The sequence below is a fragment of the Curtobacterium sp. AC268 genome, from assembly GCF_979258745.1.
The window spans coordinates 2393987-2508826 of the sequence record NZ_OZ409878.1; the positions used below are offsets into that span (position 1 = coordinate 2393987).

Annotated in this window: 100 protein-coding genes and 4 tRNA genes (2 of these 104 only partly in view); 48 read left to right on the forward strand and 56 right to left on the reverse strand. The window is 69.8% G+C overall.

All coding sequences use genetic code 11. The annotated features are described in order from the left end of the window. Positions 1-2344, forward strand: the 3' portion of a protein-coding gene (locus tag ACZZ9K_RS11380) for a proline dehydrogenase family protein (RefSeq protein WP_463444089.1). Its footprint begins 1226 nt before the window's first position; 2344 of the gene's 3570 nt are visible here — the last part of the coding sequence; the start codon falls outside the window, past its left edge; it ends in the stop codon at positions 2342-2344. Between the two features lie 110 nt (positions 2345-2454). Here ACZZ9K_RS11380 and ACZZ9K_RS11385 read toward each other — a convergent pair whose 3' ends face one another. The 7 genes from ACZZ9K_RS11385 to ACZZ9K_RS11415 form a co-directional block, all read right to left on the reverse strand. Beyond that, positions 2455-3204 carry a dihydrofolate reductase family protein gene (locus tag ACZZ9K_RS11385; RefSeq protein WP_463444090.1) on the reverse strand — a complete coding sequence of 250 codons (750 nt, stop codon included), beginning with the start codon at positions 3202-3204 and terminating at the stop codon, positions 2455-2457. A 33-nt stretch (positions 3205-3237) separates the two neighbouring features. Further along, on the reverse strand, positions 3238-3582 hold the full coding sequence (locus tag ACZZ9K_RS11390; RefSeq protein WP_463444091.1) for a hypothetical protein: 345 nt from the start codon (positions 3580-3582) through the stop codon (positions 3238-3240). Next, positions 3579-4574 carry an SDR family oxidoreductase gene (locus tag ACZZ9K_RS11395; protein WP_463444092.1) on the reverse strand — a complete coding sequence of 332 codons (996 nt, stop codon included), beginning with the start codon at positions 4572-4574 and terminating at the stop codon, positions 3579-3581. Before ACZZ9K_RS11395 ends, ACZZ9K_RS11390 begins: the two co-directional genes overlap by 4 nt. 70 nt (positions 4575-4644) lie before the next feature. Continuing rightward, positions 4645-5406 carry a YqjF family protein gene (locus tag ACZZ9K_RS11400; RefSeq protein WP_463444093.1) on the reverse strand — a complete coding sequence of 254 codons (762 nt, stop codon included), beginning with the start codon at positions 5404-5406 and terminating at the stop codon, positions 4645-4647. Beyond that, a complete protein-coding gene (locus ACZZ9K_RS11405; RefSeq protein WP_111055225.1) occupies positions 5403-6236 on the reverse strand; it encodes a nitroreductase family protein in 834 nt (277 codons plus the stop codon). Before ACZZ9K_RS11405 ends, ACZZ9K_RS11400 begins: the two co-directional genes overlap by 4 nt. A 3-nt stretch (positions 6237-6239) precedes the next feature. Continuing rightward, positions 6240-6620: a hypothetical protein gene (locus ACZZ9K_RS11410; protein WP_111234288.1), complete on the reverse strand. Its 381-nt coding sequence runs from the start codon at positions 6618-6620 to the stop codon at positions 6240-6242. Between the two features lie 10 nt (positions 6621-6630). Next, entirely contained in the window at positions 6631-7068 is a 438-nt protein-coding gene (locus ACZZ9K_RS11415) for an Lrp/AsnC family transcriptional regulator (protein WP_017887694.1), read from the reverse strand. A 245-nt stretch (positions 7069-7313) separates the two neighbouring features. On the opposite strand from ACZZ9K_RS11415, the gene ddaH reads away from it, so the two are divergent. Together ddaH and rocD are read left to right on the forward strand one after the other, a co-directional pair. Continuing rightward, positions 7314-8222, forward strand: coding sequence for a dimethylargininase (gene ddaH, locus ACZZ9K_RS11420; protein WP_138802294.1), 909 nt, complete (start codon positions 7314-7316; stop codon positions 8220-8222). Beyond that, a complete protein-coding gene (gene rocD, locus ACZZ9K_RS11425; RefSeq protein WP_071245285.1) occupies positions 8222-9451 on the forward strand; it encodes an ornithine--oxo-acid transaminase in 1230 nt (409 codons plus the stop codon). Before ddaH ends, rocD begins: the two co-directional genes overlap by 1 nt. A gap of 107 nt (positions 9452-9558) precedes the next feature. Here rocD and ACZZ9K_RS11430 read toward each other — a convergent pair whose 3' ends face one another. Beyond that, positions 9559-10551 carry an NAD-dependent epimerase/dehydratase family protein gene (locus ACZZ9K_RS11430; RefSeq protein ID WP_463444094.1) on the reverse strand — a complete coding sequence of 331 codons (993 nt, stop codon included), beginning with the start codon at positions 10549-10551 and terminating at the stop codon, positions 9559-9561. A 126-nt stretch (positions 10552-10677) separates the two neighbouring features. Between ACZZ9K_RS11430 and ACZZ9K_RS11435 the strand changes: the two genes are divergently transcribed. Further along, positions 10678-11688: an aldo/keto reductase family protein gene (locus ACZZ9K_RS11435; RefSeq protein WP_463444095.1), complete on the forward strand. Its 1011-nt coding sequence runs from the start codon at positions 10678-10680 to the stop codon at positions 11686-11688. A gap of 140 nt (positions 11689-11828) precedes the next feature. Here ACZZ9K_RS11435 and ACZZ9K_RS11440 read toward each other — a convergent pair. The 3 genes from ACZZ9K_RS11440 to ACZZ9K_RS11450 all read right to left on the reverse strand — a co-directional run bounded on the left by ACZZ9K_RS11440 (position 11829) and on the right by ACZZ9K_RS11450 (position 12105). Next, positions 11829-11901, reverse strand: a tRNA-Phe gene (locus ACZZ9K_RS11440). Between the two features lies 1 nt (position 11902). Continuing rightward, a tRNA-Asp gene (locus ACZZ9K_RS11445) sits at positions 11903-11979 on the reverse strand. Positions 11980-12032: 53 nt separating this feature from the next. Continuing rightward, positions 12033-12105 (reverse strand) — tRNA-Glu (locus ACZZ9K_RS11450). Between the two features lie 258 nt (positions 12106-12363). On the opposite strand from ACZZ9K_RS11450, the gene ACZZ9K_RS11455 reads away from it, so the two are divergent. Both ACZZ9K_RS11455 and ACZZ9K_RS11460 read left to right on the forward strand, forming a co-directional pair. Continuing rightward, positions 12364-13641, forward strand: coding sequence for a M23 family metallopeptidase (locus ACZZ9K_RS11455; RefSeq protein WP_463444096.1), 1278 nt, complete (start codon positions 12364-12366; stop codon positions 13639-13641). A gap of 34 nt (positions 13642-13675) precedes the next feature. Then, positions 13676-15136, forward strand: a complete 1461-nt coding sequence (locus tag ACZZ9K_RS11460; RefSeq protein WP_463444097.1) for a C40 family peptidase — start codon at positions 13676-13678, stop codon at positions 15134-15136. Between the two features lie 199 nt (positions 15137-15335). Here ACZZ9K_RS11460 and ACZZ9K_RS11465 read toward each other — a convergent pair whose 3' ends face one another. After that, the gene (locus ACZZ9K_RS11465; protein ID WP_027467055.1) at positions 15336-15827 is read right to left on the reverse strand and encodes an inorganic diphosphatase; all 492 of its coding nucleotides are present in this window, start codon (positions 15825-15827) and stop codon (positions 15336-15338) included. A gap of 64 nt (positions 15828-15891) precedes the next feature. Here ACZZ9K_RS11465 and tilS point away from each other — a divergent pair, with 64 nt between their 5' ends. The 15 genes from tilS (at position 15892) to ACZZ9K_RS11540 (ending at position 29218) form a co-directional block, all read left to right on the forward strand. Next, the gene (gene tilS, locus ACZZ9K_RS11470) at positions 15892-16911 is read left to right on the forward strand and encodes a tRNA lysidine(34) synthetase TilS (RefSeq protein ID WP_463444098.1); all 1020 of its coding nucleotides are present in this window, start codon (positions 15892-15894) and stop codon (positions 16909-16911) included. Between the two features lie 9 nt (positions 16912-16920). Continuing rightward, positions 16921-17472, forward strand: coding sequence for a hypoxanthine phosphoribosyltransferase (gene hpt / locus ACZZ9K_RS11475; RefSeq protein ID WP_017887686.1), 552 nt, complete (start codon positions 16921-16923; stop codon positions 17470-17472). 158 nt (positions 17473-17630) lie between these two features. Then, on the forward strand, positions 17631-19619 hold the full coding sequence (ftsH, locus tag ACZZ9K_RS11480) for an ATP-dependent zinc metalloprotease FtsH (protein ID WP_027467057.1): 1989 nt from the start codon (positions 17631-17633) through the stop codon (positions 19617-19619). A gap of 6 nt (positions 19620-19625) precedes the next feature. Continuing rightward, positions 19626-20594, forward strand: coding sequence for a dihydropteroate synthase (folP, locus tag ACZZ9K_RS11485; protein WP_173032459.1), 969 nt, complete (start codon positions 19626-19628; stop codon positions 20592-20594). Next, positions 20591-20980 (forward strand): dihydroneopterin aldolase, encoded by a 390-nt coding sequence (gene folB / locus ACZZ9K_RS11490; RefSeq protein ID WP_027467059.1) that lies wholly within the window; start codon positions 20591-20593, stop codon positions 20978-20980. The genes folP and folB overlap by 4 nt, the downstream gene beginning before the upstream one ends. Beyond that, a complete protein-coding gene (gene folK, locus ACZZ9K_RS11495) occupies positions 20977-21531 on the forward strand; it encodes a 2-amino-4-hydroxy-6-hydroxymethyldihydropteridine diphosphokinase (protein WP_111057561.1) in 555 nt (184 codons plus the stop codon). Before folB ends, folK begins: the two co-directional genes overlap by 4 nt. Beyond that, positions 21528-22019, forward strand: coding sequence for a DUF3180 domain-containing protein (locus tag ACZZ9K_RS11500; RefSeq protein ID WP_027467060.1), 492 nt, complete (start codon positions 21528-21530; stop codon positions 22017-22019). Before folK ends, ACZZ9K_RS11500 begins: the two co-directional genes overlap by 4 nt. Before the next feature lie 24 nt (positions 22020-22043). Continuing rightward, a complete protein-coding gene (locus ACZZ9K_RS11505; RefSeq protein ID WP_463444099.1) occupies positions 22044-22565 on the forward strand; it encodes a PH domain-containing protein in 522 nt (173 codons plus the stop codon). Positions 22566-22574: 9 nt separating this feature from the next. After that, on the forward strand, positions 22575-24335 hold the full coding sequence (locus ACZZ9K_RS11510; RefSeq protein WP_138802302.1) for a PH domain-containing protein: 1761 nt from the start codon (positions 22575-22577) through the stop codon (positions 24333-24335). Then, the gene (locus ACZZ9K_RS11515) at positions 24332-25024 is read left to right on the forward strand and encodes a Rossmann-like and DUF2520 domain-containing protein (RefSeq protein ID WP_035809347.1); all 693 of its coding nucleotides are present in this window, start codon (positions 24332-24334) and stop codon (positions 25022-25024) included. The genes ACZZ9K_RS11510 and ACZZ9K_RS11515 overlap by 4 nt, the downstream gene beginning before the upstream one ends. 492 nt (positions 25025-25516) lie before the next feature. Continuing rightward, positions 25517-27055: a lysine--tRNA ligase gene (gene lysS, locus ACZZ9K_RS11520; RefSeq protein ID WP_463444100.1), complete on the forward strand. Its 1539-nt coding sequence runs from the start codon at positions 25517-25519 to the stop codon at positions 27053-27055. Positions 27056-27139: 84 nt separating this feature from the next. Continuing rightward, entirely contained in the window at positions 27140-27343 is a 204-nt protein-coding gene (locus tag ACZZ9K_RS11525; RefSeq protein WP_071245264.1) for a hypothetical protein, read from the forward strand. 91 nt (positions 27344-27434) lie between these two features. Beyond that, entirely contained in the window at positions 27435-27608 is a 174-nt protein-coding gene (locus ACZZ9K_RS11530) for a hypothetical protein (protein WP_463444101.1), read from the forward strand. A gap of 63 nt (positions 27609-27671) precedes the next feature. After that, positions 27672-27806, forward strand: coding sequence for a hypothetical protein (locus ACZZ9K_RS11535; RefSeq protein WP_258320880.1), 135 nt, complete (start codon positions 27672-27674; stop codon positions 27804-27806). A 353-nt stretch (positions 27807-28159) separates the two neighbouring features. After that, on the forward strand, positions 28160-29218 hold the full coding sequence (locus ACZZ9K_RS11540) for a sigma-70 family RNA polymerase sigma factor (protein WP_035809350.1): 1059 nt from the start codon (positions 28160-28162) through the stop codon (positions 29216-29218). 194 nt (positions 29219-29412) lie between these two features. On the opposite strand, the gene ACZZ9K_RS11545 is transcribed toward ACZZ9K_RS11540, so the two are convergent. Then, positions 29413-30345 (reverse strand): NAD(+)/NADH kinase, encoded by a 933-nt coding sequence (locus ACZZ9K_RS11545; RefSeq protein WP_027467066.1) that lies wholly within the window; start codon positions 30343-30345, stop codon positions 29413-29415. Positions 30346-30415: 70 nt separating this feature from the next. Here ACZZ9K_RS11545 and ACZZ9K_RS11550 point away from each other — a divergent pair, with 70 nt between their 5' ends. Continuing rightward, on the forward strand, positions 30416-30892 hold the full coding sequence (locus ACZZ9K_RS11550) for a Clp protease N-terminal domain-containing protein (RefSeq protein ID WP_027467067.1): 477 nt from the start codon (positions 30416-30418) through the stop codon (positions 30890-30892). A gap of 282 nt (positions 30893-31174) precedes the next feature. Beyond that, on the forward strand, positions 31175-33694 hold the full coding sequence (locus ACZZ9K_RS11555; RefSeq protein ID WP_027467068.1) for an ATP-dependent Clp protease ATP-binding subunit: 2520 nt from the start codon (positions 31175-31177) through the stop codon (positions 33692-33694). Between the two features lie 293 nt (positions 33695-33987). Here ACZZ9K_RS11555 and ACZZ9K_RS11560 read toward each other — a convergent pair whose 3' ends face one another. From ACZZ9K_RS11560 to ACZZ9K_RS11580, 5 genes are all read right to left on the reverse strand, one after another. Further along, a complete protein-coding gene (locus tag ACZZ9K_RS11560; RefSeq protein ID WP_463444102.1) occupies positions 33988-35007 on the reverse strand; it encodes a hypothetical protein in 1020 nt (339 codons plus the stop codon). Continuing rightward, complete coding sequence (locus ACZZ9K_RS11565; RefSeq protein ID WP_463444103.1) at positions 35004-35954, reverse strand: hypothetical protein; 951 nt, start codon at positions 35952-35954, stop codon at positions 35004-35006. The genes ACZZ9K_RS11560 and ACZZ9K_RS11565 overlap by 4 nt, the downstream gene beginning before the upstream one ends. 4 nt (positions 35955-35958) lie before the next feature. Further along, entirely contained in the window at positions 35959-36414 is a 456-nt protein-coding gene (locus ACZZ9K_RS11570) for a hypothetical protein (protein WP_111024020.1), read from the reverse strand. Further along, positions 36411-36854: a hypothetical protein gene (locus tag ACZZ9K_RS11575; RefSeq protein ID WP_035809351.1), complete on the reverse strand. Its 444-nt coding sequence runs from the start codon at positions 36852-36854 to the stop codon at positions 36411-36413. The genes ACZZ9K_RS11570 and ACZZ9K_RS11575 overlap by 4 nt, the downstream gene beginning before the upstream one ends. 192 nt (positions 36855-37046) lie before the next feature. Then, complete coding sequence (locus ACZZ9K_RS11580; RefSeq protein ID WP_027467072.1) at positions 37047-37499, reverse strand: SRPBCC family protein; 453 nt, start codon at positions 37497-37499, stop codon at positions 37047-37049. A 106-nt stretch (positions 37500-37605) separates the two neighbouring features. Between ACZZ9K_RS11580 and ACZZ9K_RS11585 the strand changes: the two genes are divergently transcribed. Both ACZZ9K_RS11585 and ACZZ9K_RS11590 read left to right on the forward strand, forming a co-directional pair. Next, on the forward strand, positions 37606-38148 hold the full coding sequence (locus ACZZ9K_RS11585; protein WP_071245253.1) for an amino-acid N-acetyltransferase: 543 nt from the start codon (positions 37606-37608) through the stop codon (positions 38146-38148). 64 nt (positions 38149-38212) lie between these two features. Next, positions 38213-38923, forward strand: a complete 711-nt coding sequence (locus ACZZ9K_RS11590) for a hypothetical protein (protein ID WP_138802306.1) — start codon at positions 38213-38215, stop codon at positions 38921-38923. 192 nt (positions 38924-39115) lie between these two features. Here the strand turns inward: ACZZ9K_RS11590 and cspE are convergent, their stop codons facing one another. Next, positions 39116-39325, reverse strand: coding sequence for a transcription antiterminator/RNA stability regulator CspE (cspE, locus tag ACZZ9K_RS11595; protein ID WP_017887662.1), 210 nt, complete (start codon positions 39323-39325; stop codon positions 39116-39118). A 280-nt stretch (positions 39326-39605) separates the two neighbouring features. Here cspE and ACZZ9K_RS11600 point away from each other — a divergent pair, with 280 nt between their 5' ends. Continuing rightward, positions 39606-39989: an SseB family protein gene (locus ACZZ9K_RS11600; protein WP_017887661.1), complete on the forward strand. Its 384-nt coding sequence runs from the start codon at positions 39606-39608 to the stop codon at positions 39987-39989. 4 nt (positions 39990-39993) lie between these two features. On the opposite strand, the gene radA is transcribed toward ACZZ9K_RS11600, so the two are convergent. Next, entirely contained in the window at positions 39994-41355 is a 1362-nt protein-coding gene (gene radA / locus ACZZ9K_RS11605) for a DNA repair protein RadA (protein ID WP_463444104.1), read from the reverse strand. Positions 41356-41365: 10 nt separating this feature from the next. Then, positions 41366-42373 (reverse strand): SGNH/GDSL hydrolase family protein, encoded by a 1008-nt coding sequence (locus tag ACZZ9K_RS11610; protein ID WP_138802308.1) that lies wholly within the window; start codon positions 42371-42373, stop codon positions 41366-41368. Between the two features lie 143 nt (positions 42374-42516). On the opposite strand from ACZZ9K_RS11610, the gene ACZZ9K_RS11615 reads away from it, so the two are divergent. Further along, positions 42517-42606 (forward strand) — tRNA-Ser (locus tag ACZZ9K_RS11615). A gap of 842 nt (positions 42607-43448) precedes the next feature. Continuing rightward, positions 43449-44573, forward strand: a complete 1125-nt coding sequence (locus tag ACZZ9K_RS11620; RefSeq protein ID WP_463444105.1) for a ComEC/Rec2 family competence protein — start codon at positions 43449-43451, stop codon at positions 44571-44573. A gap of 270 nt (positions 44574-44843) precedes the next feature. Here the strand turns inward: ACZZ9K_RS11620 and ACZZ9K_RS11625 are convergent, their stop codons facing one another. The 19 genes from ACZZ9K_RS11625 to ppk2 form a co-directional block, all read right to left on the reverse strand. After that, positions 44844-45782, reverse strand: coding sequence for a carbohydrate kinase family protein (locus tag ACZZ9K_RS11625; RefSeq protein WP_463444106.1), 939 nt, complete (start codon positions 45780-45782; stop codon positions 44844-44846). Further along, the gene (locus ACZZ9K_RS11630) at positions 45782-47626 is read right to left on the reverse strand and encodes a hypothetical protein (protein WP_463444107.1); all 1845 of its coding nucleotides are present in this window, start codon (positions 47624-47626) and stop codon (positions 45782-45784) included. The genes ACZZ9K_RS11625 and ACZZ9K_RS11630 overlap by 1 nt, the downstream gene beginning before the upstream one ends. Beyond that, positions 47616-48683, reverse strand: coding sequence for a hypothetical protein (locus tag ACZZ9K_RS11635; protein WP_463444108.1), 1068 nt, complete (start codon positions 48681-48683; stop codon positions 47616-47618). The genes ACZZ9K_RS11630 and ACZZ9K_RS11635 overlap by 11 nt, the downstream gene beginning before the upstream one ends. A 4-nt stretch (positions 48684-48687) precedes the next feature. Further along, positions 48688-50682, reverse strand: coding sequence for an ORC-CDC6 family AAA ATPase (locus ACZZ9K_RS11640; RefSeq protein WP_214544134.1), 1995 nt, complete (start codon positions 50680-50682; stop codon positions 48688-48690). Continuing rightward, a complete protein-coding gene (locus ACZZ9K_RS11645; protein WP_463444109.1) occupies positions 50679-51770 on the reverse strand; it encodes a phosphoribosyltransferase-like protein in 1092 nt (363 codons plus the stop codon). The genes ACZZ9K_RS11640 and ACZZ9K_RS11645 overlap by 4 nt, the downstream gene beginning before the upstream one ends. A gap of 1003 nt (positions 51771-52773) precedes the next feature. Continuing rightward, the gene (locus tag ACZZ9K_RS11650; RefSeq protein ID WP_214544136.1) at positions 52774-53391 is read right to left on the reverse strand and encodes a hypothetical protein; all 618 of its coding nucleotides are present in this window, start codon (positions 53389-53391) and stop codon (positions 52774-52776) included. Between the two features lie 1002 nt (positions 53392-54393). Continuing rightward, on the reverse strand, positions 54394-55107 hold the full coding sequence (locus tag ACZZ9K_RS11655) for an NADPH-dependent F420 reductase (protein ID WP_463444110.1): 714 nt from the start codon (positions 55105-55107) through the stop codon (positions 54394-54396). Positions 55108-55134: 27 nt separating this feature from the next. Next, the gene (locus ACZZ9K_RS11660; RefSeq protein ID WP_349847467.1) at positions 55135-55764 is read right to left on the reverse strand and encodes a TetR/AcrR family transcriptional regulator; all 630 of its coding nucleotides are present in this window, start codon (positions 55762-55764) and stop codon (positions 55135-55137) included. A gap of 103 nt (positions 55765-55867) precedes the next feature. Then, positions 55868-56209: a hypothetical protein gene (locus ACZZ9K_RS11665; protein WP_071404752.1), complete on the reverse strand. Its 342-nt coding sequence runs from the start codon at positions 56207-56209 to the stop codon at positions 55868-55870. A 49-nt stretch (positions 56210-56258) separates the two neighbouring features. After that, positions 56259-56789, reverse strand: coding sequence for a DUF6611 family protein (locus ACZZ9K_RS11670; protein ID WP_463444111.1), 531 nt, complete (start codon positions 56787-56789; stop codon positions 56259-56261). After that, positions 56786-56983, reverse strand: coding sequence for a hypothetical protein (locus ACZZ9K_RS11675; protein WP_463444112.1), 198 nt, complete (start codon positions 56981-56983; stop codon positions 56786-56788). The genes ACZZ9K_RS11670 and ACZZ9K_RS11675 overlap by 4 nt, the downstream gene beginning before the upstream one ends. A gap of 447 nt (positions 56984-57430) precedes the next feature. Beyond that, positions 57431-58024, reverse strand: a complete 594-nt coding sequence (locus ACZZ9K_RS11680; protein ID WP_463444113.1) for a biotin transporter BioY — start codon at positions 58022-58024, stop codon at positions 57431-57433. Positions 58025-58054: 30 nt separating this feature from the next. Continuing rightward, a complete protein-coding gene (locus tag ACZZ9K_RS11685; RefSeq protein WP_463444114.1) occupies positions 58055-58747 on the reverse strand; it encodes a TetR/AcrR family transcriptional regulator in 693 nt (230 codons plus the stop codon). A 26-nt stretch (positions 58748-58773) separates the two neighbouring features. Further along, positions 58774-60576 carry an allophanate hydrolase gene (gene atzF, locus ACZZ9K_RS11690; protein WP_463444115.1) on the reverse strand — a complete coding sequence of 601 codons (1803 nt, stop codon included), beginning with the start codon at positions 60574-60576 and terminating at the stop codon, positions 58774-58776. Then, positions 60573-64271 (reverse strand): urea carboxylase, encoded by a 3699-nt coding sequence (uca, locus tag ACZZ9K_RS11695; RefSeq protein WP_463444116.1) that lies wholly within the window; start codon positions 64269-64271, stop codon positions 60573-60575. Before uca ends, atzF begins: the two co-directional genes overlap by 4 nt. Then, positions 64268-64978 (reverse strand): urea amidolyase associated protein UAAP2, encoded by a 711-nt coding sequence (locus ACZZ9K_RS11700; RefSeq protein ID WP_463444117.1) that lies wholly within the window; start codon positions 64976-64978, stop codon positions 64268-64270. The genes uca and ACZZ9K_RS11700 overlap by 4 nt, the downstream gene beginning before the upstream one ends. Beyond that, a complete protein-coding gene (locus tag ACZZ9K_RS11705) occupies positions 64978-65817 on the reverse strand; it encodes an urea amidolyase associated protein UAAP1 (RefSeq protein ID WP_111057534.1) in 840 nt (279 codons plus the stop codon). The genes ACZZ9K_RS11700 and ACZZ9K_RS11705 overlap by 1 nt, the downstream gene beginning before the upstream one ends. A gap of 15 nt (positions 65818-65832) precedes the next feature. Then, a complete protein-coding gene (locus tag ACZZ9K_RS11710; protein ID WP_349847453.1) occupies positions 65833-67425 on the reverse strand; it encodes an APC family permease in 1593 nt (530 codons plus the stop codon). Between the two features lie 172 nt (positions 67426-67597). Next, positions 67598-68506 (reverse strand): polyphosphate kinase 2, encoded by a 909-nt coding sequence (gene ppk2 / locus ACZZ9K_RS11715; protein WP_027467245.1) that lies wholly within the window; start codon positions 68504-68506, stop codon positions 67598-67600. Positions 68507-68683: 177 nt separating this feature from the next. Here ppk2 and ACZZ9K_RS11720 point away from each other — a divergent pair, with 177 nt between their 5' ends. Further along, entirely contained in the window at positions 68684-69043 is a 360-nt protein-coding gene (locus ACZZ9K_RS11720) for a UBP-type zinc finger domain-containing protein (protein ID WP_071245324.1), read from the forward strand. Positions 69044-69061: 18 nt separating this feature from the next. On the opposite strand, the gene msrA is transcribed toward ACZZ9K_RS11720, so the two are convergent. Then, positions 69062-69583: a peptide-methionine (S)-S-oxide reductase MsrA gene (msrA, locus tag ACZZ9K_RS11725; RefSeq protein ID WP_463444118.1), complete on the reverse strand. Its 522-nt coding sequence runs from the start codon at positions 69581-69583 to the stop codon at positions 69062-69064. A 182-nt stretch (positions 69584-69765) separates the two neighbouring features. Between msrA and ACZZ9K_RS11730 the strand changes: the two genes are divergently transcribed. Then, positions 69766-70140, forward strand: a complete 375-nt coding sequence (locus tag ACZZ9K_RS11730; RefSeq protein WP_463444119.1) for a hypothetical protein — start codon at positions 69766-69768, stop codon at positions 70138-70140. 12 nt (positions 70141-70152) lie between these two features. On the opposite strand, the gene ACZZ9K_RS11735 is transcribed toward ACZZ9K_RS11730, so the two are convergent. Next, positions 70153-73383 (reverse strand): LamG-like jellyroll fold domain-containing protein, encoded by a 3231-nt coding sequence (locus ACZZ9K_RS11735; RefSeq protein WP_463444120.1) that lies wholly within the window; start codon positions 73381-73383, stop codon positions 70153-70155. Between the two features lie 239 nt (positions 73384-73622). Further along, positions 73623-76799: a hypothetical protein gene (locus ACZZ9K_RS11740; RefSeq protein ID WP_463444121.1), complete on the reverse strand. Its 3177-nt coding sequence runs from the start codon at positions 76797-76799 to the stop codon at positions 73623-73625. An 854-nt stretch (positions 76800-77653) separates the two neighbouring features. Here ACZZ9K_RS11740 and ACZZ9K_RS11745 point away from each other — a divergent pair. Both ACZZ9K_RS11745 and ACZZ9K_RS11750 read left to right on the forward strand, forming a co-directional pair. Further along, positions 77654-83488: a putative toxin gene (locus ACZZ9K_RS11745; protein WP_463444122.1), complete on the forward strand. Its 5835-nt coding sequence runs from the start codon at positions 77654-77656 to the stop codon at positions 83486-83488. Then, positions 83488-84090, forward strand: coding sequence for a HEAT repeat domain-containing protein (locus ACZZ9K_RS11750; RefSeq protein WP_463444123.1), 603 nt, complete (start codon positions 83488-83490; stop codon positions 84088-84090). Before ACZZ9K_RS11745 ends, ACZZ9K_RS11750 begins: the two co-directional genes overlap by 1 nt. Before the next feature lie 58 nt (positions 84091-84148). Here ACZZ9K_RS11750 and ACZZ9K_RS11755 read toward each other — a convergent pair whose 3' ends face one another. After that, positions 84149-84970, reverse strand: a complete 822-nt coding sequence (locus tag ACZZ9K_RS11755; protein WP_463444124.1) for an aldo/keto reductase — start codon at positions 84968-84970, stop codon at positions 84149-84151. Between the two features lie 89 nt (positions 84971-85059). Between ACZZ9K_RS11755 and ACZZ9K_RS11760 the strand changes: the two genes are divergently transcribed. Continuing rightward, a complete protein-coding gene (locus tag ACZZ9K_RS11760) occupies positions 85060-85386 on the forward strand; it encodes a DUF1264 domain-containing protein (protein WP_463444125.1) in 327 nt (108 codons plus the stop codon). Between the two features lie 27 nt (positions 85387-85413). Next, entirely contained in the window at positions 85414-85572 is a 159-nt protein-coding gene (locus ACZZ9K_RS11765; protein WP_463444126.1) for a hypothetical protein, read from the forward strand. A gap of 61 nt (positions 85573-85633) precedes the next feature. Here the strand turns inward: ACZZ9K_RS11765 and ACZZ9K_RS11770 are convergent, their stop codons facing one another. Beyond that, positions 85634-86095 (reverse strand): DUF4383 domain-containing protein, encoded by a 462-nt coding sequence (locus tag ACZZ9K_RS11770; protein WP_027467234.1) that lies wholly within the window; start codon positions 86093-86095, stop codon positions 85634-85636. Positions 86096-86173: 78 nt separating this feature from the next. Next, positions 86174-86818, reverse strand: a complete 645-nt coding sequence (locus ACZZ9K_RS11775) for a TetR family transcriptional regulator (protein WP_463444127.1) — start codon at positions 86816-86818, stop codon at positions 86174-86176. A gap of 88 nt (positions 86819-86906) precedes the next feature. On the opposite strand from ACZZ9K_RS11775, the gene ACZZ9K_RS11780 reads away from it, so the two are divergent. Further along, positions 86907-87521: a GNAT family N-acetyltransferase gene (locus tag ACZZ9K_RS11780; RefSeq protein WP_463444128.1), complete on the forward strand. Its 615-nt coding sequence runs from the start codon at positions 86907-86909 to the stop codon at positions 87519-87521. Positions 87522-87606: 85 nt separating this feature from the next. Next, positions 87607-87963, forward strand: coding sequence for a VOC family protein (locus tag ACZZ9K_RS11785; protein WP_027467232.1), 357 nt, complete (start codon positions 87607-87609; stop codon positions 87961-87963). 84 nt (positions 87964-88047) lie between these two features. Here the strand turns inward: ACZZ9K_RS11785 and ACZZ9K_RS11790 are convergent, their stop codons facing one another. Continuing rightward, positions 88048-89070 (reverse strand): LacI family DNA-binding transcriptional regulator, encoded by a 1023-nt coding sequence (locus ACZZ9K_RS11790; RefSeq protein WP_071251736.1) that lies wholly within the window; start codon positions 89068-89070, stop codon positions 88048-88050. 215 nt (positions 89071-89285) lie between these two features. Here ACZZ9K_RS11790 and ACZZ9K_RS11795 point away from each other — a divergent pair, with 215 nt between their 5' ends. From ACZZ9K_RS11795 to ACZZ9K_RS11810, 4 genes are all read left to right on the forward strand, one after another. Further along, the gene (locus tag ACZZ9K_RS11795; RefSeq protein ID WP_463444129.1) at positions 89286-91319 is read left to right on the forward strand and encodes a beta-galactosidase; all 2034 of its coding nucleotides are present in this window, start codon (positions 89286-89288) and stop codon (positions 91317-91319) included. Then, positions 91316-92230 carry a carbohydrate ABC transporter permease gene (locus tag ACZZ9K_RS11800; protein WP_027467229.1) on the forward strand — a complete coding sequence of 305 codons (915 nt, stop codon included), beginning with the start codon at positions 91316-91318 and terminating at the stop codon, positions 92228-92230. The genes ACZZ9K_RS11795 and ACZZ9K_RS11800 overlap by 4 nt, the downstream gene beginning before the upstream one ends. After that, positions 92227-93177 carry a carbohydrate ABC transporter permease gene (locus ACZZ9K_RS11805; RefSeq protein ID WP_228516621.1) on the forward strand — a complete coding sequence of 317 codons (951 nt, stop codon included), beginning with the start codon at positions 92227-92229 and terminating at the stop codon, positions 93175-93177. The genes ACZZ9K_RS11800 and ACZZ9K_RS11805 overlap by 4 nt, the downstream gene beginning before the upstream one ends. Positions 93178-93239: 62 nt before the next feature. Next, positions 93240-94577, forward strand: a complete 1338-nt coding sequence (locus ACZZ9K_RS11810) for an ABC transporter substrate-binding protein (RefSeq protein WP_463444130.1) — start codon at positions 93240-93242, stop codon at positions 94575-94577. 103 nt (positions 94578-94680) lie between these two features. On the opposite strand, the gene ACZZ9K_RS11815 is transcribed toward ACZZ9K_RS11810, so the two are convergent. From ACZZ9K_RS11815 to aztB, 4 genes are read right to left on the reverse strand one after another with little or no spacing between them, the layout of a single operon-like run. Next, entirely contained in the window at positions 94681-95859 is a 1179-nt protein-coding gene (locus ACZZ9K_RS11815; protein ID WP_463444131.1) for a hypothetical protein, read from the reverse strand. A 26-nt stretch (positions 95860-95885) separates the two neighbouring features. Then, positions 95886-96788 carry a metal ABC transporter solute-binding protein, Zn/Mn family gene (locus ACZZ9K_RS11820; RefSeq protein WP_463444132.1) on the reverse strand — a complete coding sequence of 301 codons (903 nt, stop codon included), beginning with the start codon at positions 96786-96788 and terminating at the stop codon, positions 95886-95888. After that, entirely contained in the window at positions 96785-98011 is a 1227-nt protein-coding gene (locus ACZZ9K_RS11825; protein WP_463444133.1) for an ABC transporter, read from the reverse strand. Before ACZZ9K_RS11825 ends, ACZZ9K_RS11820 begins: the two co-directional genes overlap by 4 nt. Continuing rightward, on the reverse strand, positions 98008-98901 hold the full coding sequence (aztB, locus tag ACZZ9K_RS11830) for a zinc ABC transporter permease AztB (protein WP_463444134.1): 894 nt from the start codon (positions 98899-98901) through the stop codon (positions 98008-98010). The genes ACZZ9K_RS11825 and aztB overlap by 4 nt, the downstream gene beginning before the upstream one ends. A 50-nt stretch (positions 98902-98951) precedes the next feature. Between aztB and ACZZ9K_RS11835 the strand changes: the two genes are divergently transcribed. Beyond that, positions 98952-99596, forward strand: coding sequence for a metal ABC transporter ATP-binding protein (locus tag ACZZ9K_RS11835; RefSeq protein WP_463444135.1), 645 nt, complete (start codon positions 98952-98954; stop codon positions 99594-99596). Positions 99597-99702: 106 nt separating this feature from the next. Here the strand turns inward: ACZZ9K_RS11835 and ACZZ9K_RS11840 are convergent, their stop codons facing one another. Genes ACZZ9K_RS11840 through ACZZ9K_RS11855 form a run of 4 tightly spaced genes read right to left on the reverse strand, consistent with a single transcriptional unit; the run spans position 99703 to position 104474 of the window. Further along, entirely contained in the window at positions 99703-100935 is a 1233-nt protein-coding gene (locus ACZZ9K_RS11840) for an MFS transporter (RefSeq protein WP_434769993.1), read from the reverse strand. Positions 100936-100988: 53 nt separating this feature from the next. Then, positions 100989-101726: a copper homeostasis protein CutC gene (locus ACZZ9K_RS11845; RefSeq protein WP_071245156.1), complete on the reverse strand. Its 738-nt coding sequence runs from the start codon at positions 101724-101726 to the stop codon at positions 100989-100991. After that, positions 101723-103297, reverse strand: a complete 1575-nt coding sequence (locus ACZZ9K_RS11850; protein WP_463444136.1) for a M81 family metallopeptidase — start codon at positions 103295-103297, stop codon at positions 101723-101725. The genes ACZZ9K_RS11845 and ACZZ9K_RS11850 overlap by 4 nt, the downstream gene beginning before the upstream one ends. Continuing rightward, on the reverse strand, positions 103290-104474 hold the full coding sequence (locus ACZZ9K_RS11855; RefSeq protein WP_027467220.1) for an ROK family protein: 1185 nt from the start codon (positions 104472-104474) through the stop codon (positions 103290-103292). The genes ACZZ9K_RS11850 and ACZZ9K_RS11855 overlap by 8 nt, the downstream gene beginning before the upstream one ends. Before the next feature lie 227 nt (positions 104475-104701). On the opposite strand from ACZZ9K_RS11855, the gene ACZZ9K_RS11860 reads away from it, so the two are divergent. The 5 genes from ACZZ9K_RS11860 to ACZZ9K_RS11880 all read left to right on the forward strand — a co-directional run bounded on the left by ACZZ9K_RS11860 (position 104702) and on the right by ACZZ9K_RS11880 (position 111046). Then, on the forward strand, positions 104702-106495 hold the full coding sequence (locus ACZZ9K_RS11860; protein WP_463444137.1) for a peptide ABC transporter substrate-binding protein: 1794 nt from the start codon (positions 104702-104704) through the stop codon (positions 106493-106495). 96 nt (positions 106496-106591) lie between these two features. Next, entirely contained in the window at positions 106592-107551 is a 960-nt protein-coding gene (locus ACZZ9K_RS11865) for an ABC transporter permease (protein ID WP_463444138.1), read from the forward strand. Further along, positions 107548-108441 (forward strand): ABC transporter permease, encoded by an 894-nt coding sequence (locus tag ACZZ9K_RS11870; protein WP_027467217.1) that lies wholly within the window; start codon positions 107548-107550, stop codon positions 108439-108441. The genes ACZZ9K_RS11865 and ACZZ9K_RS11870 overlap by 4 nt, the downstream gene beginning before the upstream one ends. Beyond that, entirely contained in the window at positions 108441-110126 is a 1686-nt protein-coding gene (locus ACZZ9K_RS11875; protein WP_463444139.1) for a dipeptide ABC transporter ATP-binding protein, read from the forward strand. The genes ACZZ9K_RS11870 and ACZZ9K_RS11875 overlap by 1 nt, the downstream gene beginning before the upstream one ends. Then, the gene (locus tag ACZZ9K_RS11880) at positions 110123-111046 is read left to right on the forward strand and encodes an ROK family protein (RefSeq protein ID WP_138802341.1); all 924 of its coding nucleotides are present in this window, start codon (positions 110123-110125) and stop codon (positions 111044-111046) included. The genes ACZZ9K_RS11875 and ACZZ9K_RS11880 overlap by 4 nt, the downstream gene beginning before the upstream one ends. Positions 111047-111062: 16 nt before the next feature. Here ACZZ9K_RS11880 and ACZZ9K_RS11885 read toward each other — a convergent pair whose 3' ends face one another. Continuing rightward, entirely contained in the window at positions 111063-111779 is a 717-nt protein-coding gene (locus ACZZ9K_RS11885) for a type 1 periplasmic-binding domain-containing protein (RefSeq protein WP_463444140.1), read from the reverse strand. A 122-nt stretch (positions 111780-111901) separates the two neighbouring features. On the opposite strand from ACZZ9K_RS11885, the gene ACZZ9K_RS11890 reads away from it, so the two are divergent. After that, positions 111902-113188 (forward strand): HupE/UreJ family protein, encoded by a 1287-nt coding sequence (locus ACZZ9K_RS11890; protein ID WP_463444141.1) that lies wholly within the window; start codon positions 111902-111904, stop codon positions 113186-113188. A 138-nt stretch (positions 113189-113326) separates the two neighbouring features. After that, positions 113327-114840, forward strand: the 5' portion of a protein-coding gene (locus ACZZ9K_RS11895; RefSeq protein ID WP_463444142.1) for an Ig-like domain repeat protein. The gene runs 625 nt beyond the window's last position; the window shows 1514 of its 2139 coding nt (coding positions 1-1514); its start codon is at positions 113327-113329; its stop codon lies beyond the right edge, outside the window.

A 114840-nucleotide genomic window follows, 5' to 3' on the forward strand; every position in this document is an offset into this window, starting at 1 on the left:
CCGGCGCCTGCAGGAGAGCGCGAGCCCCGAGAACTTCATCGCCGCCGCAGCCGACATCGACCACGACGCCAGCGTCTTCGAGCGGGAGCACAGCCGGTTCCTGGCGTCCGTCGCCGCACTCGACGAGCCCGTCCCCGCCAGCCACCGCACGCAGGACCGCCACCGTGCCCTCGGCGAACCCGTCCTGCGCGACGCGTTCCGCAACGCCCCCGACACCGACCCGTCCGTCGCCGCGAACCGGGCCTGGGCGCTCGACGTCCTACGCCGGGTGCCGCGCTCGCAGCTCGGCGCGCAGACGATCCGCGGCGCGAAGGTCGCCGACCGGTCCAAGCTCGAGCCGATCATGGCGCGGACCGCCCAGGCCGGCGTGAACTGGGGGCGGCAGGACCCGTCCGACCGTGCCGAGCTCCTCGACCTCATCGGGCACGAACTCGAGACCCGCCGCGCCGACCTGATCGAGGTGATGGCCGCCGAGACGGGCACGACCTTCGCCGAGGCCGACGCCGAGGTGACCGAGGCCGTCGACGCCGCCCACTACTACGCCGAGAGCGCCCGCCGCCTCGGTGACGTCGAGGGCGCGCAGTTCGTGCCGCCGCGGCTGATCGTCGTCGTGCCGCCGTGGAGCTCCCCGGTCGCGATCCCCGCCGGTGGCGTGCTGGCGGCGCTCGCCGCGGGCAGCGGTGTCGTGCTCAAGCCCGCGCCCGAGGCGAAGCGTTCCGGTGCCGTGTTCGCCGACGTGCTCTGGGACGCCGGGGTGCCGCACTCGCTGCTGCAGCTCGTCGACCTGGCCGAGGACGAACTCGGCCGCGACCTCATCGGCCACCCCACGGTCGACCGCATCATCCTGACCGGCTCGTCGGACACCGCCCGCTCGTTCCGCTGGTGGCGTGCCGGACTGCCGCTCACCGCCGAGACGAGCGGCAAGAACGCCATCGTCGTCACGCCGAGCGCCGACCTCGACCTGGCGGTGCAGGACATCGTGCAGTCCGCCTTCGGGCACGCCGGACAGCAGTGCTCGGCGGCGTCCCTCGTGATCCTGGTCGGGTCCGTGGCTGAGAGCGAGCGCTTCCAGCGGCAGCTCGTCGACGCCACCCGCACGCTCCGGGTCGCGTGGCCGGACGACCCCACGGCGCAGGTCGGCCCGCTCATCGCCGAACCGCAGGGCACGCTCCGCCAGGGACTGACCGAGCTCGGGCCGGGGGAGTCCTGGCTCGTGCAACCCGAGGCGGTCGACGACTCCGGCCGGCTCTGGTCGCCGGGCATCCGGGACGGCGTCCGACCCGGCAGCGACTTCCACCAGACCGTGCACTCCGGCCCGGTGCTCGGCATCATGCGCGCCGAGACCCTCGAGCAGGCGATCGCCATCCAGAACGGCACCGACTTCGGGCTGGCGGCGGGAATCCACTCGCTCGACGTCGACGAGGTGTCCGAGTGGCTGGCCCGGGTCCACGCCGGCAACCTGTCCGTCAACCGCGGCATCACCGGTGCCGTCGTGGGGCGCCAGCCGTTCGGTGGCTGGAAGGGTTCTTCGGTCGGCACCGGCACCAAGGCCGGCGGCCCGATGTACGTCGCGACCCTCGGCCGCTGGCAGCCCACACCCCGGACGGTGCACAAGAGCATCCAGCTGCACGGCCTGCCCCCGCGCGTCACCGCGGTGATCGAAGCCGCACGCAGCGGGCTGTCGTTCGAGGAGTTCGACCGTGTCCGCGCCGGAGCCCTGAGCGACGTGCATGCACGAGAGACGCTCTTCCGGTCGCGGGACCTGTCCGGGCTCGTGGTGCAGCGGAACGTGCTGCGCCACCGACCCCAGTCCGTCATCGTGCGCCAGGCCGAGGACGCCTCGACCGTGGACCTCGTCCGGACGCTCGTGGCCGCGACCTCGGCACGCGCACACATCCTGCTCAGCACGGCTCGGCCGCTGCCCGGCCCGCTCACGCAGCTGCTCGCGTCGAACCGGTCCCCGCTCGACGTCGTCGACCACCTGGTCGAGTCCGACCAGGAGTTCCACGCCCGCGCGTCGTCGGGAGCCGTGTTCCAGGCGGACTGGTCCACCGACCAGGACGACCAGCCGGTCGACGCGCTCGAGGCCGTGCTGTCGCAGGGGCAGGACCGGCCGGCCCACACGGCGTTCGGTGGTCCCGGTGCCCGGATCCGGTTGCTCGGCGGTGACCCGCTCGCCCTCGAAGAAGCCCTGGGCGCGAGCATCGACGTCGCGATCCACGACGCCCCCGTGGTCGAGGCCGGCGTGATCGAGATGCTGCCGTACCTGCGCGAGCAGTCGGTGTCGATCACCGCGCACCGGTTCGGCGACGTCGACAGCGACTTCTCCGAGCTGCGCGTCTAGGCGCTGCGCGCGTCGCGAGCGTTCCGCTTCGCGCGTTCCGCTTCGTGAGCAGAAGAGGTCGGGTTCCCAGACGGGACCCGACCTCTTCTGCTCACGAAGTGCCCCGAGGATCAGTCCTCGGCGTCACCCGCGTCTTCGTCCTCGACGCCGGTCTCGTCCATGCGGTCGCGCAGGTGGTCCGCCATCGCGCCGGCGCCCTCACCGGCGTGGTCGTGGTCGACCTGCTCGATCAGGCCCTGCAGCTTCTCGTGGTTCGTGGCATCGGTGGCACCGTCCATGACGGGCTCGGTCTGCTCGTTGTCGCTCATGCTCCGGACGCTACGCCGCGGTTGCTGCGGAACGGTAGTGGAGCTCGACCGCTCCGCCGTCGAACTGCGTGGTGCCGACGAGCTCGAACACCGGGGTCGGTGCGGCGACCGGCAGCAAGGAGCTCCGCCGCCGAGCGCGACCGGCATCACGGTGACCCGCAGCTCGTCGAGGATCCCCGCCTGCTGGTACTGCGCCGCGAGCAGTCCGCCGCCGACGACCCAGACGTCACGCCCGGCGGCCTCGCGCTCGAGGTCGACCTGGTGGTCGCCGACCTCGCCCGAGACGAAACGCACGTCGACGCCGTCGCGCACTGGCAGGTCTCGGGTCGTGAACACCCACGTCGCCAGGTCCGGGTACGCCCACGTGTCGTCGTGCTCGAGCAGCCACTCGTACGTCGTCGACCCCATCGCGATCGCCCCGACGCCGGCGAAGAACCGGTCGTGGTGTTCCTGGAACGGCTCGAAGCCGAACTGCAGCAGCCAGTCGAGGTCGTCGTCGGGTGCAGCGACGAAGCCGTCCAGCGAGGACGCGACGGAGTAGATCGTGCTCATGCCGGGGACGCTACCGAGCACCCCCGACAGGAGTCAGCGACGACCGCCGCGACCGACGACCGCTGCCTCGGCGACCGCGAGCACCGCGGCGATCCAGAGCTGGTCGACAGCGAACCGGCGTCGACGCGGATCGGCGACGGCCAGCGGCACCATCGTCACGCCGTGCAGGGCGTCCACGACGGCACTCAGGGTGTGCGCGTTGCCGGAACCAGCCCGTGCGACGAGCGCAGCCTGTGCGAGCTGACGGACCCCGAGCACGCCGTGCAGCACGGCCTGGTCCGACCCTCGGGCCGCACGGCTCAGGTGCCACAGGCCGAGCCCGGCACGCGCCAGCTCGACGACGGCTGCCCCGTTGCCGGCGGACGACCGGCGGCTCATCGTCGGCGTCCCGCGACGAGTGCAGCGGCACCGGCCGCACCGAGCACGGCCCCGATGATGCCGTTGCCGACCCGGCGGTGCTCCACCCACCAGGTCTGCGGCGACCAGGCGTGCGCTGACTCGTCGAAGACCCCGTGCGCGCCGTGGTCGCCCGGAACCGGCTCGTACAGGTTGTCCCGCATCTCGAGGCCGTCCTTGTCGGGAGCCTGCTGCCCGTCGACCAGGGTCTTGGCGGCGTACCAGTCGGCGAAGCGTCCGCTGATCCGGTTGCCGAGGATCGTGTAGACCGTCGACTCGCCCACCCAGGTGCGGCTGCGCGGTCGTTCGGCCACGGCGGCGATGGCGCGGGCGCCGACCTCGGGCTGGTAGATCGGGGCGACCGGCTGCGGGTGGTGCGGCAGCTTCGACTTCACCCACTGGAACTGGATCGTGTTGAGGGCCGGCATGTCCACCCGGGACACCTTGACCTTGCTGCCCTGTTCGCGCAGCTCGGAGACGACGGACTCGGTGAACCCGACGATCGCGTGCTTCGCGCCGCAGTACGCGGCCTGCAGCGGGATCCCGCGGAACCCGAGCGCCGAACCGACCTGGATCACGTGCCCACGACCGCGGGGGACCATCCGCGACAGCGCCGACCGGGTGCCGTTCACGAAGCCGAGGTAGGTCACGTGCAGCGCGCGCTCGAAGTCCTCCGGGGCGGTGTCGAGGAACTTCCCGAACACCCCGACCATCACGCCGTTCACCCACAGGTCGATCGGTCCGAGCTCCCGCTCGACGCGGTCGGCCGCGGCCTCGACGGCGTCGCGGTCGGAGACGTCGGCGACCAGGGGCAGCCCGCGTCGCCCGGCTGCCTCGACCTCGGCGACGGCGGCGTCGACGCCCTCCTGCCCGCGGGCCAGGACGGCCACGTCCCACCCCCGTGCGGCGAGCTCCCGGACGGTCGCCCGTCCCAGTCCTGCGGATCCACCGGTCACCACTGCCACTCGAGTCATGGCTCCCTTGTACCTGCGGCCGGCCGGGCACCACTCAGCCGCTGTCCCCCGACGTTGCCGTAGCCGTGCCTCAGCGCCCCCGACCGAACCGCGTCGTGACCCCCGGCGAGTAGAGCACCGAGTCCGGCTCGAGCTCGGTCAGCCCGAAGGGCAGCCCGGCCGCCCCGACCAGGTCGTCCCGCAGCGACACGACCGATGCCCGGTGCAACGGCCACGACTCGTGCTCGTTCGGCCAGAACCGCGTCCGCCCCGCCCGGTGCACGTGCATGCCCCACCGCGCCGTCAGGAACGTCTCGAGGGGCCCCGGCTCGTCGAGCACCTCGCCCACACGGACGTCGAGCATCGACCGCAGGTGGGTGCCGTGCCGCCGCATCGCGTACCCCACACGGCCGTCACCGCTGCGCGACTCCGCGACCGCCCACCGGTACGGCAGCCCGGTCGCGACGCGTGCGCCGATGGTCGGCAGGAGCTTGCCGGCGTCGAGCGACAGGAACACCACCCCGCGCTGCCCCTGCTCGTCGACCGTGTAGACGCGGACGTTCAGCTCGACGAAGTCGCCGATGCTCCCGGTCGAGAACGGCGGGAACCGGGTGTCCTCGAACCGGAACGCGATGAGGCCCACCCAGGTGGTCGCCCCGTCGTCGGTGCCGTCGAGCGCCATCGTGTCGGGCCGCGTGCCGGCCGGCAGCAGCGGGGCCACCGCCGACACGTCGACGCGCCAGTGCACGAAGACGACGTCGAGCCAGTCCTGCGAGATCCAGGGGCGGCCCAGCAGGCCGGGGGCCACGGCCTGGAGGCCCGGGGTGCTCTGGGTGGGTCGGGTGTCGGTCACGATGTGGTCGCCTCCGGTTCGATGTGGGCTGCGACGGGTGCGTCGTCCCACCCGCGCTGCGGGGTGTCGCAGGTGCCACGGAACACGTACTGCGAGGGACGCTTCCGCTCGCTCGACGTCCAGTCGATGGCCGGCCGTCGTCGTTCCGGGGGCAGGTACCCGATCCGGTAGACGGCCATCAGCTCGAGCGACTCGGGCACGCGGAGCAGTCCCTCGATCTCCTCCCACGCGCCGGGGGTCTCCATCGGGAAGGACACGAACTGGATCCCCAGGCCGAGCTCGGTCGTCGCGAGCCAGATGTTCTCCATTGCCGCGCCCATGCTGAACACCGAGTAGAAGCCGGACAGCTCCTCCTTCCGGTACTCGTGGCGGTCGAGCATCACGCCGAGCAGCAGCGGTGACCCGGCGACGAGCTTCCGGTTCTCCTCACCCAGGGTCTGCGGCACCCGGAGTGTGTTCATGAGCAGCTGCCCGCGCTTCGTGAACACCTGCTTCGTGAACGGCCGCAGCGGCCCGGGGAGCTTGTCGAACAGCATGCCGTCGCGCCGCTCGTCCATCTCGGCCTTGGAGAACCGGAAGTACGGCTTGTACCGCTCGAAGAACGTGCCCTCGGCCATGGTGCGGGTCATCGAGCTGCCGCTGATCTCGGCGACGCGGTCGATCGTCCGGCGTTCCTCGATCAGCACGAAGCGCCACGGCTGGCTGTTGAGCTGGGACGGCGCCCGGCCGGCGAGCTCCATGAGCAGCCGCTGGTGCTCGTCCGACACCGGATCGGGCAGGAACGGCCCGTTCGTCGTGCGTCGTCGGCGGATGGCCTCGAACAGCTCCACTGCTCACCTCTCTGATCGCCTGCGGGCGAGCACGGCCCCCAGGTAGGACGGTGCGGCGGCGACCGCGACCCTCCAGTGTGCTCCGGAGCGCGGGTTGGTGCGTGGAGCGACCGCCAGCGGCACGAGTGCCGGCAGCAGGAACAGCGCGGTGCGGTCGCGCGTCCACGCGGGGGTCGTCGCGGCGACGCCGGTCAGGGTCGCGGTCACGACGAACAGGCCGTGGTGCACGACGCGGAGCTTCTTCGTGCGGATCAGCCGCACGGCGACCGCGGTGCCCCACAGGCAGTTCGCGACGTAGGCGACGCTCGCAGCGGTGACCAGCTGCCGGGCCGGGCGCGATCCCGTGGGTGCCGAGTCGCGCCTCCAGACCGTCTTCCGTCCCATGCGTGGGACGCTACGCGGTCTCTCGACTGACGAGCTTGGAGAGCACGATCGCGGAGCGGGTGTGGTCGACCTGGGGTGCGAGGCGGACCTTGTCGAGCGCCTCCTCGAGCGCGGACAGGTCCTTCGAGCGCATGTGCACGACGGCGTCGGCGCTGCCGGTGACCGTGCCCGCGTCGATGACCTCGGGGACGGTGTCGAGCAGGGCACGCAGCTCGTCGGGCGAGACGGTGCCGCGGCAGTAGAGCTCGACCCAGGCCTCGGTGCCGCGGTCCTCGACGGCGGGGTCGACCTTGATCGTGAAGCCCTGGATGACGCCGTCACCGACCAGCCGGTCGACGCGGCGCTTGACGGCCGAGGCCGAGAGTCCGACCACCGACCCGATGTCGCCGTAGCCGGCGCGGGCGTTGTCCCGGAGCTGATCCAGGATGCGGTGGTCGAGCGTATCCATTTGTCCCCATCGTACGCGGACTTGTTGCGAGCCCGGTGGGTCTCGCGCACGAAACGTGCGTCACCCGAACGGGTGTCACGGTCCCGCAGGCGGGGGACTGCACTTGCTGGACGGTGTGTGTCAGGATCGGAGTGGCGTCGACCTGGTCCGCTGCGGTGAGTGAGCCTGCATCTCACCGGAGCTCTTCTCCTCGTTCCGTTTCGGTTCCTGGCAGGCTCGGGCCCCGGTCCCTTCCAGGAGGACTGATGTCGAACACCGCACCCGCCCCCGAGTCCGTCGCCACCCCGGCCCGTGTCGCCACCAAGCGCACGATCCTGATGTGCAAGCCGGACTTCTACACCGTGAGCTACCGGATCAACCCGTGGATGCACCCGGAGGAGCCGACCGACACGTCGAAGGCCGTCGAGCAGTGGGAGTCGCTCGTCGCCGTCTACGAGGAGCTCGGCTTCGACATCTCGTACATCGACCCGATCGACGGCCTGCCGGACATGGTCTACGCGGCCAACGGCGGGTTCGTCCTCGACGGCATCGCGTACGGCGCGAAGTTCCAGTACCCGGAGCGCCAGCCCGAGGGCCCCGCGTACATGGACTGGTTCCGCCAGGCCGGTCTGACCGTCGCCGAGCCGGAGCAGACCAACGAGGGCGAGGGCGACTTCCTGCTCATCGGGGACACCATCTTCGCCGGCACGGGCTTCCGGTCGGACAGCACCTCGCACGACGAGCTCGCGAAGATCTACGGCCGCGAGGTCGTCACCCTCAAGCTCATCAACCCGAGCTTCTACCACCTCGACACCGCGATCGCCGTGCTCGACCCCGAGCCCTCCGTCGACGGGACGAGCAACATCGCGTACCTGGAGAGCGCCTTCGACGAGCCGTCGTTGGCGATCCTGCGCGAGCGCTTCCCGGACGCGATCATCGCCACCGAAGAAGACGCCGCGATCCTCGGCCTGAACTCGTACTCCGACGGGTACAACGTCGTGATCGCCGCCCGGGCTGTCCGGTTCGCCGAGCAGCTGCGGGAGAAGGGCTACAACCCGATCGGCGTCGACCTGTCCGAGCTGCTGCTCGGCGGCGGCGGCGTGAAGTGCTGCACCCTCGACCTGCACCCGGTCGGCACCGGCACCTCGGTCGCGCGTTCGCTCGGGGTCAGCTGATGTCGGCGGCAGCGTCGCTCGGGGTCAACACCGCGGCGGCGCTCGCCGTCGAGGACCGCGCCCTCGCGCACAACTACAGCCCGCTGCCCGTCGTCATCGCGTCGGGTGCCGGAGCGACCGTCACCGACGTCGACGGCAAGCAGTACCTGGACGGCCTCGCCGCGTACTCGGCGGTGAACTTCGGCCACGGCAACCCGCGGCTGCTCGACGCCGCACGGGCGCAGCTCGACCGTGTGACGCTCACGAGCCGCGCGTTCGTGAACGACCAGCTCGGGCCGTTCGCCGCAGCACTGGCGGCGTTGACGGAGACCGAGATGGTCCTGCCGATGAACACCGGTGCCGAGGCCGTCGAGTCCGCGATCAAGGTGTCCCGCGCCTGGGGCTACCGCGTCAAGGGCGTGCCGGCCGAGCGGGCGACGATCATCGTCGCGTCCGGGAACTTCCACGGCCGCACCACGACGATCATCTCGTTCTCGGACGACCCCTCGGCCCACGATGACTTCGGACCGTTCACGCCCGGCTTCCGCACGGTGCCGTACGGCGACGCTGCGGCTCTGCGCGAGGCGATGGACGAGACCGTCGTCGCCGTGCTGCTCGAGCCGATCCAGGGCGAGGGCGGCGTGGTCATCCCGCCGGAGTCCTACCTTCCTGACGTCCGCGCGGTCTGCGACGAGTTCGGCGCGCTGTTCATCGCCGACGAGATCCAGTCCGGCCTCGGTCGCACGGGGCACACGCTCGCGGTGCAGCGCGTCGGGGTCCGCCCCGACCTCATCACGCTCGGCAAGGCCCTCGGCGGCGGCATCGTGCCGGTGTCGGCGGTCGTCGGTTCGGCTGCCGTCCTCGGGGTCTTGCGCCCCGGCGAACACGGGTCGACCTTCGGCGGCAACCCGCTCGCCGCGGCCGTCGGTGCCGAGGTCGTGGCGATGCTCGGAGAGGGCACGTTCCAGCAGCGGGCCCTCGACGGCGAACCGCTGTTGCGCGGCCTGCTCGACGACCTGCTCGGCAAGGGTGTCGTCTCGCACCGGGTCGCCGGACTCTGGGCGGGGATCGACATCGACCCCGCGCTCGGCACCGGCAAGGCGATCTCGAAGGACCTCGCCGACCGCGGGCTCCTGGTGAAGGACACCCACGGGTCGACGATCCGCTTCGCGCCGCCCCTGGTCGTCACCGACGACGAGGTGCGCTTCGCGATCGGGACCCTGGCCGACGTCCTGACGGCGCGCGCCTGACCTGATCCGCGGAACACCGGTGTTCGCGCGTTGAACCCCCGCATCCCGCGGTGCGGAGGGCGAACACCGGTGTCTTGCGTGCGCCGGCGCGCGTCAACCAGTGCGGCTCACACCGCCCAGCGCGCCGCCAGCTCGTCCATCAGAGCATCGAGCCGCTCGTCGACGACCTGCTCCTCGGGGTGCGCCTCGTACCAGGCGATGACCTCGCGGACACCCTGCCGGTAGGTGGTGCGCGGCCGGTACCACGGCACGAGCGACCGGACCTTGCCGTTGTCGAACACGGAGCTGTTCGCCTTGTCGCCGAGCAGCGCCGCGCCCCACTCAGCGTCCGCGGCGGCGATGGCATCCGCCGGCACGTGCACGATCCGCAGGTCCTCGACCCCGGCCGCCGCCGCGATCTCATGTGCGATGGCGTTCCACGTCGGCGCCTCGTCGCTGGTGATCGTGAAGGGCTCACCGATCGCCTCGGCCCGGTCGAGCAGCCCCGTGAACCCGACCGCGAAGTCGCGACTGTGCGTCAGGGTCCACAGCGAGGTGCCGTCGCCGGTGATGATGACCGGCTTGCCGGCACGCATCCGAGCAACTGCGGTCCAGCCGCCGGTCAGCGGCAGCTTCGTCTCGTCGTAGGTGTGCGACGGCCGCACGATCGTCACCGGGAAGTCCTGCTCCCGGTACGCCTGCATCAGCAGCTCCTCGCACGCGATCTTGTCGCGCGAGTACTGCCAGTACGGGTTCTTCAGCGGCGTCGACTCCGTGATCGGCAGGTGCGTCGCCGGCGTCTGGTACGCCGAGGCCGAGCTGATGAACACGTACTGCCGCGTCCGCCCGGCGAAGAAGTCGACGTCGGCCTGCACCTGGTCCGGCGTGAAGGCGATCCAGTTCACGACCACGTCGAAGCGCTGGTCACCGAGTGCGTCCGCCAGTGCGCTGCGGTCCGACACGTCGGCCTGGAGGCGCGTCACACCCTCCGGGATCGGCCTGCCCCCGGTGGTTCCCCGGTTGAGCACGGTGACGTCGAACCCCTGCTCGACGGCTTCCCGGACGCAGGCGGCGCTGATCACGCCGCTCCCGCCGATGAACAACACGCTCGCTCCGGTCATGGATGCTCCCTCACTCTCCGCGGCGCAGCGTCGCGCCGTCGTCCCATGTGATCCTGCACCGTCCGAGCCGACTACCGTCACGGTTCGGGTCGCACCGACGCGCCCCACGACAGGAGTGACACGCACATGGAGTACCGCTACCTCGGCAACTCGGGCCTCAAGGTCTCCGAGATCACCTACGGCAACTGGCTCACCCACGCATCCCAGGTCGAGAACGACGCGGCGATCGCCTGCGTCAAGGCCGCCCTCGAGGTCGGCATCTCGACGTTCGACACCGCCGACGTCTACGCCAACACCGGCGCGGAGACGGTCCTCGGCGAAGCGCTCAAGGGGGAGCGGCGCCAGTCCCTCGAGATCGCCACCAAGGTGTTCGGGCCGACCGGTCCGAAGGGCCACAACGACACCGGGCTGTCCCGCAAGCACATCCTCGAGTCGATCGACGGCTCGCTGCAGCGGTTGCAGACGGACTACGTCGACCTGTACCAGGCACACCGCTACGACCACGAGACCCCGCTCGAAGAGACGATGCAGGCCTTCGCGGACATCGTGCGCCAGGGCAAGGTCCTGTACGTCGGCGTCAGCGAGTGGACCGCGGACCAGCTGCGTGCGGGTGCTGCGCTCGCGAAGGACCTCGGCTTCCAGCTCATCTCGAACCAGCCGCAGTACTCGGCGCTGTGGCGGGTCATCGAGGACGAGGTCGTCCCCACCTCGAAGGAACTCGGCATCTCGCAGATCGTCTGGTCCCCGATCGCCCAGGGGGTGCTCACCGGCAAGTACAAGCCGGGTCAGCCGCTGCCCGAGGGCTCCCGCGCGACCGACGACAAGGGCGGCGCGGACATGATCAAGCGGTTCATGCGCGACGAGGTGCTGTCCTCGGTGCAGGAGCTGCAGCCGGTCGCCGACGAGCTCGACCTGTCGATGGCGCAGCTCGCCGTCGCGTGGGTCCTGCAGAACGACAACGTCGCGAGCGCGATCATCGGGGCCTCGCGTCCGGAGCAGGTGCACGACAACGCGGGCGCTGCCGGCGTCACGATCCCGGCGGAGCTGATGTCGCGGATCGACGATGCCCTGGGCGCCGTGGTCGAGCGCGACCCCGGGAAGACGAACGACAGCAGCCCGAAGACGCGCGAGGCCTAGGCCCTCCGCGAAACACCGGTGTTCGCCCGTTGAACACGCGCATGCCGCGGCTCGATGCGCGGACACCGGTGTTTTGCGAGCAGGTCACACCGCCCAGACAACGGAAAAGGCCCCCTGCCGAAGCAGGGGGCCTTCACCGGTGGCTGGACACGGCATCGATCCGTGGACCTTTCGATTTTCAGTCGAACGCTCTACCAACTGAGCTATCCAGCCGTGGCGACCCTGACGGGACTTGAACCCGCGACCTCCGCCGTGACAGGGCGGCACGCTAACCAGCTGCGCTACAGGGCCATATTGAATTGCTGTGGTGTTGTTCAGTACTACTTGCTCGCTCACTCAAGGAGTGACCCCAACGGGATTCGAACCCGTGCTGCCGCCGTGAAAGGGCGGTGTCCTAGGCCACTAAACGATAGGGCCGCAAGCAGTGCATCGCGCTACCGATGGATAAGCATACGGATGCCCCCCGGGTTTCACAAATCCGACGCCGCCAACCGTGCATCCCCGGCGTGTCGCGGCGTCAGCGCACGGGTCTCGGATGCTGTCGGTGCGAGCATCGTCGGCGGTCGCACCCCTCGTCCGAGGGGCTGTCGAGCCTGCGACCCGTGTTGTTACTGTTGCACCTGTTAACAGTGTTACGTGCGTGAGCCTTGCCGCGCTGTTACGAAATCGAGATACATGTCGACCTCCACTCCCTTCTCCCTCCGCACCCGCAGCCGCCTGATCGCCGCCGCGGTCGCCGTCGCGCTCACGGCCGGCGCGCTCGCGGCCCTCGCCCCGACGTCGTCCGCCAGCGCTGCGAGCTACCCCAGCTGGGACGAGGTGCAGCAGGCGAAGTCGTCGACCAGCGCCCAGCAGGCCAAGGTCAGCGAGATCAAGTCGCTCATCTCGTCGCTGAAGAGCGAGGCGGCTTCCAAGCAGAAGGCCGCACAGGCCGCGGGCGAGGCGTACCAGGCCGCGCAGAGCAAGTACGACGAGGCGACGCTCAAGCAGAAGTCGCTGCAGTCCCAGGCCGACGAGGCCGAACAGACCGCAGCGCGGTCCGAAGCGCAGGCCGGTCAGCTCGCCGCGCAGCTCGGTCGGGCCAGCGCCGACGACGTGACGACCGACATCCTCACGCACCCCTCGGACTCCGGCGACCTGCTCTACGAGCTCGGTGCCATGTCGAAGCTCAGCGAGCAGGCCGACGGCATCTACTCGCAGGCGTCGCAGGACCGCGGCACCGCCCAGGCCCAGGCCGACAAGGCGGACACTGCGAAAGCAGCCCTGGGCGACCTCGCCGACGCCGCACAGTCGAAGATGCAGCAGGCCCAGGGTGCCGCCGACGCCGCACAGACCGCGGTGGACGCCCAGAACGACAACGAGTCCCGGCTCGAGGCGCAGCTGACCGCGCTCACCTCGAAGCAGCGCGGCGTCGAGGCCGACTACCGCAAGGGCGTCGCCGCCGAGAAGGCCCGCCAGGCCCGCCTCGCCGCAGCCGCCGCGAAGGCAGCAGCCAAGGCCGCAGCCACGAGCCAGGGCGGCACCGGCGGCGGCAGTGCGAACGCGTCCGGCTGGGTCCGGCCCGCCGGCGGGTACCAGACCAGCCCCTACGGCTACCGCGTCGACCCGTACACGCACGTCAGCGCCCTGCACGCCGGCGTCGACCTGGCCCCGGCCTGCTACGCCCCGATCTACGCGGCACACGACGGCACCGTCACCTTCGCCGGCAACGGTGGCGGGTACGGCAACGAGGTCATCCTCGACAACGGCGGCGGCATCTCCACCGCGTACGGCCACGTCGTCGACGGCGGGATCATGGTCACCGCCGGCCAGCACGTCACCGCGGGACAGCAGATCGCCAAGATCGGCTCGACCGGCTGGTCGACCGGGTGCCACCTCCACTTCGAGACCCGGGTCAACGGCGCTGCCGTCGACCCGGTCCCCTTCATGGCAGCGCGGGGGATCTCGGTATGAGCATCAGCGCCGCCGGAACGAGTCCTTCCACGTCATGACCACCTCCGCTCGCTCGTTCTCCTGCGGGATCGCGACCATCGCCGTGCTCGGCATCGGCCTGTCGGTCGTCATCGCCGGACCGGCCCAGGCCGCGCCCTCGGGTCCGTCCTGGGACGACGTCAAGGCCGCCAAGTCCGACGCGGCCGACGCCCAGCAGACGGTCGACGAGCTGAGCGACCGGCTCGGCACGCTGCAGGACGCCGCCGACCAGGCCGGTGTCGCCGAGCAGCAGGCCGGGCAGGCGTACGCCCTGGCGGCGTCGCAGCAGCAGGAGGCCGAGGACACCCTCGCCGACCTGTCCGCGCAGTCGAAGCGTGCGAAGGACCGGGCGGACGACTCGGCCGGCCAGGTCGCCGGGCTCGTGGTCGAGCTGTCCCGCACGGGCGGCGGTGACCTGTCGACGACGATGCTCATGGACTCGTCGGACTCGAAGGACCTGCTCTACCGCGTCGGCACGATGTCGCACCTGTCCGAGCGCTCCGCGACGGTCCTGGCCGAGGCACGTGCCGACCAGAAGACCGTCGAGTCCCTGGCGGCCCAGCAGTCCGCCGCCGAGAAGGCCCTGAGCAAGGCGACCGAGGCGACGAAGACCACCTTCGCGACGGCCAACGACGTGGCCGCAGGCGCCCAGGCGCGGGTGCAGAAGGAACAGGACCAGCAGGCCGAGGTCCTGCGCCAGCTCGCGTACCTGAAGGGCACGAGCGTCGCGACGGAGACCGCGTACTGGAGCGCGCAGCAGGCGAAGGCCGCCGCGGCCGCCATCGCCAAGCAGACGGGCGACGCCGGCACCGGGAACGACTCCGGTACCGGGAACGCCACCGGCGGGGGCACGAGCGGCAGCAACACCGGCAACACGGGCGGCGCCGGCAGCACCGGTGGCGGGACCTCCACCCCGGCTGTCCCGAGCACGCCGTCCAAGCCGAGCACCCCGTCGAACCCCGGCACCCCCGCGAAGCCGAGTACCCCGAGCACTCCCAGCACGCCGAGCAAGCCGGCACCCGCCCCTGCTCCCGCCCCGGCCCCTGCGCCAGCACCCGCCCCCGCACCGGCCCCGAGCAGCCCCTCGAAGGCCGCCGGCGCGATCTCCTACGCCCGAGGGCAGCTCGGCGAGGCGTACGTCCTCGGCGGCGCCGGCCCGACCACCTGGGACTGCTCCGGACTCGTGATGATGGCCTACAACTCGCAGGGCATCGCGACCGGTGGGCACAACGTCGTCTGGCAGTACAACTACTTCAAGTCGATCGGTCGCCTCGTCCCGCTGTCCCAGCGCCAGCCCGGCGACATCCTGTTCTACTCGTCGAACGGCACCGCCTCGGGGGCGTACCACGACTCGATCGTGACGAGCTACGGCACCATGGTCGAGGCCGCGCGCCCCGGCGTCGGCGTCGTCGAGCGCGCGATCTGGCTGCCGAACCAGCTCATGCCGTACGTCGCGCGCCCGAGCGGTTCCCTGTAGCCAGCTCCCGGTGTGCCCGTTCTTTCCCAGAGCGGATGCAGTACCAAGCGAGATCGGGCGTACCTGCACGGACCAACCCACCAGGTACGCCCGTTTCCACCAGGTACGCCCCGCCCCGCGCGCCGGCAGCCCACACCGCACACAGAACGGCGCCCGCCCTCCGGAAGGAGAGCGGGCGCCGTTCGTCGTCAGGGGATCGTCAGTGCGAGCCGGGCACGTACGCGGCCTGACCGGCCTGCACGATGCGCTCGGCCTCGGCGGCGTCGCCCCAACCCTCGGCCTTGACCCACTTGTTCGGCTCGAGGTCCTTGTAGCGCTCGAAGAAGTGCGCGATCTCGGCCTTCGTCTGCTCCGGCACGTCCGAGATGTCCTGGATGTGTGCCCAGCGCGGGTCCTTGGCGGGGACCACGAGGACCTTCTCGTCGTTGCCGGCCTCGTCGCTCATCTTGAAGACGCCGACGGGGCGGACCTTGACGCCGACGCCGGGGAACGTCGGGAACTCGAGCAGCAGCAGCGCGTCCACGGGGTCACCGTCGTCGGCCAGGGTCTTCTCGAAGAACCCGTAGTCGGTGGGGTAGACGAACGAGGTGAACAGCACGCGGTCGAGGTAGACGCGACCGGTCTCGTGGTCCACCTCGTACTTGTTGCGGCTGCCCTTGGGGATCTCGACGACGACGTCGTACGCGGCCATGTTGCGCTCCTGTGTCTGCTTCGGGGACTGTCGTGTGTTGCGAAAGCGCGGCTAACGTTACCGGGTGAACTCTCCGCGTCCCCGGCTCGACCCCGCCGTCGCCGAGACCCGCCTGGCGGTCCGCGACCTGCTCGCCGCAGCCGTCGACGACGGTGTGGTCGCCGCAGACGACCTGGTCCTCGTCGCACTGAGCGGCGGACCGGACTCCCTCGCCCTGGCGGCGGCCACCGCGTTCGAAGCGGGCAAGCAGGGTCTGCGGGCCGGGGCAGTGGTCGTCGACCACGCACTCCAGGCGGGCTCCGAGGCGGTCGCGAGTCGCGCCTCCCGGCAGGCATCCGAGCTGGGACTCGACCCGGTGACGGTCCGCAGGGTCACGGTCGGCTCCGACGGTGGCCCGGAAGGCGCCGCCCGGGAGGCCCGCCACGCGTCGATCGCCGAGGTCGCGGCCGCCACCGGGTCACCCCTCGTGCTGCTGGGCCACACCCTGGACGACCAGGCCGAGACGGTGCTGCTCGGCCTGCTGCGCGGCAGCGGGCCGGACAGCCTGTCCGGCATGCAGCCGCTCGCCCGACGCGACGGCGGCCCGGCGTACGGCCGGCCGCTCCTGTCGGTCCGGCGCCACGCGACCCGGCAGGCGTGCGCCGCAGCGGGGCTCGCGCCGTGGCACGACCCGCAGAACGACGACCCCGCCTACGCACGGGTGCGGGTGCGGAACACCCTGCTGCCGGTGCTCGAACGGGAGCTCGGTGCCGGGGTGCCCGAGGCCCTGGCCCGGACGGCCGACCAGCTGCGCGAGGACTCCGCCGCCCTCGACCACTTCGCCGAGGAGATCGCCGAGGACATCGCCGAGCACTCCGAGGCCGGCATCTCGCTGTCGGTGCGGGCGCTCGGGGCGAACCCGCCGGCGCTCCGGCAGCGACTCGTGCGCCTGGCGGTGGAGAGCGAGTTCGGGGTGACGCTGTCGCGCGTGCAGACGCTCGAGGTCTGCCGGCTGGTCACGGACTGGAGCGGACAGGGCCCGATCGACCTGCCGGGCGTCCGTGCCACGCGGACCGGCGACCGCATCGAGTTCAGCGCCGGTTAGGCTGGCGTGGTGGAACTCTCCGACGTCCAGGCAGACCTGTCCGAAGTGCTCTTCACCCCCGAGCAGATCGACGAGAAGCTCGCCGAGCTCGCGGCGGTCGTCGACGCCGACTACGCGGGCCGCGACCCGCTGCTCGTCGGGGTGCTGAAGGGTGCCGTCATGGTGATGGCGGACTTCTCGCGCCACCTCAAGATGCAGGCGCGGATGGACTGGATGGCGGTGTCCTCGTACGGCTCCGGCACGAAGTCGTCCGGTGTGGTGCGGATCCTCAAGGACCTCGACACCGACCTGCACGGCCGTGACGTCCTGATCGTCGAGGACATCATCGACTCCGGTCTGACCCTGTCGTGGCTCAAGCAGAACCTGCAGTCCCGCGGTGCCGCGAGCGTCGAGATCGTCGCCCTGCTGCGCAAGCCCGAGGCCGCCAAGGTCGAGGTCGACGTCAAGTACGTGGGCTTCGACATCCCCGACGCCTTCGTGGTCGGGTACGGCCTGGACTACGACGAGCGCTACCGCAACCTGCGCGGCGTCGGCGTCCTCGCTCCGCACGTCTACTCCTGACGGGCGGCCCGCCGCGCTCGGGTCGCACTCGGCCGACTCTGGCCCGGGGGTGAGTTCGCCCGCAGAGGACACCCATTCTCGCCACAGAATCGCGGCCGTATGCTGACCTGCACGCAACTTCGGCAGAGAAAGGTGTCGGGCACTCGCGCCCGGATCACATGAACTTCAAGCGCATCTTCCGCGGCCCGTACCTCTACGTGCTGATCGCGCTGGCGGGCATCTTCATCGGCTGGAGCGTCATCAGCCAGGGCAGCACGCAAGAGATCGACACCCAGAAGGGTCTCGAGCAGCTCTCCGATGACAAGGTCTCGTCCGCGACCATCAACTCCACCGAGCAGCGGGTCGACCTCGTCCTGAAGGACGGCGACAAGCAGGAGCAGTTCTACTACTCCACGCCCCGCGGCGAAGAAGTGGTGCAGGCGGTCAACGACGCCAACCTGCCCGACGGCTACAACGACCGTGTCGCACAGGGCAACTGGTTCCTGTCGCTGCTCGGCATCCTGCTGCCGTTCCTGATCATCGGTGCCCTGTTCTGGTTCCTGCTCTCGAGCGCCCAGGGCGGCGGCTCGAAGGTCATGCAGTTCGGCAAGTCGAAGGCCAAGATCAACAACAAGGAGAACCCGCAGGTGTCGTTCGCCGACGTCGCGGGTGCCGACGAGGCGATCGAGGAACTGCACGAGATCAAGGAGTTCCTCAAGGAGCCCGCGAAGTTCCAGGCCGTCGGGGCGAAGATCCCGAAGGGCGTGCTGCTCTACGGCCCTCCCGGAACCGGCAAGACCCTGCTCGCCCGCGCCGTCGCGGGTGAAGCCGGCGTGCCGTTCTACTCGATCTCCGGTTCGGACTTCGTCGAGATGTTCGTCGGTGTCGGTGCGAGCCGTGTCCGAGACCTCTTCGAGCAGGCCAAGGCGAACTCGCCGGCCATCGTCTTCATCGACGAGATCGACGCTGTCGGTCGTCACCGTGGTGCCGGCATCGGCGGTGGCAACGACGAGCGCGAGCAGACGCTGAACCAGCTCCTCGTCGAGATGGACGGCTTCGACGGCAAGACGAACGTCATCCTCATCGCCGCGACGAACCGTCCCGACGTGCTCGACCCCGCGCTCCTGCGCCCCGGCCGCTTCGACCGCCAGATCGGCGTCGACGCCCCGGGTCTCGCCGGCCGCAAGCAGATCCTCGAGGTGCACGCGAAGGGCAAGCCGCTCGCCGCGAGCGTCGACCTCGAGCTGCTCGCCCGCAAGACGCCGGGCTTCACCGGTGCCGACCTGGCGAACGTCCTGAACGAGGCGGCCCTGCTGACCGCCCGCTCGAACGCGCAGCTCATCGACAACCGTGCCCTCGACGAGGCCGTCGACCGCGTGATGGCCGGCCCGCAGCGCCGGACCCGGATCATGTCCGACCAGGAACGCCTGATCACCGCGTACCACGAGGGCGGCCACGCCCTGGCGGCAGCGGCGATGCGGCACACCGACCCGGTCACGAAGATCACGATCCTGCCCCGCGGCCGTGCCCTCGGCTACACGATGGTGCTCCCGCTCGAGGACAAGTACTCGGTCACCCGCAACGAGCTCCTCGACCAGCTCACCTACGCCATGGGTGGTCGCGTCGCCGAGGAGATCGTGTTCCACGACCCGACCACCGGCGCCTCGAACGACATCGAGAAGGCCACCGGCACCGCCCGCAAGATGGTCACCGAGTACGGCATGAGCCAGGCCGTCGGGTCCGTCAAGCTCGGGTCCGGCTCGAGCGAGCCGTTCGTCGGCCGCGACATGAGCGGTGGCACCGGTCGCGACTACTCGGAGACCATCGCCCAGACGGTCGACGCCGAGACCCGTGCCCTGCTCGAGGCCGCGCACGACGAGGCCTACCAGGTGCTCAACGACAACCGCGACATCCTCGACCGCCTGGCCGGCGAGCTCCTCGAGAAGGAGACGCTCGACGCCCCGGAGCTCGTGGAGATCTTCAAGGACGTCCGCAAGCTGCCGGAGCGCCCGCAGTGGCTCTCCAGCGACAAGCGCCCGGTCAGCAACCTGCCCGCGATCGACGTGCCCGGCAAGGCCGCCTCGACCGCAGCGGACCCGTCGGACTCCGAGTCGACCTCGAAGACCCGTCGTCGCCCGTTCGGCAACCCGGGTATCGCCCCCGCGTAGGCCGGCATGACCGAGCTGCCGACGCGACGAGAGCGTCGACTCGCCGAGGTGAGTCGTGCCCGCGCCGCCGCCGCCGAACCGGCGACGGTCGCGATCGACCTCCGTGCACCCCAGCCGGTGCCGGAGGTCGTGACCGGCCGTCGCCGTGACCGCGGTGGCCCGGCCGAGGAACGCACCCGGGTGCTCGGCATCCTCAACGTCACCCCCGACTCGTTCAGCGATGGTGGACTGCACCAGGCCTACGACGCCGCCGTGCAGCACGCACGTGACCTCGTCGCGGCCGGTGCGGACGTCATCGACGTCGGTGGGGAGTCCACCCGCCCCGGTTCCGAGCGCGTGCCCGTGCCGGTCGAGCAGGAACGTGTGCTGCCGGTCGTGCAGCAGCTCGTGGCCGAGGGCATCCCGGTCAGCGTCGACACCATGAACGCCGCGACGGCCGAACGTGCCGTCGACCTCGGTGCCGCCATCGTCAACGACGTCTCCGGCGGCCTCGCCGACCCGGACATGGCCCGCGTCGTGGCGTCGACGGGGGTCGGCTTCGTCGTCATGCACTGGCGCGGCCACAGCGACCGGATGTACCGCAACGCGGAGTACACCCACGCGGTCGAAGAGGTCCGGCGCGAGGTCGAACTCCGGGTCGCCGAACTCATCGTGCTCGGTGTCCGACAGGAGCAGGTCGTGATCGACCCGGGCCTCGGCTTCGCCAAGCACGGCGTGCAGAACTGGGAGATCCTGGCCGGCTACGAGCGCTTCGCCTCGATCGGTCTGCCGGTGCTCGTCGCCGCCTCACGCAAGCGGTTCCTCGACGGTGTCGGGAGCCCCGAGGGTGCTCCGCCCAGGGAGCGCGACCTCGCCACCGCCGCCATCAGCCTGCTCGCCGCAGAACGCGGCGCGTGGGGTGTGCGCGTGCACGACCCGGCACCGACCCGTGCCGTGCTCGACGTCTGGGACGCCTGGAGGGCAGCTCGATCGTGAACGACACCATCCGACTCACCGGGGTCCGCGCCCGCGGCCACCACGGCGTCTTCGACCACGAGCGCGAGGACGGCCAGGACTTCGTCGTCGACGTCGCCGTGGAGCTCGACGCCCGCGCCGCCTCGGGCAGCGACGACCTCGACGCCACCGTGCACTACGGCGTCCTCGCCGAGCAGGTCGTGGCCGAGATCGAACGCGACCCGGTCGACCTGATCGAGACGCTGGCCGAACGCATCGCCGCGGCCGTGCTCACCCACCGGGCCGCCTTGGCGACGGAGGTCACGGTGCACAAGCCGCAGGCCCCGATCACCGTGCCGTTCACCGACGTCTCGATCACCATCCGGCGCACCCGCGGCGCCACGGTGCCGGACGAGGAAGAAGAATGACCCACCGGGTCGTCGTCGCCCTCGGAGCGAACCTCGGCGACCGGGGGAGCACGCTCCGTGCCGCAGCCACCGCGATCGCCGCCCTGCCCGGGGTCGAGCCCGTGGCCTCGAGCCGCGAGGTCGAGTCGGTCGCCGTGACCCTCGACGGCCTCGACACGTCGAAGCCCCGCTACCGGAACGCCGTCGTGGTCGTCGACACCGACCTCGAGCCGCAGGCCTTCCTCGATGCCCTGCACGGCATCGAGGACGCCCACGGCCGCACGCGCGAGGTCCGGTGGGGCGACCGCACCCTGGACCTCGACATCGTCGCGGTGGACGACCTGCGGATCGCCACGGACACCCTGGTCGTGCCGCACCCCCGGGCAGCGGAGCGCGCGTTCGTGCTCGCCCCGTGGCTCGACGCCGACCCCGAGGCCGTCCTGCCCGGTGCCGGACCGGTGGCCGACCTGCTCACCGCGGTGGGGGACGACACCGAGCGCGTCGACGAGCCGCGCCTGTTCGCGGAGCCGGCACGGGCCTCCCGGCCGGCGGGGAGCGCGACCAGCGCATGAAGCCCACCCGTGCCTCCACGCTGATCAGCATCGCCGTCGTGACGGTGGTCGCCGGTTTCGCGGTCGACGCCGTCCTGGCGTCGCGCCAGCTGCCGACCTTCCTGTTCTCGATCCCGCTCGGCATCACGCTCGCCTTCATCGGCGTCGCGGTCGTGCTCATGGCGCGCCCGGTGCGCCGGCACGCGCGCGACGGCGCCGGACGCCAGCGGCCGGTCGACCCGCTCTACGCGACGCGGGTCGTCGTGCTCGCGAAGGCGTCCAGCATCTGCGGCACGCTGCTCGGCGGGTTCGCCCTCGGCCTCGTGCTCTACCTGCTGACCCGTTCCGCGACGCCTTCGCTAGGCTCGACCCTGCCGAACGTGATCGCCGTCGGGGGCGGGATCGTCCTGACGGTCTGCGCACTCGTGGCGGAGCGCATGTGCATCGCACCTCCGGGTGACGACGACGACCGTGACGATCCCCGCAACGGTTCGACGACGGTGAACTGACCGAGCAACCCCAGGAGGCCCGCGATGCCGCGTGAACGACTCGACGAGCCCGGCCTCGGCCTCGGTGGGATCGCCTGGCAGCGGGTGTCTACGAAGCTCGTGTGGACCGAACTCATCACCACGCTCGTGATCGGTGTCGTGCTCACCGCGGGCTGCGTGCTCATCGGGATCGTCACCGACGGCTTCGGTTCCGGGGCCGGCACCGTCTGGCTCACCATCGGCATCGTGGTCGCGGTCACCACGGCGATCACCGCCGCGCTCACGCCCCGACGGGTCCGGGCCATCGGCTACGCGCTCCGCGACGACGACCTGGTCGTGCGCCGCGGGCTCATGTGGCAGCGGTTCACGGCGGTCCCGTACGGCCGGATGCAGCTCGTCGACGTCGCCCGCGGGCCGCTCGACCGGGCGCTCGGCATGAGCGAGCTGAAGTTCGTCACCGCCGCGGCCGCGACGAACGTCCGGATCCCGGGGGTCCCGGCAGCGGACGCCGACGAGCTGCGCGACCGCCTCGTCGAGCTCGCCGAGTCCCGTCGCGCCGGACTGTAGGGGTCGTCCGTGACCTTCCGACCGGGCACCCCGCCACCCGCTCCGCCCACTCCGCCCACCCGGGGCAACGCGGCCGCCGCGGCACCCCTGACCGACGGCGAGTGGCACCGCCTGCACCCGCTCACCCCGCTGCTCAAGGGCGGGATCTTCCTCATCGTCATCCTCGGCTACGTGCTCAACAGCCTGCGCGACCAGCTCGTCGAGTTCTTCATCCCCGGGGAGCAGCAGGAGGACGGTGACCCGGTCCGGTACGTGTACGAGCACGGCGTCGTCGGCTGGGTCCTGCTCGGCATCGTGGTGCTGCTCGTGGTGCTGATCGGATTGTTCTACCTGTCCTGGCGCATGCACGAGTTCCGCGTCACCGGCGAGATCGTCGAGGTGCGCTCCGGCGTGCTGTTCCGGAACCACCGCAAGGCCCGGCTCGACCGGATCCAGGGCATCAACATCCAGCGGCCCCTCGTGCCCCGGGTGTTCGGCACCGCCAAGCTCGAGATCGCGCAGGCCGGCAACGACGCCAACGTGCAGCTCGCCTACCTCGGGGCCCGTGCCGCCGACGACCTGCGGCAGCGGATCCTGGTGCTCGCGTCCGGGGCGAAGGACGACGACGGCCACGGCGGTCCGTCGCGGCAGTCGCACGGAGCACTGCAGGACCGCGTCGACGAGATGTTCTCGCCCGAGCTCGACCCGGCAGCCGTGCACGCGACCCGCATCGTCAAGGTGCGCCCGGGTCGGCTCATCGCGTCGATGCTGTTGTCCGGCACGACGCTGTTCCTGCTGCTCGTCATCGCCGGCATGATCGTCAGCGTCGCCCTCACCGGCGAGTTCGCGGTGCTGTTCGGGCTGTTCCCCGCCGTGCTCGGTGCCGGTGGCTACTACGTCCGCAAGTTCTCCCGCTCGCTGCAGTACACGATCGCCGAGACCCGCGACGGCATCCGGATCGGCTTCGGGCTGGTCTCGACGTCGAACGAGACGCTGCCGCCCGGCCGCATCCACGCCGTCAGCGTCGCCCAGCCGCTGCTGTGGCGTCCGTTCGGCTGGTGGGACATCCGCATCAACCGTGCGACGAGCGCCGGCAACGGGGCGTCGAGCAACCAGCAGGTGTCCTCGATCGTCCTGCCCGTGGGCACCACGGCGGACGTCCGCGAGGTCCTCGACATCATCCTTCCCGGGCTCGTCGGTACCGTCGTCGCGGGCCCCGAGGCCTCGCAGGAAGCCCTGCGCGAAGGGGCTGCCGAAGCCGTGGACGTCGTCGACGACAGCCTCACCACCTCGGGCGACCGCGGCGGCTTCGTGCACTCCCCACGTCGCGGCGCCTGGCTCCGTCCGTTCGCGTTCCGGCGCAACGGCTACCGGTTCGTGCAGGGTGCGGTGCTGCTGCGGCTCGGTGCCGTGTGGCGGTCGCTCGTCATCGTGCCGCTGCCCCGGGTGCAGAGCGTCAAGGTCGAGCAGGGTCCCCTCGAGCGTGCCCTGCGGCTCGCAGCCGTCCACGTCCACACCGTGGCCGGTCCGGTCTCGGCCCGCGTCGGCGCGCTCGACGCGCGTGACGCGCAGCGCCTGTGGTCGGAGACGACGCAGCGTGCCGTCGAGGCGGCCGCGGTCGACACGACCCACCGCTGGCGCGAACGGGAGGCCCGTCCCGCGGCCGCCACGCACGCTGCGGCCGACACCGTGCCCGGGTCCGGAGCCCCTGCCGGACCGACGGCGGACCACCGGCCCGGTGCCGTCCCTGCCGGCTGGGGCGACGTCCCCCCGACCGGAGCCGCACGATGAGGGCCGGGCGCCTCGGGGTCGGCATCGTCGGCGCCGGACGGGTCGGACCCGTCCTCGGAGCGGCCCTGGCGAACGCGGAGCACGCCGTCGTCGGGGTGACCGCCGTGTCCGACGAGAGCCGTGACCGCGCCGAGGCCATGCTGCCGGGCGCCCCGGTGCTCGCGACGCCGGACCTGGTCGAGCGGAGCGAACTCGTGCTGCTCGCGGTGCCGGACGACCAGCTCGCCTCGCTCGTGCAGGGTCTGGCGGACGCCGGGATCTGGCAGCCGGGGCAGCTCGTCGTGCACACCAGCCCGGACCACGGCGTCGGCATCCTCGCCCCGGCGATGGCAGCCGGTGCGATCCCGCTGGCGATCCACCCCGCCATGGCCTTCACGGGCACGAGCGTCGACCTGTCCCGGCTGCGCGACGCGTACTGCGCGGTGACCGCCCCGGCACCCGTCCTGCCGATCGCGCAGGCGCTCGTGGTCGAGATGGGGGCCGAACCGTTCGTCGTGGCCGAGGGTGACCGGCCCGCCTACGCCGATGCGGTGCGGGCCGCCGTGAGCTTCTCGACCGCGATCGTCGACCAGTCGGCGGGCACCCTGTCCGGCATCGGCGTCGAACACCCGGGTCGTGTCCTCGGTGCACTCGTCCGCTCCGCCGTCGACAACGCGCTGACCGCCGCCGACGGGCAGTCGACGCTCTAGCGGTTCGGGGCCGGGACCGCGGCGCGGGGCGGAGGTCGGGGCCGGGCGCTCGAGAGGTCACGACTCCCCGCTCAGTTCCGCCGAGTGGTCACGACCTGTCGGTTGCGCGTGCTCGAGCTGACAGATCGTGACCGGTGCGGGTGGTGCGGGCGGGGTGTTGTGACCGCGGTCTCGGCTCCTGTTTCGGCGAGCTCGGCGACTCCGGCTGGTCACGACTCCCCGCTCAGTTCTGCCGAGTGGTCACGAACCGTCGGCAGCGCGTGCTCGAGCCGTCGGATTGTGACCGGTCGGGGTGGTGCGGGCGGGGTGTTGCGACCGCGGTCTCGGCTCCGGCAGCCTGGCAGCCCCGCCGCCCGGCAGCCCGTGGTGGTCGGGACCCACCGCTCAGTTCTGCCGAGGGGGCGGAGACTGTCGGCCGGGCGAGGACGGTTGCGGGACCGCGGCGCGGGTAGCATTTCCCCCGACCCCCACGACCATCGGAGCCGCACCCGCATGACCGACGAGACCGTCACCCCCGACACCGCGATCGCCGACGCCGCCGCACTGGCCGAGCAGGAGACCAGCGAGCAGCGACAGGTCCGGCTCGACAAGCGGGCGAAGCTGCTGGAGTCGGGCATCGAGGCGTACCCCGCCGAGCTCCCCATCACCACGACGATCCCGGCCGTGCGCGAGCAGTACGCGCACCTGGAGACCGGCGAGGAGACCCAGGACGTCGTGGGCATCGCGGGTCGTGTGGTGTTCTCGCGCAACACCGGCAAGCTCTGCTTCGCGTCCCTGCAGTCGGGCGACGGCTCGCGCATCCAGGCGATGGTCTCCCTGGCCGAGGTGGGCGACGAGTCCCTCGCCCGCTGGAAGGAGTTCATCGACCTGGGCGACCACGTGTTCGTGCACGGACGGGTGATCTCCTCGCGCCGCGGCGAGCTGTCGATCATGGTCGACGACTGGGCGATCGCGGCGAAGGCGATCCTGCCGCTGCCGAACCTGCACAACGAGCTCAACGAGGAGACGCGGGTCCGCCAGCGCTACCTCGACCTCATCGTCCGCGACGAGGCCCGCGCCACCGTGCGTGCCCGCGCAGCCGTGATGGCCTCGCTCCGTCAGACCTTCACTGCTCACGAGTACCTCGAGGTCGAGACCCCGATGCTGCAGACCCAGCACGGCGGCGCCTCGGCCCGACCGTTCGTGACGCACTCGAACGCCTTCGACACCGAGCTGTTCCTGCGCATCGCACCCGAGCTGTTCCTGAAGCGTGCCGTCGTCGGTGGCATCGACCGGGTGTTCGAGATCAACCGCAACTTCCGGAACGAGGGCGCCGACTCGTCGCACTCGCCCGAGTTCGCGATGGTCGAGGCGTACCAGGCGTACGGCAACTACGAGCAGATGGCCGACCTGACGCAGGAGCTCGTGCAGAACGCGACCCGCGCGGTCACCGGTGGTGCGCTCGAGGTCACCCTGCCCGACGGCAGCACCTACGACCTGGGTGGCGAGTGGCCCCGCATCGACATGTACGACTCGCTGTCCGAGGCCGCGGGGCGCGAGATCACTCCGGAGACCCCGCTGTCCGAGCTGCAGGTGCTCGCCGAGGCCGAGGGCGTCGAGGTCGCCCACGCCACGCACGGCAAGTACGTCGAGGAGCTCTGGGAGCACTTCGTCATCGACTCGCTCGACCGCCCGACCTTCGTGATGAACTTCCCGGTCGACACCTCGCCGCTCACCCGGCAGCACCGCACCCGTCCGGGCGTCGTCGAGAAGTGGGACCTGTACGTCCGCGGCTTCGAGCTCGGCACGGCGTACTCCGAGCTCGTCGACCCGGTCGTGCAGCGGGAGCGGTTCGTCGAGCAGGCGAAGCTCGCGGCCGGCGGTGACCTCGAGGCGATGCGCGTCGACGAGGACTTCCTGCGGGCCCTGGAGCACGCGATGCCCCCGTCGGGCGGCATGGGCATGGGGATCGACCGCCTGCTCATGGCCATCACGGGCCTGGGCATCCGCGAGACGATCCTGTTCCCGCTGGTCAAGGGCGCTGGAGCCTAGGGCAGCGCGCCAGCGCTGCGCGACGCCAGCCCCGGACGAGCTTGCGAGTCCGGTCGGAACAGATAGTCGGGGTACGATGCTCGGGTGCCTGAAGGAGTCGTAAGCGGGATCGTCTTCGCCCTGACGCCGACCATCGTCGTCGGCCTGATCTTCTGGTTCGTGATGCGCGCGATCATGCGTGCCGACCGGACCGAGCGTGCCGCGTACGCCAAGGTCGAGGCCGAAGAGCGCGCCCGCTTCGAGCGTGAGCACGGTCGCCCCGCGCCGGCTCCGACGTCGGCCGAGTAACCGCAGCCGCAGCACCCCGCGCGCTGACCGGCGCGCACGTCCCCGCGCTGACTTCACCCGGCGTTCACCGCGCGGTGTGACGCTGTCGCGCATGCCGACCTTCCCGGAACCCGTCGAGGACCTCGACGACCTCGACGTGGAGGACGCCTTCGGGCACCCGGTGTGCGGCACGTCCGGCCTGCCCGACGGTGCCGATCGAACCGATCGCGGAGCCGACGGCGCACCCCTCGACGACGAGGGCGACGTCGACGACCTCGACGTCTGAGCGCCGACGGACCGTCACGCACCGTTCACCTCGCCGACGCGTGCCGGGGTGAGCATCGTCCGCATGGCAACCACCGCACATCCCTTCACGGGCCGCAGCCTCGTCGGTGACATCGAGAGCGAGTACGACGAGTTCGACCGAGACGCAGACCTCGAGGTCTCCAAGCGCCGGGACGGGTGGCTCGAACCCTCCTGGTGACCCCCACCCATTCGGTATTCGGGGTACGACGACCAGATCGCACTGATCCGGTCGGACGTACCCCTTTTGCATGTCCGGAGTACGCAGTCGCCTGGGGTACACGATCGGAAACGCTGGTGAAACACGCCTGCAACGCCGGAAAAACGGCGTTATCCGCTTGATCCAGGGCTGATTGGGGGACCAGACTGGCGGTGGGCTGTACCCCGCGGGGGACGCTTTCGATGATGAAGCACGGAGAACCCTGAGAATCGCTCCGAACGATTTGTGGGGTACACCTCCGGGCCGCTTTACTCATCAGCACCCCCCGGCAACGCCCCACGAAGCCATCACCGTCGAACGCAGGGAGAAACACCATGACGATCGCAACGGCTGCACCCAGCACCACCCGCCGCACCGCCACCAAGAAGGCATCGGCATCGAAGACCGCGACCGCCGAGTCCGCCACCACCTCCCTCGACACCGAGGTCGAGGCCGACGAGCAGCTCGCCGGTGTCCGCGGTGCCTCGGTCGACCAGGTCGGCGACTACCTCCGTCACATCGGCCGTCTCTCGCTCCTCACCGCCGAGGAAGAAGCGCAGATCGCACGCCGCATCGAGGTCGGGCTCTTCGCCGAAGAGAAGCTCGCCACCGAGAAGGGTCTCGCGAAGACCCTGCAGCGTGAACTCCGCTGGCTCGTCCGTGACGGTGAGCGCGCCAAGGAGCGCATGATCACCTCGAACCTCCGCCTCGTCGTGAGCATCGCCAAGCGGTACTCGCAGCGTGGCCTGCCCTTCATGGACGTCATCCAGGAAGGCAACCTCGGCCTGGTCCGTGCGGTCGAGAAGTTCGACTTCACGCAGGGCTACAAGTTCTCGACCTACGCCACCTGGTGGATCCGCCAGGCCATCTCGCGTGGTCTCGCCGACAAGGCACGCACGATCCGCATCCCGGTGCACACCGTCGAGCTCATCAACAAGATCTCGCGCACCGAGCGTGACCTGACCGTCGACCTCGGCCGTGCGCCGATGCCGGAGGAAGTGGCCGCCGAGCTGAGCATGAGCGTCGAGGAACTCGTCGACCTCAAGGGCCGCTCGCACGAGCCGGTCTCGATCCACACCGTGGTCGGCGACTCCGACGACAGCGAGCTCGGCGACTTCATCGAGGACGAGGACGCCGCGAGCCCGAACGAGCTCACCGAGACGACGCTGCTGCACCGCGACATCCGCTCCATCGTCGCCGAGCTGCCCAGCGACGAGGCGAACGTCATCCGCATGCGCTACGGCCTGGACGACGACAAGCCGATGACCCTCGACGAGATCTCGAAGATCGTGCACACGACCCGCCAGGCCGTCAGCCGGGTGGAGTCGCGCGCCAAGCTGCGTCTGTTCGCCAAGGCGGTCTCGCAGGACATGCAGCTGTACCTGACCGACTAGGTCAGTGGACTTCGGTCGGCACGTTCACCCGTGCCGGCGCGGGGAAACCGGGTCGTTCTGTGGGAAGACGATCCGGTGGGGTGATGGGACGGCCCGCTCGAGCACTGCTCGAGCGGGCCATTCACGTTCCCGGGGCCCGGACCGGGGCCCGGACCGGGGCCAGGCCCGGTGCCAGGGCCAGCACCGACGCGGCGTCAGTCGTCGATCTCGCGCCGGAGCTTCTGCCGCAGGTCGCTCGGGATGAGTTCGACCAGCTGGTCGGGCCGCACCGGCAGGTCGAGCAGGCTGAGCTTCACGCGTCCGGTCCGCCCGTGCCGCTCGGCGTCCAGGCGCACGACGCTGCCGGCGTCCTTCCGGAGCCGCATGTCGATCTGCGCCCCGGTGGCCACCTCGCCGACCACGAGCCCGTCGACCTCGAGCGCTGCGCTCCTGGTGCCCTCGGCGATGTCGAACCGGTAGCGCTCCCGCGCGGCGAGCACCACGGAGCGGTCGATCCCGGCCATCGGCGCGACCGGCGTCACCACGGAGCCGGACAGCGCGGGGGAGAGCACCGGCCCACCGGCGGCGTAGTTGTACGCGGTGGAGCCGGCGGGTGTCGCGGCCACGATGGCGTCGGCCCGGTAGTACCCGTACCCGAGGCCCCCGACGCTGAGGTCGGCCGAGACCTGCCCGGCACCGGGCCGCCGCACGATGGTCAGGTCGTTGAATGCCAGGTAGTCGGTGCGGGCGCCGCCCCAGGACAACCGTGCCTCGAGCGCGTGGTGCGGCTCGAGCTGGTACTCGCCGGCTGACAGCCGTTCCAGTGCGCTCTCGAGCTCGGGCGGCTCGATCTCGACCAGGAACCCGACGTTGCCGTAGTTCACGCCGAGGACGGGCACCGGGCGCTTCGCCACGAGCCGCATCGCGCCGAGCATGGTGCCGTCGCCGCCGAGGGCCACGACCAGGTCGACGCGGTCGGTGAAGTCGTCGTCGTCGACCACGTCGACCCCACCGCCGATGCGCTGGGCGTCCGCGCGTCGGGCGAGCAGCTCGCCCTGGCCGGACGCGTTCCAGCGCTGCAGGGTCGTCACGGACTCCTGCACGTTCTTGGTCGGGTGGACGACGAGGCCGACGACGGGCTGCTCCATGAGCGGATCGTACCGAGCCGACCTCCGATGCGGGCTGGTCGTTCGCCGGGGTATGCGATATTCTGAATACATGCAGACCGCTCAACTCTCCGTCGCCCTCCCTTCCGTCCGGCACGGCCGCGAGATCGTGCTGCTCGCCGACCTCGAATCCCACGAGTCCGGCTTCGGCTTCGTCGACGCCGAACACCTGCTGCTGGCGGCCGTCACGCTCTGCGCCGGCATGCCCCGCTTCCGGCCCGTCCTCGACGCCCACCGGATCACACCCGACGCCGTCCGCTCCGGCATCCGCGCCTTCGTCGGGGCACACAGCACCTGCCCCGGCGAACACGACCGCGTCGCGTGCACGCCGGCTGCGATGCGCGTGCTCGCCCGGGCCGCGACGATCGCCGGCCGTTCGGAGCGCATCCGACCGCCGCACGTCGTCCTCGCCGTGCTCGACTCGGTCGACGATCCGCTCGCCGGGTCCGGGCACGACGTCCTCGACGCCCTGGGCGTCGACGCGCGCCGCTTCCGACGCGACCTGCGTCGCGCGGTGCGGCGCTCCTGACCCGGCGCGACCGACAAGCGGACTGGAGGCCCGTGGCGATCCCGCCACGGGCCTCTCCCACCGGCACGGCCGACCCGCCGCTGGCGCGTCGGTCCGGTACCGGCGGCGGGGCCCAGCCCGTCTCGTCGTTCGCTCACTGCGCACAAGACGCACCCTGGTCACGCCCACGGCGAACAGGGGCAGCCCCCGGGGGGAGCGCTGGTTACTCTCGAAGTACTTGGCCGGACTCACACGAGACCGGCACAGCGTCGGCTCCGCTCATCAGGGGCCAAGGGAGAGCACATGTTCGAGAGATTCACCGACCGGGCCCGTCGTGTTGTCGTCCTCGCTCAAGAAGAAGCGAAGATGCTCAACCACAACTACATCGGCACCGAGCACATCCTCCTCGGCCTCATCCACGAGGGCGAGGGCGTCGCCGCCAAGGCGCTGGAGTCGCTGGGCATCTCGCTCGACGCCGTGCGCGAGCAGGTCCAGGACATCATCGGGCAGGGCCAGCAGCAGCCGACCGGGCACATCCCGTTCACGCCGCGCGCCAAGAAGGTGCTCGAGCTGTCCCTGCGCGAGGCGCTGCAGCTCGGCCACAACTACATCGGCACGGAGCACATCCTGCTCGGCCTGATCCGCGAGGGCGAGGGTGTCGCAGCCCAGGTCCTCGTGAAGCTCGGCGCGGACCTGAACCGGGTGCGCCAGCAGGTCATCCAGCTCCTGTCCGGCTACCAGGGCAAGGAAGCGGTCGCCGTCGGCGGCGAGCAGCAGCAGAACGCGCAGCAGGGTTCGCAGGTCCTCGACCAGTTCGGTCGGAACCTCACCCAGGCCGCGCGTGACGGCAAGCTCGACCCCGTCATCGGGCGCGAGAAGGAGATGGAGCGGGTCATGCAGATCCTCTCCCGCCGCTCCAAGAACAACCCCGTCCTGATCGGTGAGCCCGGCGTCGGCAAGACCGCCGTCGTCGAGGGCCTCGCCCAGGCGATCGTCAAGGGCGACGTGCCCGAGACGCTGAAGGACAAGCAGCTCTACTCGCTCGACCTCGGGTCGCTCATCGCCGGGTCCCGCTACCGCGGTGACTTCGAGGAGCGCCTGAAGAAGGTCACGAAGGAGATCCGCACCCGCGGTGACATCATCGTCTTCATCGACGAGATCCACACGCTCGTCGGTGCCGGTGCAGCCGAGGGCGCGATCGACGCGGCCTCGATCCTCAAGCCGCTCCTCGCCCGCGGTGAGCTCCAGACCATCGGTGCCACCACGCTCGACGAGTACCGCAAGCACTTCGAGAAGGACGCCGCACTCGAGCGTCGCTTCCAGCCGGTGCAGGTCAACGAGCCGTCGCTGCCCCACGCGATCAACATCCTCAAGGGTCTGCGCGACAAGTACGAGGCGTTCCACAAGGTGTCCATCACCGACGGTGCGATCGTCGCCGCGGCGAACCTGGCGGACCGCTACGTGCAGGACCGCTTCCTGCCGGACAAGGCCATCGACCTGATCGACGAGGCCGGCGCTCGCCTGCGTCTGTCGATCCTGTCGGCGCCGCCGGAGCTCCGCGAGTTCGACGAGAAGATCTCGACGGTCCGCGGGTCGAAGGAAGCCGCCATCGAGGAGCAGGACTTCGAGAAGGCCGCGAGCCTGCGTGACGAGGAGAAGAAGCTCCTCGGCGAGCGTCTCCGCCTCGAGAAGCAGTGGCGTGCGGGTGACGTCGCAGCGTCCGGCACCGTCGACGAGGGCATCATCGCCGAGGTCCTGGCCCAGGCCACGGGCATCCCGGTGTTCAAGCTCACCGAAGAGGAGACCTCGCGTCTCGTCTTCATGGAGAAGGCACTGCACGAGCGCGTCATCGGTCAGGAAGAGGCCATCTCGGCCCTGTCCAAGACCATCCGCCGGACCCGTGCCGGCCTGAAGGACCCGAACCGTCCCTCCGGCTCGTTCATCTTCGCCGGCCCCACGGGCGTCGGGAAGACCGAGCTCGCCAAGGCCCTCGCCGAGTTCCTGTTCGACGACGAGGGTGCGCTGATCTCCCTCGACATGTCGGAGTTCGGTGAGAAGCACACCGTGTCCCGCCTGTTCGGTGCCCCTCCCGGGTTCGTCGGGTTCGAGGAGGGCGGCCAGCTCACCGAGAAGGTGCGCCGCAAGCCGTTCTCCGTGGTCCTGTTCGACGAGATCGAGAAGGCCCACCCGGACATCTTCAACTCGCTGCTGCAGGTGCTCGAGGAAGGCCGTCTCACCGACGGTCAGGGCCGCGTGGTCGACTTCAAGAACACCGTCATCATCATGACCACGAACCTCGGTTCGCAGGGCATCGCCGGTGGCCCGGTTGGCTTCCAGGTCGAGGGTGACTCGGCCGTCGGCTACGACCGCATGCGCGGCAAGGTCAACGAGGAGCTGAAGAAGCACTTCAAGCCCGAGTTCCTGAACCGTGTCGACGACACGATCGTGTTCCCGCAGCTGTCGCAGCCCGAGCTGCTGCAGATCGTGGACCTGTTCGTGAAGCGTCTGGCGGACCGCCTGCTCGACCGCGACATGACCGTCGAGCTCACGCTGCCGGCCAAGGAGCAGCTCATCAAGGTCGGGTTCGATCCGTCCCTCGGTGCACGGCCCCTGCGTCGCGCGATGCAGCACGAGGTCGAGGACCAGCTGTCCGAGCACATCCTGCAGGGTGAGCTCAACGCCGGTGACCACGTGAAGGTCGACTTCGTCGACGGTGCGTTCCACTTCGAGACCGGGCGTCAGCCGGGCCGCGAAGAGGTCCTCGCCGGTGCAGCCGCGGTCGAGGCCGCGACCGACACGCCCCAGGGCGAGATCGAGTCCTAGGACCTGACACCCCACGGACAGGAGGCTCGGTGCCAGCTGGCACCGGGCCTCCTGTCCGTTCTCGGGTCGCGTTCAGATCCCGCAACGCCGATCTGCGCGTCCTTCCGGCCACGGACCCCCGTCCGGGGGTACTGTGATGACAACGCGCGAGACGTTCCCCCCAACTCCTCGCGCGTCGCGCTCGATCGGTTCCCCCCAACGGATCGAGTCGCAGCCGGCCCCGGTCTGTTCGCAGACCGGGGCCGTTGCACGTCCGGCGGTGGTGCCGGTCGGCCGTGCGGGCGTCCGCCGTGTCAGGCGGTGTCGGGCAGCTGTGCGGCGAAGTCGCGGACGGCGCGCTCCCAGCGCTCCGGGTCCTCGTTCCACTCGAGCGTGTGCGGTGCCGTGCGGAACGTGACCGTGGTGGCGCCCTGCCGCGCGGCGTCGGCGACGTCGTCGGCCGCGACCAGGGCGTCGGCCTCGGAGCGGATCAGCAGCGTCGGCGTCGACGAGTCCTGCCACGTGGTCGTCGTCACGGGGGTCGGAGCCCCGGCGAGCCGTGACAGCACGTTCGTGGTCGCGATGCGGGCGGCGACCGTGCCGACGAACGCGGGCAGGTGCGCGCCCCGGACGGCCCCGCGGAGTGCCGAGGCGACGTCGAGCAGGGGGGAGACGGCCACGATTGCGTCGACGTCGACGCGTGCGGCGGCGACGGAGCAGGCGAGCGCGCCGGCGGACCAGCCCTGGAGCACGACGCGCTGGGCGCCACGGGCTCGGGCGGCGCGGACGGCGGCGACGATTCGGTCCGCTGCACCGGCGTCGAGGGAGCGGAGCGGCAGGTCGGTGGTGTCGACGACCTCGGACGAGGCGCCGAGCGCACGCCAGACCCCGACACCGCGCAGGACCTGGCGCGGGCCGAGGGACTGGCCGTGCACGTGGACCACGTGGGTCGTGGCGGCCTCGGGCTCGGTGCCGGGGACGTCGTCCGGTCCGTCGTACCGCAGGGCGTCCCAGCCCCACGCACCGGTCGCCACGGGGGCGGTGACGCTGCGGCGGACGGTGTCACCGTCGCTGCCGGCCCCGGTCTCCGTGCTCGCGGTGGTGATCGCGCCGACCTGCACCCGGGTGTCGTCGCGCTGCAGGTCGTAGGTGCCCGGCAGGCGGGTGTCGCGGGTGGCGGTCAGCTCGACCTCGGTGTCCGTGGCGCTGCGGACCGTGGCGGTCGCCGTGTACGGCGTCGGGAACAGCAGCCGCCGTGCGACGAAGGCGCCGAGTCCGAGCGTGCCGACCGCTCCTGCCGCGGTGCCGAGTGCCGTGATGCGTGCGCCGGTCATGTGATCTCCCTGAGTCGTGCCGTGGTGAGCGTCGCAGCGGCCGGGACGTCCTGCCCGGCCTCGCGCGCGCGGTCTTCGATCTCGACGGACAGTCGGTGCTGCCGACTCCGCCACTGGCGACGCTGCCACACGATCGTGAAGTAGAGCCCGGTGTTGCCCGATGCCGTCTCGAGCCGCCGGAGTTCCGGTTCGAGCACGCGGAACCGGCGTCGGGCGGCCCGCCAGTCGCGGAACTCCCGTGCGGCGTCGGGCAGGACGCCGCCGGCCGCGCCGATGGCGAGCAGGACCATCGAGCCGAGGAACACCGGGGTGTAGAGCTTCGACAGGACCCCGACCGCACCGTCCGCGCCGGCGACGTGCACGGCGTCGAGGGCGAGCGCGATGCCGGCGAGGAGCACGAGGCCGGCGGCACCGACGACGAAGAGCCAGTACAGGCGGCCGAGCCCGTCGCCGCTCCGGAACCCGCGCAGCACGGCGACGGCCGACCGGGCGATCACGATGGCGATGTAGGTCATCTCGACCGCCGAGTACAGCGCGGTCGGCAGCTGGTCGCCGTAGGCCGCCATGAACTGCGCCGTGGGTGTCGGTGCGTCGATGAGGCTGAACAGCACGACGAGGGCGACGAGCACGAGCACGCAGCCGATGATGCGGCTGGCGCGCAGGAGCTTGGCGGAGCGTGCCGCGGCCTCGACCGACTGCGCGAGGGCGAACATGCCGCACACCATCAGGCAGCGGCCGATCAGGTCGGCGATGTTGGGCACGTGCGTCACACCGGCGAGGAACGTCGTGACGTCGGGCTGGTTGATCGTGAGTCCGACGGCGACGCAGCTGCAGCAGACCATCAGCCAGGTGACGCTGGCCGACTGGGTGCGCACCAGGAGCAGCCGGGCGACCAGCACCGCCAGGATCAGCCAGACCGGGATCGACCCCCAGACGTGCAGCGTCACCGCGTCACCGGAAGATCCCGGGCTGGCCCTCGGGGTCGAGCAGCCCGATCCGCAGCGCGAGCTGGTCGGCGACGAGTTCGACGGCCTGCTCGTGCGGGGTGTCCAGCGAGCGGGTGAACGCCGTCCTGCCGCTGAGCAGCCCCGTGTACGCCTGGTGGTCGCAGCCGGTGTCGTCCATGAACACGTGGGCGAGCTCGTGCAGCACGCACGCCACCCGGGAGCGCTCGGACAGGCCGGGGCGGGTCTCGAGCAGGGCGTGGTCGGTGCGCTGGATGAGCCGCGCGGACAGGTCGCCCGGCAGCTCCGTGGTGCGCACGTGGATCGGTTTGCCGAGCGCCGCCTCGGCGCGGGCGGTCAGCTCCGGCAGGGACAGCCGACGGGGGAGCCCGAGGCGTTGCACGCGGCGACGGGCCTCGGTCTGCCGGCGCAGGGCGTCGAAGCGGTCGCGGTAGCCGCTCACGGGGTGCCGCCCGATTCGTCCAGCCGACGCAGGTGGTCGGTGAAGTCGCGGATCTCGTCCGCCGAGGCGAACTCGCCCAGACGCCGGGTGGCGAACGCGACGACCTCGCGCTTGCGGAGTTCGAGCACGAGCTCCAGCTGCGCCTGCACCCGCTCCGGCACGTCCGTGTTGCCGGCCGCGTCGGTCAGGTACTCCGCCGGGACGCCGAAGTAGGTCGCCAGGGCCGCCAGGAGTCGCTGGTCACGGACGGCCGGACCGTTGCCGCCGAGCATGTAGCCCCAGCGCGGTCGGCTCATCGACGCACCCTGCGCCTCGATCTCGGCGGCGATCTCCTTGTACGGGGGTCGCTGGCCCGAGTTGGCCTCGACGACGTCCATCAGGAGCTGCAGTTTGCGCGACAGTTCCCGACGGTGTGCGTCGTCGTCGTTGTACTCGATCACGTGTCCCCACTCTCACATCTGTCTCAGACATGATAAAACTGATCCAGCGCGTTGGCCGGTGTCACCACTCTGCCAGGCTCGCGCTCGCTCGTCAGGTCGGCATTTCGATGGGGGGATGCCGAACGGGGGACGAACGAACGGGAGGCGCGGTGCCAGCTGGCACCGCGCCTCCCGTCCGTCGTGTGGTGCGGACTACGCCTGCACGTCGCCTCGCCAGCCCGGCTGGGTCGGTGCGTTCTCGACGCGCTCCTTGTAGTTCTGCAGGTCCTTCTTGACGGCGTGGCCGCCGACGCCCACGGCGGAGCCGAGCTTCTCGAGGATGCCGGAGGGCTCCCAGTCGATCTGCACGGTGACGCGGGTCTCGGCGTCGGAGAGCTTGTGGAAGGTGACGACACCGGCGTGGTCGGTCTCGCCGTCCTTCACGGTCCAGGCGACACGCTCGTCGGGGTGCTGCTCCGTGATGAGGGCCCGGAACTCGCGCTCCTGGCCGGCGATCTTCACGGTCCAGTCGGTGGTCTTGTCGTCCACCTGGACGATCTTCTCGACCTCGTCGAGGAAGTGCGGGAACTCCTCGAAACGGGTCCACTGGTCGTAGGCCTGGCGGACGGGGACGTTGACGTCGACGGTTTCGATGATCTGAGGCATGCACCGGACGGTAGGCCGATCGACCTGGGCGGCACTCAGCAGGGCTGTCCCCCTGCGACGTCGGCGGGTACGGGTCCGTCCGTCGCTACGCAGTAGTGTGAGGCGGATGACAGAGCACGGCAAGCATGCGTTCCACGAGCGCGACGACCACGGGATCCTCGTGCGTCCGGCGCTCGCCTCGGACGTCCCGCACATCCAGCGGCTCATCGCCCCCTACGTCGACCGGCGCATCCTGCTCGGCAAGGAGAACGTCGCCCTGTACGGCTCGATCCAGCAGTTCCGGATCGCCGAAGGGCCCGACGGCACCCCGATCGGGTGCGGGGCGCTCGCCGTCTTCTGGGACGACATCGCCGAGGTGCGCACGCTCGCCCTCGACGAGCAGTGGATCCACAAGCGCGTCGGGCACCGGATGCTCGAAGCGCTCGAGCACGACGCCCGCGAACTCGGCGTCGCCAGGATCTTCTGCCTGACCTTCGAGGTCGACTTCTTCGCGAAGCACGGGTACCTGGAGATCGGCGAGAGCGTCGTCTCACCGGACGTCTACGCCGAACTGGTCCGCTCGTCGGACGAAGGGGTCGCCGAGTTCCTCGACCTCGCCCGGGTCAAGCCGAACACCCTCGGCAACACCCGCATGCTGAAGAACCTCTGACGCTTTCCCGTGCCGCCCGGCGGGGTGGCCGTGTGCGGCCCGCGCCGTTGTCTACCCTGTGCGCATGTCGTCGTTGCGTCACCCCGTCGGGCCCGAGAAGCCGGTCGTCTACTGGCGCCGCCGGGCGCTCGTGCTCGGGGCGCTGCTGGTCGTCGTCCTGGTGGTGGTGCTCATCGTCGTCGGGCGGGGGAGCGGGGCCACGTCGGCGGCGCCGAGTGCGTCGGCCTCTGCTGGTGCCTCTGCTGCTGCCGGGTCTGCTGCCGGTGCGTCGTCGGACGGTTCTGGGTCCGGTTCCGGGTCCTCGCGGTCCGCTGCGCCGAAGCCGTCGGCTTCCGCCTCGGCTTCTGCGTCGAAGTCCGCTGCTGCCGACGGGTCGACCTGCACGAAGGACCAGATCGTCCTGACCCCGGTGCTCGACAAGTCGGCCTACGGCCCCACCGAGGACCCGAAGATCGCGATGTCGATCAAGAACTCCGGCACGAACTCCTGCCACCTGGACCTCGGGTCGGCGCAGCAGGTGCTGACCATCAGCTCGGGCCAGGAGCAGTACTGGTCGTCGAAGGACTGCCAGACCGGCGGGACGAACCAGGACGTCACGATCAAGTCCGGTCAGACGCTCACGACCCCGGCGATCGCCTGGGACCGCACCCGCTCGTCCACGTCGACGTGCGACTCGTCACGGCCGGCGGTCACCGCTGGAGGCGCGAGCTACCACCTGCAGGTCGCCGTCGGGAACCTCGAGTCGAAGAGCTCTGTGCAGTTCATCCTGCAGTAGGCGGCGGCGGCGGGTTCGCGGTTCGCGGTACGCGGTACGCGGTTCCGATCCGTTCCGCACAACCGAAGTGCTTTCGCGCCAGGCGCTCGCGTGGTTCGGCGTGGCTTTGGTCGTGCGAGATGCCGAGCAGGGCCGGGAACAGCAACAGGCCCCGTCGTCCGAAGACGACGGGGCCTGTTCAAGCTGATGTGATCAGCCGAGGACGGTGATGTTCTCCGCCTGCGGGCCCTTGCGGCCCTCGGTGATGTCGAACTCCACCTTCTGGTTCTCCTCGAGCGACTTGTAGCCGTTGCCAGCAATCGCAGAGAAGTGCGCGAAGACGTCAGCGCTGCCGTCGTCCGGGGCGATGAAGCCGAAGCCCTTTTCGTTGTTGAACCACTTGACGGTACCGGTAGATGCCATGATGGCGTTTCCTTAGCTTTCTTGCTTCCGCCAAGGTGCAGATGCACCGACGGAGACCCCGACGTACGTCGACGGGGGTAATGCGCCACGCGGGCAGGTGCCGGCGGGACGGGTTCGGGGTCAGGCCTGTCGGCCAGTGACCCTGGGGCCCGGGTTGAGGGGCAAACCACCTCGCCCGGACGTTGAGCGCCGCCGAAGCGGTTCCATCAGGCTAGCGTGCTCTGGGCCGACTGGCTACCCGTGCGTCACGGAACGACGAAAATCTGGTGGAATTGAGCTGATGGCAGACAAGGAACAGCGCTTCCGGAGCGAACAGCTCGAGGAAGCCCTCGCGAAGCAGGACGTCGCTGCGGTGGCGTTCGCGCTCCGCCACGACATCGTGATCGTCCCCCGACTCGTCACCGGCAAGAAGGACATGCAGGTGCGGGTGTTCGGCCGTGAGGGGTCGGACAAGCGCATCCTGCTGCTGTTCTCGTCGGCGGACGCCTACACGGCGATGGTGCCGGACGAGAAGATCCGGCAGGTCATGGTCTACGACGGGCCGCGGCTCGAGGAGTTCCTGGCCGCCCACCTCGACATGCTCGAGGGCGTGTTCTTCGACATCGCCGGCCCGCACACCATGCAGGCCGCGCCGGCGGACCTGCTGGCCGCTTTGCGCGCGTAGCGCCTCAGAACGAGCGGTCGAGCTCGCGTTCGCGCGGCGACTGCGTCATCGAGAACGCCACACGCAGGGCCTCGCGCAGGTGCCCGGAGTCCGAGCCGAGCACCGTCGTGAACCCGAGGCGGGTGGCCTCGTTCACGCGCTGCTTCGTGCCCGTGGCCGGACGGATCTCGCCGGCGAGGCTGATCTCACCGACCGCCGCGAGCGTGTGCGGGTACGGACGGTCTCGTGCCGCGCTCGCGAGGGCCAGTGCGATCGCCAGGTCGGCGCCGGGCTCCGTGAGCTTCATGCCGCCCACCGTGGACACGTAGACGTCGGCGTCGGACAGCTTGAGGCCGGCGCGGCGTTCGAGCACCGCGAGCAGCATCGCGACACGGGAGGCATCGACACCGTTCACGACCCGGCGTGGCTGCGGCGCCGAACTCGGGACGATGAGGGCCTGCACCTCGACCGGCAGCGCGCGACGGCCCTCGAGTGCGACGGTGACGCACGTGCCGGACACCGGGGTCGCGTTCTTCGACATGAAGAGACCGCTCGGGTCGGGGACCTCGTGGATGCCGTCGCCACCCATGTCGAAGCACCCGACCTCGTCGGTGGGGCCGAAGCGGTTCTTGAGCGCCCGGACGAAGCGCAGCGCGGTCTGCCGGTCGCCCTCGAAGTGGCAGACGACGTCGACCAGGTGCTCCAGGAGCCGCGGGCCGGCGATCGTGCCGTCCTTCGTGACGTGCCCGACGATGAGGACGGGCAGGGCGCGGTCCTTCGCGATGCGGATCAGGGTCGAGGCGACCTCGCGCACCTGGGACGTGCCACCCGCGATGCCGTCGATCGAGCTCGACGAGATGGTCTGCACGGAGTCGGCGATGAGCAGGTCGGGCTGGACCTGGTCGATCTGGCCGATGATGACGCCGAGGTCGACCTCGCTCGCCAGGTACAGGTCGTCGTGCATCGCCCCGGTGCGTTCGGCGCGGAGTCGGACCTGGTCGACGGACTCTTCGGCGCTGACGTAGAGGACGCGCTTGCCCGAGGCTGCGGCTCGGGAGGCGACCTCGAGCAGCAGGGTCGACTTGCCGACGCCGGGCTCGCCGCTCAGCAGGACCGCCGCACCCGGCACCACGCCGCCGCCGAGGACACGGTCGAACTCGCCGATGCCGGTCTGCCAGCGCTGGACCGAGGTGCCGCGGGCTTCGGTGATCGGTCGCGCGGCCCGGGCGCCGGTGACGGCGACCGCTGACGTACCCCGGGTGCTCGCTGACGCCGCGGAGCTGTCCTCGACGGTGCCCCAGGTCTGGCACTCACCGCACCGGCCGACCCACTTGATGCTGGTCCAGCCGCACTCGGTGCAACGGTAGAGGGACTGCGGGCGCGCCATGTCGTCGAGGCTAGGCCGTACGGCCGACATCACCGGCGCGGTCGCCCGGCTCGTCCGGTCCGTTTGGTTCGTCCGACTGGTCTCGTTCGTCGGGCACCGCGATCGACCCGGTCATCCGGTGGCGCAGGCGCTCGACCGGCCCCGGACCCTGGCGCGAGGCGTGGTCGAGTGCCTCGGCACCATCGGTGTCCTGCTCGGCGCGGGCGTTCGCGACCGCCCCGGCTTCACGACCGAGGTTCTCGGCCTCGCGCACGGACAGGTAGTGCCGGATCGCCGCCACCGTGTCGACCCGCGCGTCGACCGCGGGCTCGAACGCGCTCGCCCAGATCTCGTAGCCGCGGTCGTTCGGGTGGAACAGGTCGCCGTAGCTGTTGAAGAAGGTCCGGCGGAGCCCGACCCGCTTCGTGATGGTGTGCAGCGGGGCCACCGTCAGCCCGAACTCGTCGGCCACCCGGTGCACGATCTCGTTGGCCACCGCCACCTTGCGCTCCCGGTCCGGCACGAACATGCACGGCAGCTCGGCCACCACGGCGTGCGACGGCACCGCGCCGTAGATCGCGCGGATGTTCCGCTCGAACTTGTCCGGGTCGAAGTCGGCGATGTCGTTCGCCCCGATCGACACCGTGCAGATGTCGGGCGCGTAGTGCCGGAGCTTCGGCAGCTGATCACGCTTCGCGCCCCACGTGGTCGAGCCGGAGACGCTGAGGTTCACCACCCGGACCGACATGTGGGAGCGGTGCCGGATGCGCCGCGCGAGCAGCCCCACGTAGCCACGCCCGGGCGCGGTCGCACCGACGCCCTGCGCTGCCGAGTCACCGATCGCCACGTAGAGCAGCTGCCCTTCGTGCTGCTGTCGTTCGCGCCACCAGTCGGCGTGGATCGGGAGCATGTCGACGACCCTCTGGGCCGCTGCCCGTTGGCCCTTCACGCCGGCGCGGGCACCGACGGCTGCGGCACCGACGACACCGAGGCTGCCGACGACGGAGGTGAGGAGTGCGATGAGCGTGCGGGATCTCATGCCGTGGACGGTACGCCCGCCGGTCTTGCCGGAGACGAGGAGGACCTGTGGGTGTGGGGAGAGCCCTGTAGGTGACCGCCTGTGGAGGGGGAGCTGACCCGGGGTGTCATCACGGGCCTCTGGGATCGTGTAAACTCTTTCCCGGTACCGTGTCCGAGCGGCCGAAGGATCATGTCTCGAAAACATGTGTGGGGGCAACTCCACCGTGGGTTCAAATCCCACCGGTACCGCCACAGAGCTGATTCTGTTTCTGACCTCAACGGTTTGCGAAACGTGGCTCAAGAGAAGAACCCCCGGCTCGGGCCGGGGGTTCTTCTCGTTCCGCTGTCGATCGGCGTGATCTGCCTCGCTGTTCGGTGCGACGGGCGGATCCGGACGGGCGGGCGGCTTTCTCGGGCGCGCTGAAGCATCCCGGACGCTGGTGGAGCGTTTTCAAGCGCGTTGGAGCGTCCGGGTGCTGGTCGTGCTTGTTCAGTTCGAGAGGCTCCATACAGCCTACGTCTGCGGCATCGGTATGAGCTTCGCCGGTCGGAGTTGCGCTTGTAGTTGGACCGGCCGAGCTGGTCGCGTCGGCGCTGCAGGCGTTCGTGCTCCTGCTTGCGCGGCTGAGGCTGCCGCCCTTCTCGGGCGCGCTTGTCGAGGATGTAGAGCTCGTGTTCGAACTGGATGATGTGTTTCGAGGTTTCGTGTGTCGTGGAGGGAAAAAGGTTCGGACGAGGTGCACACCGAGGACACTCGCATGGCGATCCGATGAGTGCGGCGGTGCCGGCGTGGCTTCGGTGCGAAGCGAAAAGGACGACACAGAGCGAAGCTGCCCACACGTACCCGGACCGGGAGGGACGCGTGCGGCAGCCGATCGGCTACCGAGAAGCGATCACGACCCGGAGCGTCGTGACTAGCTGTAGGTTCGATCCCGGATCGGCTGAGTGTGTGACGTCTCCCGAAGTGATCCTGGTGCTTACGCTATCTTGAGTGGATGTCAGTAGCAGGGGGCGGGGCGCCGCTTAGTGCGCACCGAGTGCAGTATCGGGTCGGCCACGGCGGGTTCCATGCCACTACTGTCGCGCAACCGGGGGTGAGCCCGCTGACCTACATCTACGACGTCGGTGCGGCACCGCGTGTGGGCCAACTGGAATCAGCCATTCGTGACTTGGCGAAGGACCTGGTCAATCGAGGCGTAGTGCGCATTGACTTCATCTTCGTATCACATCTCGACGAAGATCATGTGAATAGATTGCGGTTTCTTGTCAAGGAGATGGGTCGGTCAACGATATCGGTCGGAACGCTTGTCATACCCTGGCTCGGACCCGTATCGAGGCTCTTCGGCATGCTCCGGCAATCTCATCGAGCGGGGAAAGCGGCGAGCATGAGCCTTCTGCAATCTGACGCAAGTATCGCTGAGTTCGCGGCAAACCTCGGATTCGTGGAAGTTCTCTTGGTACAAGACGGCCTAAACGCAGCCGACCAGAACGTTGCTGTTGACCTTGCCCAGCAGGTAGACACCGACGGAGCGGTAGTGGCCGCACCAGTACGAACGATCGCCTCGGGAACAGATCTCACACCGGCAGGTGTGCCGTGGATGCTGCTCGTCACACAACTCACGGTTCCGAAGAAGACCTTGAAAGAGGTGGCGAAGCGGATCAGGTCTAAACTGAAGCTCGACGTCAACCGGGAAACGGCCCGCCAGAGCGTGATCCAGTCGCACGCCCACCGACGCGCAGCTCGCGCCATCATGGAAGACGTTGCGCATGCTCACGGGATCCCACGCGGTCGAACGACCATTACCAACTGGTCATCAATAAGCTTGTACAGCGGATCTACTAATCCTCCTACCAAGCATCCTTCTATTTCGTGGAATCCAACCCATTTCGCACATTCATGCACAAATGGGTGGATCCACACGGGGGATCTGCCGCTCAACGTCGGTCATGCTTGGCAAGCATTCGCGGCGGAATGGCATAAGTGGTTGCCGTCGGGCGTTCAGACGTGCGTGGTGACAGCTCCTCACCACGGATCAATGAATGGCCATAACATAGCGCTATTCAGCCTGTTCAATCCGGATCATGCGGTATTCACGTACGGACTCGAGAAGGGTTCGACAAAAATCAGGCCGCGGTGGGCAAAGAAGGTCGACCCGACGGACGCCCTCCGCGAGGTCAAAGCCCGGACCACTGCGCAAGTGTGGGAACTGTCGAACTGACGAAGTTGAGTGGTCGGTAATTTCAATGTTAGATGAGCTACCCACACCGACCGCGACTGCCGCCCGAAATCCGGCTGTGGGTTTCTTGGCTGTACGTGCTGTTCGTCGGCCAGGGATGCGACGTGGTGCCCTCACGTTTGAACTCGTAGTGCGGCGATCGTCAGGCGCGTTCGATGAGCGATGCAGCTTGTGCGGTGTTAGCCATGTGGGGACCTGTGCGCGGTCGGGTCCACCGGTCTGAGATACACGCCGAGGTTGCGCGCCGGTCGATTATCGGACAGACATTTGCGCGGACGCGCGCCGTTCCGAGAGCTTCCGCGGGCATCCGAACGACTCGAAATCGCCAGCGATATGTGTTGCGGCCTCCGGCCGTACGCCCTGCCAACCGCAGGCGTCGGCTCCGAGCCGCTGCCCTGCGATTAACGCCCTTTCCCAGTCCGGTTGACCGTCTGAGGTGAACAGAGCGTCGATGATGCCAGCGGACGTCCAATCCCCGGCTCCAGCGGAATCAACAAGAGCTGGTACCGGATGACCCGGAACGTCGGTCCACACGCCGTCGACTTGGATCCGTGCGCCCGCCGGTCCGAGGGTCTCAATCAGGGTTGTCAGGTCCGCCGGTAGCCGGTCTGCGAAGGCTGGGGCGCGCTCGGCGCTGTACTTCACGACATCAGACACCTCGACCGCCCGGTCGAAGAGCGCAGGCCTACCCAGTCCGGCCGGCTCGAAGAAGACCAGTGACCCAGCTTCCTTCCACCGACGAGCAAGTTCGATGGTGAATAGGCTGACTCTGTCGAAAAAGAAGACGTCGGGAGCTGGCAACTGCTGCACTATCGCCGCAGCGTATGCCACCTCTGACGGCCGGTGCTTGGCGAACCTGGCGCCGCACGCTGGACATGCGAAGCGCCACGCATGGTCATCGCGGCGGCGTTCCTGCACGACGATGGGAGTCGTCCACTGGTCGAATAGCCTCAGCGAATGCGTTCCTACCCCGTCGGCTTCCAGCGACTCCGCAAGAAAATGTCCAGCTGGGTCGGTGCCGATGGTTCCTGCCACTTCGGAGTGCCATCCGAGGCGCGCGAGGATTGCGGCCACGTTCACCGCCGTGCCGCCCGGAGAGGCGCAGACGCTTCCGTTGATCATGACGTCGACGGCGGCGAAGCCGCTGGTCACGACGGTGCGGGACCTTGCCGGCAGCTCGGAGTAGTTCATCACGTCCTATTCTTCACCTTCGGAGGGACCAGTCTTGTCCCCCCGTTAGAAGTGTGCAGCATGCCGATGACATCGAGGAGAGCATCTGGTCCACGCTGGCCAGACCGGCCAAGCGGCCAGCAACGATCCAACGCGGGAGAGCATCGGTCGACGCTGACACTCAGCCTCGTCGCCGTGAGCAACGCGAAGTCGTTACCGCCCGGCGCGCCCTGATCGCCGACTGCCAGCGTGGCTCCGGATCGCTGTTGCAATTTCCGGAGGAACGGCGCCTTACCGCTGTTAGCTGCAACAACATCAACACTGTGGCCGCTGGATACGACCTGTACGGGCGCGTCGAGGAACGCAACGACAGAGTCCACGATGCTCCGTGCGGCGGCGACGGACGCGCCGTTCCCGACGGGCTCGACGCCGACCTGCTGGTGGCCTTGCCGGACGACGATGGCGCCAAGTTCAACATACGCAGCGAGGGAAGCGCAGACTTCTTGCACCCAAGCGGCTTCATCTGTTGGCTGGGTCAGCGGTGCGTCGAGTGCCTGCTCCCAAGCGCCGTTGTGTAACCCGAGCTTAACTTGCGAGCGGAGATGCTCCGGCACCCACGCTTGAAGCGTCGTGTAAAGGCTACTTCCACGGCCAGAAGCGAACGCAAGCTGAAGGCCGTCTTGTAGGAGTTGCAGAAGGGCGTCCCGGATTTCTGCTCGGGGCAACTCGAACCGGGCCGTGGTGTCGACGCATGTGCCGTCGTAGTCCAAGACGATCGTCGTAAACCGCTGGCGCCCTACCCCAAGTCGCCACCGGTCGTACGCTACCTCCACTAGCGGTAGCGCGTCGGAGAATGTTGTGCCGATGGCACGTGCCTTCCGCGTCACGGGATTGTCCTCCGGGGTCGGGAACAACCGTTTGAACGGAAGATGGTATAGCTCGCGCCCAAATGCGGGAACCGGCGGCTTGCTAAGAGACAGGTTTTGCGCAGCGGCGCGCAGCGTCGGCGTTTGCATCGCGGCGGCGAGTAGGTGCAGTGATCCGGCAACGCCTGGTGTAGTCGTTCGGATGCGGACAATCCGGATGACGCTCGGGACGGTGCGGAGCGTGCGCTCAGCGAGCGCTTCGACTTCCGGGGTGATCAGCGCTAGCACAGCGGCGTGCGATGCGCGCCGCTGCAATCCGACATGCCTTCCGTGTGCGAAGTTGCGGTAGTCGGCAAGCTCTACCGGAGCTAAACCGAGTTCTTCGTATCTGATCTGGATGTCCAACGCCGCCGGGTATCCCCCGGAGCCGTAGAGGACGACCAACGGCCCTTCGGAAGTCAGTTCTGGCAGCGCGGGCAGACTTAATGCGGGGGGAAGGGTGCTCTCGTAGGCGCGTGCGACCACGGTACTCATCGACAGCACGCTCCCGGTCGCAAGGAACCCGTCCTTGGGTCGGACGGTCGGTACAGTGATCACGTGCACTCGAGAGTTGTTGAAAGGGGCAGCGAGCTCTGAGGGTGAGCGTGTTGTCAGCAGAACGACATTCAGGCCATGAGCGAGAGCGTGACTGACCGCCATTGATGAGTCTGGGTGACGTGCGCGCGCCGAGAACACCACGGCAATTGAATCGGGTGGTAATGCTCGGCGCTCGATGAACGCGAGCGGGGAAACGATTTCCGCTGATGCGCCGTTGTCGGAATGTAGCATCGCTGCGATGGCTGCTGCGGGCGCGGCACCTCCGGATGCGACCATGTAGGCATGCTGCGCTGACATGAGCCGGCGCAACGTTTTGTCGACTGCCACTGCAGCGGCGAGACGGTACACCTGTGGGAGTTCGCCTGTTTCGTCCCGGTAGTCCGCAGTCGGATCAAACGGCATACGGTGCTCCTAACAGCCATGCAGTCGAAATATTGACCGTTCGTCTACCCGGAGGCGCGTCGTGCAGCCGGTACGACATTGGGCGGGCATGCGCTAGAGAGAGACCTCGTTCGTGCGCGGCGAGGACGACGCCGAGTCCGAGCATCTTGCTCGTATGTTCACTGACGACAACGGCGGTCGACCCGAGCGGACGGAGAGCCTGGCGGTATCGGTCCGCGAGGTTGACCAGCTGACGGTACAGATCGAAGGGATTGGACTCGCTCGCGTAGAAGACGTTTCGCTGCTCGAGTTGCAGCTCATCGAAAAGGAGTTGCCGATGCTCAAGCAGGAGATCGTCGCCGGTCCTGGGGTCGGTGGCTGGGAACGGGATGACCGCACACACCTCTTCAGGCTGCAGGAAGGTGCTGAGAGCTTGGACTTCATCGACGGAGCTGCGTCCGAGTACGGGGATCCAGATCGTGGTTGCTGCGGTCTCGTCGGCACCCGCGAATCCGGGGAGCATCTCTGGTTCGTCGAGCTCGGAGGCGATGATCCTGCTGTCCGTGACGGGGTCCTCGGATGCGATCGCGAGGAGGTTTCCGGCGAATCGATTCATGTGCTGGCCGGCCTGGGTGAGCAGTAGCTGCAGGATTGCGAACGACACCATCGAAGGCAGGCCCGACATGTCCAGCAAGATGGTGTCGTAGTCCAAAAGGGCGTAGTCCCGCACGAGGGCCCGGGTGAGCTTTGCGGACTGGCTTGACGGATCCGACGAGGTAACTCGTGGAACGAACCGCAGTTGGGTTGAGAACAGGTTGCGCAGTTCGTCCTGGTGCGTGGCTGCCACTTGGTCGGCGGTGTCGTGGGAGCCTGGCGGTGCGAGTTCAAGGGCGAGGACGTCTAGGTCGGTGATGCTTTGCGCGACTCGGTGGGGGACGTCGAGCGTACGCGGGTCGAATCCGGCGCCGCAGAGCAGCAGAGTGCGGCCGCCCGCTTCCGCGGCGGCGCGCCAGAAGTCGACGGACTCATCGGAACTATCGGCAAAGACGTAGTCAAGCCATCTCAGATCAGGAGCCATGGGGTTACAGAAGCCGTTCGTCTGGGAGGCTGACGTCGTCGTCGATGTCCGGGAGGTGTCCGCCCAGCCGGGCGGCCGCGCGCGTCCAGCGGTTCAGCGTCCGTGCGACGCTCTGTTCTCGGAACCCGCCTCGTTGCAGCGGCAGCGAGAAATGCGGAAGCAGCATCCGATTGAGGTAGAACACTTGGAAGCGGCTGTTCTTCACTGCCTGCGGTTCGGCAGTGGTCTCCAACAAGTTGTTGGCCACTGCTTGGCCAAAGGCGTTGCGAAGGCGCTCCAGGTTGCTGTCCTGCTGCGGTGCGCGGAACAGGCGCTGCGCTTCTGACCATTCAAGAGCCATGCCGGTCACGCCCGGCGCGTACGGCGCGGTCGGCTGATACGTCTCGGCTCGCCCGCGCTCGGCGATGGAGTACAGCAGAGCTTGCACGTCCATGCCGTTAGGTATTCGTCGTGGAATGGTGTTCCACATCTCCTTGCTGCCTCGCCGCACGCGGACATCCTGTTCAGAGGCAAGTAGATACGGTGAGCGGCCCCGGATCATCAACGCCGAGAGAATGAGGTCGAACTGGTCGCCGGCGAGAGCGAGGTACTGTTCGATGTTTCTGCTCGATAGTTCCGCAAGGACGTTCGGCCCGAAGTAGTAAGGAAGATTCTGTTCACGAGCGAGAAAAAGTTTTGCAGCCGCGCGGGTGCTGCTGCTTGAGAGCTTTTCAGCGCGGTCCGGGTCGAGTTCCTCCACAAAGTCAAATAATGTAGGAGCTTGACGGTTCAAGTTCCGTTCAATCAGAATTCGTAGCTCCCGAAACCCAACTGCGCGTTCAAGAACGGATTGTGATCCACCTTGCTCGGTCAAACGTGCGAGCCACTGACGATGCTCAGGGTGCGCGTCAACCGCGGCGGAGGCGTCTCGCTCCGCCTCCGCGAGGGCACGTTCCATGAGACCACCCGGGATAGACTCAGCACTGCTCAAAAGCATCGAGAATAGTTCGTTTCTCCCCTGAGATAACAACGGGCGCATCGCTCTGCTGTCAGCGATTGCGGTCATGATCTGCCGCTGCTTGAACGGCCGGTCGAGGTGCTTCTCAATTTCGATGAGGCTGTATTCTCGGCCCTCGGTTCGACCGACCAGGAGTTCATTGAGAGGGACGGCCGACCGTCGTTCCGCGATCCAACGGCCAACTCGGGGTTCTCGGACGATCAGTGCGTTGTAAAGAGCGGTTCTCTGATCCGGGTCAAGGTCGTGTACGTCGTCAAAGAGCAGCACCGGTCGGGCATGAAGCTCAGAGTCGTTGACGAAGATTCTTGTTGTCGCGAGGAATTCCAGGGAGAGAAGGTCCGGGTGGCCGTCGATGCCTTCCCAGTCAACTGGCATTAGAGAGCCGAGTAAGTCCAGAACGGATCGTTCTTTCTCGCGTAACTGATCAAGGATCTGCTGCCCGTTGAAGGGAACAGTGTCGATATTGAAGAGGCGTTTTGCGAGTGCCCGGGCGCGTTCGGTGTCGGGCCCGGCGTTCGGTCGGAACTCGACCGACGAGGCGCCGTCGGGGAAGCGCTGCTCAGTCGCTGTGAGAGCTGCTTCGACCGCGCGCGTCAATATACGCGCGTCGAGAAGCTTGAAGAAGATCTTGAGGGCGCCGGCGCCTTGCGGTCCGAGATCGACGAGGGAGCGATAGTCGCGTCCCACGCTCACCATCAGCCCGAGCAGCTGGGGTCTGCCGTCGCTGAGGACACCACTAGAGTTCAGCTCGGATCGAAGCTCTTCGAGGTGATCATCGCGAGTGGGACTCCGGAAGGCTGCGAGGTTATCTGGCGTCAGCATCCGGAGCATCGACGTCTTGCCAGCGCCGGGAGCGCTGCGTAAGACGACCAGGCGGTTCCAAGCGACCGCGGCGTCCGGAAGCGCTTCGAGCATCGTGGTGCTGAACGTGGTGAGGAACCCGGCGCGGTCCCGTTGCATTTCCGTGTAGCGGGATCGGAATGGGTTACCTGATGGGCTCATGGTCGTCCGGGGTGGTGTCGTTCGTGCCGGGGGAAGACGCCGGTCCACGGGCTCGCGTCCGGTAAGCGTTCGGCGTCTGCTCCGTCATCCTTCCACAGGATCGGCGGTGCGTTGTTCGGCGCGTTGTGATGCAGGACAAGTGGGAGAGCGGAGCCGCCGAATCCGAATCGGAGGTCATCACCCCCGACTCTCGTGGCGTCAGTTACCCACGTGGCGCGGAAATACCGATCGCATAATTCGAGGAAGTCGCTGTCGCGGGCAGCGTTGAGAGGAAACGTTTCGGGGAACGTGTACGCGGACTTGACCGTGAAACGGTCGGCGTACCCAGCTTCGATGAGTCGGGTCTGCACGGTGGACTCGGCGTTCTCCGTCATCAGATAAAGCAGTCCCGTGACCTGCACATCATCCGCGACTACGCCCTCGCTTTGTAACAGGTCGACTTGGCGCAGTATCTTCGGGACCTTGCCCTTCCAAACGTCATGTTCCTTCCGTAGCATGGACGCGCCGGAGCCGGAGAAGTCGTCGACGACGAGGACTGACTGGAAGGTTGGCTCCGCCTGCAGACCCTGCTTCTCAAGGGCATCCTCGAGCGTCGCCCGCATGCCCTTCGCTTTTTCGGTCTCAATGACGTAGTCGAGGTGGAACTGTTCTGTAGACATATTGCTTGCCCGCCGGAGGCGATCAAGTCGCGCGCCGTCACTCATCCCAAGAACCAAGGTCCGTCGCTGCACCGCTTTGAACTCATCCGATGCAACTATGCGCGCAACCTGCCACAACGGCAGCCCGAGCTGCTCTGCTGCTTGTCGGCGAAACCAGGGCCTTAGAACATCCTGGTATACAGTCGAAACGAGATGCTCCATCTCGGCGGCCGAGATGAACACCAGGCGTCGAAGAATGAAGTCGAGCGCCGCGGTCCGATCGCCTCGGTCGAAGCAGTCGAGCCATGTTGCCAATGACTCGATGAACTTCACACCAGGCATGTATCCGCCATATTCATCGTACTTCGTTCGACTGAGCACCTGTAGCTTTGACAGCAGCTCGCTCAGGCGCTCGAGATCGTGCTCTGATGTCACCTCAGCAAGGACCATCTGCGCGAGTGAATTCCGCACGCTACCCCGTTCTCGGCGTGATTTCACGCTGACCCAAGCAAAGTGTAGTGTTCCTCAGGTAGCGTCCGCTGGCCCCCGTCGGGGTGGCGTGGGCGCGGTCGGCATGGAGCCTTGATGTGCCATTCGAGTTCCGCCGCGAGCCGGAACTTTGGGCGTTAGCGGAGACCATCGACTACGGGGCGCTGGGGGCGTGAACGAGCTCTCGTATTGAGGCGCGCCTGGGCGCGAGCCAACCGGCTGAAGGCTGTAGGCGTCGGTACCGGCTCGTCAACGAACCTCTACACACCGATTACGGAACGGCCGGGGTTGGTGATTTCTAACCGGTCTTCGAACATCTCGATAGTGACGCTGCCACAGGCCCACTCGAAGTCCTGGTGGCTTAGTGCGTTCGCTAGGAACTCGGGGATAGCCAGGGCCGTGAGACCCTTACCTCGAGCTGGCCGCCGAGCCGCGAGAGACACCGCTCGTCGATCATCGGCCGCTACATCGGCCGCCGCCAAGTGCAACTCATCGATGTCGACGACGACGAAGGACGGCGGCTCGATGAGCAGTCGCGGTGCCGACTGACCTAAGCGGGTAAGCCCCCCACCAAGCGGTGGGGGCTTCCTGCGTCGACTGCGCTGGTGGAGGCGCTGGGTGACTCGGGACCGCCGATCGTGGCACGCCTCTGGAGTGCCGTTGCTCCGCTATCCCGAACGCTGAGCAGTGAAGCCACCGTGAGGGGTGCAGATCCAGGGCAGGACGACTAACGGGAGCCAGATCGCCCCCACGATGGCGTCGAAGAGACACGCCAGCCTCATGACAGGGCCACAACGAGCTCCGCACAATGCATTCGTCGTCCTGGCGCTCAACTGGCGCCCGTTAGAGCGACCACCGCGGGGGCACCGCCTCGAGTAGCGGCCCCGGAACCGCCGACGGCAGACGACTAGTGGCGTTGTGGGTGCGTTACATACCGGACGTGCCGGTCGCTCTTCTCGACACTTCACCCGTCTTTGGGCTCGTTGCCATCGCTCCTTTGGTCTCTAGCCGCCAGCAGCAGCAGTGCCATGTTGACGGCTTCCTCGTTGAGTCCCCAGGCTTCGAATTCGCTGCGTAGGCGCCGGTTTCGCCGCTTCAGGAGGTCGATGGTGGTGGTCAACGCCACAACTGAGACAGCAAGCACCACAGGCAGTACCAAGTTGAGGAAATCGGCCGTGCCGCCGGGTGAGTTCGATGCCGAGCCCCAATCGGTGGTTGTCACGACGAGGGTCAGGGTGACAGCCCCCACGATCCCGATGACCGATGCAACCGCGGAACTAATGAGTCGACCACGGTTGTCCACTATCCGTTCCCACCATGTGGCTCGCTTTTGCGCCCGCGCCATCAGGTTGCCCAACGCGGCCAATTCGCGGTCCCTATGTACCTGTACGAACTTCCGCAGCTCGGCGTCGGTCGGCAGCGACTCCAAGGTTTCCTGCGAGAGCTTAACCGCTTCAATGCGGCGGCGCGGCCCCCGCTCCGTAGAGACGACGTAGATCGCTCGAACAATGGCCACGATCGCTCCGAGGCCCACTGTCCCAAACAAGCCTCGCAGCAGCAGTTCCCCGAGCTCAACCGTCACGATACGGAGGGTAGCGCGGGTTTAGCTTCCCGTTCACCGATCCAGCACTGTCGGCCAAGAACGCCGTGGTTCCAATGCCCGTCGGCGGAGAATCCCACAGGCTGGGTCCGCTTTCTCAATAGGGACAGTTCGAGGGAACGGGCCCCACCCTGCCGGGCGGCTCGCGCGGAGGTTCGGGCCCTCGTGCGCCGGCCGCGCCGCCCCAGCAAGAGCCCGAAGCCGCGGACGAAGTCCTCATGATCGAACTCGAACTCGAACGGGCTGCGGCCGGTGGGGGACGATTGCATCGGGCCCGAACGTGTGCTTAATGAACGGCCCGACCTCGAATCATCGAAGGACCTCGACCTGGGTGTGCCACGCTGCGAGCCATCGACGAGGCCTGCGGATGGTGCAGGCCGAGTCGTCCTCGTCGCACCTTCCTTCTTGAAGCGGATCGAGGAGGAAGGTGTTGCCGACCGTGAGCTGTCGGCCATGCTTGCATTGCATCACGCGGAGCCGTCCGGCGGTGTCGGCCCCGGAGGATTGGCCACTCCGTTGGGCGTCCAAGATGCCGTGGACGGGCGTAGGGCATCATGCAGCTTGGTGGGCATGAAGGCCGAGCGTTCGTTGCGTCTCTGGTTTGCGATTTCCTTCTCGGCAAGAAGGCTCTCGCACTCGTGATGCGGGCAGAGCAGAACGGGAAAAGTCAGGGACGAGCGAGTGCGCATGCAACCTCACGAGTTCCTTCGGTGCACGGGACGGCATGGCTGTGGAGCTCCAAGACTGTTCGCGTGTGGTCGTCGCGGAGGTGTTCGAGGACAACGCAACGGGCGTCTGCACCTTCTCGTCATCGGAAGGGGTGGTCGTCCCGGTCGGGCTCGTGTGGGAACTCCTGAGGCTCGCTGCTGTCGAGTTCCCGCAGGCCGCTCAAGCGGTGGTGGGATCGAGCCCCGCGAAATTAGGTGAGCGGCCGAAGTGATCAGAACACTTGACCTTCGGCCTGCGTCGAGCGGTGGATACCACTCAGAACTGCCGGTTCGCCACATCCGCCCGGTGCGACACCGCCAGTACGTCCCGCAGCCGCTCCGCGGGCAACGGTGCTCCCTGATCCGCCAGGTAGTCCGCCGCGAACCCCTCGGTACTCGCCGCGTAGATCCCCGTGTACGCCCCGGACTCCGGCTCGAAGCGCCACGAATCGGCCAGGGTCCCGGCGTCCACGGTGTCGAACCCGAGCAGCTGCACGAGCTCGGCGACCACGGCCTTGGCCTGCTCGTCGTCGCCCGCGATCGGCAGCGCAGTGCGGGGAGTGGAGTCGGCCAGGTTCGGGATGTGGTGCGCGACGATGTTGTTGAACGCCTTGACGATCCGCGTGCCGGGCAGGAGCGTCTGCTCGTACTCCGCCGTGGTCGTCGCGAGGGTGTCGAGCTGCTCGATCCGGCCGTCGCGACCGGGGTAGTAGTTGCCCGTCGACAGCGCGGTCCGCCCGGCGAAGGCGTCGAGGTCGGGGGCGAGCGCCGGGTAGGCGGTGAGCGGGATGGCGAGCACGGGCACGTCGCCGAACTCGACGGCCTGGCGCACGGTGCCGGCCTGGGCACGCGGGCCGAGCTCGGCGACGAGGTCCTGCAGCGACTCGGGGCCGCGCGAGTTCGCGATGAGGACGTCGAGGTCGGCGGCGACGGCCAGGCGTGCGATCGCGGTGCCGATGGCTCCGCTGCCGATGATGCCGATGCGGTTCATGTGGTGCCCTTTCAACAGTGGTGGAGGTCAGGGGAGAGCAGGGGCTTCCCAACCGCGCCGCGACAGGGCGGAGAGCGCGGCGGACGACGAGTCGTCGGCCATCGCGGCACCCCGGACCCAGCTGGTCGCCAACGCGGCGAGGAACAGGTCCCGCGCGCGGACGTCGGCACGCGCACGACCGGAACGCTGCGCGGCGCGGAGGAACTCGTCCGTGGTGGTGATGAACCCCTGGCACGTCAGGGCGAGCGGCGACGAGTCGGACGACGCGGCGGCACGGAGCGGTTCGGGCAGTCCGTCGAACGTGCCGGCCCACTCGGTGACCGCGTCGAGCCAGCCGTGCAGGGCGTCGCCGGTGTCCACGGAGCCGTCGCGCAGCGCTTCGCGACGGGCCACCAGGTGCTCGTCGCGCGCGGCGAGGAGCTCGGCGAGCAGGGCCTCGCGCGTGGGGAAGTGCCGGTACAGGGTGCCGGCGCCGACGCCGGCCTGCTTGGCGATCGCGTCGAGCGAGCCGGTCACGCCCTGCTCGGTGAACGCCCGCTCCGCGACCCGCAGGATGTGATCCCGGTTCCGCAGCGCGTCAGCGCGCGCGGGACGCGGCGGACGCGGGGAGTGCGGTGAACGCGGGGCGCGCCCGGCGGGAGCGGTCTGCTCGGGCATGGCGGGCCTCCAGGCTGTGGCTCAGGAACCGGAGAAGCTCTCCGGAATCACCACAGTACAGGAGACCCTCTCCGTTTCAACGCGGAAGCGCGATGCCCAGGCGTCAGGACTCCTCGGCAGCCTCCGCCGCGTCCGCCAGGTCCGACCGCGTGTTCGCGTGGATCGGCTCGCTGTGCCCGAAGGTCTTCGCAGCGGCACGCAGCCGCCCGACGAACTCCCCGTTGTCCATCTCGAGTTCGTCCTCTTCCGCGTCTTCGATGACGATCTCGCTCGAGGGCCCGATGAGGATCTTCGTGGTGGTCATCGTCCCGTCGTCGGCGACGGCGGGCACGTCGACGGTGTCCGCTCGGTCCCCGCCTGCGAGGGCCGCGGCGTACTCGATCACGGCATCGGCGACGTCGTCACCGACCAGGATCGTGGTGGCGTCGTAGTGGATGTGCTTCATCGCGTACTCCTTCCCGGACCCATACAAACGCGCGGCGCGGGAACGGGCTTCAGGATGACCGCTGCACGCGGTGGCCCGGGTCCGCGGACTCCAGGGCGTTCCACACGTCGCCCCAGATGAGTTCGAAGTCGACGGGGCGGATGCGGTCGGCCCGGAGCGCCTGCTCCAGGATCGACAGCGCGTCCAGGGAGCCGGTGAGCAGACGTTCGTCGCCGTGGACCTCGCGGCGGCCGTCGCCCAGGAACGTCGTCACGGTGACGGACCGCACCCGCGGTCGCAGCGAGCGGGTGGCGCGGGCGAGGACCGCGAAACCACCGCCGTAGAGGAGCAGCGCGGTGGTCGTGCCGACGGCGGGGACCGAGACGGCGAGCACCAGGGCGGCGAGGGCGAGGACCGCCCCGACGGCCGGCCAGACGTGCCAGGCACGCAGCAGCAGGCGCTCGCCGGTGGTCGTGCCGGGCGGGAACACGACGAGGGTCCGCGAACTCCACAGCGTCCGCCCGACGGGTCGGATCGTGTACCGGCCCCACAGGTGGGTGCCGTCGAGCAGCCGGGTGCGGACCGGCAGCGCCGTGGTCATCGAACGACCGGCGCGAGTTCCGCGCGCACCGGCGCGAGTTCCGCCCGGACCGGCTCGACGACGTCGCGGTGCCGGACGGTCGCCAGGCACGGGAAGCAGACCAGGTCGCCTTCGCGGACGTCGGCGGGCAACGGAGCCGGGAGGCGGTGGAACGGACCGTCGGCCTGACCGTCACAGCGGGTGACGACGTACATCGGGGAGAGGGAGCGGTGCTCCGGCGTCCGATCAGGCGCACCTGGTCGAGCACGGCGCAGGTCGGCAGGACCGCGTCGAGTTCCAGGAGCACCACCCCGGTGCGCGGTCGCCGCACACGGGTGACCGCCGCCACGGCGACGCTCACGTCGCGAGGTACCCAGCCGCGCGGGCGGTACCGGGGCGGGGACTGCTCGGCGGTGTGCACGGTCGGGGTGCCAGTGAGGTCGGCGAGCCGGACCATCGAGATCGCCGAGACAAGCAGGTCGTCGGTGGTCGCGACGGTGTGGGCCGGCCAGAGGAACGGGTCCATCGGATCGGGGAGCGACGCGCGGAGCGTCGGCATGATCGCAGTCAGTGTCACGAGCACACGCTCTCGCGGGCTCGAGCGGCGCGGAAGGCCTCCTGACGGAACCCCTACGGCCGGCGTCGGAGTCCTGACGGAGCGCTCACCGGCGGGTGGCCGAGCGCAGGGCTGCGGTCCACCCGAGCGAGATCACGCCGGCGCCGATCAGGGTCTTCACCACACCACCGAGGACGAACGGGTACAGCCCGTACTGCAGGGTCTGCTGCAGGTCGAGGCCGAGTGCCACCGCGAGCCAGGCCATCCCGGCGACGAAGGTGACGACGGTGCCGAGGGCGAAGGACAGCAGCGCGTTCCGCAACGGGCGGTCGCCGAAGCGTTCGGCGACCCAGCCGACCAGGGCTGCGGCGGCGACGAAGCCGACGATGTACCCGCCGGAGGGGCCGACGAGCACGCCGACCCCGGCCGAGCCGTCCGCGAAGACCGGCAGCCCGACGACGCCGAGCAGCGCGTAGACGAGCATCGACAGGGCACCGCGACGGGCGCCGAGGGCACTGCCGACGAGCAGCACGGCCAGGGTCTGCCCGGTGATCGGGACGGGCCAGATCGGCACGGACACCTGCGCTGCACCGGCGGTCAGCAGCGCGCCGCCGAGGACCAGCGTGGTGCTGACGACGGCGGTGCGGGGGAGCAGGGCGTCGGCGAGCGGACGGTGTGCGGCGGGGGTGATCGTGGTCATGGTGACTCCTTGCAGAGGGGAGAGGGAGGGTCAGACCGCGACGGCGGCCAGCAGGGACTCGGCGTCGCGTCGGGCCTCGGCCACGGCGGCGGTGTCGAGGCCGCAGGCGCGCAGGCAGGTCGCGACGAGGGCGTCGCGGTCCGCGTCCTGCACGGGGCCGGACCGGCGGAGCTGGATGACGGTCTCGGTGATCTGGATGAGCACCGCACCGAGACGCGACGGCGAGACGCCGGCGGCGACGTCCGGGCTGGCAGCGCGCGAGCCGAGGCGCCCGTAGGCCTCCTGCAGTTCGACGCGCTCGGCCCGGAACCCGTCGTAGCGCTCGCCCTGCACCTCGGGCAGCAGGTAGAGCGTGCCGATGTTGTGCGGCGTGCGGGCGAGGGTGTCCACGTCGGCGACGACCAACGCGGCGAGGGCACCGGCGGCCGAAGCCGACTCCGGCACGAGATGCTCGAGGCCGCGGACCAGCTCGAGGCTCGGGCGCACCGACGTCGTGAGCAGCTCGACGAGCATGTCGTCCTTGCCGGCGAAGTGGTAGTACAGCGAGGCCTGCCGGATCCCGACCCGTTCGGCGATCGCCCGGGTCGAGGTCGCGCTGATGCCGTTCTCGACGAACAGCGCGGCGGCGGCGTCGAGGATCTGGTCGCGCGGGCTCAGCGCGGAGTCGGCGTTCGGCACGACCCGCGGTCGGCCGGGGCGCACGGGCCGGTCGTCGGGGGTCATGCCCCCATCCTGACAGCCGGTGTCCGTCACGACCGCTCCCGGTACGCGCGCCAGCCGCCGTGGTGGGTGATGTCCTCGGCCCCCTGGACCGCGAACGGCTCGACCAGGAACCCGGAGACCTCGGTGCCGTCGTCGAGCGCCACCGTGCCGATCGCCATCGGTGCCGGCAGGGCTGCGACGAAGGTGCCGAAGCCGGCGGCGGGCAGGCGCCAGACCTCCCCGACGATGCCCGAGCCCGAGCCCGTCCCCGAGCCCGTCCCCGGCGCAGCAGCACCGGACGCGACCGGTCCCACGCGGACCAACCCGGGCTTGGGCGGCACCGTGTCGAGGGCGTACAACCGGTAGTCGGACGCGGTGCGGGCCTCCCGGACGAACGATCCGCCGGACGCGACCAGCTGTCCGTTCAGCGGCTGACCGCGCAGGTGCGCCCCGACGACCAGCAGGTCGACGGTCGGGGCGGCGAACGCGGCCGCCAACGCCGCCAGGCGGCGGTCACTGAACGCCGGACCGGTGAGCATGACGCCGAACGGCAGCCCGTCGACGAAGCCCGCTGGCACCGCGAGCGAGGCCATGTCGAGCAGGTTCGCGAAGTTCGTGTACCGACCCATCCGGCTGTTCGCGCCGATCGGGTCGGCCGCGACCTGCTCGAGCGTCGGGTGCCACGTCGTCGTCGGGGTGAGCAGGGCGGTCGTGCCCTCGAGTGCGGCGCGACCCGCTGCCCCGAACGCGTCGAGCCGTTCCTGGTCGGCGAAGAGCTCCGCGGCGGTCGGCAGTGCGCCACCGAGCACGATCGCGGCGACCGACGGGTCGAGGTCGGCACCGACCTCGTCGCGGTGGGCCTCGATGTGGGCGCCGACGGCCGCGTACCGCTCGGCGACGAACGCGCCGTCGTAGAGCAGCGACGCGGCGTCGAGCAGGGGTGCGATGTCGACCTCGACCACCTGGTGTCCGAGCGCACGGAACCGCTCGACTGCCGCGGCGAACGCCTCGGCCCATCCGGGTGCGAGCCCCTCGAGCTGCGACGGCAGCGGCACCGCGATGCGCGGGACGGCGGGCAGGTCGGCAAGGGCGAGGTCGGGCCGCGCGAGCGGGTCGACGCCGTCCGGACCGGCCATCAGCTCGGCCGCCGTGCGCGCCAGGTCGAGCGACCGGGCGAACACCGTGACGCAGTCCTGCGAGCGGCAGGCGGGGACGACCCCGGTGTTCGGCACGAGCCCCTTCGTCGGCTTCACCCCGACCAGGTTGCCGAGCGCGGCGGGCACCCGGCCGGACCCGGCGGTGTCGGTGCCGAGCGCGAAGTCGACGATGCCCAGGGCGACCGCCGTGGCGGAACCGCTCGACGAGCCGCCGGAGATCCGCGTCGGGTCCCAGGCGTTCCGGACCGCACCGAAGGGCGAGCGGGTGCCGACCAGGCCGGTGGCGAACTGGTCGAGGTTCGTCTTGCCGACGACGACGGCTCCGGCGGCGCGGAGCCGGGCGACGGCGGTGGCGTCGGCGGCGGGTTCGTGGGCGTAGGAGCGGGCGGCTGCGGTGGTGGGCAGGCCGGCGACGTCGATGTTGTCCTTCACGGCGAACAGCAGGCCGGCCAGGGGCAGCGTCGGGTCGACGGCTTCGGCCTCGGCCAGCACGTCGGTGCGGTCGCGCAGGGTGATCCAGACCTCGGGCCGGTCGACGGCGTCGATGCGGGCGAAGGCGTCACGGACGCGGGCCGCGGCGGACGTCGTGGCGGCCGCGGTGGCGGCGGTCGGGCCGGTGCTCGCCGCGCCGATCCCGCTCACGGCGGCGCTCGCCGCGCCGATCCCGCTCACGCCGGCGCTCGTGCCGCTCACGCTGCCGCTCCGATCGCGGCGAGGACCTGGCCCGGTGCGACCTGGTCGCCCGGCTTGATGTACACCTCGAGCACGTGGCCCGGCACCGGTGCGTGCACCATCGACTCCATCTTCATCGCCTCCACGGCCAGCAGCTTCTGCCCCTCGTCCACGCGGTCACCCGGGCGGACGTCCACCTGCCACACGGTCGAGGTGAAGGGGGCGTACACGGCGGTCGACCCCTCGGGCACGGTCACGGCGTCGGCCACCACGGCGGCCGGTTCGTCACGGACGTCGAACTCGCCCGATGCCCGCCACCGTTCCTTCTCCTCGCCGAACGCCTGCGCCTGCTGCGCCCGGAAGTCGGCGATGGACCCGGCGTTGTCAGCCAGGAACCGGTTGTACGACGCGATCGAGAACTCGCCCTCGACGGTCTCGAACGAGCCCCGTCCGGCGTCCGTCTCGGCGCGCAGCTCGAGCAGCTCGTCGGCACCGACCGGGTACCACTCGATCCGGTCGAAGAACCGCAGCGCCCACGGGTTCTCCTGGAACAGCCCGCCGCGGCGGAACCGGTTCCAGATCTGCACGGTGCGGCCGACGAACTGGTAGCCGCCCGGACCCTCCATGCCGTAGATGCACAGGTACGCGCCGCCGATGCCGACGGAGTTCTCGGCGGTCCAGGTGCGGGCCGGGTTGTACTTCGTCGTGACCAGGCGGTGCCGGGGGTCGAGCGGGGTCGCGACCGGGGCGCCGAGGTACACGTCGCCCAGGCCGAGCACCAGGTAGCTCGCGTCGAACACGGTGCGGAAGACGTCGTCGACGCTCTCGAGCCCGTTGATGCGACGGATGAACTCGATGTTCCACGGCGTCCACGGGGCGTCGTTCCGGACGCCGTTCATGTACCGCTCGATCGCCAGCCGGGTGGCCGGGTCGTCCCACGACAGCGGCAGCTTGACGGTGCGGGACGGCACGACGAGCTGGTCGGTCGGCGGGATCTCGTCCTCGAGCTCGCGGAGCAGCCCCGCCACGTCGCGCGCCTTGAGCACGGACGCGTCGGTGTGCACCTGCAGCGAGCGGATGCCCGGCGTGATGTCGAGGATCCCCTTCGGCGTGTGCTCCTGCAGCTTCGTCATGAGCGCGTGCACACGCATCCGCAGCGCGATGTCGAGGGTCATGTCGCCGTACTCGACGAGCACGTTGTCGTCGCCGTCGCGTCGGTACGCGACGCTCGGCCGCACGTCGGTCGCGTCCAGGCGGGCGATCACGCCGTCGTCGCCGTCACCCCCGGTGCGCGGCACCGTCCTGGAGGCCCGGTGTGCGTCGAGCGCGGCGGCGTCGGCTTCGCGGACGGGGACGAACCGGACCGTGTCACCCGGTCGGAGCTGGCCCAGCTTCCACAGGTCCCCACTGGCGACCACGGCGGGGCAGACGAAGCCGCCGAGTGACGGTCCGTCCGGTCCGAGGATGATCGGGGTGTCCCCGGTGAAGTCGATCGCACCGACCGCGTACGGGGTGTCGTGGATGTTCGACGGGTGCAGACCGGCCTCGCCGCCGTCGGTCCGCGCCCACTCCGGCCGCGGCCCGATGAGCCGGATGCCGGTGCGCGCCGAGTTGTGGTGCACGGCGTAGTCGGTGGCGTAGAAGACGTCGAGGTCGGCACGGGTGAAGAAGTCCGGCGCGGCGTGCGGCCCCTCGGTCACGGCGATCTCCCACGCGTCGGTCAGCGCGGTGCGGCGGTCGGCCGGGGTCGGACCGCCCACCAGGCCCAGACGCGTGCCGGACGGGAACGCCGGGTGCGGGGCGTCCGAGTCCGGGGAGCCCGGGCGCAGGACGTCGCCGGCGAGCAGGGCCCGACCGGCGTGACCGCCGAAGCCACCGAGCGTGAAGGTCGCGGTCGAGCCGAGGTAGGTCGGCACGTCGAAGCCGCCCCGGACCGCCAGGTAGGTGCGGAGGCCCGGACCGGGGGCCGTGCCGATCGCCAGGGTCTGGCCGGCGCCGACCTCGACGGGCTCCCACAGCGCCACGGGCTCACCGTCGAGGCTGACCGGCGCCGGCGCACCCGTGAGCGCGACCACCGCGGCGGCCGAGAACCGGAGTGTCGGGCCGGTGGCTGTGACCTCGAGCGCGGGGGCACCGTCCGGGTTGCCCACGGCGCGGTTCGCCTCGGCGAAGGACGCCGCGTCGAACGGGCCGCTCGGCGGGACGCCCACCTGCCAGTACCCGACCCGGCCGGGCAGGTCCTGGATCATCGTCATGGTGCCGGGCGCGACGACGTCGATGCGCGGGTCCGGGTCCTCGGTCGCGTCGAGCGTCGAGGTGGAGTGCGTGGCGGTGCGGAGCTCGAGGTCGTCGGTCAGCGCACGGAGGAGCCCGGCGTTCGTGACGATGCCGTCGATGCGGGTGGCCGCGAGCCCGTCGCGCAGCAGATCGAGGGCGTCGTCGCGGGTCTCCCCGGTGGCGATCACCTTCGCGAGCATCGGGTCGTAGAACGCGGACACCTCGGAGCCGGTCTCGACCCAACCGTCGACGCGGATGCCGGTGCGTTCGCCGGATGCCGTGGTCGCGCTCGGGAACACGGCCTGGGTGACGAGGCCACTGGAGGGCAGCGAGCCCTTCGCCGGGTCCTCGGCGTAGACGCGGGCCTCGACGGCGTGGCCGTTCGGGGTCCAGGTGCGGTCGAACACGTCGGGGTCGATGCCGGCGGCACCGTCGCTGGCCAGGCGGAGCATGAGCTCGACGAGGTCGACGCCGAACACTTCCTCGGTGACCGGGTGCTCGACCTGCAGGCGGGTGTTCACCTCGAGGAACGACGCCTCTTCGCGCACCGGGTCGTAGACGAACTCGACGGTGCCGGCGCTGCGGTACCCGACGCTCTCGGCCAGGCGGCGGGCGGACGCGTGCAGCTCGGCGCGGACGTGCTCGGGGAGCGCCGGTGCCGGGGCTTCCTCGATGACCTTCTGGTTGCGGCGCTGCAGGGAGCAGTCGCGGTCACCGATCACCGCCACGCGGCCCTCGCCGTCGCCGAAGAGCTGGACCTCGACGTGCCGGGCCGGTCGCACGAGCCGCTCGAGGAAGATGCCGGCCGACCCGAAGTTCGCGGTCGCCAGGCGGACGACGCTCGTGTAGGCCTCGCGGACCTCGTCGAGGGTCGAGCAGGCCTGCATGCCGATCCCGCCGCCGCCTCCGGTGGCCTTGAGCATGACGGGCAGCCCGATGCGCGCGGCTTCGGCCACGGCGTCGTCGACGCTGGCGAGCAGCCCGGTGCCGGCGAGCATCGGGACCCCGGCGGCGGCGGCCAGCTCGCGGGCGGTGTGCTTCGCGCCGAACCGGACGATCTGGTCGGCGGTCGGCCCGACGAACCGGATGCCGGCGTCCTCGCAGGCGCGGGCGAAGTCGGTGTTCTCGGACAGGAACCCGTAGCCGGGGTGCACGAGTCCGGCGCCGGTGTCCTTCGCGGCCTGCACCACCGCGTCGATGCGCAGGTACGAGTCGCGGGCGGGTGCGGGTCCGAGCCGGACGGCTGTGTCGGCCTCGCGGACGTGGGGTGCCGCACGGTCGGCGTCGGAGTAGACGGCGACGGTGCGCATGCCGAGCGCCTTTGCGGACCGGATGACGCGGCGGGCGATCTCACCGCGGTTCGCGACGAGGACGGTGTCGGTGCTGAGGGGGGTCTGGTTCACGGTGGCGGTCCCGGTGGGGTCGGGCGCGGCGGTCACGGCTGGACCACGATCATGCGCAGCGGTGTGCAGGAGAAGTCGTTGCAGGGGTTGTTCATCTGCGGGCAGTTCGAGACGACGACGAGCACGTCCCGCTCGGCCCGGATCGCGACCCGCTTGCCGGGGGCACTCATGCCGTCGACGATCCCGAGGGCGCCGTCGGCCTCGACCGGCACGTTCATGAACCAGTTGAGGTTCGACACGATGTCGCGGGCACCGAGTCCGTGGCGGCCGGCCTCGGCCAGGAAGTTCTCGCGGCAGCCGTGCTGGTACCGGGTGTGGTGCCCGTACCGAAGGGTGTTCGACTCCTTCGAGCACGCGCCGCCGATGGTGTCCTGCCGGTCGATCTCGTTCGCGACGACGGTCATCAGCGGGCGGCCCTCGTTCGACATCAGCACGGTGCCGGTGCGGACGTACGCGTTGCCCTGCGCGGCGAGGGTGTCCGGCACGCTGTACCGCTCGTCGGGGTCGTGGGCGTCGTAGAGCAGGCAGTCGGCGCTCTGGTTGCCGCCGACGTCGACGATGGTGAGCACCTGGCCGGCGCGGACCACGGCGGACCACGGCGCGAGCGGGGCGACCCGGTCGTCGCGGACCACGGTGCCCGGCACGAGGGACTCGCTCCAGTCGAGGGCGACGTCCGGGTCGTGGACGGCTCCGACCGGGACGGTGGAGGCGGGGGTGTGGGTGTGGGTCGTCGTGCCGGTCATCACAGGCCTCGGGCTTCCGCGTGGTCGATCGAGTTCAGGTAGGCGCGGGTGAGCTCCGGCGTCGCGGTGAACCGCTCGTCGGCCGCGGTCGTCGGGGCCCCGCGCCAGGCGTGCACCCGCAGTGGTCCGACCAGGTAGTCCGGGCGCGGGTCGATCGGGTGCGCGACGTTGGCGACCAGGACGAGCAGCGGCAGCTCGGCGACGAGCGTGACGTGGGTGCCCGCGCCGGCCGAACCGGTGAAGGTCATCGCCCCCTCGGCGTCGATCCGCACGCCCTGGAAGAACGAGATGCTCGGCGGCAGGTCCCGCTTGGTGAGCCCGTGCTTCGCGGCGGCCTTCGCGAACAGCGACCGACCGCTCGGGGTGCGCCCCTCGGGTGCCGCGTCGCCGTACTTCCGCTCGTTCCAGGCGTCGGTCGAGGTGCCGCAGAACGCGTCGTGGTGCCCCGAGGTGTCCTCGAGCACGGTCGCGAGTGCCCGGCCGTCCCCGCTCAGCAGCGGCGAACCCTGGCCCAGGTACGCCTGCCACGGGATCTTCTGGGTGTCGGCGACGTTGAGCCGTTCCCACGGTTCGAGCGCGTTGAACACCAGGACGTTGGCGCAGGCTTCACCCGTCGGGTCGTCGAACCGCAACCGTGACCCGCGGGCCAGCACCTTGTGCGTGTACCCGCCCGGCGCCACCGTCTCGGCCCAGACGAGCTGGGCGGGGTCGACGCCCTCGGGGGCGAACGGCGACGACGACGCCGGCAGGTACGGCATGTACTCGGACTGCGAGCCGGCCTGGGCGCGTGCGTCGGACCGGGAGGCGAGCACGCTGTCGGTCTGGTGGAGGTCGCGCATGGGGTTCCTTCCGGATCAGGCTTCGACGGGGGCGGGGACCGAGGCGGTGGTGGGGACCTCGGCCAGGGTGATCGGCCCGTGCGTACGGTGCCGCCAGCTCGACCACGCCCAGCCGACGAGCAGCACGCCGCCGATGAAGAGCAGGGCGCTGTACTGCAGCCACCACGACGTGCCGGTCAGGTCGTAGATCTCCGGCCGGGGCCAGATGAGGTTGATCGCCATGCCGATCTGGAACGCCACCGCCAGGGCGTTGAGCGGGATGCCCCAGCGACCGAGGGTGAAGAGCGGCTTGCCGTCCTCGTCCACCCCGGTCGGCAGCCCGGTACGACGGAGCGTGATCCGCTGGACCAGCAGCGGCCCGGTGACCCCGAGGTAGGCCAGGTAGAGCATCGCGATGCACAGGCTCGACAGGGCGGTGAAGATCGCGGACTGCCCGATGTTGACGGCGAGGGCCAGCCCGGCGCCGACCCCGACGACGATCGACGCCGCGATCGGGGTGCCGGTGCGGGGCGAGACCCGGGCGAGGGTGCGGTGGAAGGGCAGCGCCTTCTCGCGGGCCATCGAGTAGACCATCCGGGCGCCGGCGGTCTGCACGGCGAGGGTGCACGCGAAGACCGCGACGGCGACGGTGCAGAGCAGGAGTCGCCCGAAGACGTCGCCCAGGGTCGAGGTGATCACCCAGGCGAGGCCCTGCGTGGCGAGCTTGCCGTCGGTCAGGCTCGGGGCGGCGACGAGGGCGCCGATGATGAGCAGCCCGCCGCCGAGACCGGAGACCGTGAGTGCCCGGACGATCGTCTTCGGGGTGGTCCGGCGCGGGTTGTGGGTCTCCTCGGCGAGCTCACCGGCCGAGTCGAAGCCGACCATCACGTACGCGGCCATCAGCGAGGACGCCAGGAACGCCCACACGTACGGCTCGGTGCTGGTCGACCCGGCGGTCGTGAACACCACGGAGGCGCTGCGGTGCGGCAGGAGGAACAGGGCGCCGATGAGCACGACGACGCCGATGATCTCGATGAGCACGCCGAAGCTCGTCACGCGGGCCATCAGCCGGACGCTCGTGATGTTCACGATCGTCGTCACGGCGAGCATCACCAGACCGAGGACCACCGCGTTCGCGGCACCGGTCGGCGACGCGACGGACGGGTCCGCGCCCGGACCGCCGACGACCTGGAACCCGTCCCAGATCGCGGGGAGCACGGCCTGCACGGCGATGGCCGCCACCGCGACGGTGAGGATCTGGCCGATGATCATCGTCCAGCCGGTGAACCACCCGAACCGGGCTCCGGCCAGGCGGCTCGACCACTGGAAGATCGCGCCGGAGATGGGCCAGCGGGCCGCGAGCTGCGCGAAGTTCAGCGCGACGAGCAGCTGGCCGCCGAAGACGAGCGGCCACGCCCAGAAGAACGCAGCACCGCCGAGCCCGAAGCCGAGTCCGAACAGCTGGAAGACCGTGGTGAGGATCGAGACGAAGGAGAAGCCCGCCGCGAAGGAGGAGAACGAGCCGACCCCGCGGTGGAGTTCCTGCTCGTAGCCGAGGCGGGCGAGCCCCTGGGTGTCGACGTCGGACGTGGCGCGCGGTGCGTGGAGCGGTGCTTGCGGAGAACGCATGACTGCAGACCTTTCGCGGAGTACCTGTCGGGTGACAGGTAGTGCGACAAGTGTCTTGCGGCCCTGTGTCGTCGCCGTTGCCCGTCTGTTTCGAGTGCGTGACGGCAGGCCTCGGCGTGTAAACGTTCCGAGTCGGCGGGCGGATCAGCGGCGGGGGATCACCGGCGGGGGATCACTCGACGTCCACGTCCCGCTTGCCGCGGCGGACGATGAGCGGGTCCGGCTTGCCGATGACGTCGGCTGCCTTGTCCGGGTAGTCGAACTGCGTCAGGAAGTACCGCATCGCGTTGAGGCGCGCGCGCTTCTTGTCGTTCGACCGCACGATCGTCCACGGCGCGTAGCGCTTGCTCGTCCTGGTGAACATCGCGGTCTTCGCCTCGGTGTAGTCCTCCCACCGGTCGAGCGACAGCAGGTCGATGTCGGACAGCTTCCACCGCCGCACCGGGTCGAGCTGGCGCATCGCGAACCGGGTCCGCTGCTCGCGCCGGGTCACCGAGAACCAGAACTTCGTCAGGTGGATGCCGGAGTCGACGAGCATCCGCTCGAACTGCGGCACCTGGGTCATGAACGACTCGTACTCGTCGTCGCTGCAGAACCCCATCACCCGTTCGACGCCGGCGCGGTTGTACCAGGAGCGGTCGAACAGGACCATCTCACCGGCGGCCGGCAGGTGCTGCACGTACCGCTGGAAGTACCACTCGCCACGCTCGCGCTCGGTCGGCTTGCTCAGCGCCACGACCCGCGAGGTCCGGGGGTTGAGGTGCTCCGTGAACCGCTTGATAGTGCCGCCCTTGCCCGCGGCGTCACGCCCTTCGAAGAGCACGACGACCTTCTGGCCGGTGTCCTCGAGCCAGTACTGGCACTTCAGCAGCTCGATCTGCAGCAGGTACTTCTGGTACTCGTACTCGTCCCGCGGCAGGCGCTCCGAGTACGGGTAGTCGTCCTGCCAGGTGAGCACCGGGTTGCCGTGCGGGTCGATCAGCTCCGGGTCGGCCGTCTGACCGTCCGCGACGCTGTACCCCTCGGTCCGCAGCTGTTCGATGTACTCCCGCAACGGCTGCGAGTACGGCGCTGTGTCCACGGTGTCCTCCCTCTGCGAGCCGATCGGGTGTCGGCCCCAGGGCCATCCTGGCCCGGCCACCCGCACGACCGCCCCACGCCTCGCCCTGGACGCGACCCGATGACGGCCTGGAGGCGCGGTGCGGGCCCGCCCCGTGCCTCCCGACCGCATGTGGCCCTTCACAGGCATGATGGGGCCATGACGGACCAGGCCGAGATGATCCACCCCGAGATCGCACCGAGCGGAGACGGGTGCGTCGAGTGCGACGCGACCGGCTCGTGGTGGGTGCACCTGCGCCGCTGCGCGGCGTGCGGCCACGTCGGCTGCTGCGACGACTCCCTCAACACACACGCGACGCGGCACTGGGAGGAGACCGGGCACGCGGTCATCCAGAGCTACGAGCCCGGCGAGACCTGGGCGTGGGACTACCGCGACGACTCCCGTTCCGAGGGGCTCGAGCTCGCGGCACCCACCAGCCACCCCGTGACGCAGGCAGTCCCCGGGCCGGCGGATCGCCTTCCCGGGGACTGGTTGGAACTGCTCGGCGGATCACGCTGATCCGCGGCGGTCGTCAGGTCAGACGGCCGCGGTCGCCTCGTCGCGGTGCGGGAGCTTCCAGCCCGGACGCACGAAGTGGCAGGTGTAGCCGTGCGGGTTCTTCTCGAGGTAGTCCTGGTGCTCGTCCTCGGCCTCCCAGAACGGGCCGGCCGCGGTGACCTCGGTGACGACCTTGCCGGGCCAGATGCCCGACGCGTCGACGTCCGCGATGGTGTCGAGCGCGACCTGCCTCTGCTCGTCGGTCGTGGTGAAGATGGCCGAACGGTAGCTGCGACCGATGTCGTTGCCCTGGCGGTCCTTCGTCGACGGGTCGTGGATCTGGAAGAAGAACTCCAGCAGGTCCCGGTACGAGATCTGGGACGGGTCGAAGACGATCTCGACCGACTCGGCGTGGTCGCCGTGGTTGCGGTACGTCGCGTTCGGCACGTCGCCGCCGGAGTAGCCGACGCGGGTGCTGACGATGCCGGGACGACGACGGAGGAGCTGCTGCGCTCCCCAGAAGCAGCCGCCGGCGAGGATGGCGGTCTCGGTGGTGGTCATGGTGGCCTCCTGGGCTCTCGTGTCACTGGCTGCAACACCGTGTGGTGCAACCGGCAACAGGGACGATCTGTTCCCGTCGTCAGGTCCCCTGTGGGGCACGGACCCACCCGGGTGTGCGGTCGGTACGACTCGACCCTACGAGTCCGTGCTCCGTGTCACCCCTGCGGTACGGTCGGGCTCACATGAAGCGGTCATCCATCGACGAAGTCCAGCGCCGTCCACGTGGTTGGTGGCTGCTCGGACTCGCGTTCTGTTTCCTCGTCTTCCTCGAGGTGTTCGTGGCGATCGGCTCGCTACTGGGGATGGTCGTCGCGCAACTTGAGCAGTACACGCCCTGCGCTTCCGACGTGACGTTGCAGTGTTCGTACGCCGTCGGGGAGACCGCACAGTTCCTCGTGCCGCTCCTCGCACTCGTCGTCGCGATCACGACCTGGGTCATCGGGGCGTCTGGTGCTCCCACGGTACGGCGACAGGTGGTGGTACCCACGATCGGCCTCGTGGTCATCGTCCTGATCTTCGTGCTCGGCGTCGTCGCGATCGATCTGTCGATCAGGTGATCGCGCCCCGCTTCAGTACGCGTAGGTGCCCTGCACGGAGTACACCCGGAGCTGGGTCATCGTTGCGACACCCTGGCTGATCGTCGGCATCGCGATCGCGCCGGTCCAGGTGTCCGACGGGCCGCCGCTGCTGACTGCGCCACCGACGCGGAGCCCCCCGGTGCTCGCCTGCTCGTCCGCGCCCAGGGCGTGGTAGGCGACGCCTTCGCCGGCAGCGTCGTGGTTGACCACGATCCGGATCTGCTGGTTGTCCGCGTCCCAGACGCCGGTGACGAACGTCCACTGGTCCGTCAGCCCCCGAGTCCGCGCTGGTGACACGCACGTGCCGCTCGTCAGGTCGGGCTGCGACTTCACGCAGAAGCGGTAGTCGTCTCCCGCCCACTGCAGGTAGAAGACCGACCCGGTCGGTCCGTCCATCGACACGGCAGTTCCGTACCGACCCTCCTGCGCCGCCGACGGTTTCATCCAGGCAGACACCGTGTAGCTCTTCGTCGTGTCGATCGGCGCTGAGGCGGTGCGGTTGAAGCCGGAGAGGGCAGCCCAGTAGCCGAGGCTCCACTTCTTCGTCTTGCCCTCACACGCGGTGTCGCGCGACAGGAAGTAGTCCTCACCGGACAGGCACTGGAAGACCTCGGCTGACCCGTTCCACTTGGTCGGGACGTCCGCTGCCGTCTTCCAGGCGTACCCGAGCGCCTTGGGCTTCCCGTCCGCGCCGACCTGCATGGTGAAACCAGATGGGCACGCGCCGGTGACCGTGGCCGTGTAGATGCCACTCGTGCAGGTCTTGACCTGGATCATGTTCGACGGGACGTCGGCCGACGGCCCGTAGACCTGCAGTCCGCCGAGCCCCATCTCGTAGGTCTTGCCGGTCGCAGACGTCGAGTGCGCACCCCCACCCTTGTAGCGGTTGACGCGAACCACGTCGTCCTGCTCGATGGAGGGGGCCCCCAACGGGATCGCCCCCACGTCGAGTGGCGTCGTGCTCGTGGTGGGGTCGAGCGTCAGCGCTTGCGCTGCCCGTGCGCCGGTACCGGCGTACGAGCTGTCGTCGCCGATCACGGTCGGCGAGGCGACGGTTCCGCGACCCGACACTGATTCGCCCTGCTGGCCCGACCAGGCGTGTCCTGCGTTCGAGGGACCGGTACCGACACGGGGATCGTCATCTGCGGCCACGCTGTTGCCGGGGACCACCAGGCCGTCTCTGCCGCTCCCGGCGTACGCGGTCGAGACGTTGGCGGCCTTGTCGATGCTCTTCACCCACAGTCGACTCGTGCTGTCGGACGGTGTGAAGCTGACCTTCGCCGTACCGCTGGCATCTGCGCAGACGTAGACGACGATGCCGTCACGGAGGTCGCACGAGTGGTACCCGGTCGCGGTGGTCACCGCTTCCGAAACCGGCTGGACCGGCTGGAGGCTGCCGCCGTCGGAGAGCCAGTACTGGAAACCGCGGATGTCCTTGTCCTTGGTGCTGGCGGTCACCGTGGCGGTCACCTTCGTGCCCACCCTGTACGAGGCGGGCAGCCCGGAGACGGTCGGAGGGTTCGGCACGGTGCTGTCGGAGGAGAAGTAGCACCAGCCCGTCCAGCCGCCCCAGTCGGTACCGTCGTTGCTCTTCGCACGGAACATGTAGTGGCCGTCAGCGAGGGCGCCCTTCGGGATCTGGACGCTCTGGGGCCCTGCGCTCGTCAGGTCGACGCCGTCCGACCAGGCGATCGTGTCCGGGTCGTCGGAGCGCATGACGTGGAAGGTCGTGCGCACGAGTCCACCATCGGGATCACTGGCCTTGACCTGCAACGTGATGGGCTGGGCTGCGTTGTTGACGAACGCGCTGTTGGCGTCACTCGTGCCACAGGCGCGCGTGGGACTCGTGATCGTGATGCCGCTCGGCGTGTTCGGCTTGGTGTTGTACTCGATGGTGAGTGTGGCGTTGTAGGCGAAGTGTTTGCGGCTGAGGCTGCCTTCGGTGGGGGAGCGGAGGCCGATCTGGAGGGTGTTGCCGGCGGTGGCGGCGGCGCCGCGGGTGACGTCCCAGCCGACGGCTTTGCCGGGCATGGCGCAGCCGGCGACGCTGGGGATCTCGGCGTCGGAGATGTGGTCGCGCCATTGGCCTTGGTTGGCTTGGTCGTCGTTCCAGTTCTGTCCGGGTGTGACGTTGCCGTAGCGCCAGGCCTGGACGGTGGCTTCGCCGCAGCTGTAGTTCGCGATGGCGTTGAAGTGTGCTTCGGTGATGTGTTTGCCGTCGAGGGGGCCGAGGTTGAACTGCCAGAACGCGCGTGACATGAACGTCTTGCCGTTCTCGACGGCGTAGCCGACGCTCTGGTAGCCGTTCGCTGCCTGGCCGTTGAGGTAGGACTGGGTGGGGTAGGCGATGTCGTCGAACCAGAGTGCGTTCTGACCGGAGGACCAGTCGGGGTCGACGAACACGGGGAACGTCGGTGCGGTGTCGGTTGCGTCGGTGACGTCGAGCGTGACTGCGGTGGTGGTCGTGGTGTGCTCGAGGGGGGTGGCGCTGCCGGCGCCGCCGGGGCCGTCGGCGTCGCCGCCGTCGGAGGAGTCCCACCAGGTCGGCTTCGACGACTGCAGGGTGGATCCATCGGTCGCGGTCGCTGTTGATGCTGTCGACGAGGTCGAGACGGTGGCGCCGTGCATCTGCAGCTCGACCTGTTGCAGGTCCGGGTTCGTGGCGGCTTCTGGCGTGTTGACGACGAGCACTTCCGCCATGCCTGACGGTGTTGCGGTGAGGCGCAGGTCGACCTCGGGCAGGACGTCTGCGTAGGTGGCTGTGGCGCCGTCGATGGTCGGCGAGGGCAGGGCGCCGCCGGCGGGCCAGGACTCGCTGACCCAGGCGCCGGTGTCGGTCTGGACCTGTGCGAGGGTGTCGGTGCCGCCGCGGGAGAACCGGACGTGGGTGTCGGTGGCCTTCGGTGCGATCCAGGACTGGTCGACGGGAACGAGGTCGGTCTCGACGGGGATCCACTGCCCGGCCTGCTGGGTGCGGACCGGGATGGTGTCCTGTGTCACGGTGAACGAGCCGTCCGGGTTCGCCGTGAGCAGGCTCGTCGGGGTGGTTTCGTCCGAGACGGTCACGCCGTGGTCGTGGGCCTGCGCGATCTCGGAGGCGTCCGCCGAGGTCGCGGAGGACTGGCTGTCCGCGATGGTCGGTGTGGTGGTGGCGGACCCATCGGCGAACGCGGGTGCGCCCGTCGTCGCGAGCAGACCGAGCACCAACGCTGATGTGGCCACTGTCGCGACCACGGTTCTGCCGTGCGGCATTGAACCCCCTGTGAACATCCCGAGCGCGAACTGCGCGAGCACACCGTAGCGAGACCCCGAACCCGGCGAAGACCCCCGAACACGGCACACCACACAGCCACGAGGGGATCCCCGCCCCGCTCAGCCCCGAGAACTCGGCGATGCACCGTCGGAGAGACCCGCGCCGTCGTCCTGTGAACATCCACTCAGCACACGGCGCGGATCAATCGTCAGTAGCGGTAGCTCCCGGAGGTCATCAAGTAACGCAGCTGCGTCCGGGTTGCGACGCCCTGGGTGATGGACGGCATCGCGATGTCACCACTCCACGAATCGACGGGCGCTCCGTCGCTGACACCGCTGCCGAGGAGGAGGCCGCCGCTGCTCGACCTCTCGCCTGCTCCGAGCGAGTGACCGGTCACGCCCACCCCGGACGACGACGCATTGACCATGATCCGGACCTGGTTGTTCGCGGGGTCCCAGACACCCGTGACGAAGGCCCACGTGCCCGGGGACGCGGACGTCTGAGCGGGACTGGTGCAGTCGACGGACGGGGTGTCGGTCTGTTCCTTGACGCAGAAGCGGTACTTGCCGTCGACGTACTGCAGGTAGAACGGCGAATTGGTCTGTCCGTCGAGGGACATCGCCGTGTTGGTCTCGTCGACGGAGGTCTTCGAGGGCCGGAGCCATGCGGAGACCGTGTAGCTCTTCGTCGTGTCCACGATGGGACCCGAGGTCGTGCTGGTCCCTGCCGCGGCGAAGAAGCCGAGGTCGCTGTCCTTGGTGAAGCCTTCGCAGTCCGGGTCGATGGAGGTGAAGTAGTCGACGTCGCCGTGCACGCACCGGTACGCGTGTACGGGCTTCGTCCCCGTGGGCACATCGGCCGCCACCGTCCACGAGTAGCCGAGCTGCACACCAGAGTCGCTGCAGGCACGTCCGGTCGTCATGTCGCCGACCGACGTCGGACACGACCAGAGCAGCCGACTGTGCGAAGGCGCGGGTGCGGCGGGGCTCAGGAGTTCGCCCAGCGTGGACTGGAAGTCCTTGCCGGCTCGCGTGCGCGCTGTGACGGCGATGTGACCGTAGTCGCCGTAGTAGCGGTTGATCCGGACGAGGTCGTCTTGGTGGACACGCGTGGCGTCGAACGGACCGGCGTACCCGGTGTCATCGATGGGGCCGCTCGTGACCGCGCTCGGGTCGAGGGTCAACGACCGGGGGCTGGTCGGGGTCGATGCTTCGTCGAGGAGGACTCTTCGTGATCCGGAAGTGCCGTCGCCTCCCACGTGCCCTGAGCTCCCCGTCCAGGTGTGTGCAGCGCTCTCGCTGTCGACGGTGCGATCGGAGTCCGCCACGATGGGCCAACCCTGGTTCGAGGTGTCCGGGGATGCCGCGGTGACGGAGACGTTGCCGGCCTTGTCGATGCTCTTCACCCAGAGAACGCTGCTGTTGTCGGTCGGTGCGAACCGGATGGTCGCGGTCCGCGAGGACGTGGCACACACGTACGTCACGATCCCGTCGTGCAGGCCGCAGTCCGGGAACCCGATGGCAGTGTTCGCTGCTGCCGTGACCGGTTGGATGTCCGAGCGAGAAGCGCTCACCCACCACGCGAACCCGGCGATCGACGCGTCCGTCGGCGTGGTGGCGGTGACGGAGGTCGCGACCCCGACGGTGTGCGGCTTGTCCACACCCGTCACCGAAGGAGCCTTCGGAGGAGTCGAGTCGGAGTGGATGTAGCACCACGACGACCAGTCGCCCCACTCGCTGTCGTCGTTCGAACGCGCGCGGACAGCGAAGTCCCCGTCGGGCAGGTAGCCCTTCGGCAGGACTGCCGTCTGCGTTCCCTGTGCCGCTCGGACCGAGACGACTCCGTCACCGACGTGCGTTGCCAGGTCCGACGCCTTGTACACGTAGAACTTCGTCGCGAGGTTCTCCCCGTCGGGATCCGAGCTCTGCACCGAGAGGGTCAGGCTCTGCGCATCGTTGTTGATCCATGCGGCGGAATCAGTCGAGTCCCCGCACGTGCGGGTCGGCGAGGTGATCCGGAAGTGCGTCGGGGCGTTCGGGACGGTGTTGTACTCGATGGTGAGTGTGGCGTTGTAGGCGAAGTGTTTGCGGCTGAGGCTGCCTTCGGTGGGGGAGCGGAGGCCGATCTGGAGGGTGTTGCCGGCGGTGGCGGCGGCGCCGCGGGTGACGTCCCAGCCGACGGCTTTGCCGGGCATGGCGCAGCCGGCGACGCTGGGGATCTCGGCGTCGGAGATGTGGTCGCGCCATTGGCCTTGGTTGGCTTGGTCGTCGTTCCAGTTCTGTCCGGGTGTGACGTTGCCGTAGCGCCAGGCCTGGACGGTGGCTTCGCCGCAGCTGTAGTTCGCGATGGCGTTGAAGTGTGCTTCGGTGATGTGTTTGCCGTCGAGGGGGCCGAGGTTGAACTGCCAGAACGCGCGTGACATGAACGTCTTGCCGTTCTCGACGGCGTAGCCGACGCTCTGGTAGCCGTTCGCTGCCTGGCCGTTGAGGTAGGACTGGGTGGGGTAGGCGATGTCGTCGAACCAGAGTGCGTTCTGACCGGAGGACCAGTCGGGGTCGACGAACACGGGGAACGTCGGTGCGGTGTCGGTTGCGTCGGTGACGTCGAGCGTGACTGCGGTGGTGGTCGTGGTGTGCTCGAGGGGGGTGGCGCTGCCGGCGCCGCCGGGGCCGTCGGCGTCGCCGCCGTCGGAGGAGTCCCACCAGGTCGGCTTCGACGACTGCAGGGTGGATCCATCGGTCGCGGTCGCTGTTGATGCTGTCGACGAGGTCGAGACGGTGGCGCCGTGCATCTGCAGCTCGACCTGTTGCAGGTCCGGGTTCGTGGCGGCTTCTGGCGTGTTGACGACGAGCACTTCCGCCATGCCTGACGGTGTTGCGGTGAGGCGCAGGTCGACCTCGGGCAGGACGTCTGCGTAGGTGGCTGTGGCGCCGTCGATGGTCGGCGAGGGCAGGGCGCCGCCGGCGGGCCAGGACTCGCTGACCCAGGCGCCGGTGTCGGTCTGGACCTGTGCGAGGGTGTCGGTGCCGCCGCGGGAGAACCGGACGTGGGTGTCGGTGGCCTTCGGTGCGATCCAGGACTGGTCGACGGGAACGAGGTCGGTCTCGACGGGGATCCACTGCCCGGCCTGCTGGGTGCGGACCGGGATGGTGTCCTGTGTCACGGTGAACGAGCCGTCCGGGTTCGCCGTGAGCAGGCTCGTCGGGGTGGTTTCGTCCGAGACGGTCACGCCGTGGTCGTGGGCCTGCGCGATCTCGGAGGCGTCCGCCGAGGTCGCGGAGGACTGGCTGTCCGCGATGGTCGGTGTGGTGGTGGCGGACCCATCGGCGAACGCGGGTGCGCCCGTCGTCGCGAGCAGACCGAGCACCAACGCTGATGTGGCCACTGTCGCGACCACGGTTCTGCCGTGCGGCATTGAACCCCCTGTGAACATCCCGAGCGCGAACTGCGCGAGCACACCGTAGCGAGACCCCGAACCCGGCGAAGACCCCCGAACACGGCACACCACACAGCCACGAGGCGGAGTTCGCCCGGACCGGCGGGCATGGCCGGGAGGGTGATAGTCCTCACAGCTGCAGAGGCGCGAGGCCCGGATCTCCGCGGATCGAGTCCGGGTCACCCGCGTTCGGGGGGCACCTGTCTATGTGTTCCCGATCGATACGATCCGGAAGCCGTCCACGGAAGCTCCGCGCGCGGCCCTGAACCGAAAACTGGGGGACTCGTGCATCGAGCAGCTGTAACCGTTCGCTTTGCGGTCGAAGGCGCTGACGCGTGAGCCGGCACCGTTCACGGCCGCAGACCCGTCAGCGCCTGAGGACTCGAGCATCGATCGCCCTGATCGCAGTCGTGGCGGTCACCACCTCCGTCTTGACCTACGTCAATTCCGGCGATTCGAGCATCGTCGCCGATCTCGGGACCTCCGTTTCGGGTCGCCATGCGCGTGCGATCGACCAGCACGTCCAGGCGTCGTCATCGAAGACGGTCACGACTCCGACGAAGCACCTGACGGCGAACAGCTGGGATCTCTCCCTCGGTGGGGAGCTGCCGGGGACTGGCCTCGTCACCTCTGCTTCCGCCGGGGGGACCGCAGCACGGGTGAGCGGGGCATGGCGCGCGCTCGGTGACACGGGACTCGAAGTCGCCGCCGCACGTGCCGACACCTCGACCGGTGTCCTCGAACACGTGACCGCACGGGTGGCCTCTCGTGCCGCAGCGAAACACCAACACCTCCAAGGCATCGTGATCAAGCTCACACGCCCGACGACCCGGAAGAACGCTGCTCCCGTCGCGGTGAAGGTACCGACCAAGCTGCTCGCACAGCAGTTCGGTGCGGACTACGCACACCGCACACGCTGGGTGCAGCTGGACGGCGACAAGCCGTACTCTGCGGCAGCGGCGGTGCCGGTGGCAACGTTGACCTCGGCGAAGAGCGTGGTCCTGACACCGATGCTCGCTGCTCGCACGGTGACCCTCGCCGCAACGAGTGCGACGGCGTCGAGCAGTGGCTCGGGGAGCTTCTCCGCAACGTCCATGAAGGAATCCGGGTCGTGGGACGTGTCCGCGCAGACCGGAGACTTCACCTGGCAGTACCCGATGACGGCTCCTGCACCGCCGGCAGGCCCGAGCCCCAACATCGCGCTTGCGTACGACTCGCAGAGTGTCGACGGCGAGACCGGCTCGACGAACAACCAGCCCTCGGCCGTCGGAGACGGGTGGGACCTCGCGGCGGCCGGCTCCATCGAGCGCCGGTACGTGCCATGTTCTCAGGACGACGGTGCGTCCGGTCCGGTGAAGACCTCCGGTGACCAGTGCTGGAAAGCGGACAACGCGACGCTCTCCCTCGCTGGCCACAATGCGGCGCTGGTTCGCGACAAGACTTCCGGAACGTGGAAGATGCAATCCGATGACGGGTCACGCATCGAGCACCTCGTCGGCACCGGATCCGGTTGCTCGCCGAACGGGACCTACGACACCGACTGCTGGCGCGTCACGACGACCGACGGAACGCAGTACTACTTCGGGAAGAACCAGCTGCCTGGATGGGCGTCCGGAAAGGCCACGACCAACTCGACCTGGACGGTGCCGGTGTTCGGGAACGACGCCGGGGAGCCTTGCCATGCGTCGACGTTCGCTGCGTCGTCCTGCACACAGGCGTGGCGATGGAACCTGGACTACGTCGTCGATGTCCATGGGAATGCCGAGGCCTTCTACTACGACGCGGAGACGAACAGCTACGGCAAGAACGGTTCGGGTGCCACCAGCTACGTCCGAGGCGGCCAGCTCGATCACATCGACTACGGACTCACTGCCGCCACTGTCTACACGGCCAACGCCGCGAGCGGACGAGTCACCTTCGGCTACAACGCGTACGGACGGTGCAGCGACTCAACCCACGCAAACTGCACGAGTGAAGCCATAACAGCTGCCGCGACGAAGCCCGCGAAGCCGACCTACTACCCGGACGTGCCGTGGGACCAGTTCTGCACGTCGGCATGCACCGCCACCACTGTCCCGAGCTTCTGGACCGATGGCATGTTGGACACGGTGACGACAGCGGTGCGGTCGGGATCTTCCTACGCGACCGTCGACAAGTGGACGCTGTCGCATTCGTTCCCGTCGCCGGGAGACGGGACGAACGCTGCGCTGTGGATGACGCAGGTGCAGCACACCGGGTACTCAGGGAGCAGCTCGCTCACCGAGCCCGCCGTGAAGTTCGGCGGCGTGGCGATGCAGAACCGGGTCTGGGCGGTCGATGGCCTCGCGCCGTTGGACAAGCAGCGAATCTCGTCCATCACCTCCGAGACAGGTGCTGTGACATCCGTCAACTACTCGGGCCAGGACTGCACGCCGGCAGAAGTCCCGTCGCTCAAGGGCGACTTGGCGAACAACGTGCGGCGGTGCTTCCCGCAGTGGTGGACGGGCAACGTCGTTCCGGCGCAGGAACCGAAACTCGACTTCTTCCACAAGTACGTCGTGACGAGTGTCGTGGATGATCCCCGCACCGGTGGGGGCAACGACCGGCCGCACGAGACGAGCTACGCGTACACCGGCAAGCCGGCATGGCGCTACTCGAATACGCCGTTCGTGCCGTCGAAGTACCGGACCTGGTCGAACTACGCTGGCTACGACACCGTAGAAGTGCGCGATGGCGCCAAGTCCTCGCCGGCCGATCAACAGGTCACCGCGTACGTCTTCTACCGGGGGCTCGACGGCGACAGGGCTTCCGACGCGGGTGGCACCAAGTCCGTCGCGGTGACCGGAGCGCCCGGAGTGGACGATTCACCGTGGCTCGCCGGACGGACGCGTGAAACGGTCGTCCGGGCCGGGGTCGGCGGAGCGGTCATCTCCACCACGGTGCAGACTCCGTGGTCTTCGTCGGTCCTGGCGGACGACGGAACGCTGCAAGCTCGTCGTGTCGACGAGGGCACCTCGAGGGTGACGGAGCCGACTTCCTCTGGGGCGACGAGGTCAGTGGTCACCTCGAAGGACTACGACTCCCACGGTGAGGAGATCCAGGAAGAGACGCGGAGTTCCGACGCTGGGTCGACCTGCTCGACCACGACCTACGCTCCGGCGAACACGACCACCTGGCTGGTCGGCGTACCGCTCGAGGAGAAGGTCGTCGATGTCCCGTGCGACACGGAGACGCCCGATGTGAGCGACGTCATGTCGGATGTTCGGACGACGTACGACAACGATGCGCTCGGCGCCGTCCCGACGCGCGCTGATCCGACGAAGGTGGAGACCGTCTCGTCGTACTCCGGGTCGGTTCCGGTGTGGACGAAGGCCACTGCTGCACAGTTCGACGCGATGGGCAGGGTGACCTCCTCCACTGACGAGATCGGGCGGACGACGGCGACGACCTACACACCGACGACCGGCGGCCCGGTGACGGCTGTGACCACGACGAACGTCAAGGGCTGGAAGCACACGGAGACGCTGGAGCCGGGGCGGAACTCGGTCCTGAGCGTGACCGACTTCGACGGCAGCGTCACGACGGCGAGCTACGACCCGCTCGGTCGGCGGACCCAGGTCTGGATGCCAGGACGGGCGAAGGCTGCTTTTCCTTCAGCGCCCAACTACGCCTACGCCTACACCGAGTCCCAGACTGCCCCTCTCGCCGTGGCGACCACCTCGCTCAACGCGACCGGAACGACCACCGCCTTCACGCTCTACGACGGGCTCGGCCGGCAAGTGCAGACGCAGCGCCCGTCGAGTTCCGGGGGCAGCGTCGTCTCCGACACGGCGTACGACAGTCAAGGCCGACCCACCTTGGTGAACAACGACTACTGGTCGAGCGGAAGCGCTCCGTCCAACAAGCTGTTCCTCCCCGTGAGTCAGCAGCAGATCCAGTCCAGCGTCGAGACGCAGTACGACGCCGTCGGCCGTTCCACGGCGGAGATCACGTCTTCGTACGGGGTCGAGAAGTACCGTACGACGACCCGGTACTCCGGTGCGGACGAAGTGGACGTCCTCCCGCCGGCAGGGGGGACGCCGACATCGATCTTCACGAACTCGCTCGGCAAGAAGACGACCTACCGTGAGTACCTCGGTGCGTTCGGTTCGACCGAGCGCCAAGACACGCGCTACACCTACGACGGGCGCGGTGCGCTGAGTTCGATGCAGGACCCGGCGGGAAACCGGTGGTCGTGGTCCTACGACGTGCTGGGCCGTCGTGTCGCAGCGAACGATCCAGACGCTGGCTCGTCCACGTACGCCTTCGATGCCGCGGGTCGCCAGACGAGCAGCACCGACGCGCGCGGCGTGACGTTGACCACGCAGTACGACGACCTCGATCGTGAGACCGCCCGCTACGTCGGTGGCACGAACGGCGCCATCGACAGCTCGTGGACCTACGACTCTGTCAAGATCGGACAACTCAGTTCGAGCACGCGGTACGTCGGTTCCACTCCTGGTCACCCTGGGAGCGCCTACACGACCTCGATCGGAGGCTACGACGGTTCCAACCAGCCGACCGCGCGCACGGTCAGCATCCCGGCTGATGCTCCGGCTTTCGGGGGAACCACCTACACGACGAAGCAGGCCTACAACACCGACGGATCGCTCGCTTCGGTGACCGCTCCCGCGATCGGGGGTATCGCTGCGGAGCGCTCCACCTACACGTACAACGCACTGGGGGCGCCGAGCAGTCTCGCGGGCATCAAGAGCTACGCCGGACTGACGTACGACGCGCTCAACCGGGTCGCACAGGTGGATCGTGACGGCACCGTGGTCAACACGACGGCGTACACGCGCGATGCGGCCACCGGCGCGCTCACCGGGATCCTGGATCAAACCGGGACGGGTTCGTCCACGGTCGTCCAGGCGAAGCGGACCTACACGAGGAACGCTGCCGGATCGATCACGTCGACGTCGACGACGGGCGCAGCGGGGAGCGAAATCCAGTGCTACGCGTACGACTCCCTGCAGGAACTGACCGAAGCATGGACCCCGACAGCGAGCTGTGCGAATGATCCCGTCGTCGGCGGTCTCGGTGGCGCGAGCCCCTTCTGGAACTCGTACGAGTACGACACGAAAACCGGGAACCGGACTTCGGAAACGAAGCACGTGGCCAGCGGTGACGTCGTCTCCAGCTACTCCTATGCATCGCCAGGGTCCGCCCACCCGCACGCCGTGGAGCAGGTTGCCAAGGCCACAGCCGGATCAGCTGTCGAGAACTCGACCTACGATTACGATCCCGCCGGCAACACCATCCAGAACGACGACCTCTCGTTGTCGTACGGCGCCGACGGCAGTGTGTCGTCGATCCAGTCCGGCTCGGGGCAACAGCAGGAGATCTACGACGCCGAAGGAGCGCTCCTGCTCCAGATCGACCCGGTCGATGGCGCCGCGCTCTTCCTCGGTGACACCGAGCTCAGGCAGGAGCCTTCGGACGCAGAGCCGAGAGCCACGCGCACGTACGCCCTCGCCGGCGTCCTGATCGCAGAGCGTTCCGTCGAACCGACGGGTCAGGTCGTCAAGGCCCTCGACAGTGACATCGACGGGAACGCCGACCTGGAGAGTTCGGTCTCGGACGGCAAGGTTGTCCGACGCTGGTTCGATCCGTTCGGCAACCTGCGCGAGCCCTCGCCGACGTGGGGATCGAAGCGTGGCTTCCTCAACGCACCCGTGTCGGACTTCTCCGGGCTCGTGCAACTCGGAGCGCGTGCCTACGATGCGTCGCTCGGACGATTCCTGTCGGTCGACCCGGTCTCCGGGACGGACAACCCTCGTCAGAACAACGCGTACGGGTACGGTGCGAACGACCCCGTCAACAACACCGACGCGACCGGCGAGTGCTACCTGGCCATCGGCGGAGGCGGCAACTGTGGCGGTGGGGTGGAGCACGTCAACCCCCACGCTCCGAGCGGTATCAACCACGGCGCGAACGGCCGTGTCTGGGTGACCATCCCGCGCCGACCGTCTGCACCCCGGCCGGCAACGACCTACACGTACGTCAGCGGTGTTCGCATCGCGCAGCCCCACCCGGTCGGACCGTACTCGAACTTCGAGGTCTCCAGGAAACAGGCACTGGCAGGCGAGGCGCGCACCCAGTGGGCCGCCTGGCAGCTCGGTCAGCTCCTCGACCTGTTCAACGCCCTTCCCCTCGAGGGGGCTGCGGAGAAGGGCGCGGCCGCTGTGGGCATGGCCGGAGCAGGGGGGCGTGCTACTGCAAGGACCTACCAGCTTGCGCAGGCTCGCGCGGACGCAGCGGCGGCGGCGGAAGCGGTTGCGTCCAGGCTGGCCGCGAACGCTGCGAAGGGCCGAGCAGGTGAGGCATGGGCCGCCGATTACCTCGGCCTGACCAAGAACAACCGTCAGTTCAAGGCGCCTAGCGGAAAGGTGGCGTACCGTATCCCCGACTTCTACGTGGAAGGGGTCAACCTCGGCGAGGTCAAGAACGTTTCATACCAGGGATGGACTTCGCAGCTGCGTGACTTCGCTGCTATCGCGAAGCGGGAAGGTGCGACCTTCAACCTGTATCTCCGAACGAACACCACTCCGTCTCCGCGGCTCCTGAAGGCGCAAGAAGACGGTCTGGTCAAAATCCACCAAGTGCTCCCGGGGTCTTGATGCCGCTCACACCAGAAGAAACTGCCGAGCAGTCGGCGATCCTGGCCGACCTCCGAGCGCTGGGGTACGACTTCCCGAACCTGTCCGCTTTCGCTCAATCGGGTATCCGGTACAAGGACGCGGTGCCGACGCTACTCGAGTGGCTGCGGAAGGCGCGGACGCCGATGATGCAGCGGGTAATCGCTCATGCGCTGGCGAACCCGTCGGCAAAGGGCACGGCGATGCCTGCGCTGATTGAGGCGTTCCGCAACTTCACCGACGAAGCGGATACACGCTGGGCGGTGGGGGCCTCGATCGAATCAGCGTACGTGGACACGTACTTCGATGACGTGGCAGCGCTCGCGCTTGACCGGAAGTACGGCGATGCTCGCCAGATGGTGGCCCTCGCGCTGGGGAAGTCGAAGCGGCCCGAAGCGGTCGACGTCCTCCTGCAACTCATGGACGACCACGACATCAGCGGGCACGCGGTCTTCGCACTGAGCAAGCGGCCGAACCCGCGAGCGCGCGAGGCCTTGCAGGAAAAGCTGACCGACGACCGCCCGTGGGTGCGGAAGAAGGCTGCGCTCGGGCTGCGGAAGATCGGGGTGGAGCCCGCCGTCTGACGGACCGGAGGCGCGGTGCCAGCTGGCACCGCGCCTCCAGTCCTCGGTGGGGCCGGCGTCAGCTCGCGGTGTCCTCGAGCGCGTCGAGCGCGGCCACGTCCTCGGCGGCCAGCACGAAGTCGACGTCGGCGTTCTCGGCGATGCGTGACGGGGTCGTGGACTTCGGCAGCGGCAGGACGTCCTTCTCGAGCAGGTAGCGGATCGCGACCTGGGCGACGGTCTTGTCGTACTTCGCCGCGATCTCGGCGATCTGCTCGTTCTCGAGCAGTCCGCCGGTGGCGAGCGGGGAGTAGCCCTCGGTCAGGATGTCGTGCTCGCGGTCGAAGGCGGTCGTCTCGTCCTGGGTGTTGCCGATGAACCAGCGGATCTGGTTGGCGTGCGGGACGACGTCCGTGCGGCCGAGCAGGTCCTCGAGGTCGGCGACGGCGAAGTTCGAGACACCGATGCTCTTGGTGCGGCCGGCGTCGTAGAGCTCCTCGAAGACCTTCCACACCTCGACGTTTCCGTCGCGGTGGTCGGAGCCCATGTCGCTCCAGGGCCACGGCGCGTGGATCAGGTACAGGTCGACGTGTCCGAGGTCGAGGTTGCGGCTCGACTCCTCGAAGGCGTCGCGGGCGCCCGAGGCCGTCTTGATCTCGGCCGGCAGCTTCGTGGTGATGAAGAGTTCGTCGCGGGGGATGCCGCTGTCGCGGACGGCCTCGCCGACGCTCGCCTCGTTGCCGTAGGCCAGGGCGGTGTCGATGTGGCGGTAGCCGAGGTCGAGGGCCGTCTTCGTGGCGTCGTACGCGTCGGAGCCGGACGGGATCTGCCAGGTGCCGAAGCCGATCTTCGGGATGTGCAGACCGTCGGACATGGTGAACGTGTCGATGAGTGCGGGCATGCAGCGGACAGTACGCCGCAACCGCACAGCGTTCCGAGGGGCTGCCGGGTTGCATGGCGCCCACCTCGAACGGACGGAAGGACGCCCCCATGCCCCTGAAGCCCACCGTGCACGACCGGAAGACCGGTGTCACCCCGCCCGGATCGGCCGGCGGCTTCGAGCTCGCCCTGCTCGACCGGGGCGCCGCCGTGCTGCAGACCTCGGCGCCGCTGCGGGGTTTCGACGTCTACGTGGTCGGCTTCCACTGCGTGAAGGGCGAGCCCGACGTGCAGATGGAGGCGCACCTGCCCGAGGGCGAGCAGGCGTCGTGGCACCCGCACAACCACGAGGTGTTCTCCGGTGAACTCGTCGCTCCGGGCCTGCCGATCTCGGTCGAGACCGAGCTGATGGGGCACCTGGTGAACTCGTACGGCTAGCCCTGGCACACCTGGCACAGCACCCCGATGGGCTCGCAGCCCGCACACGACCTGCCGATCGGCGATCCGATGCTCATGTGGTCGTTCAACCGCGAGGGCGAGCGCGGTGTCGGCACGATGCGCGACGCCTTCACGGGCACGAGCCCGACCCCGGGCGTCGTCGACGCGGACGACGGACGCCCCTGACGACGGACGGGAGGCCCGTGGCGGTGTCGCCACGGGCCTCCCGTCCGTCGTGTGCTGCGGTTCAGCGCGCGGTGCGCGTCCCGATCCGCGGCAGGACGAAGCCGAGCACGATCATCGCGACGGCCAGGAAGGCGTGCAGCACGTTGTCCGCGCTGTTCAGCGGCACGAAGTTCGCGCCACCGGCCATGCCCGCCGTGAAGAGCCCGTAGACGAAGAGCACCGCGTAGACGATGCCGCCGGCGACGAGGTACAGGCGTGCGGAGGCTGCACGGCGGGCGGCGAGCAGCCCGACGATGCCGAAGAGCAGGTGCACGATGTTGTGCAGGACGGACACCTGGAACAGGCCCAGGAGCAGGGCCATGGAGCCGTGGCCGGCCATCGACATCGAGCCCATGTCCATGGTGAGTCCGGGGATGAACCCGGCGATGCCGACGATCAGGAAGACGACACCGAAGACGAACGCGCCCCGCTGGGTCCACGTCGAACCGGAGGTGGTGCGTGCGGTTGCTGCGCTGCTGGTCATGATCAGCCCTCTTTTCTGTACGCGCCGCAGTGTGCGGCACACATGACATTCGGAGCGCTTCCCCGGTCGGTTTGCAGGTCAGTGCTCGGCGGTCACGGCGGCGGTCTCGACGGCGGTCACCGCGGTGGTCAATCCGCGCACCAGCAGCGCTCGCGATCGGGCCGTCGCGGTGCCGTCCGGATCGCTCCACGCGGCGCGGGCGAGCCCGTCCACCAGGGTGATGACGGCGTCGGCGACCACGGGCACCGGCTCCGACGGCGCCGCCCCGTGCCGCGCGGTCCAGCGCGCGATCCCGGCGACCACGCCGTCGCGCCAGAGCCGACGTTCGGCGTCGAGCAGGTCTCCGTCGCCGTCCGGGGCGAGGGCCGTCGCGCTGAGGGCCTCGAGCACCCGGAACCGCTCGGGCTCGCGCCGCACCAGGTCGAGGTACGCCGAGATCCCCGGCTCGAGCGCCGCGGCGAGGTCGTCGTGCTCGTCGGCGGCCGCGAGCACCGGCGGCAGGACCGCACGCGCCTGCCGTTCCAGCAGCGCGACGACCAGGTTGCGCCGGGCCCCGAAGGCGTAGTGCACGACACCGTGGGCGACGCCGGCTCGAGCGGCGACGGCCCGGGTGGTGAGGCCGCGCAGGCCGTCGTCCCGCACCACCAGGGCAGCGGCGTCGAGCAGTTCCGCACGCCGGTCCTGTCGGCTGCGGTACCCGCGCGTCTGCTGCTCGTCGGTCATCACAGGAAGCGTACGGGGCGCGTGCAGGACCGGCCGCGAAGATGAAGTCGGCCAGGTGGCCAAATCAGCGAGCACCCGAGGGGTCAGCATGGAGACCGTCGTCCGAGCAGCAGGACCCGCCGAGCTCGAGGCGGCCGCGGCCGTCCTCGCCGAGGCCTTCGCCGACGACCCGGTGCTCGCCGAGTTCCGGCCGCCGCGACCCGGCGAGGACCGTCCGGCCGTGCTGACCGGGCTGTTCGCCGCGCTCATCCGGTCGGTGCCGATGCCCGCGCGTCGGGTGGACGTCGCCACGATCGGTGAGCGGGTGGTCGGCGCCGCCTTCTGGCAGGCGCCCGGTCGGCAGCCCGGTGGCGTCCGGGCCTTCGTGCGGCAGGTGCCGGCGTTCCTCCGGGCCCTGGGGCTCGGCGGGGCGCTCCGTGCGCTGGCCCACCTGCGCCGCATGGAGCGCGCCCGCCCGGTCACACCGCACTGGTACCTCACCGAGATCGGGGTGTCGGCGTCAGCACGGGGTCGGGGCATCGGCGGACTGCTGCTCGGCCACGCACTCGAGCGCGCGGACCGGACGTCGGACGGCGCGTACCTGGAGTCCTCCACCCCGGTGAACCGTCGGCTGTACCGACGGCACGGGTTCGCGGACGGCGCGCCGATCGCGGGGTTCCGCGCGGCGACCCCGATCAGCATGTGGCGTCCGGCCGCCGGCTGACCCGACCCCGGGGGACACCGACCCTGTACCGGCGTGCACGAGCGCTGCCTACCGTCCACGGCACACCACGACGAGAGGAAGCACCATGGCAAGTGGAGTCGCAGCAGTCTGGGTCCCGGTCAGCGACATGGAGCGCGCCGTCGCGTTCTACCGCGACACGCTCGGTCTCACCGTCAAGGACCAGTCCGACGACTGGAGCGAGATCGACGCCGGTGGCCTGATGATCGGCCTGAACGGGCGTGAGTCCGCCAGCCAGGCGAGCGACGGCGGCGCCGTCGTGTCGTTCCAGCCGGACGGCAGCATCGAGGACGAGGTCGCCGCGCTCAAGGAGCGCGGCGCGGACATCCAGGGCGAGATCAGCGAGCACCCGTGGGGCAAGATCATCCCCTTCAAGGACAGCGAGGGCAACGACCTGCAGCTGTACTCGCCCCCGCAGGGCTGACCCGGTTGGGTGCAGGACGCACCCATGGACGGACGGGAGGCTCGTGGCGACGCCGCCACGGGCCTCCCGTCCGTCCGCGGCCGGCTACGCGGACCCGCGCCAGACGACCTCCGTCGGCAACAGCAGACCGCGTGGACCGTCGTCGGTGCCGCCGATCTGCTCGAGGACCTGGTGCGCCGCCTGCTCGCCGAGCAGGCGCGCCGGCTGCCGCACCGTCGACAGCTGCGGGTCGCACCGCAGCGCCCAGGCGCTGTCGTCGAACCCGACCACTCCGACGTCGGATGGCACGCTCCGGCCGCTGCGCTGCAGGACGTCCATCGCACCGGCGGCGACGGCGTCGGACGCAGCGAACACCCCGTCGATGTCCGGGGCTCGCTCGAGCAGCTCGCGCATGCCCTCGGCGCCGGCGGTGTAGCTGAACAGGGGGTTCCGGGCGACGAGGTCGGGGTCGAAGCGCTCGCCGAGTGCCGCGGTGAACCCCGCCAGGCGGTCCTGGCCGGAGTCGCGGTCGAGCCCGGACGCGAGCATCCCGATCCGGCGTCGACCGGTGTCGACAAGGCGCCGGGTGATCTGCTCGGCTGCGGCGCGGTTGTCGATGCCGATGTACGAGATGTTCGCGGCGTCGGACGGGTGCCCGACGAAGCACGCGGGCATGCCGATCTCCTCGATCGCGCCGGTGATCGGGTCGCCGTCGCGGGCGGACAGCACGATGGCGCCGTCGACGAACCCGCCGCGCAGGTACTCGACGACGCGTTCGCTGTCGCGGGCGGAGTCGACCATGATCGTGACGAGCTGCTGGTCGGCGTCGGACAGCACGGCGTTCGTGCCGATCAGGATGTTGCCGATGTTGGGGTCGTCGAGCACCACGACCGAGGGTTCGTGGACGATGAGCGCGATCGCCCCGGAACGCCGGGTGACCAGGCTGCGGGCGGCGGCGCTGCGCACGTAGCCGACGCGTCGGACGGCGTCCTGTACGGCCTCGCGCGCCTTCGGCGAGACGTACGGCTCGTCGTTGAGCACCCGTGAGACGGTGCCGCGCGACATCCCCGCTTCGTCGGCGACGTCCTGGATCGTGGCGCGCTGACGAGCGGATCGGACCTCGGACATGGGGCAACCATATCCGGCGCTGAGGAGCCCTCGGAACGCCTCGCAGTTGACAGGGTGCAGCCGCTGGTGTTTGATCTGGGAGCGCTCCCAGAAACATCCGGCCCCGATCGGCCGGTACGGACTGGGAGCGCTCCCAGAACACTGGGTGGCCTTCGCCGTCGAAGGGGTCGCACGCGACCGAGGCGGCCGGGTCGCCCCGATCAGCGAGGATCCCCGTGACGACCACCACCCTGCCGACGACCGCCACCGGCGCGCTCGGCCTCGGCTCGACGGGCCTCGCGTTCGGGTGCGACTACAACCCCGAGCAGTGGGACCCCGAGGTGTGGGTCGAGGACGTCCGGCTCATGCGCGAGGCCGGCGTGAACCTCGTCGCGATCAACGTCTTCGGCTGGTCGCACGTCGAGCCGCGGCAGGGTGAGTACGACTTCGCCGCGCTCGACACCGTCATCGAGCTGCTGCACGGCGCGGGCATCGGGGTCGACCTCGGCACGGGCACCGCCTCGACACCGCCGTGGCTCACCACCCGGTACCCCGAGGTCCTGCCCGTCGTCGCCGACGGCACCACCCGCTGGCCCGGTGGCCGCCAGGCGTTCTGCCCGAGCTCCCCGGTCTACCGCGAGCACGCCCTCGCCCTGGTCCGCGCCACCGCCGAGCGCTACGGCGAGCACCCCGCCGTGCGGCTCTGGCACGTGTCGAACGAGCTCGGCTGCCACAACGCGCACTGCTACTGCGACGTCTCCGCCCAGGCGTTCCGCGGCTGGCTGCAGGCCCGGTACGGCACGGTCGACGCACTCAACGCCGCCTGGGGCACCTCGTTCTGGAGCCAGCGCTACTCCGCGTGGGAGCAGGTGCTGCCGCCCCGCGCGACGCTGTCGTTCACGAACCCGGCGCAGACCATCGACTTCGACCGGTTCTCGTCCGACGAGCTCCTCGGCCACCACCGCGCCGAGGCCGCAGTCCTGCGCGAGCTGAGCGACAAGCCCGTCACGACGAACTTCATGGTCGCCGCGCACATCACGGCGCTCGACTACTGGTCGTGGGCCGGCGACATGGACGTCATCGCGAACGACCACTACCTGGACCACCGCCTGCCCCGGCCGCACGTCGAGCTCGCCTTCGCCGCCGACACCACGCGTGGCCTGGCCGGCGGCGCCCCCTGGCTGCTCATGGAGCACTCGACGGGTGCCGTCAACTGGCAGCCGCACAACGTCGCGAAGGCTCCGGGCGAGATGCTCCGGAACACCGCGGCGCACATCGCCCGCGGGGCCGACGGGGTCTGCTTCTTCCAGTGGCGCGCATCCGTGCAGGGCAGCGAGAAGTTCCACTCGGCGCTGCTGCCGCACGCCGGCACCGAGTCGGGGACCTGGCACGACGTGGTCGCGCTCGGCGCCCTGGTCGAGCGGCTCGGCGAACTGCGCGGGTCGCGCGTCGTCGCCGACGTCGCGCTCGTGTTCAGCTGGGAGAACCAGTGGGCCGCCGACCTGGAGGCCCACCCCAGCACCGCGCTCCGCTACCTGGAGCAGGTCCACGCGTTCCACGCCGCGCTCTGGGACCTCGGCGTGACCGTCGACGTCGTCGCCCCCGGTGCACCGCTCGACGGGTACGCGCTCGTCGTCGTCCCCGAGCTGTACCTGGTCCGCGACGAGCACGCGGCCGTCATCGCCGACCACGTCGCCGGCGGCGGGCACGCGATCGTCAGCTGCTTCAGCGGCATCGTCGACGAGCGCGACCGGGTCCGCACCGGCGGCTACCCGGGCGCCTTCCGTGACCTGCTCGGCGTGCGGGTGGACGAGTTCCTCCCGCTCGCCGCCGACGCCGCGATCGCGCTGTCCGACGGCACGACCGGCAGCGTCTGGTCGGAGCCGGTCGAGCTGCGCGGTGCGACGAGCGTCGTCGACTACGCCGAGGGCTCGCTCGCCGGCCGTCCGGCCGTCACCCGCAACGAGCACGGCGCCGGGACCGCCTGGTACACGTCCACGGTGCTGGATGCCGGTGCGCTGGGCGGGTTCGTCCACCGCGTCCTCGACGAGGCCGGGGTGCGCGCCGACCCCGCCGTCCGCCCCGGACTCGAGGTCGTGCGACGCCGGGACGACACCCACGAGTGGGTCTTCCTGCTGAACCACTCCGACCGCACCGTGGAGCACCACGAGGCCGGCCACGAGCTCGTCGCCGACCGCCCCGTCACCGGGACCACCGCCATCGCCCCCGGCGGGACCCAGATCATCCGCACCGACAGGAACCGCTCATGACCACCACCGCACAGTCGCCCAGCGCGACCCGACGACGCCGGGGCGGCGGGTTCCGCTACCGCCGCGCCATCGCGATCTTCGTCCTGCCGTTCGCCGTCCTGTTCACGGCGTTCTACCTGGTCCCCATCCTCTACGCCGTGTGGGAGTCGCTGCAGAAGATCGAGCGGCAGGGCACGTTCGGCGCCCCGACGCAGGTCTTCGGCGGTCTGAGCCAGTACGCCCTGGTGTTCCAGGACGGCGAGTTCTGGAGCTCCGTGCTCCGCGTGCTGCTGTTCGGCGTCGTGCAGGTGCCGGTGATGCTCGGGCTCGCGCTCCTGTTCGCCCTGCTGCTGGACTCCCCGCTGCTGCGCGGCAAGCGGTTCTTCCGCCTGGCGTTCTTCGCGCCGTACGCGGTGCCCGGCGTCATCGCCGCGATCATGTGGGGCTACCTCTACGCCCCCGACCTGTCGCCGTTCTCCGCGGTGACCTCGCGGGTCGACCTGCTCGGCGGCAGCACCGTGCTGTGGGCCGTCGCCAACGTCGTGACCTGGGTCTACGTCGGCTACAACATGCTCATCATCTACTCGTCGCTCCTCGCGATCCCCGCCGAGGTGTACGAGGCGGCGAAGCTCGACGGTGCGTCCCAGCTCCGGATCGCCCTGTCGATCAAGATCCCGCTCGTGGTGCCGGCCATCGTCCTCACCGCGGTGTTCTCCGTCATCGGCACCCTGCAGCTGCTGACCGAGCCGACCGTGTTCCGCCAGTTCACCTCGACCATCTCGTCGACGTTCACGCCGAACATGCTCGTCTACTCGACGTCCTCGGTGCCGAACTTCAACCTCGCAGCGGCGTTCTCGGTCGTCCTCGCCGTCGCCACGTTCGTCCTGTCGATCGGGTTCCTCCGACTGACCCAGCGGAAGGCCGCCGAATGACCGTCAACGCCCCGTCCCAAGGTGACCTCGTCCGCGACGTCGGCCGACCGCTCGAGCCGAACCGGGCCTCCCGTCCGCACCAGCGCGGAGCGCGCGGTCCCCGTGAGAGCGTCATCTCGCGCAGCGCCGCGATGATCGTGATGGGGGTCTTCACCCTCTACTTCCTGCTGCCGATCTTCTGGCTGCTGGTCTCGTCCACCAAGACCGCCGCGAACTTCAACTCGACGTTCTCGCTGTGGTTCAGTGCCACCTCGGTGCAGGACTTCTTCGGCAACCTCGTCGAGCTGTTCACGCGGCAGGACGGCATCTACCTGCGCTGGCTGCTGAACAGCATCGCCTACGCCGGGGTCGCCGGCCTGCTCGGCACCGTGCTCTCCGCGATGTGCGGGTACGCCCTGGCCAAGTACCGGTTCCGCGGCCGCGAGGTCCTGTTCAACGTGTTCCTCGGCGGCGTGCTCGTGCCGGCGACCGCCCTGGCCCTGCCGCTGTTCCTCATCTTCAGCCAGGTCGACCTGACCGACACGTTCTGGTCGGTGTTCCTGCCGAGCATCGTCAGCCCGTTCGGCGTCTACCTGTCGCGGTTGTTCGCGGCGTCGAGCGTGCCGGACGAGATCATCGAGGCCGCCCGCATCGACGGCTCCGGCGAGGTCCGGACGTTCTTCACCGTGGCGGTCCGGCTCATGTCGCCCGCGCTCGTGACGATCTTCCTGTTCCAGTTCGTCGCCGTGTGGAACAACTTCTTCCTGCCGCTCGTGATGCTCCGCGACTCGTCGCTGTTCCCCGTCACCCTCGGCCTCTACACGTGGAACTCGAGCGTGAACCAGTACCCGGACCTGCGCACCCTCGTGCTCATCGGGTCGTTCGTCTCGATCATCCCGCTGCTCATCGCCTTCCTGAGCCTGCAGCGCTTCTGGCGCTCCGGCCTCGGCTCCGGCGGCCTGAAGTAGTCCCTCGACCCGCACCCCTTCCCGCACCAGCTCTCCCCACACCACATCCGAACGGAAACAGCATGAAGACAACGAAGTTCCTCAGCGTCGCCGCGATCGCCGTGGCCGCCACCGTGGCCCTCGCCGGCTGCAGCACCGGCGGCAGCAGCAGCGGCGGCGGATCCGACACCACGGCCGCCAGCTGCAAGCCCTCGGACGGCAAGGTCACCCTCGACTTCACGACCTGGGTGCCGAACATGGACAAGGTCGTCGCGATCTGGAACAAGGCCAACCCGGACATCCAGGTCAAGGTCTCGATCGTCGCGAACGGCAACAGCGGCACCTACCAGAACTTCTTCAACCAGCTGAAGGCCAAGCAGGCGCCGGACATCGGCCAGGTCGAGTACGACACCCTGCCGGCGTTCCGCGTGCAGGGCGGCCTCGAGGACATCGGCGCGTGCGCCGGCATCAGCGACGCGAAGAAGGACTTCTCCGACGGCCTGTGGAACCAGGTGACCTTCGGTGAGTCGAAGTCGGTCTACGCGGTGCCGCAGGACTCCGGTCCGATGGCGCTGTACTACCGCAAGGACCTGTTCGAGAAGGCCGGCCTCGACGCCCCGAAGACGTGGGAGGAGTACGCCGAGGACGCCGTGAAGATCAAGGCGCTCGGCGGCAACATCACCAACTTCGCCAAGGGAGACGTCAACCAGTTCGCGGGGCTCGTCTCGCAGGCCGGTGGCCAGTGGTTCGAGAACTCGGGCCAGGACTGGAAGGTCAACCTGAACGACGACGCGTCGAAGAAGGTCGCCGACTACTGGCAGGACCTGATCGACAAGAAGCTCGTCAACACCCTTCCGAGCTTCACCGACCAGTGGAACAGCGCCTACGACAGCGGCAAGGACTGGACCTGGGTCTCCGCGGTCTGGGGTGCGAACACCATCTCGAGCGGTGCGCCGTCGACCTCGGGCAAGTGGGCCGTCGCGCCGATGCCGCAGTGGAAGTCCGGTGAGACCAAGTCGGCCGCCTGGGGCGGTTCGTCGAACGTCGTCTTCGCGGGCAGCGCGCACCCGGCCGAGGCGTCGAAGTTCCTGGTCTGGCTGAACACCTCGACCGAGGCGCTCTCCGCACTGAACAAGGAGGCCAACCTGTACCCGGCCTCGACCACCGGCGCCGACCTGCCGGCCCTGACCGAGGGGCTCGACTTCTACGGCGGCCAGAAGATCTACGAGGAGTTCGCCACCGCGGCGAAGGACATCCAGCCCTTCACCTGGGGCCCGACGATGACGCAGACCTACTCGGACGTCTCCGACGGCTTCGGGCAGGCGGCGTCCGGTTCGGGCACGTTGGCCGAGGCGCTCGAGTCCGGGCAGTCCAAGACCATCGCGGCGCTCAAGGCGCAGTCGATCCCGGTCAAGGGCTGACGGACGGCGGCTGACGTCGCGCGGTCCACGCGCTGACAGCGGACAGGAGGCCCGTGGCGGGATCGCCACGGGCCTCCTGTCGCGTCTCGGGCCGGTTCCAGCCCTACGCGACCGCGATCTCGTTCGGCACGCCCGGCAGCTCGTCGCTCGAGGCGATGACCTTGCCGGTGGTCAGGTCGACGGCGTGGACCTTCTGCTCGGCGGGGTCGGTGACGTAGGCGACGTCACCCTCGACCTTCAGGGCCGGGTGGGCGTCCTGCCACTCGGTCGGGCCCTCCCACGCGTCGACCACCGGGTACGACTCCAGCTGCTCGCCGGTGGTCTCGTCGAAGGTGTGCAGGGCGCCGTCGTCGCCGAGCACGACGGCCTCGTCGCCGGGGCCGCGGGCCAGGTCGCGGAACGTGAAGCCGACGCCGTCGGGCATGTCCGCGACGGTGTACTCGCCCGAGGCCGCGTCGATCAGGGCGATCTGGTCGAGCAGGTAGCCCTCGCTGTCGGGGTCGTCGTTGTAGTCGCCGACCGCGACGGACGAGTCCTCGGTGGTGAACAGGTTGCCGGTGCGGCCGTACTCGGTCGGGGCGTCGATCTTCTCGAACGCGCCGTCCTGGTAGACCAGCGCACCGTCGGTGCAGCCGAACACCGCGACCTCGCCCGTGACCGCACCCTCGCCGTGCACGTCGGGGCACTCCTCGGACCGGGTGGTCTCCTTGCCGTCGGCGTCCAGGGCGCGTACGCCGGAGCGGCTCTCCTCGGTGCCGATGGTGGTCAGGAGCGTGCCGTCCTCGAGCTCGATCGCGACGCCGTGGTGGGCGGCCTCGGACTTCGTCGTCTCGACCTCGGGCAGGTCGGCGCCGTCGAGTTCGGTGTGGTCGAACGTCGTCACGTCGCCGGTGCCGTCGGCGAACAGGGCGGTGCGGTCGCCGTGGACGACCGCGTGGCCGCCGGTGTCGGCGGGGAACACCGCGTCGGTCAGGGCGGGCACGGCCTGCGTGTCGAGGACCCGGAAGCCCTCGGGCACGGTGACGAGCACGTGGCGTCCGTCACCGGCCGGGTTGACCCGGGTGAAGCCGTCGATCTCGTCGTCGGCCACGACCCGCAGGTCCTGGTCGAGGACCAGCAGGCCGCCGTCGTAGGTCAGGGTGATGCGGGTCCCGTCGGCCTCCGGGCTAGCAGTGCTGTCGGACCCGGCGTCGGTGTTCGTGGCGCACCCGGTCAGGGCCAGGGCGGCCGCGCCGAGCAGGGCGGCGGGCCACACGGCCCGGAGCGTCTTCGTGTTCGTCATGCTGTTCACTGTATTGATTCTCATTCTCAATTACCAGTCGACAGGCCGTCGACGATGGCCTCGGTGTTCGAGCGCATCATGCCGAGGTAGGTGGAGGCGTCGCCGTCCTCGGTGAGGGACTCCGTCGCCAGCGGGCGGATCTCGACGTGCAGGTCGACCTCTTCGGCCAGCACCTCGGCCAGTCGCGCGGGCTGCGAGGCGTCGGCGAAGATCGTCCGGACCCCCGCTTCGTCGATCGCCTCGGCCAGGTCGCGCAGGTCGGCGGCGCTCGGGGAGGCCAGGGTGGTCCCGCTCGGGATCACCGCCCCGACGACCCGGAACCCGTAGTGGTCGGCCAGGTACCCGAACACGTGGTGGTTCGTGACGAGCGCCCGGCGTTCCTCGGGCACGGTCCGGAACGCGGTCGTCATCGTGTCGTCCAGGTCGCGGAGCTCGTCCAGGTAGGCGTCGGTGCCGGTCGGCTCGATGCCGGCGTCGCGCAGGTCCTGGTCGAGGGCCTCGACCACGTCGACCATCCGGGCGGGGTCGGTCCAGAAGTGCGGGTCGGGGCCGCTGTCGTCCTCGGTGGTCCACTCCAGCGGGTCGAACGCGTCTCCGGCAGTGGAGACCGGCACGCCGTCCTCGGCCGCCGCCGCGACGTGACGGGCGACCCCTTCTTCGAGCCCGAGCCCGTTCTCGACCACCAGGTCGGCGCTCCGCAGTCGGGCGGCTTCCTGCGCGGAGACCTCGAACGAGTGGGGGTCGGCGCCCGGGGGCATGAGGACCATGACGTCGGCCTGGTCCCCGACGACTTCGCTGACGACGTCGCCGAGGATGTTCGTGGTCACCGCGACGAGGGGCCGGTCGGAGCCTGCGGTGGTGCACCCGGTGGCGACGAGGGCGACGACCGCGGCGACGAGGCCCGCGGTCAGGGCCCTGGTGCCCGTCACAGTCCGACCTCGGCGAAGGCGACGGGGGCGACGGGGAGCTCGATCGTGCGGGCGACCCGGGCGCCGTCGGCGAAGTCGATCTCGTGCACGGTGCCGTCCGTGGGGTCGGCCAGGTAGGCGCGCTGGGCGTCGAGCTGCAGCAGCGGTGCTGGGTCGTCGGTGCCGGTGTCGCCGGCTCGGGCGTCGATCAGTGGTTCGGTCGTGGCGACCTTCCCCGTCGAAGCAGTCACGACGACCACCCGCCCGGAGTCGTCGACCCCGACCACGTGCTCGTCCTCGTCGTCCACCGCGACCACGGCGCGCAGGGGCCGATCGGTCGGCACGAGCCGCCACGAGCCCTGACGCACGTCGAGCAACCAGAACCCGCTCGTGCCCGCCAGGCCCGCGACGGTGGGGCGGCCGGCACGTGCGGCGAAGGCCGTCGGACGCTCGGCGCCGTCGGGCAGGTCGACGAACGAGGGCTCGCCGGTGTCGTCCACCACGACCGCTCCGTCGGCGCAGCCCACGACGGCACCGGCGCGGGTGACGATCCCGCCTGCGGGGTCGGTGCACGCTTGCTCAGTGGTGTCGGCGGTGTCAGCGGCGTCGGTCGCCTCGCCGTCCGGGTCGAGCACGCGGACCGTGTCCCCGTCGGCCGCCACGAGCTGCTCGCCCATCGGCAGCAGGACGCTCGCGTCGATCCGGGCGGTCTCGTCGACCTCGCCCTGGCCCAGTGCCTCACGGTCGAGCACGACGGCCTCGGCCCGGTCCGGCCAGGTGATCGTCGTCATGGTCTCGGACGAGTGCACCGCGACCCGGCCACCGCCGTCGATCGTGCCGACGACCCGGGGCTCGGCGGCGTAGTAGTGCGTGTGGTCGCCGTGGTCGACCGTCCAGGACCCGCCGTCGACGATCGTGGTGCGGTCGGCATCGCTCGTCACGAGGAACCGGCCGTCGGTCGCCGAGTGCTCCGGTGCGTCCACGTCCTCGAGTTCGGTGGTCTCCTCGGTGAGCAGGTCGTGCAGCGCGGTCGCGCCGGTCGCCGACACGGCCAGGAGGCGCACCTCGGGTTCCTGGGATTCGCTCGCGCCCGCCACGTAGCCGTGGGGGCGGGCGGTGCCGGTCGAGCTGTCGGCCGACGGGGCGCCCGTGGAACAGGCGGTGCCGGTGAGGGCCAGGCCGGTGGCGAGGCCGATGGTGGACAGGAGGCGCGCGGGGGCGCGGCTGGTGGTCGAGTGCTTCATGCTCCCTCTCGAGACGGTGCGGCGGATCGTGGTGCTGCCGGCGCGGCCGCGCGCGCCGGTGTGGGGATCGGGGTGCGCCGCAGGACGACGACGGCCAGGGCGCGCGAGACCACCACGCTGCCGACGGCGACCGCGGCGATGCTCGCGCCGGCGGCGGTGCCGGCGTGCCAGGAGACGAGCAGCCCGACGAGCACGGCGGCGGCACCGATCCCGGCGCCGAGGAGCATGGTCGAGGCCACGTGTCGGGTCCAGGCGCAGGCGGCGGCCGCCGGCGCGAGCAGCAGGCCCACGACGAGCAGGGTGCCGACGGCTCGGTACGAGGCGACGACCGCCAGGGTGACGAGCCCGATGAGCACGACCTCGGCCAGGCGCGGGTGCAGCCCGAGCGTCGTGGCCTTGCGGGTGTCGAACGCCAGCGCGGTGAAGGGCCGGTGGAACGCCACGGCGACGGCCAGGGCCACGGCTGCGGCGATCGCGAGGCCGCCGACGTCGGCTCGGGTGACGGCGAGGACGTCGCCGAACAGGATCGCGGTGACGTCGGTGGCGAACGACCGCGAGGACGAGACGATGATCACACCGAGCGCGAGCATCCCGACGAACAGCAGGCCGATCGAGGTGTCGTACGACAGTCGGGCGCGACGTCGCAGTGCCCCGACGCCGAGCACCATCACGCCCGCACTCACCGCGGCGCCGAGCACCGGCGGGATCCCGGTCAGGGTGGCGATCGCGACGCCGGGCAGCATGCCGTGCGAGAGCGCCTCGCCCAGGAACGCCATGCCCCGGACCAGCACCCACGTGCCGACCACGGCGCAGAGGACCGCCGCCAGGGAGCCGCCGACCAGGGCGCGCACCATGAAGTCGACGGAGAACGGATCGGTCAGCCAGGTCACGGTCCGAGACGCTACATGAAAACGAGTATCGATACTGATAGCGTGCTCAGGTGCCTGCGACCGAGCCGACCGAGCCGACTGATCCCCGATTCGCCGTCCACCTGGACCGCGTGACGGCCGTCCTCGGCGACCGGACCGTCCTCGACACGCTCGACGTGACGTTCCCCGCCGGGGCCGTCACCGCGCTCACCGGACCGAACGGATCCGGCAAGTCGACGCTGCTCGACGTGGTCGCGGACGTCGTGCGGCCGACCGCCGGGCGGGTGACGGGCCTCCTGTCCGACGGCGTCGCCTACGTGACCCAGTCCGTGCCGCCGACCACGCTCCCGCTCACCGTCCGCGCGGCCGTCACGATGGGGCGGTGGCGGCACCGCGCGTGGTGGCGGCCGCTCGGACACGCCGACCGGGCGATCGTCGATGCGCAGCTCGAGCGGATGGCGATCACGGACCTCGCCGACCGGCCCGTCGAGGAGCTGTCGGGCGGGCAGCGTCAGCGGACGCTCGTCGCGCTCGGGCTGGCGCAGCGTGCCGGGGTGCTGCTGGTGGACGAACCGACCGCGGGGGTCGATGCCGAGTCGGCGGCGCTCGTGGTGGCGGCGCTCGCCGACGAGGCCGCGGCAGGGGTCGTGGTCGTGCACGCGGCCCACGACCCCGCCGCGATCGCCGCGGCCGACCGCATCGTCACCCTGACCTGACCGATTCCGCAAAACACCGGTGTTCACCCGTTGAACCGCGGTCTGCGCGTGTTCAGTGCGCGAACACCGGTGTCTTGCGACCGATCCCTACTGATCCCGACCGGCGTCAGGGGCAGGCGACGGCCACCGGGCCGGTCGGCGTCGGCTCAGCCGAGACCGGCTCGACCACCGGCACGGCACTCGACTTCCGCAGCCCCATCGCGACGAGCACGACGGCACCGACGATCGCGACCCCACCGGCCAGCCAGAAGTCGGCAGCCAGACCGAACGACGACACCGCGGCACCGCCGAGCACCGAACCGGCGGCGATCGCGAGCTGGATCGTCGTGACGAACAGCGCGAGCCCGGTCTCGGACCCGGCCGGCGACGCCGTCGACATCCAGGTCTGCATCCCGAGCGGCAGCGCACCCCACACCAGGCCCCACACGACGAGCAGCACGAAGACCCCCACGACGGAGTGGGCGAGCAACGGCAGCAGCACGACGGCCGCCGCGAGCACGAACTTCGACGCCCCGATGGTGCCGAGGACACTGCGATCGAGCGTGAAGCCGGCGGCGAAGTTGCCGACGATGCCCGCGACGCCGAACACCAGCAGCGCGATCGTCACGGTGTCCGGGCCGACGCCGACGAGCTGCTGCAGGTACGGCGCGATGTAGGTGTACGCGGCGAACTGGGCGGCGAAGACGAAGGCCGCGGCGATGAGCCCGACCCGGGCACGGGGCACGCGGAGCAGCGACCCGAGCGTGGCGAACCGCACCCGCTGCTGCGCGGGGATCCTCGGCAGCATCGCCAGCTGCAGGACGAGCGCGACGACACCGAGCGCCCCACCGATCACGAAGCCGAGACGCCAGCTGGCGAGCGACGACACCAGCGCGCCGAGCGGCAGGCTCACGACGGTCGCGACGGAGACGCCGGCCGTGATGAGCGAGGTCGCGCGGATCGTCAGCTCGGGCCGGACGAGTCGCCCGGCGATCCCGGCGCCGATGGCCCAGAAGCCCCCGATGCCGACACCGAGCAGCATCCGTGCGATGAGCAGCACCCAGAACGACGGCGCGATCGCGGCGAGGCCGTCGGCGACCACGAGCAGCACGGTCAGGGACACGAGCACCACCCGGCGGTCGAGTCGCGAGGTCAGGACGGTGACGACCGGTGCCGCGACGGCGCCGACCAGTCCGGTGGCGACGACCATCAGGCCGGCGGTGCCGATGCCGACGTCCAGGTCGTCGGCGATGGCGGGGAGCAGTCCGATGGGCAGGAACTCGGACAGGACGAGCACGAACGACCCGAGTGCGACGGACGTGACGCTGAGCCACCCGCGGCGCGCTGCTGACGATGTCATGGGGGCGTCAAGCGGGTGCCGACGGCCGCCATTCCCGTGTGACGGCGGGCGAGTCAGGCGTCGAGCGCGCGCCGTGCGGCCGCGACGACCTCGGCGTCGGTGACGAAGTGCGCCGAGCCGTCGTCCCCGGCGCCCATCGGCACCCCGGCGTGCGTGCTGTCCGCGGCCGGACGCTTGGCCGACAGGTGCACGGCTGCGGCGCCGGTGGCGAGCAGGGCGCGGACGTCGGCGGGGGTGACCCCGGCGCCGGCCATCACCTGCACGGGCCCGGCGGCCTCGACCATGCGCGCGATCGTCTCGGCGCCGGCGACCGCGGTGGGGGCGGCACCCGAGGTCAGGACGCGGGTGAACCCGAGCGCCGCGAGCGACCCGGCAGCGGCGACGGGATCGGTCGCGTGGTCGATCGCGCGGTGCAGGGTGACCTCGGCCGTGGCGCTGACCGAGCGGGCGGCGTCCACGAAGCGGCGGAGGGCGTCCTCGTCCAGGGTCCGGTCGGGGCGCAGGGCACCGACCACGACGCCGGCGGCCCCGGAGCGCAGGACCGTGCGGACCTCGCGCACCATGAGCTCGACCTCGTCGGGGGAGTGCACGAACCCGCCCGGACGGCAGCGGACCAGCGCGTGCGCCGGGATCCCGGTCTCGTGGGTCGTCTCGACCAGGGCCTGCGACGGGGTGAGCCCGCCGAGCTCGAGCCCGACGCAGAGTTCGACGCGGTCGGCGCCGCCGTCCCGCGCGGTGATCGCACCCGCCGGTGAGGTGACGGCGATCTCGAGTGCGGCGGTGGTGCTCATGCAGGGGCTCCGAGCGGTTCGTTGGAGGCGGGGACGATGCGGGCGCGGAGGTCCGGTGCCGTCGGGAACACTCGATCGTAGGGGAACATCGGCCGCTCGATCCTGTGGTGCCCGAGGCGCAGCAGGTCCTGGTCGACACCGCCCGGGGTGAGGGCGAGCATCCAGTCCGCGGACATGTCGAACAGCTCCGGTTCGAGGTACCCGATCTTCACGATGACGACGTCCGCCTGCCGCGGCGCCAGGTCGAGGTCGGTGAAGTCGTGCTCGTGGTGGTACGGCTTCCGCAGCTTGGTCAGGATCGCGAAGACGCTGCCGACCTGCAGCACGACCTCGGTCTCGGCGTCGCGGTCACCGTGCTTGATCGCGTGCACCCGGCCGGTCATCGTGATCGGGCCCGCGTGCACGTGGTCGACCTCGGCACCGGCGGTCACGGTGATCGTCGCACCGACGCCGGCGTCAACCGCCGCGGCGACGGCGGCCGGTCCGGGCACGCTCGCGTAGATGACGGTCGGGCCGGACGGGTCCTGGAACTCCGGGCGGGCGAGCACCTGGGTCAGGCCCCAGGTCATGTCCCCGGAGCCGCCGGCGGTGGGGTTGTCACCCGAGTCCGAGACGAAGTACGGCTTCGCGGCGCCCGGGGCGAGCGCCGCGTCGAGGCACTCCTCGAACGTGCCGGTGGGGGCGACGAACACGAAGTCCTCGCGGACGTCCCAGAACGCACCGGCGAGCCGTTCGGCACCGGCGGCGACGGCGGCCTCGTCCCACCCGGTGACGACGGTGACGGCCTGGTCGCGGGGCTGGTCGGCCCACGCGTACCCGACCCAGATCGCGGCGTCGAGCACGCCCTCGGTCTGCTCGACGAGCGGGACCTGCGCGTACAGGGACTTGGCCGGCTCGAGACGGGTCGAGGTCTGCTCGCCCGGCAGCAGGACGGGGATCGGGATCCAGGCCTTCACGGGTCGCTGCGCACCGACGGGTCGTTCGGTGAGCACGTCGACGAGGTTCCGGACGGCACGTTCCTTCGTCTCGAGGGTGTCCTCGTGCGGGGCCATCCGGTAACAGGTGACGAGGTCGACCTGGTGGGCGAGTTCGCGCGTGACGTTGCCGTGCAGGTCCATCGACGCGGATACGATGACGTCGGGGCCGACGACCGCGCGGATGCGGCCGAGCAGGTCCGTCTCGGCGTCGTCGAGCCCCTCGACCACCATCGCGCCGTGGATGTCGTACCAGAGCCCGTCGACCGGACCCAGCGCACGCAGCCGCTCCACGATCTCGTCGGCCAGTGTTTCGTACGACGCCCGGTCGACGATCCCGCCGGGCAGCGCGTGCCCGATGAGCGCCCCGCGGAAGTCCGCCCGGTCCGCCATGGTCGCCAGGAACGGGTAGCGGGCGACGGCCTCGTCGCCGCGGTCCGGGTGGAACGCGGGGGCGTGGGTCCGGGTCGGCGTGAACGTCGAGGTCTCGATGGCGAGCCCGGCGATGGCGATGACCGGGCGACGGGCGCCAGCGGCGCCAGCGGTGCTGGCCGCGGCGACGGGGACGGCTGGGGTGACGGGACCGGTCTCAGACACGGACGCTCCTGTTCCTGGTGGTGGACTGGGGGATGGGCGCGGAGAGCTCCTCGAGCGAGGCGGCGAGGCCCCGCTGCAGCGCGAACTGCCCGGCGCCGACGAGCCCGGCATCGGCGCCGAGCGACACCGGCTCGATGGCCAGGTGCTGGGTCATCAACGGGTGGCAGCTCTCGTAGAGCTGGCTCCGCACGGCTGCGATGAACGGGTCGAGGGTCGACAGGATGCCGCCCAGGTACACGGCGTCCGGGTTGAAGAAGTTCACGTTGGCGGCGAGCACCTCGCCCAGGTACCGGCCCGCCATCCGCACGGCACGGGTGGCCTCGGGGTGCGCGTCCGAGGCGAGCCGGACGACGTCGGCGGTCGAGGCGACGTCGACCCCGGCGTTCGACAGGATCCGGACCAGGGCGGCACCGGACGCCACCGTCTCCAGGCAGCCGGTGTTGCCGCACGAGCACGGGGTGTCCCCGGCGGCGTCGATCCGCACGTGGGTGATGTCCCCGGCGGCCCCGGTCGACCCGCGGTAGAGCCGGCCGTCGATGACGATGCCCGCGCCGATCGCGGACCCGGCCTTGATCGTGATGGTCTGGCGTCGAGCCGGGTCCTGCACGGTCTGTTCACCCGCCGCCATGCAGTTCGCGTCGTTGTCGACGATCGCCGGCAGGCCGAACCGGTCGCTCAGCCACGCGGCCACGGGGAACCCGTTCCACCCCGGCATCCGGCTCGGCAGGTCCACGACGCCGGCGACGACGTCGACGGGCCCGGGCAGACTGAGCCCGACGCCCCGCAGCCCCTCGCGACCACGGTCGTCGGCGAGCCGCTCGAGCAGCGCGGCCAGGCGCTGGAGCCCGGCGGTCGGACCGTCGGAGAGCGCGAACGGGACGTTCGCGACCGACTCGAGCGCGCCTCCAGGCAGGACCACGCCGATGCGCGCGTGCCCGCCGCCGACGTCCGCGGCGACCGCGTACTCGTCGACGCCGCCGATGCGGAGCACCTTGCGGGGACGGCCGCCGGTCGAGACATCCGTGCCTTCCTCGGCGAGGATCCCGTGCTCCAGGAGCTGCCCGACGACGTGCGAGACGGTCGAGGGGGCGGCTCCGAGCACCTTCGCGATCTCGGTCCGGCTGGCGGCCTGCCCCGAGGCGACGAGCTCGAGGACGCGGGCGCTGAGATCGGCCACGACTTTCTCCAATCCGGGCGGAACGGGAGCGGAACACCGGTCGGTGGTCCGTTCTGCCGCGAGCCTACGGGGCGGATCGAGCGGTCCACCCTTTCGTCCGTTCGGCAGTAACGCAGTTTTTACATCGAGATGTTTGTTTTTCCAATCGCTTTGGTCCTTGACTGTCCTCGTGCCGCCCGGCACCCGTGCTCCACCTCCCCGAAGTCCCTCGCACAAGGAGACACCGCATGTCCAAGCCCCGTCGCTGGGCGCTCCTCACCGGAGCTGCGATCGCTGTGAGCGCGCTGCTCGCCGGCTGTTCCGGAGGCGGCAACGCCTCGCAGGGATCGACCGACGAGATCGACTACGCGCTCCCCGCCAACTTCACGCCGAACTGGATCCTGCCGATCGGCACCGCCGCGCACCTCAACACGAACAACGGCTCCATCGCCCAGTCGCTGTACGAGCCGCTCGTCGCGTACGACGGCTCCACCGGCAAGATCGCGTGGAACAAGGCCGGCTCCGTCGCCACCGATGCGAAGTTCGCCGACGACGGCAAGAGCGTCACCATGACGCTCGGCGACCGGCACTGGTCGGACGGCGAGGCGATCACGAGCCGCGACGTCGGGTTCTGGTTCAACCTGATCAAGGCGAACAAGGACCAGTGGGGCTCGTACTCCAAGGGCAAGGCACCGGACAACTGGACGTCGTTCAAGGCAGTCGACGACACGCACTTCACCATCACGTTCGACAAGGCCTACAACTCGGACTGGATGCTCGCCAACCAGCTGAGTCACATCATCCCCCTGCCCCAGCACGCCTGGGACAAGACCAGCGCGACCGCGAAGGTGACCGACGCCGACGAGACCACCGCCGGTGCGAAGCAGGTGTGGAAGTACCTCAACACCGCCGCCGGCAAGATCTCCGACTACGCCACCGACGACCTGTGGAAGACCATCTCCGGACCGTACGGCGTCAAGACCTTCACCACGGCCGGCAAGGTCACCCTGACGGCGAACAAGAAGTACGACGGTGGTGAGAAGCCGTCGATCACGACGGTGAACCTGCTGCCCTTCACCACGGCCGACGCCGAGGTGAACGCCGTCCGCTCGGGCGAGGTCGACTACGGGTACATCAACGCCACCGACATGGACCAGGAGTCCTCCTTCACGGGGAAGGGCTACGAGGTCGAGCCGTGGACCGGCTGGGCCATCACGTACATGCCGTACAACTTCAACAACCCGACGATGGGCGCCGTCTTCAAGCAGCTGTACGCCCGTCAGGCCGTCCAGATGTCGATCGACCAGAAGTCGCTGTCGAAGGTCGTCTTCAACGGCACCGCCACCTCGACGTACGGTCCGATCCCGCAGGCACAGGAGTCCGACTACGTCTCCGACGTGCAGAAGTCGAACCCGTACCCGTTCAGCACCTCGAAGGCCAAGGACCTGCTGACCAGCCACGGTTGGGAGGAGCAGGGCGGCACGATGGTCTGCACCGACCCGGGCACGTCCGCCAGTCAGTGCGGCGAGGGCGTCGAGCAGGGCACGAAGTTCTCGATGCAGGTGCTGTCGCAGTCCGGTTCGACCGTGACCGACAACATGATGAGCGCGATCCAGTCCTCGCTCGCGAAGACCGGCATCGACTTCACCATCAAGACCGCACCGGTGTCGAGCGTGCTGTCGCAGACCCCGACCTGCACCTCGGACGAGGCCAGCTGCGACTGGGACCTGTCGTTCTTCGGCACCGCGGGCAGCTGGTACTTCCCGGCCTACCCGACCGGTGAGTCGCTGTTCCAGACCGGCGGTTCGGCGAACTTCGGCAGCTACTCCAACAAGGAGGTCGACTCCCTGATCGACGCGACCACCACCTCGACCGACGCCACCGCCGTGCAGGACTACAGCGCCGCGGTCGCGAAGGACCTGCCGGTGATCTGGCTGCCGAGCCCCGACTACCAGATCTCGGTCGTCAAGAAGGGCCTGTCCGGCTTCGACCAGGACTCGCTCGCCAACTTCCACCCGGCCCAGTGGAAGTGGACCAAGTAGGTCGCTGACGCGACCACGGCCTGGAGGCGCGGTGCGGGCCCGACCTGCACCGCGCCTCCGCCCCGGCTCACGCAAGAACCGACCATCGGAAGCCGCATGACCACAGCTCTCTACCTCACCAGGCGCGTCCTGCAGGCGCTCGCGGTGATCCTCATCGTCACCGTCGTGGTGTTCTGCCTGCTGCACGCGCTGCCCGGCGGCCCCGCCCGCGGCGTGCTCGGCGTCTCGGCCACCCCGACGCAGATCGCCCAGTTCAACCAGGCGCAGGGGCTCGACCAGTCGCTGCCCGTGCAGTACCTGCGGTTCCTCGGTCGTCTGCTGACCGGCGACCTCGGTACCTCGTACACGCTCAACGAGCCGGTCTCGCAGCTCATCGCCGAGCGCCTGCCGAAGACCCTCGTGCTCACCGGCATCTCCGCGGTGCTCGGACTCGTCGTCGCGATCCCGGTCGGCATGCTCCAGGCGGCCCGCCGCAACGGTGCGGTCGACTACGCGGCCACCGCCCTGGCGTTCGTCTTCTACTCGACGCCGGCGTTCTTCCTCGGCCTCGTCCTGATCATCGTCTTCAGCCAGCAGCTGCCGTGGCTGCCGTCCCAGGCCCCGAGCGGCACCACCCTCGCCGAGGTGTTCCAGGACCCCGCCGGACTCGTGCTGCCCGTGGTGACCGGAGCCCTCGCGATGATCGCGGTGTTCAGTCGGTACATGCGCGCCTCGACGCTCGAGAACCTGCAGGAGGACTACGTCCGCACCGCCCGCGCCGGTGGCGCCTCGACCGCGACGATCCTGCGACGGCACGTGTTCCGGAACTCGCTGACCCCGGTCGTCGCGATGCTCGGGTACTACCTGCCGGTGCTGTTCGGCGGCGCCCTGGTGACCGAGCAGCTGTTCAACTACCCCGGCATGGGGCTGCTGTTCTGGAACGCCGCACAGTCCTCCGACTACCCGACGCTGCTCGGCTGCGTGCTCGTCATCTCCATCGCGACCGTCATCGGCACCCTGCTCGCCGACGTCGCACAGTCCCTGATCGACCCGCGAGTGAAGGCGAGCCGCGCATGACCGCCGTCCAGATGGCCCCCGAAGCCCCTGGTGCCCCCGTCACCGTCGCGGCCACCGGGTTCCGGCTCGCCGCCCGCCGGTTCCGGGGCAACACCCTCGCCGTGATCGGCCTCGCCCTGATCGTCGTCATCGTGCTGTTCTGCTTCGTCGGCCCGTTCGTGTACCCGACCGACCAGACCCACACGCTGCTCGAGCAGGCCAACCAGGGCCCGAGCGCCGCGCACTGGCTCGGCACCGACGCCGTCGGGCACGACGTCCTCGGCCGCCTGATGTACGGCGGCAAGGTCTCCCTGATGGTCGGCATCGCCGCCGGGGTCCTGGCCACCGTCGTCGGCACGCTGTGGGGTTCCGTCGCCGGGTACGTCGGCGGCTGGGTCGACGCCCTGATGATGCGCGTCGTCGACGCCGGCATCGCGATCCCGGCCCTGTTCATCCTGCTCGTCATCTCGGCGATCACGAACCCCGGGGTCGGCGGCCTCATCGTCATCCTCGGCCTGGTGTCGTGGCTCGTGCCGTCCCGCCTGATCCGCGCCGAGACCCTGACGCTCAAGAACCGCGACTACGTCCTGACGCTGCGCGCGATCGGCGGCTCGCACGCCCGCGCGATCGGCAAGCACCTGCTGCCGAACTCGGTGTCGACGATCGTCGTCGCGGCGACGTTCCAGGTCGCCGACGCGATCCTGCTGGTCGCCTACGTCTCGTACCTCGGGCTCGGCGTGCAGCCGCCCGCGACGGACTGGGGCGGCATGCTCTCGGCGGGTCTCACCGCCGCCTACTCCGGGCGCTGGTGGCTCATCGTGCCGCCGGGTCTGGCCGTGATCCTGGTCGTCTGCGCGTTCAACGCGGTGGGCGACGGACTGCGGGACGCCTTCGACGTACGGGGCCGCTGATGACGACCGAACCGATCCTGCGGACGACCGACCTCGGCGTCTCCTTCAGCACCGAGTCCGGCACCGTCGACGCCGTGCGGGGGGTGTCCCTGACGGTCGCCCCCGGCGAGACCCTCGCCCTGGTCGGCGAGTCCGGCTCCGGCAAGTCGACCGTCGCCCTCGCCGCGATGGGCCTGCTCTCCGGCAACGCGACGGCATCGGGCAGCGCCGTCGTCGCCGGCCACGAGGTCGTCGGCGCCGGCGAACCCGCGCTCCGGGCACTGCGCGGCTCGACCGTCTCGATGGTCTTCCAGGAGCCCGCGACCGCCCTCGACCCGCTCACCCGCGTCGGTGCGCAGATCGCCGAGGTGATCCGGAACCACCGAGACGTCTCCGCGTCCGCCGCCGCGGCCGAGGCCGTCGACCTGCTCCGTCGCGTCGGCATCCCCGACCCCGAGTCGCGCACCCGGTCGTTCCCGTTCCAGTTGTCGGGTGGGCAGCGCCAGCGCGTGGTCATCGCGATGGCGATCGCGAACGCGCCGAAGCTGCTCATCGCGGACGAGCCGACCACGGCCCTCGACGTGACCGTGCAGGCCGAGATCCTCGAGCTCCTCCGCGCGCTCGCCGTCGAGACCGGCACCGGCGTGCTGCTCGTCACGCACAACATGGGTGTCGTCGCGGACTTCGCCGACCGGGTCGCGGTCATGCTCCAGGGCGAGATCGTCGAGACCGGCGGGGTCGAGGACGTCCTGCTCCGCCCCGAGCACGAGTACACCAAGCGGCTGCTCGCCGCGGTGCCGCGGCTCGACGTGGCGGGCGATCGTCCGTCGGCTCCCGTCGCCGACACACCGACCGAGACGGCCGGGAGGCCCGGTGCGGCCCCGGTGGTCGACCTGCGGGACGTCTCGGTGACGTTCGGGCGCGGGGCGCGCGCCGTCCACGCGCTCGCGGGCATCGACATCGCGGTGCACGCCGGTGAGACCGTCGGCCTGGTCGGCGAGTCCGGCTCCGGCAAGTCGACCGCGGCCCGGGTGGCGCTCGGGCTCATCAAGCCGACGTCCGGCACGGTGTCGCTGTTCGGGCAGGACCTGCGGACCGCGAAGGGCCGCGACCGTCGTGCCCTCCGCTCCGGCATCGGTGTCGTGCTGCAGGACCCGGTGGCGTCCCTCGACGCCCGGATGTCCGTGGCCGAGTGCATCGCGGAGCCCCTCGCCGTGCACCGTCGCGGGATGTCCTCGGCCGACCGCCGTCGCCGCATCGACGAGGTGCTCGACGCCGTCCGGCTGCCGCGGACCCTGGCGTCCCGTGCCCCGCGCGAGCTCTCCGGCGGGCAGCGCCAGCGGGTCTCGCTCGCCCGGGCGCTGGTGCTCGAACCGCGGTTGCTCGTCGCCGACGAACCGACCTCGGCGCTCGACGTCAGCGTGCAGGAGACCGTGCTCGAGGTCCTCGGCGAGCTGCAGGACGACCTGGGGTTCGCGTGCCTGTTCGTCTCGCACGACCTGGCCGTCGTGCAGCACTTCGCCGAGCGCGTCGTGGTGATGCGCCAGGGCGTCGTCGAGGAGCAGGGCACCACCGGCACGACGCTGCTGCACCCCACCACCGACTACACCCGGCGGTTGCTCGCCGCGGTGCCGGTGCCCGACCCCGTGCTGCAACGGCAGCGTCGGACGGAGCGCCTCGCCTCGCTCGCGGCGGTGACCGCGTGACCCGGGTCCTGGCCGGGGTCGACGTCGGCGGCACCAACACGAAGGTCGTCCTGACCACGCCCGACCTCGAGGTCATCGACCGCCTCGACCTGCCGACGCCCGCCCACGCGGGCGGGGCGGCGATCGTGACGGCCGCACTCGGGGCCGTGACGGGTCTGCTCGAGACGCACCGGGCCTCCTTGGCGGGTGTCGGGGTGGGCGCAGCCGGCGTCGTCGACCGGACCACGGGAACCGTCCTGGTCACCGGCAACTCGTTCACCGGGTGGGCCGGGTACGGCGTGACCCGGGCGGTGACGGACGCCCTCGGCGTCCCCGCGACCCTCGACAACGACGTGAACGCGTTCCTGCTCGGCGAGATCGCCACCGGCGCGGTCGTGGGGGAGTCCGACGTGCTCGGGATGACCCTCGGCACCGGCGTCGGCGGCGCGCTCGTGCTCGACGGACGGCTCTTCGCCGGCCCGCGCGGTGCCGCGGGTGAGATCGGCCACGTCCCCGGCTTCGGTGACGCGCGGTGCACCTGCGGACAGACCGGGCACCTGGAGACCATCGCGGGCGCACGCGGCATCGCCGACCGCTACGCCGAGCGCTCCGGCCGGATGCTCTCGGCACGGGACGTCGCCGTCGCCGCACGCGCCGGGGACGCCGACGCGGCCGCCGTCTTCGCCACCGCTGGGTGGGGCCTGGCCCGTGCCGCACTGCTGACCGCGGGGATCCTCGACGTCACGACCGTCCTGATCGGCGGGGGGATCGCACGGTCCTGGGACCTGCTCGAACCGGCCATCACGGCCGCGATCGCCGCGGAACCGCCGGTCAGCGGGGCGACGATCCGGCTCGCGCAGTCGACGCTCGGGTCCGACGCCGTCGCGCTCGGTGCGGCGGCGCAGGTGCGAGCGCGCGTGCTGGAGCCGGAGACCGCGTAGCGGGGGAGCGCCCGGGTCAGGGCACCCAGACGACGATGCCGCGCAGGTCGTGGAGCACGGCGGCGAGCCCGGCGCGCAGACCACGGGCCGCGCGGTCCGCGGTGAAGGTCTCGGGGTCGTAGTGGCTCGACGGGCCAAGGCCTTCGCCGCGGAATCCGCCGCCCGTCCAGTCCGCCGCCGTGACGTTCGACGTCGGCTCGGCGATCTCGGCACCGACGACCAGGAACTGCTGGTGGAGCGCGGTCGGCGAGACGGCCGCGAGCGGGTCGACCATGTGGTTGCCGACGGTGATGACCAGGTCGGGCTCGGCGTCGACGGCGCGCAGGACCGCGGCGATGCGGTCGTCGGCGTCGCTCGCCGAGACGGGGGTGACGGTGACGTCCTCGTCCGCGGCCCACGACTCGACGGCGTCGAGCAGGGTCCGGGTCGGAGCGTCGGCGGCGTCACCGGCGTCGGAGAGCAGCACGACGTCGTAGCCGGCGGGGGCGTGCACACCGGACCACGAACCGGGCTCCGGGTGGATGGTGGCCTCGGGAGCCGGCGGCTGGTCGGGGTCCGAGAACCCGGCGCCCAGAACCCCGGCCGAGGCGTGCGCGGACGCGGTCGCCGTCGGGCCGGTGCCGCCGGTGGTGTCGTCCGACGCCCCGGAGCAGCCGGCCAGCAGGACGGCGCCGGCACCCGCGAGGGCGACGGCGGTCAACAGGACGGTCGTCCGGGTGGCGAGGCGGGTCACGGCACCATGCAAGCACGCCCGCCGGCCGCCCCGGGCCGGTCGGGGGACCTGTCCAACACCCGTCCCGTTGCTGGTCACCGGCTGTTCACCTGCCGGTCGTCTGCGGGCCGGATCGTCTGCGCGTGCCCTCCGGAACCACCGCCGCGCTCCTGCGCGCCCGCCCTGCCCACCCGTCTCCCGTGTCCGCGCTCGTCGCACGGTTCGTCGCCGCACTCGTGCTGCTCGGGGTGGTCGTGATCGGTGTGCTCGCGGGCGCGGCACCGGCGTCGGCACACGGCTTCAGCTCGGTGGTCTACGCCGACGTCACGTCCACGAAGCCGACGGTCGTGCAGGCGAAGCTCGGGCTCGAGTACGACCTGATGCTCGTCTCGGTGGCCACGAGCGAGCACGACGACGCGCTGCACGAGCAGGGGCAGGAGGCCTGGGACGACGGGGACTTCCCCGGGATGGTGACGGCTGCCGAGGCGCACACCGACGCGATCGGGAAGTACGTGTTCGACCGCTTCACGGTGACCGGAGCCGGCGGGCAGGCCTGTACGGGCACGCTCGACGACACCGTCACGGTCGACCTGCAGGACGAGGTGCCGTACGCCCACGTGACCGCGGACTTCACCTGCCCGGAACCGTCCGAGACGCAGTCCGGGCACGTGGTGTCGTCCGAGCTGTTCCCGGACGACGAGACCTTCGTGCGCGACACCAAGACGATCGTCACCTACGACGTCGACGACCGGACGGGTTCGGCCACCCTCGACGCCTCGCAGCGCACCTTCTCGACCGAGCAGTCGGCGGGGGAGCGCTTCTGGGAGTTCTTCCGCCTCGGCGCCGAGCACCTGCTGACCGGGATCGACCACATCCTGTTCCTCGTGGCGCTCATCGCCGGGTCCCGTCGACTGCGTGAGGTCGTCTACACGGCGTCCGCGTTCACGATCGCCCACTCGATCACGTTCATCCTCGCCGCCCTCGGAGTGGTCAGCCCGCCCGCGATCGTCGTGGAGCCGCTCATCGCCCTGTCGATCGCCGCGGTCGCCGGCTGGTACCTGTGGCGGCTCTGGCGTCGTCGCTCGCGGGCCGACGAGCTGGTGGTCGGCGAGCACGGACACTTCTCGCTCGACCGTGCCGGGTGGACCCGCCTGGCCGTCGTCTTCGCGTTCGGGCTCATCCACGGGCTCGGGTTCGCCGGGGCGCTGGGCATCCACGAGGCGTTCTCGTGGCAGCTGCTCGTCTCGCTCCTCATCTTCAACGTCGGCATCGAGGCCGTGCAGCTCGCGATCATCGTCACCGTGTTCCCGCCGCTCTCGCTGCTGCGGCGGAAGGCGCACCGGGTGTCGCTCTGGGTGACGGGTGCCGTGACCGCCGGCGTGTTCGTGATGGGGATGATCTGGTTCGTCGAACGGCTGGCGGCGGGCTGACGCTCGCCGTGGAACCGTCGACGGGTCGAGCTCGTTCCTGAACAGCGACGAACCGTCACTCAGCGTTTACCAAGACGTTTTGCAGTGCATGCAGAGTCTTCCGTGCTGCACCAACCCACGTCTGAGAAACGGACCCACATGAGTCTCCTGTCCGGCGCTACTACCCGGCGCAGAACCACCACCCTCCGCGTCTGCGGAGCCGTCCTCGGGGCCGCGCTCATCGCCGGCGCCTCGATGGTCGGCACGAACGCCGCCACCGCTGCGACGAACACCCCCACCACCAACATCTCGACCGGTGGCCCGATCCACATCCTGCTCGGCGTCGGTGCGACCGAGAGCCAGCGCATCGCCTCGTGGTACTTCCCCACGAACGTCGCGCAGTCGCTCGAGATCCAGAAGACCGCGTCCATGACGGACGGCGTCTTCACCGACGCCAAGAAGACGATCGACGCCTCGGAGGCCGCCAACACCGCCGCCGACACGAGCGCGACCGACTCGAACACCAAGAGCATCCCCGGCATCGCCGCCGAGTCGGGCTACATCAACGCCCACGCAACGATCTCGGACCTCGAGCCGAACACCTCGTACACGTACCACGTCGGTGCGGCGGACGGTTCGGCCTGGTCCGCGTCCTACACCTTCACCACGAAGAGCTTCTCCGGCGACTTCGACTTCCTGTTCTTCGGTGACCCGCAGATCGGATCGTCGGGCTTCACCGACGACGACGGCGCCGGCTGGGCGGACACGCTCAAGTACGCCACGTCGACCGAGCCGGACGCCGAGCTCCTGGTCTCCGGTGGCGACCAGGTCGAGCACGCCAACAACGAGTACGAGTGGAGCGCGTTCGCCGACAGCAGCGACGTGCTGAAGCGCTACCCGTGGGCCTCGACGATCGGCAACCACGACGTGGGCGGCAAGGCCTACGAGCAGCACAACCAGGTGCCGAACTCCCTGAAGGTGCCGGACTTCTACCCGGGCGGCAACACCACCGCGAACTCGGGTGGCGACTACTGGTACATGTACAAGGGCGTCCTGTTCATCGACATCAACTCGAACGCCTACGCGGCCGGTTCGGACGCGTCCCACGTGAACTACGTGCGCGACGTCATCAACCGGTACGGCGACGACGCGAAGTGGACCACGCTGGTCTACCACCACTCGATCTACTCGCCGGCCGACCACGCGAACGACAAGGACAACCAGCAGCGCCGGTTCGACTTCACGCGTGCGTTCTCGGACATGGGTGTCGACCTCGTCCTGCAGGGCCACGACCACTCCTACTCGCGCAGCTACGCGATCAAGAACGGCAAGAAGGCCAACGTCAACGAGCAGCCCGCTGCTCCCGAGGTCTTCTCCGGCCCCGGCGGCGTCATCTACATGACGGCGAACTCGGCCTCGGGCTCGAAGTACTACGACCTCACCACCCCGGACGCCACCCAGAGCGGCTACGGCGCGGACCCGCTCGACCCGACCGGTCAGCGTCACTTCGCCAACTCGGTCGAGAACCAGGAGCACGTCCGCACCTTCGTGAAGGTCTCGGTCACCGACGACAAGCTCGCCGTCGAGAACATCCGCGCCAGCGACTGCACCACGCTCAACTCGGCCGTGCAGCACGGCAAGGTCGACAGCTGCGGCGTGACGCTCCAGCCGAC

Coding starts and splice junctions, on each gene's coding strand:
- ACZZ9K_RS11385 (WP_463444090.1), bottom strand. CDS start 3,204: ATGAGCACGATCTACTCCGTCGCGTCCTCGCTGGACGGCTTCGTCGCT.
- ACZZ9K_RS11390 (WP_463444091.1), bottom strand. CDS start 3,582: ATGAGCCGCCGGTCGTCCGCCGGCAACGGGGCAGCCGTCGTCGAGCTG.
- ACZZ9K_RS11395 (WP_463444092.1), bottom strand. CDS start 4,574: ATGACTCGAGTGGCAGTGGTGACCGGTGGATCCGCAGGACTGGGACGG.
- ACZZ9K_RS11410 (WP_111234288.1), bottom strand. CDS start 6,620: ATGGGACGGAAGACGGTCTGGAGGCGCGACTCGGCACCCACGGGATCG.
- ACZZ9K_RS11415 (WP_017887694.1), bottom strand. CDS start 7,068: ATGGATACGCTCGACCACCGCATCCTGGATCAGCTCCGGGACAACGCC.
- ddaH (WP_138802294.1), top strand. CDS start 7,314: ATGTCGAACACCGCACCCGCCCCCGAGTCCGTCGCCACCCCGGCCCGT.
- rocD (WP_071245285.1), top strand. CDS start 8,222: ATGTCGGCGGCAGCGTCGCTCGGGGTCAACACCGCGGCGGCGCTCGCC.
- ACZZ9K_RS11430 (WP_463444094.1), bottom strand. CDS start 10,551: ATGACCGGAGCGAGCGTGTTGTTCATCGGCGGGAGCGGCGTGATCAGC.
- ACZZ9K_RS11435 (WP_463444095.1), top strand. CDS start 10,678: ATGGAGTACCGCTACCTCGGCAACTCGGGCCTCAAGGTCTCCGAGATC.
- ACZZ9K_RS11455 (WP_463444096.1), top strand. CDS start 12,364: ATGTCGACCTCCACTCCCTTCTCCCTCCGCACCCGCAGCCGCCTGATC.
- ACZZ9K_RS11460 (WP_463444097.1), top strand. CDS start 13,676: ATGACCACCTCCGCTCGCTCGTTCTCCTGCGGGATCGCGACCATCGCC.
- ACZZ9K_RS11465 (WP_027467055.1), bottom strand. CDS start 15,827: ATGGCCGCGTACGACGTCGTCGTCGAGATCCCCAAGGGCAGCCGCAAC.
- ftsH (WP_027467057.1), top strand. CDS start 17,631: ATGAACTTCAAGCGCATCTTCCGCGGCCCGTACCTCTACGTGCTGATC.
- folP (WP_173032459.1), top strand. CDS start 19,626: ATGACCGAGCTGCCGACGCGACGAGAGCGTCGACTCGCCGAGGTGAGT.
- folK (WP_111057561.1), top strand. CDS start 20,977: ATGACCCACCGGGTCGTCGTCGCCCTCGGAGCGAACCTCGGCGACCGG.
- ACZZ9K_RS11500 (WP_027467060.1), top strand. CDS start 21,528: ATGAAGCCCACCCGTGCCTCCACGCTGATCAGCATCGCCGTCGTGACG.
- ACZZ9K_RS11505 (WP_463444099.1), top strand. CDS start 22,044: ATGCCGCGTGAACGACTCGACGAGCCCGGCCTCGGCCTCGGTGGGATC.
- ACZZ9K_RS11515 (WP_035809347.1), top strand. CDS start 24,332: ATGAGGGCCGGGCGCCTCGGGGTCGGCATCGTCGGCGCCGGACGGGTC.
- lysS (WP_463444100.1), top strand. CDS start 25,517: ATGACCGACGAGACCGTCACCCCCGACACCGCGATCGCCGACGCCGCC.
- ACZZ9K_RS11530 (WP_463444101.1), top strand. CDS start 27,435: ATGCCGACCTTCCCGGAACCCGTCGAGGACCTCGACGACCTCGACGTG.
- ACZZ9K_RS11535 (WP_258320880.1), top strand. CDS start 27,672: ATGGCAACCACCGCACATCCCTTCACGGGCCGCAGCCTCGTCGGTGAC.
- ACZZ9K_RS11540 (WP_035809350.1), top strand. CDS start 28,160: ATGACGATCGCAACGGCTGCACCCAGCACCACCCGCCGCACCGCCACC.
- ACZZ9K_RS11545 (WP_027467066.1), bottom strand. CDS start 30,345: ATGGAGCAGCCCGTCGTCGGCCTCGTCGTCCACCCGACCAAGAACGTG.
- ACZZ9K_RS11550 (WP_027467067.1), top strand. CDS start 30,416: ATGCAGACCGCTCAACTCTCCGTCGCCCTCCCTTCCGTCCGGCACGGC.
- ACZZ9K_RS11555 (WP_027467068.1), top strand. CDS start 31,175: ATGTTCGAGAGATTCACCGACCGGGCCCGTCGTGTTGTCGTCCTCGCT.
- ACZZ9K_RS11560 (WP_463444102.1), bottom strand. CDS start 35,007: ATGACCGGCGCACGCATCACGGCACTCGGCACCGCGGCAGGAGCGGTC.
- ACZZ9K_RS11580 (WP_027467072.1), bottom strand. CDS start 37,499: ATGCCTCAGATCATCGAAACCGTCGACGTCAACGTCCCCGTCCGCCAG.
- ACZZ9K_RS11585 (WP_071245253.1), top strand. CDS start 37,606: ATGACAGAGCACGGCAAGCATGCGTTCCACGAGCGCGACGACCACGGG.
- ACZZ9K_RS11590 (WP_138802306.1), top strand. CDS start 38,213: ATGTCGTCGTTGCGTCACCCCGTCGGGCCCGAGAAGCCGGTCGTCTAC.
- cspE (WP_017887662.1), bottom strand. CDS start 39,325: ATGGCATCTACCGGTACCGTCAAGTGGTTCAACAACGAAAAGGGCTTC.
- ACZZ9K_RS11600 (WP_017887661.1), top strand. CDS start 39,606: ATGGCAGACAAGGAACAGCGCTTCCGGAGCGAACAGCTCGAGGAAGCC.
- radA (WP_463444104.1), bottom strand. CDS start 41,355: ATGGCGCGCCCGCAGTCCCTCTACCGTTGCACCGAGTGCGGCTGGACC.
- ACZZ9K_RS11610 (WP_138802308.1), bottom strand. CDS start 42,373: ATGAGATCCCGCACGCTCATCGCACTCCTCACCTCCGTCGTCGGCAGC.
- ACZZ9K_RS11625 (WP_463444106.1), bottom strand. CDS start 45,782: ATGAACTACTCCGAGCTGCCGGCAAGGTCCCGCACCGTCGTGACCAGC.
- ACZZ9K_RS11630 (WP_463444107.1), bottom strand. CDS start 47,626: ATGCCGTTTGATCCGACTGCGGACTACCGGGACGAAACAGGCGAACTC.
- ACZZ9K_RS11635 (WP_463444108.1), bottom strand. CDS start 48,683: ATGGCTCCTGATCTGAGATGGCTTGACTACGTCTTTGCCGATAGTTCC.
- ACZZ9K_RS11640 (WP_214544134.1), bottom strand. CDS start 50,682: ATGAGCCCATCAGGTAACCCATTCCGATCCCGCTACACGGAAATGCAA.
- ACZZ9K_RS11645 (WP_463444109.1), bottom strand. CDS start 51,770: ATGGTCCTTGCTGAGGTGACATCAGAGCACGATCTCGAGCGCCTGAGC.
- ACZZ9K_RS11655 (WP_463444110.1), bottom strand. CDS start 55,107: ATGAACCGCATCGGCATCATCGGCAGCGGAGCCATCGGCACCGCGATC.
- ACZZ9K_RS11660 (WP_349847467.1), bottom strand. CDS start 55,764: ATGCCCGAGCAGACCGCTCCCGCCGGGCGCGCCCCGCGTTCACCGCAC.
- ACZZ9K_RS11665 (WP_071404752.1), bottom strand. CDS start 56,209: ATGAAGCACATCCACTACGACGCCACCACGATCCTGGTCGGTGACGAC.
- ACZZ9K_RS11670 (WP_463444111.1), bottom strand. CDS start 56,789: ATGACCACGGCGCTGCCGGTCCGCACCCGGCTGCTCGACGGCACCCAC.
- ACZZ9K_RS11675 (WP_463444112.1), bottom strand. CDS start 56,983: ATGTACGTCGTCACCCGCTGTGACGGTCAGGCCGACGGTCCGTTCCAC.
- ACZZ9K_RS11680 (WP_463444113.1), bottom strand. CDS start 58,024: ATGACCACGATCACCCCCGCCGCACACCGTCCGCTCGCCGACGCCCTG.
- ACZZ9K_RS11685 (WP_463444114.1), bottom strand. CDS start 58,747: ATGACCCCCGACGACCGGCCCGTGCGCCCCGGCCGACCGCGGGTCGTG.
- ACZZ9K_RS11700 (WP_463444117.1), bottom strand. CDS start 64,978: ATGACCGGCACGACGACCCACACCCACACCCCCGCCTCCACCGTCCCG.
- ACZZ9K_RS11705 (WP_111057534.1), bottom strand. CDS start 65,817: ATGCGCGACCTCCACCAGACCGACAGCGTGCTCGCCTCCCGGTCCGAC.
- ACZZ9K_RS11710 (WP_349847453.1), bottom strand. CDS start 67,425: ATGCGTTCTCCGCAAGCACCGCTCCACGCACCGCGCGCCACGTCCGAC.
- ACZZ9K_RS11720 (WP_071245324.1), top strand. CDS start 68,684: ATGACGGACCAGGCCGAGATGATCCACCCCGAGATCGCACCGAGCGGA.
- msrA (WP_463444118.1), bottom strand. CDS start 69,583: ATGACCACCACCGAGACCGCCATCCTCGCCGGCGGCTGCTTCTGGGGA.
- ACZZ9K_RS11730 (WP_463444119.1), top strand. CDS start 69,766: ATGAAGCGGTCATCCATCGACGAAGTCCAGCGCCGTCCACGTGGTTGG.
- ACZZ9K_RS11750 (WP_463444123.1), top strand. CDS start 83,488: ATGCCGCTCACACCAGAAGAAACTGCCGAGCAGTCGGCGATCCTGGCC.
- ACZZ9K_RS11755 (WP_463444124.1), bottom strand. CDS start 84,970: ATGCCCGCACTCATCGACACGTTCACCATGTCCGACGGTCTGCACATC.
- ACZZ9K_RS11760 (WP_463444125.1), top strand. CDS start 85,060: ATGCCCCTGAAGCCCACCGTGCACGACCGGAAGACCGGTGTCACCCCG.
- ACZZ9K_RS11765 (WP_463444126.1), top strand. CDS start 85,414: ATGGGCTCGCAGCCCGCACACGACCTGCCGATCGGCGATCCGATGCTC.
- ACZZ9K_RS11770 (WP_027467234.1), bottom strand. CDS start 86,095: ATGACCAGCAGCGCAGCAACCGCACGCACCACCTCCGGTTCGACGTGG.
- ACZZ9K_RS11775 (WP_463444127.1), bottom strand. CDS start 86,818: ATGACCGACGAGCAGCAGACGCGCGGGTACCGCAGCCGACAGGACCGG.
- ACZZ9K_RS11780 (WP_463444128.1), top strand. CDS start 86,907: ATGGAGACCGTCGTCCGAGCAGCAGGACCCGCCGAGCTCGAGGCGGCC.
- ACZZ9K_RS11785 (WP_027467232.1), top strand. CDS start 87,607: ATGGCAAGTGGAGTCGCAGCAGTCTGGGTCCCGGTCAGCGACATGGAG.
- ACZZ9K_RS11790 (WP_071251736.1), bottom strand. CDS start 89,070: ATGTCCGAGGTCCGATCCGCTCGTCAGCGCGCCACGATCCAGGACGTC.
- ACZZ9K_RS11800 (WP_027467229.1), top strand. CDS start 91,316: ATGACCACCACCGCACAGTCGCCCAGCGCGACCCGACGACGCCGGGGC.
- ACZZ9K_RS11805 (WP_228516621.1), top strand. CDS start 92,227: ATGACCGTCAACGCCCCGTCCCAAGGTGACCTCGTCCGCGACGTCGGC.
- ACZZ9K_RS11810 (WP_463444130.1), top strand. CDS start 93,240: ATGAAGACAACGAAGTTCCTCAGCGTCGCCGCGATCGCCGTGGCCGCC.
- ACZZ9K_RS11815 (WP_463444131.1), bottom strand. CDS start 95,859: ATGACGAACACGAAGACGCTCCGGGCCGTGTGGCCCGCCGCCCTGCTC.
- ACZZ9K_RS11825 (WP_463444133.1), bottom strand. CDS start 98,011: ATGAAGCACTCGACCACCAGCCGCGCCCCCGCGCGCCTCCTGTCCACC.
- ACZZ9K_RS11840 (WP_434769993.1), bottom strand. CDS start 100,935: ATGACATCGTCAGCAGCGCGCCGCGGGTGGCTCAGCGTCACGTCCGTC.
- ACZZ9K_RS11845 (WP_071245156.1), bottom strand. CDS start 101,726: ATGAGCACCACCGCCGCACTCGAGATCGCCGTCACCTCACCGGCGGGT.
- ACZZ9K_RS11860 (WP_463444137.1), top strand. CDS start 104,702: ATGTCCAAGCCCCGTCGCTGGGCGCTCCTCACCGGAGCTGCGATCGCT.
- ACZZ9K_RS11865 (WP_463444138.1), top strand. CDS start 106,592: ATGACCACAGCTCTCTACCTCACCAGGCGCGTCCTGCAGGCGCTCGCG.
- ACZZ9K_RS11870 (WP_027467217.1), top strand. CDS start 107,548: ATGACCGCCGTCCAGATGGCCCCCGAAGCCCCTGGTGCCCCCGTCACC.
- ACZZ9K_RS11875 (WP_463444139.1), top strand. CDS start 108,441: ATGACGACCGAACCGATCCTGCGGACGACCGACCTCGGCGTCTCCTTC.